Annotated in this window: 104 protein-coding genes (2 of these 104 cut by a window edge); 52 read left to right on the forward strand and 52 right to left on the reverse strand. The window is 67.6% G+C overall.

The window, feature by feature from the left end; all coding sequences use genetic code 11:
- The 4 genes from JC881_RS00520 to JC881_RS00535 form a co-directional block, all read right to left on the reverse strand.
- Positions 1 to 1808 carry the 5' portion of a DUF2169 family type VI secretion system accessory protein gene (locus JC881_RS00520; RefSeq protein ID WP_198783767.1) on the reverse strand. It extends 850 nt beyond the left edge of the window, so only the first 1808 of its 2658 coding nucleotides appear in the window; it begins with the start codon at positions 1806 to 1808; its stop codon lies beyond the left edge, outside the window.
- A gap of 13 nt (positions 1809 to 1821) precedes the next feature.
- Positions 1822 to 2259 carry a hypothetical protein gene (locus JC881_RS00525; protein WP_233101468.1) on the reverse strand — a complete coding sequence of 146 codons (438 nt, stop codon included), beginning with the start codon at positions 2257 to 2259 and terminating at the stop codon, positions 1822 to 1824.
- Positions 2249 to 4594 carry a type VI secretion system Vgr family protein gene (locus tag JC881_RS00530; protein ID WP_198783768.1) on the reverse strand — a complete coding sequence of 782 codons (2346 nt, stop codon included), beginning with the start codon at positions 4592 to 4594 and terminating at the stop codon, positions 2249 to 2251. The genes JC881_RS00525 and JC881_RS00530 overlap by 11 nt, the downstream gene beginning before the upstream one ends.
- A gap of 275 nt (positions 4595 to 4869) precedes the next feature.
- The gene (locus JC881_RS00535) at positions 4870 to 6006 is read right to left on the reverse strand and encodes an iron-containing alcohol dehydrogenase (RefSeq protein ID WP_198783769.1); all 1137 of its coding nucleotides are present in this window, start codon (positions 6004 to 6006) and stop codon (positions 4870 to 4872) included.
- A gap of 104 nt (positions 6007 to 6110) precedes the next feature.
- Between JC881_RS00535 and JC881_RS00540 the strand changes: the two genes are divergently transcribed.
- Complete coding sequence (locus JC881_RS00540; RefSeq protein ID WP_198783770.1) at positions 6111 to 7076, forward strand: alpha/beta hydrolase; 966 nt, start codon at positions 6111 to 6113, stop codon at positions 7074 to 7076.
- Complete coding sequence (locus JC881_RS00545; RefSeq protein ID WP_198783771.1) at positions 7073 to 7960, forward strand: YbgC/FadM family acyl-CoA thioesterase; 888 nt, start codon at positions 7073 to 7075, stop codon at positions 7958 to 7960. The genes JC881_RS00540 and JC881_RS00545 overlap by 4 nt, the downstream gene beginning before the upstream one ends.
- Before the next feature lie 10 nt (positions 7961 to 7970).
- On the opposite strand, the gene JC881_RS00550 is transcribed toward JC881_RS00545, so the two are convergent.
- Positions 7971 to 8888 carry a hypothetical protein gene (locus tag JC881_RS00550; protein ID WP_198783772.1) on the reverse strand — a complete coding sequence of 306 codons (918 nt, stop codon included), beginning with the start codon at positions 8886 to 8888 and terminating at the stop codon, positions 7971 to 7973.
- 145 nt (positions 8889 to 9033) lie between these two features.
- The gene (gene ygfZ / locus JC881_RS00555; RefSeq protein WP_198783773.1) at positions 9034 to 9963 is read right to left on the reverse strand and encodes a CAF17-like 4Fe-4S cluster assembly/insertion protein YgfZ; all 930 of its coding nucleotides are present in this window, start codon (positions 9961 to 9963) and stop codon (positions 9034 to 9036) included.
- Between the two features lie 95 nt (positions 9964 to 10058).
- On the opposite strand from ygfZ, the gene mltG reads away from it, so the two are divergent.
- The 8 genes from mltG to JC881_RS00595 all read left to right on the forward strand — a co-directional run bounded on the left by mltG (position 10059) and on the right by JC881_RS00595 (position 15506).
- Positions 10059 to 11090 (forward strand): endolytic transglycosylase MltG, encoded by a 1032-nt coding sequence (gene mltG, locus JC881_RS00560; RefSeq protein ID WP_198783774.1) that lies wholly within the window; start codon positions 10059 to 10061, stop codon positions 11088 to 11090.
- Entirely contained in the window at positions 11087 to 11746 is a 660-nt protein-coding gene (gene tmk / locus JC881_RS00565) for a dTMP kinase (RefSeq protein ID WP_198783775.1), read from the forward strand. The genes mltG and tmk overlap by 4 nt, the downstream gene beginning before the upstream one ends.
- Positions 11743 to 12759: a DNA polymerase III subunit delta' gene (locus JC881_RS00570; RefSeq protein WP_198783776.1), complete on the forward strand. Its 1017-nt coding sequence runs from the start codon at positions 11743 to 11745 to the stop codon at positions 12757 to 12759. Before tmk ends, JC881_RS00570 begins: the two co-directional genes overlap by 4 nt.
- Positions 12756 to 13145 (forward strand): PilZ domain-containing protein, encoded by a 390-nt coding sequence (locus JC881_RS00575; RefSeq protein WP_198783777.1) that lies wholly within the window; start codon positions 12756 to 12758, stop codon positions 13143 to 13145. The genes JC881_RS00570 and JC881_RS00575 overlap by 4 nt, the downstream gene beginning before the upstream one ends.
- A gap of 87 nt (positions 13146 to 13232) precedes the next feature.
- Entirely contained in the window at positions 13233 to 14039 is an 807-nt protein-coding gene (locus JC881_RS00580) for a TatD family hydrolase (RefSeq protein ID WP_198783778.1), read from the forward strand.
- Entirely contained in the window at positions 14036 to 14713 is a 678-nt protein-coding gene (locus JC881_RS00585) for an ankyrin repeat domain-containing protein (protein ID WP_198783779.1), read from the forward strand. The genes JC881_RS00580 and JC881_RS00585 overlap by 4 nt, the downstream gene beginning before the upstream one ends.
- The gene (locus JC881_RS00590; protein ID WP_198783780.1) at positions 14707 to 14919 is read left to right on the forward strand and encodes a DUF4124 domain-containing protein; all 213 of its coding nucleotides are present in this window, start codon (positions 14707 to 14709) and stop codon (positions 14917 to 14919) included. The genes JC881_RS00585 and JC881_RS00590 overlap by 7 nt, the downstream gene beginning before the upstream one ends.
- 104 nt (positions 14920 to 15023) lie before the next feature.
- Complete coding sequence (locus tag JC881_RS00595; RefSeq protein ID WP_198783781.1) at positions 15024 to 15506, forward strand: DUF2726 domain-containing protein; 483 nt, start codon at positions 15024 to 15026, stop codon at positions 15504 to 15506.
- A gap of 109 nt (positions 15507 to 15615) precedes the next feature.
- Here the strand turns inward: JC881_RS00595 and JC881_RS00600 are convergent, their stop codons facing one another.
- Complete coding sequence (locus JC881_RS00600; RefSeq protein WP_198783782.1) at positions 15616 to 16392, reverse strand: metallophosphoesterase family protein; 777 nt, start codon at positions 16390 to 16392, stop codon at positions 15616 to 15618.
- 135 nt (positions 16393 to 16527) lie between these two features.
- Here JC881_RS00600 and JC881_RS00605 point away from each other — a divergent pair, with 135 nt between their 5' ends.
- Both JC881_RS00605 and JC881_RS00610 read left to right on the forward strand, forming a co-directional pair.
- Positions 16528 to 17433, forward strand: coding sequence for a nucleotidyltransferase (locus JC881_RS00605; RefSeq protein WP_198783783.1), 906 nt, complete (start codon positions 16528 to 16530; stop codon positions 17431 to 17433).
- Between the two features lie 117 nt (positions 17434 to 17550).
- Positions 17551 to 17757 (forward strand): hypothetical protein, encoded by a 207-nt coding sequence (locus JC881_RS00610; protein ID WP_198783784.1) that lies wholly within the window; start codon positions 17551 to 17553, stop codon positions 17755 to 17757.
- 9 nt (positions 17758 to 17766) lie between these two features.
- Here the strand turns inward: JC881_RS00610 and ligD are convergent, their stop codons facing one another.
- Together ligD and JC881_RS00620 are read right to left on the reverse strand one after the other, a co-directional pair.
- Positions 17767 to 20331, reverse strand: coding sequence for a DNA ligase D (gene ligD / locus JC881_RS00615; RefSeq protein ID WP_198783785.1), 2565 nt, complete (start codon positions 20329 to 20331; stop codon positions 17767 to 17769).
- Positions 20332 to 20439: 108 nt separating this feature from the next.
- A complete protein-coding gene (locus JC881_RS00620) occupies positions 20440 to 20601 on the reverse strand; it encodes a DUF4142 domain-containing protein (RefSeq protein WP_233101469.1) in 162 nt (53 codons plus the stop codon).
- 201 nt (positions 20602 to 20802) lie between these two features.
- Between JC881_RS00620 and JC881_RS00625 the strand changes: the two genes are divergently transcribed.
- The gene (locus JC881_RS00625; RefSeq protein WP_198783786.1) at positions 20803 to 21069 is read left to right on the forward strand and encodes a DUF2934 domain-containing protein; all 267 of its coding nucleotides are present in this window, start codon (positions 20803 to 20805) and stop codon (positions 21067 to 21069) included.
- 19 nt (positions 21070 to 21088) lie between these two features.
- Here the strand turns inward: JC881_RS00625 and JC881_RS00630 are convergent, their stop codons facing one another.
- Positions 21089 to 21292 (reverse strand): hypothetical protein, encoded by a 204-nt coding sequence (locus JC881_RS00630; RefSeq protein ID WP_198783787.1) that lies wholly within the window; start codon positions 21290 to 21292, stop codon positions 21089 to 21091.
- 206 nt (positions 21293 to 21498) lie between these two features.
- Between JC881_RS00630 and JC881_RS00635 the strand changes: the two genes are divergently transcribed.
- The 5 genes from JC881_RS00635 (at position 21499) to JC881_RS00655 (ending at position 23468) form a co-directional block, all read left to right on the forward strand.
- Positions 21499 to 21804 carry a hypothetical protein gene (locus tag JC881_RS00635; RefSeq protein WP_198783788.1) on the forward strand — a complete coding sequence of 102 codons (306 nt, stop codon included), beginning with the start codon at positions 21499 to 21501 and terminating at the stop codon, positions 21802 to 21804.
- Positions 21805 to 21888: 84 nt separating this feature from the next.
- Complete coding sequence (locus JC881_RS00640; RefSeq protein WP_332875168.1) at positions 21889 to 22191, forward strand: hypothetical protein; 303 nt, start codon at positions 21889 to 21891, stop codon at positions 22189 to 22191.
- A gap of 26 nt (positions 22192 to 22217) precedes the next feature.
- Positions 22218 to 22460, forward strand: a complete 243-nt coding sequence (locus tag JC881_RS00645; RefSeq protein WP_198783790.1) for a hypothetical protein — start codon at positions 22218 to 22220, stop codon at positions 22458 to 22460.
- 350 nt (positions 22461 to 22810) lie between these two features.
- Positions 22811 to 23086: a hypothetical protein gene (locus JC881_RS00650; protein ID WP_198783791.1), complete on the forward strand. Its 276-nt coding sequence runs from the start codon at positions 22811 to 22813 to the stop codon at positions 23084 to 23086.
- A 181-nt stretch (positions 23087 to 23267) separates the two neighbouring features.
- Entirely contained in the window at positions 23268 to 23468 is a 201-nt protein-coding gene (locus JC881_RS00655; protein WP_198783792.1) for a hypothetical protein, read from the forward strand.
- Between the two features lie 70 nt (positions 23469 to 23538).
- On the opposite strand, the gene JC881_RS00660 is transcribed toward JC881_RS00655, so the two are convergent.
- Complete coding sequence (locus JC881_RS00660; RefSeq protein ID WP_198783793.1) at positions 23539 to 24894, reverse strand: PQQ-dependent sugar dehydrogenase; 1356 nt, start codon at positions 24892 to 24894, stop codon at positions 23539 to 23541.
- 523 nt (positions 24895 to 25417) lie between these two features.
- Here JC881_RS00660 and JC881_RS00665 point away from each other — a divergent pair.
- Together JC881_RS00665 and JC881_RS00670 are read left to right on the forward strand one after the other, a co-directional pair.
- A complete protein-coding gene (locus JC881_RS00665) occupies positions 25418 to 26095 on the forward strand; it encodes a response regulator transcription factor (protein ID WP_198783794.1) in 678 nt (225 codons plus the stop codon).
- Positions 26096 to 26099: 4 nt separating this feature from the next.
- Positions 26100 to 27545: an ATP-binding protein gene (locus JC881_RS00670; RefSeq protein WP_198783795.1), complete on the forward strand. Its 1446-nt coding sequence runs from the start codon at positions 26100 to 26102 to the stop codon at positions 27543 to 27545.
- On the opposite strand, the gene JC881_RS00675 is transcribed toward JC881_RS00670, so the two are convergent.
- The 3 genes from JC881_RS00675 to JC881_RS00685 all read right to left on the reverse strand — a co-directional run bounded on the left by JC881_RS00675 (position 27508) and on the right by JC881_RS00685 (position 37643).
- The gene (locus tag JC881_RS00675; RefSeq protein WP_198783796.1) at positions 27508 to 28881 is read right to left on the reverse strand and encodes an HlyD family type I secretion periplasmic adaptor subunit; all 1374 of its coding nucleotides are present in this window, start codon (positions 28879 to 28881) and stop codon (positions 27508 to 27510) included. The genes JC881_RS00670 and JC881_RS00675 overlap by 38 nt on opposite strands.
- A 37-nt stretch (positions 28882 to 28918) precedes the next feature.
- Positions 28919 to 30601: a type I secretion system permease/ATPase gene (locus JC881_RS00680; RefSeq protein WP_198783797.1), complete on the reverse strand. Its 1683-nt coding sequence runs from the start codon at positions 30599 to 30601 to the stop codon at positions 28919 to 28921.
- Between the two features lie 70 nt (positions 30602 to 30671).
- Positions 30672 to 37643 carry a peroxidase family protein gene (locus JC881_RS00685; RefSeq protein ID WP_198783798.1) on the reverse strand — a complete coding sequence of 2324 codons (6972 nt, stop codon included), beginning with the start codon at positions 37641 to 37643 and terminating at the stop codon, positions 30672 to 30674.
- Between the two features lie 148 nt (positions 37644 to 37791).
- Between JC881_RS00685 and JC881_RS00690 the strand changes: the two genes are divergently transcribed.
- From JC881_RS00690 to JC881_RS00705, 4 genes are all read left to right on the forward strand, one after another.
- Entirely contained in the window at positions 37792 to 39249 is a 1458-nt protein-coding gene (locus JC881_RS00690; RefSeq protein WP_198783799.1) for a TolC family outer membrane protein, read from the forward strand.
- 433 nt (positions 39250 to 39682) lie between these two features.
- Positions 39683 to 40453, forward strand: coding sequence for a response regulator transcription factor (locus JC881_RS32775; RefSeq protein WP_198784852.1), 771 nt, complete (start codon positions 39683 to 39685; stop codon positions 40451 to 40453).
- A gap of 285 nt (positions 40454 to 40738) precedes the next feature.
- The gene (locus JC881_RS00700) at positions 40739 to 41284 is read left to right on the forward strand and encodes a cysteine hydrolase family protein (protein ID WP_198783800.1); all 546 of its coding nucleotides are present in this window, start codon (positions 40739 to 40741) and stop codon (positions 41282 to 41284) included.
- Between the two features lie 61 nt (positions 41285 to 41345).
- The gene (locus JC881_RS00705) at positions 41346 to 42245 is read left to right on the forward strand and encodes a LysR family transcriptional regulator (RefSeq protein WP_233101470.1); all 900 of its coding nucleotides are present in this window, start codon (positions 41346 to 41348) and stop codon (positions 42243 to 42245) included.
- A 42-nt stretch (positions 42246 to 42287) separates the two neighbouring features.
- Here the strand turns inward: JC881_RS00705 and JC881_RS00710 are convergent, their stop codons facing one another.
- The 6 genes from JC881_RS00710 to JC881_RS00735 form a co-directional block, all read right to left on the reverse strand.
- Positions 42288 to 43076 carry an enoyl-CoA hydratase/isomerase family protein gene (locus JC881_RS00710; RefSeq protein WP_198783802.1) on the reverse strand — a complete coding sequence of 263 codons (789 nt, stop codon included), beginning with the start codon at positions 43074 to 43076 and terminating at the stop codon, positions 42288 to 42290.
- A 20-nt stretch (positions 43077 to 43096) separates the two neighbouring features.
- A complete protein-coding gene (locus tag JC881_RS00715; protein ID WP_198783803.1) occupies positions 43097 to 44002 on the reverse strand; it encodes an alpha/beta hydrolase in 906 nt (301 codons plus the stop codon).
- Positions 44003 to 44028: 26 nt separating this feature from the next.
- Complete coding sequence (locus JC881_RS00720; protein WP_198783804.1) at positions 44029 to 45201, reverse strand: alpha/beta fold hydrolase; 1173 nt, start codon at positions 45199 to 45201, stop codon at positions 44029 to 44031.
- Between the two features lie 34 nt (positions 45202 to 45235).
- Positions 45236 to 45949: a flavin reductase family protein gene (locus tag JC881_RS00725; protein ID WP_198783805.1), complete on the reverse strand. Its 714-nt coding sequence runs from the start codon at positions 45947 to 45949 to the stop codon at positions 45236 to 45238.
- 153 nt (positions 45950 to 46102) lie between these two features.
- Positions 46103 to 48178, reverse strand: a complete 2076-nt coding sequence (locus tag JC881_RS00730; protein WP_198783806.1) for a 2Fe-2S iron-sulfur cluster-binding protein — start codon at positions 48176 to 48178, stop codon at positions 46103 to 46105.
- 29 nt (positions 48179 to 48207) lie between these two features.
- Positions 48208 to 48819, reverse strand: coding sequence for a glutathione S-transferase family protein (locus tag JC881_RS00735; RefSeq protein ID WP_198783807.1), 612 nt, complete (start codon positions 48817 to 48819; stop codon positions 48208 to 48210).
- 152 nt (positions 48820 to 48971) lie between these two features.
- Between JC881_RS00735 and JC881_RS00740 the strand changes: the two genes are divergently transcribed.
- Positions 48972 to 49871, forward strand: coding sequence for a LysR family transcriptional regulator (locus tag JC881_RS00740; RefSeq protein ID WP_198783808.1), 900 nt, complete (start codon positions 48972 to 48974; stop codon positions 49869 to 49871).
- Between the two features lie 66 nt (positions 49872 to 49937).
- On the opposite strand, the gene JC881_RS00745 is transcribed toward JC881_RS00740, so the two are convergent.
- A complete protein-coding gene (locus tag JC881_RS00745) occupies positions 49938 to 50405 on the reverse strand; it encodes a nuclear transport factor 2 family protein (RefSeq protein ID WP_198783809.1) in 468 nt (155 codons plus the stop codon).
- Positions 50406 to 50646: 241 nt separating this feature from the next.
- Here JC881_RS00745 and JC881_RS00750 point away from each other — a divergent pair, with 241 nt between their 5' ends.
- From JC881_RS00750 to JC881_RS00760, 3 genes are read left to right on the forward strand one after another with little or no spacing between them, the layout of a single operon-like run.
- Positions 50647 to 51021, forward strand: coding sequence for a DsrE family protein (locus JC881_RS00750; RefSeq protein ID WP_198783810.1), 375 nt, complete (start codon positions 50647 to 50649; stop codon positions 51019 to 51021).
- A gap of 52 nt (positions 51022 to 51073) precedes the next feature.
- The gene (locus JC881_RS00755) at positions 51074 to 51997 is read left to right on the forward strand and encodes a pyridoxamine 5'-phosphate oxidase family protein (RefSeq protein ID WP_198783811.1); all 924 of its coding nucleotides are present in this window, start codon (positions 51074 to 51076) and stop codon (positions 51995 to 51997) included.
- 47 nt (positions 51998 to 52044) lie between these two features.
- Entirely contained in the window at positions 52045 to 52764 is a 720-nt protein-coding gene (locus JC881_RS00760; RefSeq protein WP_198783812.1) for a hypothetical protein, read from the forward strand.
- 104 nt (positions 52765 to 52868) lie between these two features.
- Here JC881_RS00760 and JC881_RS00765 read toward each other — a convergent pair whose 3' ends face one another.
- Positions 52869 to 53246, reverse strand: a complete 378-nt coding sequence (locus JC881_RS00765) for a winged helix-turn-helix transcriptional regulator (RefSeq protein WP_198783813.1) — start codon at positions 53244 to 53246, stop codon at positions 52869 to 52871.
- 87 nt (positions 53247 to 53333) lie between these two features.
- Between JC881_RS00765 and JC881_RS00770 the strand changes: the two genes are divergently transcribed.
- Complete coding sequence (locus JC881_RS00770; protein WP_198783814.1) at positions 53334 to 54473, forward strand: alkene reductase; 1140 nt, start codon at positions 53334 to 53336, stop codon at positions 54471 to 54473.
- A 27-nt stretch (positions 54474 to 54500) separates the two neighbouring features.
- Here the strand turns inward: JC881_RS00770 and JC881_RS00775 are convergent, their stop codons facing one another.
- A complete protein-coding gene (locus tag JC881_RS00775) occupies positions 54501 to 55346 on the reverse strand; it encodes an enoyl-CoA hydratase/isomerase family protein (RefSeq protein ID WP_198783815.1) in 846 nt (281 codons plus the stop codon).
- Between the two features lie 143 nt (positions 55347 to 55489).
- On the opposite strand from JC881_RS00775, the gene JC881_RS00780 reads away from it, so the two are divergent.
- From JC881_RS00780 to JC881_RS00815, 8 genes are read left to right on the forward strand one after another with little or no spacing between them, the layout of a single operon-like run.
- The gene (locus tag JC881_RS00780; RefSeq protein ID WP_198783816.1) at positions 55490 to 55981 is read left to right on the forward strand and encodes a PaaI family thioesterase; all 492 of its coding nucleotides are present in this window, start codon (positions 55490 to 55492) and stop codon (positions 55979 to 55981) included.
- On the forward strand, positions 55982 to 57079 hold the full coding sequence (locus JC881_RS00785; RefSeq protein ID WP_198783817.1) for a thiolase C-terminal domain-containing protein: 1098 nt from the start codon (positions 55982 to 55984) through the stop codon (positions 57077 to 57079). It abuts the gene before it with no gap.
- Complete coding sequence (locus JC881_RS00790) at positions 57076 to 58302, forward strand: thiolase family protein (RefSeq protein WP_198783818.1); 1227 nt, start codon at positions 57076 to 57078, stop codon at positions 58300 to 58302. Before JC881_RS00785 ends, JC881_RS00790 begins: the two co-directional genes overlap by 4 nt.
- Before the next feature lie 40 nt (positions 58303 to 58342).
- On the forward strand, positions 58343 to 58828 hold the full coding sequence (locus JC881_RS00795) for a Zn-ribbon domain-containing OB-fold protein (protein WP_198783819.1): 486 nt from the start codon (positions 58343 to 58345) through the stop codon (positions 58826 to 58828).
- Between the two features lie 6 nt (positions 58829 to 58834).
- On the forward strand, positions 58835 to 60433 hold the full coding sequence (locus JC881_RS00800) for an acyl-CoA carboxylase subunit beta (protein ID WP_198783820.1): 1599 nt from the start codon (positions 58835 to 58837) through the stop codon (positions 60431 to 60433).
- A gap of 31 nt (positions 60434 to 60464) precedes the next feature.
- Positions 60465 to 62492 (forward strand): acetyl/propionyl/methylcrotonyl-CoA carboxylase subunit alpha, encoded by a 2028-nt coding sequence (locus JC881_RS00805; RefSeq protein WP_198783821.1) that lies wholly within the window; start codon positions 60465 to 60467, stop codon positions 62490 to 62492.
- Between the two features lie 35 nt (positions 62493 to 62527).
- Positions 62528 to 63034, forward strand: coding sequence for a MaoC family dehydratase (locus tag JC881_RS00810; protein ID WP_198783822.1), 507 nt, complete (start codon positions 62528 to 62530; stop codon positions 63032 to 63034).
- On the forward strand, positions 63031 to 63921 hold the full coding sequence (locus JC881_RS00815; RefSeq protein WP_198783823.1) for an HpcH/HpaI aldolase/citrate lyase family protein: 891 nt from the start codon (positions 63031 to 63033) through the stop codon (positions 63919 to 63921). Before JC881_RS00810 ends, JC881_RS00815 begins: the two co-directional genes overlap by 4 nt.
- A gap of 56 nt (positions 63922 to 63977) precedes the next feature.
- On the opposite strand, the gene JC881_RS00820 is transcribed toward JC881_RS00815, so the two are convergent.
- The 8 genes from JC881_RS00820 to JC881_RS00855 are packed head-to-tail and all read right to left on the reverse strand — an operon-like array spanning position 63978 to position 71912.
- Positions 63978 to 65603: an AMP-binding protein gene (locus tag JC881_RS00820; protein WP_198783824.1), complete on the reverse strand. Its 1626-nt coding sequence runs from the start codon at positions 65601 to 65603 to the stop codon at positions 63978 to 63980.
- A gap of 49 nt (positions 65604 to 65652) precedes the next feature.
- A complete protein-coding gene (locus JC881_RS00825) occupies positions 65653 to 66384 on the reverse strand; it encodes an ABC transporter ATP-binding protein (RefSeq protein WP_233101471.1) in 732 nt (243 codons plus the stop codon).
- On the reverse strand, positions 66374 to 67153 hold the full coding sequence (locus tag JC881_RS00830) for an ABC transporter ATP-binding protein (protein WP_198783825.1): 780 nt from the start codon (positions 67151 to 67153) through the stop codon (positions 66374 to 66376). The genes JC881_RS00825 and JC881_RS00830 overlap by 11 nt, the downstream gene beginning before the upstream one ends.
- Positions 67150 to 68175 (reverse strand): branched-chain amino acid ABC transporter permease, encoded by a 1026-nt coding sequence (locus tag JC881_RS00835; protein ID WP_233101472.1) that lies wholly within the window; start codon positions 68173 to 68175, stop codon positions 67150 to 67152. Before JC881_RS00835 ends, JC881_RS00830 begins: the two co-directional genes overlap by 4 nt.
- 10 nt (positions 68176 to 68185) lie before the next feature.
- Positions 68186 to 69058: a branched-chain amino acid ABC transporter permease gene (locus tag JC881_RS00840; RefSeq protein ID WP_198783826.1), complete on the reverse strand. Its 873-nt coding sequence runs from the start codon at positions 69056 to 69058 to the stop codon at positions 68186 to 68188.
- On the reverse strand, positions 69055 to 69918 hold the full coding sequence (locus JC881_RS00845; protein WP_198783827.1) for a ketoacid-CoA transferase: 864 nt from the start codon (positions 69916 to 69918) through the stop codon (positions 69055 to 69057). The genes JC881_RS00840 and JC881_RS00845 overlap by 4 nt, the downstream gene beginning before the upstream one ends.
- Complete coding sequence (locus tag JC881_RS00850; protein WP_233101473.1) at positions 69908 to 70747, reverse strand: CoA transferase subunit A; 840 nt, start codon at positions 70745 to 70747, stop codon at positions 69908 to 69910. Before JC881_RS00850 ends, JC881_RS00845 begins: the two co-directional genes overlap by 11 nt.
- A 1-nt stretch (position 70748) precedes the next feature.
- Entirely contained in the window at positions 70749 to 71912 is a 1164-nt protein-coding gene (locus tag JC881_RS00855; protein ID WP_198783828.1) for an ABC transporter substrate-binding protein, read from the reverse strand.
- Between the two features lie 228 nt (positions 71913 to 72140).
- On the opposite strand from JC881_RS00855, the gene JC881_RS00860 reads away from it, so the two are divergent.
- Positions 72141 to 72797, forward strand: coding sequence for a TetR/AcrR family transcriptional regulator (locus tag JC881_RS00860; protein WP_198783829.1), 657 nt, complete (start codon positions 72141 to 72143; stop codon positions 72795 to 72797).
- Between the two features lie 54 nt (positions 72798 to 72851).
- Here JC881_RS00860 and JC881_RS00865 read toward each other — a convergent pair whose 3' ends face one another.
- Entirely contained in the window at positions 72852 to 73286 is a 435-nt protein-coding gene (locus JC881_RS00865; protein ID WP_198783830.1) for a VOC family protein, read from the reverse strand.
- 108 nt (positions 73287 to 73394) lie between these two features.
- Positions 73395 to 74021 (reverse strand): NAD(P)H-dependent oxidoreductase, encoded by a 627-nt coding sequence (locus tag JC881_RS00870; protein WP_198783831.1) that lies wholly within the window; start codon positions 74019 to 74021, stop codon positions 73395 to 73397.
- Positions 74022 to 74082: 61 nt separating this feature from the next.
- Here JC881_RS00870 and JC881_RS00875 point away from each other — a divergent pair, with 61 nt between their 5' ends.
- The gene (locus tag JC881_RS00875; RefSeq protein ID WP_198783832.1) at positions 74083 to 74691 is read left to right on the forward strand and encodes a TetR/AcrR family transcriptional regulator; all 609 of its coding nucleotides are present in this window, start codon (positions 74083 to 74085) and stop codon (positions 74689 to 74691) included.
- Between the two features lie 157 nt (positions 74692 to 74848).
- On the opposite strand, the gene JC881_RS00880 is transcribed toward JC881_RS00875, so the two are convergent.
- Complete coding sequence (locus tag JC881_RS00880) at positions 74849 to 77014, reverse strand: M14 family zinc carboxypeptidase (protein WP_198783833.1); 2166 nt, start codon at positions 77012 to 77014, stop codon at positions 74849 to 74851.
- Positions 77015 to 77142: 128 nt separating this feature from the next.
- On the opposite strand from JC881_RS00880, the gene rrtA reads away from it, so the two are divergent.
- On the forward strand, positions 77143 to 77742 hold the full coding sequence (rrtA, locus tag JC881_RS00885) for a rhombosortase (RefSeq protein WP_198783834.1): 600 nt from the start codon (positions 77143 to 77145) through the stop codon (positions 77740 to 77742).
- Positions 77743 to 77821: 79 nt separating this feature from the next.
- Here the strand turns inward: rrtA and JC881_RS00890 are convergent, their stop codons facing one another.
- From JC881_RS00890 to argE, 4 genes are all read right to left on the reverse strand, one after another.
- Positions 77822 to 78826 carry an ornithine cyclodeaminase family protein gene (locus JC881_RS00890; RefSeq protein WP_198783835.1) on the reverse strand — a complete coding sequence of 335 codons (1005 nt, stop codon included), beginning with the start codon at positions 78824 to 78826 and terminating at the stop codon, positions 77822 to 77824.
- Positions 78823 to 79839, reverse strand: coding sequence for a threonine/serine dehydratase (locus JC881_RS00895; protein ID WP_198783836.1), 1017 nt, complete (start codon positions 79837 to 79839; stop codon positions 78823 to 78825). The genes JC881_RS00890 and JC881_RS00895 overlap by 4 nt, the downstream gene beginning before the upstream one ends.
- 31 nt (positions 79840 to 79870) lie before the next feature.
- Entirely contained in the window at positions 79871 to 81172 is a 1302-nt protein-coding gene (locus tag JC881_RS00900; RefSeq protein WP_198783837.1) for an MFS transporter, read from the reverse strand.
- Between the two features lie 70 nt (positions 81173 to 81242).
- Complete coding sequence (gene argE, locus JC881_RS00905; protein WP_198784856.1) at positions 81243 to 82457, reverse strand: acetylornithine deacetylase; 1215 nt, start codon at positions 82455 to 82457, stop codon at positions 81243 to 81245.
- A gap of 20 nt (positions 82458 to 82477) precedes the next feature.
- Between argE and JC881_RS00910 the strand changes: the two genes are divergently transcribed.
- From JC881_RS00910 to JC881_RS00930, 5 genes are all read left to right on the forward strand, one after another.
- Complete coding sequence (locus JC881_RS00910) at positions 82478 to 83137, forward strand: helix-turn-helix domain-containing protein (protein WP_233101474.1); 660 nt, start codon at positions 82478 to 82480, stop codon at positions 83135 to 83137.
- A gap of 86 nt (positions 83138 to 83223) precedes the next feature.
- Positions 83224 to 83514, forward strand: a complete 291-nt coding sequence (locus JC881_RS00915; protein WP_198783838.1) for a DUF1330 domain-containing protein — start codon at positions 83224 to 83226, stop codon at positions 83512 to 83514.
- Between the two features lie 177 nt (positions 83515 to 83691).
- Complete coding sequence (locus tag JC881_RS00920; protein ID WP_198783839.1) at positions 83692 to 84117, forward strand: low affinity iron permease family protein; 426 nt, start codon at positions 83692 to 83694, stop codon at positions 84115 to 84117.
- Between the two features lie 139 nt (positions 84118 to 84256).
- Positions 84257 to 84574, forward strand: coding sequence for a hypothetical protein (locus JC881_RS00925; RefSeq protein ID WP_198783840.1), 318 nt, complete (start codon positions 84257 to 84259; stop codon positions 84572 to 84574).
- 51 nt (positions 84575 to 84625) lie between these two features.
- A complete protein-coding gene (locus JC881_RS00930) occupies positions 84626 to 85408 on the forward strand; it encodes an exodeoxyribonuclease III (protein ID WP_198783841.1) in 783 nt (260 codons plus the stop codon).
- 34 nt (positions 85409 to 85442) lie between these two features.
- On the opposite strand, the gene JC881_RS00935 is transcribed toward JC881_RS00930, so the two are convergent.
- The 4 genes from JC881_RS00935 to JC881_RS00950 are packed head-to-tail and all read right to left on the reverse strand — an operon-like array spanning position 85443 to position 89659.
- Positions 85443 to 87761: a xanthine dehydrogenase family protein molybdopterin-binding subunit gene (locus tag JC881_RS00935; protein ID WP_198783842.1), complete on the reverse strand. Its 2319-nt coding sequence runs from the start codon at positions 87759 to 87761 to the stop codon at positions 85443 to 85445.
- Complete coding sequence (locus tag JC881_RS00940) at positions 87758 to 88744, reverse strand: FAD binding domain-containing protein (RefSeq protein ID WP_198783843.1); 987 nt, start codon at positions 88742 to 88744, stop codon at positions 87758 to 87760. Before JC881_RS00940 ends, JC881_RS00935 begins: the two co-directional genes overlap by 4 nt.
- Complete coding sequence (locus tag JC881_RS00945; RefSeq protein WP_198783844.1) at positions 88741 to 89430, reverse strand: 2Fe-2S iron-sulfur cluster-binding protein; 690 nt, start codon at positions 89428 to 89430, stop codon at positions 88741 to 88743. The genes JC881_RS00940 and JC881_RS00945 overlap by 4 nt, the downstream gene beginning before the upstream one ends.
- Positions 89315 to 89659, reverse strand: coding sequence for a PRC-barrel domain-containing protein (locus tag JC881_RS00950; protein ID WP_198783845.1), 345 nt, complete (start codon positions 89657 to 89659; stop codon positions 89315 to 89317). The genes JC881_RS00945 and JC881_RS00950 overlap by 116 nt, the downstream gene beginning before the upstream one ends.
- 279 nt (positions 89660 to 89938) lie before the next feature.
- Here JC881_RS00950 and JC881_RS00955 point away from each other — a divergent pair, with 279 nt between their 5' ends.
- The 3 genes from JC881_RS00955 to JC881_RS00965 all read left to right on the forward strand — a co-directional run bounded on the left by JC881_RS00955 (position 89939) and on the right by JC881_RS00965 (position 95281).
- Positions 89939 to 90088: a hypothetical protein gene (locus JC881_RS00955; protein WP_198783846.1), complete on the forward strand. Its 150-nt coding sequence runs from the start codon at positions 89939 to 89941 to the stop codon at positions 90086 to 90088.
- A 23-nt stretch (positions 90089 to 90111) separates the two neighbouring features.
- Positions 90112 to 90756 carry a flavodoxin family protein gene (locus JC881_RS00960; RefSeq protein WP_198783847.1) on the forward strand — a complete coding sequence of 215 codons (645 nt, stop codon included), beginning with the start codon at positions 90112 to 90114 and terminating at the stop codon, positions 90754 to 90756.
- Between the two features lie 124 nt (positions 90757 to 90880).
- Positions 90881 to 95281, forward strand: coding sequence for a DEAD/DEAH box helicase (locus JC881_RS00965; RefSeq protein ID WP_198783848.1), 4401 nt, complete (start codon positions 90881 to 90883; stop codon positions 95279 to 95281).
- Positions 95282 to 95298: 17 nt separating this feature from the next.
- Here the strand turns inward: JC881_RS00965 and JC881_RS00970 are convergent, their stop codons facing one another.
- The 6 genes from JC881_RS00970 to JC881_RS00995 form a co-directional block, all read right to left on the reverse strand.
- Positions 95299 to 96213, reverse strand: coding sequence for a 2OG-Fe(II) oxygenase (locus JC881_RS00970; protein WP_198783849.1), 915 nt, complete (start codon positions 96211 to 96213; stop codon positions 95299 to 95301).
- Between the two features lie 10 nt (positions 96214 to 96223).
- Positions 96224 to 96895 (reverse strand): hypothetical protein, encoded by a 672-nt coding sequence (locus tag JC881_RS00975; protein WP_198783850.1) that lies wholly within the window; start codon positions 96893 to 96895, stop codon positions 96224 to 96226.
- Between the two features lie 41 nt (positions 96896 to 96936).
- Positions 96937 to 97599 (reverse strand): hypothetical protein, encoded by a 663-nt coding sequence (locus tag JC881_RS00980; RefSeq protein WP_198783851.1) that lies wholly within the window; start codon positions 97597 to 97599, stop codon positions 96937 to 96939.
- Positions 97596 to 99029, reverse strand: a complete 1434-nt coding sequence (locus JC881_RS00985) for a cytochrome c peroxidase (protein ID WP_443083323.1) — start codon at positions 99027 to 99029, stop codon at positions 97596 to 97598. Before JC881_RS00985 ends, JC881_RS00980 begins: the two co-directional genes overlap by 4 nt.
- A gap of 101 nt (positions 99030 to 99130) precedes the next feature.
- Entirely contained in the window at positions 99131 to 101584 is a 2454-nt protein-coding gene (locus JC881_RS00990) for a phosphoesterase (protein ID WP_198783852.1), read from the reverse strand.
- Positions 101585 to 102087: 503 nt separating this feature from the next.
- The gene (locus tag JC881_RS00995; protein WP_198783853.1) at positions 102088 to 102912 is read right to left on the reverse strand and encodes an IclR family transcriptional regulator; all 825 of its coding nucleotides are present in this window, start codon (positions 102910 to 102912) and stop codon (positions 102088 to 102090) included.
- A gap of 225 nt (positions 102913 to 103137) precedes the next feature.
- On the opposite strand from JC881_RS00995, the gene JC881_RS01000 reads away from it, so the two are divergent.
- The 3 genes from JC881_RS01000 to JC881_RS01010 all read left to right on the forward strand — a co-directional run bounded on the left by JC881_RS01000 (position 103138) and on the right by JC881_RS01010 (position 109074).
- Complete coding sequence (locus tag JC881_RS01000) at positions 103138 to 104142, forward strand: tripartite tricarboxylate transporter substrate binding protein (RefSeq protein WP_198783854.1); 1005 nt, start codon at positions 103138 to 103140, stop codon at positions 104140 to 104142.
- A 46-nt stretch (positions 104143 to 104188) separates the two neighbouring features.
- Positions 104189 to 106930 carry a DUF6351 family protein gene (locus JC881_RS01005; protein ID WP_198783855.1) on the forward strand — a complete coding sequence of 914 codons (2742 nt, stop codon included), beginning with the start codon at positions 104189 to 104191 and terminating at the stop codon, positions 106928 to 106930.
- Between the two features lie 191 nt (positions 106931 to 107121).
- Positions 107122 to 109074, forward strand: coding sequence for a PAS domain-containing hybrid sensor histidine kinase/response regulator (locus JC881_RS01010; protein ID WP_198783856.1), 1953 nt, complete (start codon positions 107122 to 107124; stop codon positions 109072 to 109074).
- 28 nt (positions 109075 to 109102) lie between these two features.
- On the opposite strand, the gene JC881_RS01015 is transcribed toward JC881_RS01010, so the two are convergent.
- Complete coding sequence (locus JC881_RS01015) at positions 109103 to 110050, reverse strand: YihY/virulence factor BrkB family protein (RefSeq protein WP_198783857.1); 948 nt, start codon at positions 110048 to 110050, stop codon at positions 109103 to 109105.
- On the reverse strand, positions 110047 to 110421 hold the full coding sequence (locus tag JC881_RS01020; protein ID WP_198783858.1) for a response regulator: 375 nt from the start codon (positions 110419 to 110421) through the stop codon (positions 110047 to 110049). Before JC881_RS01020 ends, JC881_RS01015 begins: the two co-directional genes overlap by 4 nt.
- 171 nt (positions 110422 to 110592) lie before the next feature.
- Here JC881_RS01020 and JC881_RS01025 point away from each other — a divergent pair, with 171 nt between their 5' ends.
- Positions 110593 to 111804 (forward strand): zinc-dependent alcohol dehydrogenase, encoded by a 1212-nt coding sequence (locus JC881_RS01025; RefSeq protein ID WP_198783859.1) that lies wholly within the window; start codon positions 110593 to 110595, stop codon positions 111802 to 111804.
- On the opposite strand, the gene JC881_RS01030 is transcribed toward JC881_RS01025, so the two are convergent.
- Together JC881_RS01030 and JC881_RS01035 are read right to left on the reverse strand one after the other, a co-directional pair.
- Positions 111788 to 112420, reverse strand: a complete 633-nt coding sequence (locus JC881_RS01030) for a L,D-transpeptidase (RefSeq protein ID WP_198783860.1) — start codon at positions 112418 to 112420, stop codon at positions 111788 to 111790. The two genes, JC881_RS01025 and JC881_RS01030, sit on opposite strands and share 17 nt — an antisense overlap.
- A gap of 4 nt (positions 112421 to 112424) precedes the next feature.
- Positions 112425 to 112551 carry the 3' portion of a proteophosphoglycan ppg4 gene (locus JC881_RS01035; RefSeq protein ID WP_198783861.1) on the reverse strand. Its footprint extends 182 nt past the window's final position, so only the last 127 of its 309 coding nucleotides appear in the window; its start codon lies off the right edge, out of view; the stop codon is at positions 112425 to 112427.

Raw genomic sequence — 112551 nt, forward strand, 5'->3', positions numbered from 1 at the left:
TCGTCCAGTTGTGCGCCCGAGAGGTCCGCGCTTTCGAGCAGCGTGCGGTGCAGGCGGGCGCCGCGCAGGTCCATGTGCGAGAGGTCGGCGCCGGTCAGGTCCAGGCCCGAGAGGTCGCGCGTGGTGGCCATGAGCGCCTGCACGCGCGCGCGGGCTTCGCCGGTGCGTGCGGTGGTCATCGCATCGGCCGCGGACTGGTGCTGCGCGCCGAGCCGGTACATGTCGATGAGGCCGCGCTGGCCGCTTTCCGCGGTCTTGCGCAGGTCCGCCTCCTGGGCCGGCGACAGGGGCGCGGTGCGCGTGGCCGGGGCGATGCCCAGCATGCCCTGCATCACGCCGCGCGCATCGAAGCTGGGCGGGCCCTTGACCTGGCTGCCGTTCGCATCGGCCACGAGCGCGCGGCTGTCGAAGCCCACCTTGCGCGACTCCACCGCGTTGGCCTCCGCCATCTGCGCGAGCTCGCGGCGCGCGGCGTCGAGCTTTTGCTGCTGCTCGCGCTCGTAGACCTTGGTGCGCTCGATGAACCCGGGCAGTTCGCCGAGCGTCGGCATCTTCGTGAAGGGCGCGGGCAGCGCCTGCGTCTTGAAGTGGCGCGGCTTGTGGCCGGCGTCGAGGCCTTGCTGCGTGAGGTCCTGCCGCAGCGTGTTGCCGCGTTCGCGCATGTTGCGCACGAGCGCGGACTCTTCCTCTTCCATCTGGTCGATCCACGGGCCGATGGCCTCGGCGGGCAGCAGTTCGTCGTCGCGGAACATGTAGAGGCCGCCCGTCTCGGGGTCGCTGCGGCGCTGCAGGATCGCGAAGTAGTGCGCGAGCGGCCGCTCGGCTTCGGCGGCGGATTCGATCGCGGGCATCACGTGCGTCACGTCGGCCGCATCGTCTTCCGCGATGGCGGTTTCGCCGTGCCAGATCAACGCGATTTGCGACAGGTGCGGAAAGAACCACGCGGTCGTGAGCCGCAGCGGCACCTCTTCGAAGCGCTCGGGCTCGGCCTGGCCCGAGGCGGTCTTGCGTGCGATGAAGGCGCGCGCGCGCCAGTTGGGCAGCCGGCCGCGCTGCACCGGCAGGGTGGGGTGCATGTTCCACACCTCGTAGGGCGTGCCGCCCGGAATGCGGTCGTGGTCGGGCCAGCGCTGCTCGGGCGATGCGGCGTTGAAGAGGCGCCAGTCCATGTCTTCCGAAAAGCCCGGAAAGAGGCTCTCGCGCCAGTGCGCGTCGTAATGCCGGCCGATGAGGCGCATGCGGCTCGGCCAGCTCACGTCCATCGCGCCGAAGCACGCGGGCTCGGGTTGCCGCGAGGGCTGGTCGATGCGGCGGTGCGGATGCTCGATGTTGGGCAGGCGTTGCACCAGCAGGCCATTCACCAGCTCGGGCGCATGGCCAATGCCCAGCGGGTTGTCGGCGAAGGCGGGGCCGCCGAAGGCACGGGTCCAATCGAGGCGCATCGATTCGAAGGGCTGCGGCGCGGTCGCGCGGCCATCGAGCCAGAAGCGGTCGCCGAAGACCACGAGCTGGCGGCTCAGCGCGCCGACGTTGAGCGCGACGGCGCAGGCGGTCTTTTCTTTCTGATGGTGCGTGTAGGCATGGCCGGTCGCGAGGAATTCGGCGCAGGCCTTGGGCATGCCGAGGTCGAGCACGCCGGTGGGGCCGAGTTCGTCGGAGACCGCTTTCCAGAACTCGGGTTCGGGCAGCAGCACCGGTGTCTCGTCCATCGCGACCATGCCCATCGCGGTCACGCCCAGCCGCTGGTGGCCGGCGCGCAAGAACGGGCGCGTGATGACGCTCAGGCGCAGGGGTTTGACGGTCTTCACGGCGTGGCTTCGATCAACCCGCGGCGCGCGCGATTTCGAGCGGCGTGCGCGTGCGGTCGATGGCCAGGCTCGATGCGTCGTCGGGGTCGCGCAGCAGGTGCACCCGCGTGCCCGCGATGCAGAACTGCGGCAGCAGCGCTTCGTCGACCAGCGTGCGCACGACGGCAGGGCTCGCGCCGCCCGCGCCGTCGAACACCTTCAGCGACATCTCCACGGCCAGCACCGTCTGCCCCTGCGAGCCGCCGCGCGTGAGCTCGTGCTCGGAGCGCTTGACCGATTCGACGATGGCCTCCGCCGGAATGCCGTGCTGCGCGAGGCGCTTCCAGGTTTTTTCTTCGGCCGAATAGATGCGGTTCTCGCGCGAGGCGACGATCACCACCGAAATGGCCGTCACGATCACCGCGCTCATCACGACGGCGAACACGACCCAGAGCAGCGTTTCAAACCACAAGGGTGAGCACCTTGAACTTCGCGGCCAGGCCGCCGGTGGCGATGAGCATGCCCTTGTTCGCAATGGCCAGGCCCTTGGTGCTGACTTCGAGCGGCTTGTTCTTGAGCGAAAAGACGGCCGTGTCGATCTTCACGGTCGCGATCTGCGCGTTCAGGCCCGCGTAGTACTGCAGGCGCGCGCCCCACACGTCCAGCGAGATGCCCACCAGGCTGATGCGAAAACCCACGCCGCCCGCGCGGAACCAGCGCCAGTCGCTGCTCTTGGCGTAGTTGTTGATGTAGGTGGCGGAGTTGTTGGTGTAGTTGACCGTGAGGTTGTTGTAGGTGGTCGACGTGGTGTTGTAGGTCGTCGTGTTGATGACGTGCTGCGTCGTGTTGTGGATGTGGTTGGTCGTGTTGAAGGTCACGTCGGGCGAGGTGTGCACCGTGGGGCCGGTGACCACCGTGGTCGAGGGGCCGTTGACCGTGACGTTGTTCGAGGTGTCGATGGTGTCGGTGCGGCCATCGCTCACGAAGCGGATTTCCTTGCCGTCGATGGTGCCGTGGAAGCCGCCGGTGATCGCCAGTTGCACGCCGCCCGTGATGGTGTCGTTCAGCCCGCCGCTCAGCGTGCGCGTCTTGCCGCCAGAAATGGTCTGGCTCACGCCGCCGGTGATGGTCTCGCCGAAGCCGCCGGTCACGCTGCGGGTGTCGCCGCCGGTGATGGTTTCTTTCGCGCCCGCGGTGATGTCGCGCGTTTCGCCGCTCTGGTAGGTGGCCGACTCGTGGCCCTTGATGAGGGTTGTGCGGGTGCCGTCGGTGGTGTGGGTCTCGTCGGCCTCGACCTCCACATCGAGGTTGCGCTCGGCGTGCAGCAGGATCTGCTCGGCGCCGGTGCGGTCCTCGAAGCGCAGCATGTTGGCCTGGTTGGCCGCGCCGCCGGTGCTCGAGCGCGTGAGGATGCCGCTGGCCGTGGCGTTGGCCGGCAGCTCCCACGGCGGCATCTGGTCGCTGTTGTAGACGCGGCCGGTGATGATGGGGCGGTCGGGTTCGCCGCCGATGAAATCGACGATCACTTCCTGGCCCACGCGCGGCATGTGCATGGTGCCGTAGTTGGTGCCGGCCCAACTGCTGGACACGCGCACCCAGCAGGAGCTGTTCTCGTCCGACTGGCCGTAGCGGTCCCAGCGGAACTGCAGCTTCACGCGGCCGAAGCGGTCGGTCCAGATCTCCTCGGGGCCGACGACGGTGGCGGTCTGCGGGCCGTTGGTGCGCGGCTTGGGGGTCTTGCGCGCGGGGCGGTAGGCCACGGTGGAGGGCAGCACGGTGAAGTCGAATTCGCACACCGATTCGGCGCTGCCGCCGCTGGAGTACTCGGGCTCCTGCAGGTCGTAGCGCGTTTCGGTGACCAGGTACTCGCGGTTGTCGGCCTCGCGCGGGCAGTGCGTCATCTGGAACAGGTAGCCGGGCGCCATGCCCACCACGTTGGTGTGGCCCGCGGCCAGTTCGTAGGCGCACTGCAGCTCCTGCAGGCGGATCTTGGCGTAGGCGTCGCCCTGGCCGTGCTCGCTGTAGCCGCCGAGCCATTCATAGACTTCGTAGGTCGAGTGGTCGTGGGGCTTGGGGTCTTGCTGCACGCTCTGCAGCGAGGCACGCGACTTCTTGAAATCGAAGTCGTCCAGCATCACGCGGCCCGAGGTGATCTGCTCGGCGATGCGCCAGCGATCGATGCAGGGCTCCATCGCGTTGACCACGCGGTCGCGCGGGCGGTAGGGAATGGTCGCGTAGCCCGGCAGGTTGCCGTAGCCGCCGGTGTCGTCGGCCAGCACCAAGAGGTGCGAGCCGTTGCCGTGCTCGAAGTGGTAGGCGATGCCCTCGTGCTCCATGAGGCGGCTGGCGAAGGCGAAGTCGCTCTCCTGGTACTGCACGCAGTATTCCCACGCGCGGTAGCTGCCCGTCAGGCGCTTCTCGAACTGGAAGCCGTATTTGCCCAGCACGTCGTCGAGCACCTCGGGCACGCTCTTGTTCTGGAAGATGCGGCTGTCGGTGGTGCGGGTGAGGTACCAGAGCCAGGGCTGCACGAGCGCGCGGTAGATGTAGTGGCGGCCGGTTTCGTTGGCGCGGCCCACGAGCTCGAAGCGCACCACGGTGCCGTTCAGGAATCGCGGCGCGCCGCCGTCCTGCAGCTCGATCGTGAGCGATGTGCCCAGCAGCGTCTTCAGGTCCAGGCTGAAGCTGGGGCTGACCATGTCGACCTCGAACTCGAACAGCTGCGAGAGGCCTTCGCGTCCCCGCATCGCGCGGAACTTCAGCTGCTCGGTGTTCAGGACGGTGTGAACCTGGACGGTACGTGGCATTCGGAATTTCCCTGTCCCTTGGGGCTTCTGCGGATGCGGAGCCTTCGAAGGGCAGTCTAGGAATTCGTTATGTCATATGCATGACGCGGGGAGGGCGCTCGCGCTGTCGTTCGGGGCGCGTGCGCAGGGCATCGGGTGCTCCCCTCCGCGAATGTCCCCCGGCCTGCGGCCTCCTCCTTGATTTCGCTGCGGGGAGCACCCGATGCCCTGCGCACGATGGGCGTGGCGCTTGTGCGGGGCGATCGACGATTGCGCGCTCGATGGCGCGGTGCGCCTTACATCGACGCTTCGAGCATGGCCTTGTAGTCGTCGCGCGTGGCCAGGCGCGGGTTGGTCTTGTGGCAGTGGTCGGCCATGGCGCCGTCGATGATCTTCTCGAACAACGCGGGGGTGACGCCGACTTCCGCGAGGCCCTTGGGCAGGCCGAGGCGCGCGTTCATGTCGCGGATCGCATCGCCGAGATCGCCGGCCGAATCGAGGTGCATCGCTTGGGCCATGCGCTGCAGGCGCTGGTCTTTCTGCACCGACTCGGCGCCCGCGTTGAAGTGGATCACCGCGGGCAGGAAGAGGGCGTTGAGCGTGCCGTGGTGCAGGCGCGGATCGACGCCGCCCAGGCTGTGGCTGAGCGAATGGACGCAGCCCAGGCCCTTCTGGAAGGCCATCGCGCCCTGCATCGATGCGCTCATGAGATTGAGGCGCGCCTCGCGGTCGCTGCCGTCTTTCGTCGCGCGTTCGATGTGAAGCCACGCGCGTTCCAGGCCGTCCAGGCCGATGCCGTCGGCCGGCGGATTGAACGCGGCGGACATGAAGGTCTCCATGCAGTGCGCAATGGCGTCCATGCCGGTCGCGGCCGTGAGCTTGGGCGGCAGGCCCAGCGTGAGTTCGGGGTCGCAGATCGCGGCCTTGGGCATGAGGAACCAGCTGTGAAAGCCGAGCTTGCGGTGGTCGTCGACGATGACGATGGCGCCGCGCGCCACCTCGCTGCCGGTGCCGCTGGTGGTGGGCACCGCGATGAGGGGCACCACGCGATCGGTGATCTTGGGCGAGCCGCCCTCGATGGTGGCGTAGGTCTTGAGCGGGCCTTCGTGCGTGGCCGCGATGGCCACGCCCTTGGCGCAGTCGATGGCCGAGCCGCCGCCCACGGCGATGAGGCCGTCGCAGCGGCCGCTGCGGTAGAGCTCGACGGCCGCGCGCACGGCGGCTTCGGTGGGGTTGGAAGGGGTCTGGTCGAACACCGAGACCTCCAGGTCTGCGATGGCGTCGAGCGCCTTCTGCAGCACGCCGGCCGCGCGGACGCCCGCGTCGGTCACGATCAGCGGGCGGTTGATGCCGATGCGGGCGCACTCGCTGGACAGGAGCTTGATGGCGCCGAATTCGAACTGGATCTGGGTGAGGTATTGGATGAGTGCCATGGGGCGTGTTCGCTGGGGGAAGTACGATTGCCGACCATCCGAATCTAACAACAGGGGAGCGTCTTGCCCATCCACAAAACCCTTGCAGCTGTCACGCCCGGAACATGACGAGCAACCCGCCGACGACTTTCCCCCCGCACCCGCTGACGGCCAAGATGGCCAGCGTGGTCGAGCGCATGGCGCGTGCGGGCCATCCGACGCTCGACCAGCTGTCGCCCGACGAGGCGAAGGCGTCCTACGAAAAAGGCGCGGGCGTGCTCGAAGTGCCCAAGCCCGAGTTGGCGCGCATCGAGGACTTCAGCATCGCTGCACGTGACGGCTTTGCGATACCCGCGCGGCTCTACGCGCCTTCGTCGGACGTGCTGCCGGTGCTGGTGTACTTTCATGGCGGCGGCTTCACCGTCGGCAACGTCCGCACGCACGACACGCTGTGCCGCGTGCTGAGCGGCAAGAGCGGGTGCGCGGTGGTGTCGGTGGACTACCGCCTCGCGCCCGCGCACAAATTTCCGACCGCCTCCGACGATGCATGGGACGCCTTCCAGTTCGTCGCCACGCAGGGCGCGAGCCTCGGGCTCGATGGCGGGCGCATCGCGGTCGGCGGCGACAGCGCCGGCGGCACGCTGGCCGCGGTGTGCGCGATCATGGCGCGCGATGCGGGCCTGCCGGTGGCGCTGCAGATGCTGATCTACCCCGGCATGACCGCGCACCAGGACACGGACTCGCACCGGCGCTTCGAGCACGGCCCGCTGCTCACGAAGGCGATGATCGATTTCTTCTTCGCGCAGTACGTTCGCACGCCGGCCGACCGCGACGACTGGCGCTTTGCGCCGCTGCTGGCCGACGACGTCGATGGCGTCGCGCCCGCGTGGATCGGCCTGGCGGAATGCGACCCGGTGGTGGACGAAGGCATCGCCTATGCCGACAAGCTGCGCGCGGCGGGCGTGGCGGTGGACCTGGAGATCTACCGCGGCGTGATCCACGAATTCATCAAGATGGGCCGCGCATTGCCCGAGGCGCTGCAGGCGCAGGGCGACGCGGCCCGGGCACTCAAGGACGCATTGGCACCATGACAGAGACCGCTAAAGAGACAGCGAACCGGCGCGAGGACTTCCGCTTTTTTCACCGCCTGCGCGTGCGCTGGGCCGAAGTGGACATGCAGAAGATCGTCTTCAACGCGCACTACCTGATGTACTTCGACACGGCCATCGCCGACTACTGGCGCGCGATGGCGCTGCCGTATGAAGAGGCGATGCATGCGCTGGGCGGCGACCTGTACGTGCGCAAGGCGACGATCGATTTCCGCGCCTCGGCCCGCATGGACGACGTGATCGACGTGGGCATGAAGTGCGCGCGCATCGGCAATTCGTCGATCGTGTTCGAGGGCGCACTGTTCCGGCAGGACCAGTACCTGGTGGGCTGCGAGCTGGTCTATGTGTTTGCCGATCCGGCCACGCAGACGTCGAAGCCCGTTCCTGCGGCGTTGCGCGAAGTGCTGCTGGGCTTCGAGGCCGGCGAGCCGATGCGCGCCGTGGAAACGGGCGGGTGGGATGCGCTCGGCGAAGGCGCGGCCGCCTTGCGGCGCGCGGTGTTCATCGAGGAGCAGAACATTCCGAAGGAACTGGAGTGGGACGCGCACGATGCCGTCGTGCTGCATGCGGTGGCGCGCAATCGCATCGGCCAGGTCATCGCGACCGGGCGGCTGCTGGACGCGGAAGACGGCGTCTCCTACATCGGCCGCGTGGCGGTGCATCGCACGCTGCGCAGCACCGGGCATGGCGCTGCCGTGCTGCAGGCGCTGGAAGATGCGGCCCGGGCGCGCGGTGATCGCGAAGTGGCGCTCAATGCACAGCGCAGCGCCGAGCGGTTCTATGCGCGGCTGGGATATGCGGTGCATGGCGAGCCGTTCGACGAGGCAGGCATCCCGCACGTGGAGATGCGGCGGGCGCTGCGCTGATCGCTTTCGGTCAATAGCGTGCGGGCGGGTCCGGCACGTAGCCGGGATCTGAGCCGGGGAACGGCGACGGGCCGGCCGGACGCGGCCAGCGCGGTGTCGGTGGCACCGGAATCACGCCCGCGGCGACGAGGTTCTCGCGGCTGTCGTAGCGGATGCGGACCACTTCGTCGGGCGTCGATTGCGCGCGCTCGAAGTTCGTCTTGCCGACATAAGAGGTCTCGCGGCGGCCATGGGCCGTGCCCAGGCTCGGGGCCGGTGCCTGGCGGCGCGCCATGCTGCCGGCGGGGGCCTGGGCCGACGCTTCGGCCTCGGCGGGCGCCGACTTGGCGCGGGCATCGCCCATCGCAGAGGATTCGCTGCGCAGTTCGCGGTCGCGCGAACTGTACTCGTCGCGGCTCGGATAAGGCGCAATCGGTGGTGGGGGCGGCACGGGCACGTTCTCGCGGAACAACGCGACGCCGATCACGCCGACGTCATCGGGCCGGCCGGTGCGGCTTGCGTAGGAGTTGCCGGCAGAAGCGAACTCGAAGGCCGCGATCTGCGAATCGCTCTTGCGCCAGCCGGTGATGTCGCTGTTCTCGCGCGCGCCGAACACGTAGCCGGTCTGCCCGATGCCCGCGGTTTCGCCGCTGACGACATTGACGCCGTCCACCGACATCACGGCCATGATGCGTTCGCCCATCGCGTTGCGCGCCCTGATCGCATAGCGTGCGCCGGGGCGGCCGGCTACCCAGTATTCGCCGCGGTGGCGATAGATCGGGAGCTCGGCGCCGGTCGTGCGATCGACGATGGCGATCTGCATCAGCGAGCCGATGCGGCTCGCGGAAGACGGCAGCGCGAACGGCCGGGCCGGGCTTTCGGCGCAGGCCGCCAGGCCGGTGGTGAGGGCGGTCAGGGCCAGGACGGTGGAAAAAAGTCTGCGCTTCATGGTGCTCTTCCTTGCCAGGAGTGGATCGATGCAGGCTTCTACGGCGCAGCATCGACGGCGGGGTTAAGCGACACACAAAAAAATGGCGCCATCTTTTTCGATGGCGCCAAACGCCCTTTCAGTCAGGGCTTTGGGGGAAGAAAAATCAGATGTCTTCGAGCAGGGGGTAGGGGAGCGGCTCGACCGAGAGGGCCGGGCCGTTGGCCGCGCCCGCATGCAGGGCGCCAGCTTCGAGCGCCGAGATCTGCATCGAGACCAGTGCGGACCAACCGCCGCCGGGTGCCTGCGCGGCCTGGGCCACGGTGCCGACCGGCTGGTCGCCATCGGCCGCCGCGAACACTTCCTGCCCGGCCGCCACGGCCGCGCCGGCCTGCATGAGGTAGGTGCGGCGCTTGAGCGTCCCGCGGAACTGGCTGCGCGCCACGATCTCCTGGCCGGGGTAGCAGCCTTTCTTGAAGTTCACGCCGCCCACCGATTCGTAATTGATCATCTGCGGCACGAAGGCTTCGATGATCGGCGTGGTCACGGTGACGATGCCGCTGCGGACTTCGCTCCATTGCCAGAGGTCGGTGTCGAGCTGCGGGCCGGCCGGCGCGGCATGGTCGGCGGGGGCGATCCAGAGTGCGCGGGGCACGCCGTCGGCCGGATACAGGGAGACGGCGCTGACGCCATCGCCGACGGCCGTGCGCTGGCCGGGCGGCGTGGCCGCGTCCAGGCCGTTGGCGGTGAGCGCGGTGCCGGCCAGGCCGTAGAGCGCGAACTGGTCGGTGGCGTCGGTCAGCTTGACCTTGGCGCGCAGCACGTACATCGACAGGCGCTTGAGCGTCGCGGCGAGGATGTCGCGGCTGCACACCAGAAGGATCAATTCGGGCTGCGGCCGGATGCCGATGAAGCTCGCGATCACGCGGCCCTTGGCGGTACAGAGCGCGGCCAGGCGGGCTTCGGTGGCGCCGAGCACGGAGAAATCCTGGGTCAGTTGTCCGTGCAGGAAGCTGGCGGCATCGGGGCCTTCGGCGCGGATCACGCCGAGTGGGGACAGCGTGGCAGCCCCGTTGAGAACGACTGTGGTGGTCATCGCTGAATTATCATGGTCGGCCTGTCCCCCCCGGTGCGGCAGGGACTCCCCCCTTTTTTTTCTTCCTGGTCGATCCAACGCTCTCCATCGGATTCGTGCGCAGCTTCTTTCTTACGCTCTTCCTGCTGGCCGCCCTGATCGCGCTCGCGCTCGGCGCCGGTGGACTCTGGTGGGTGCACCAGCCGCTCAAGATGTCGGCGCCCAGCGCCGATCTTTCGGTCGAGCCCGGCACCACGCCGCGCGGCATCGCGCAGGCCGTGGCCGATGCCGGCGTCGATGTGCAGCCGCAATTGCTCTACCTGTGGTTCCGCGTCTCGGGGCAAGACCGCCAGATGCGCGCCGGCAGCTACGAGCTGGAGCGCGGCGTCACGCCCAAGCTGCTGCTCAACATCCTGGTGCGCGGCGAAGAGGCCACCCGCAGCCTCGTGCTGGTCGAGGGCTGGAACATGCGCCAGGTGCGCGCGGCGCTGGGTAAGGCCGACCAGCTCAAGCCCGAGAGCGTGGGCCTGACCGACGACGCGCTCATGGCCAAGCTGGGCAAGCCGGGCGTGCACCCCGAAGGGCGCTTCTTCCCGGACACCTACACCTACTCGAAGGGCTCGACCGACATCGTGTTGCTGCAGCGGGCCATGCGTGCCATGGACAAGAAGCTCGAGGCCGCCTGGGCGGCGCGGGCGGCCGATTTGCCCCTCAAATCGGCCGATGAGGCGCTTATCTTGGCCAGCATTGTCGAAAAGGAGACAGGAAAGGCCAACGACCGCGCCGAAATCGCCGCCGTCTTCACCAACCGCCTGCGCATCGGCATGCCGCTGCAGACCGACCCGACGGTGATCTACGGCCTGGGCGCCACCTTCGATGGCAACCTGCGCAAGAAAGACCTGCAGACCGACAGCCCCTGGAACACCTACACCCGCGGCGGCCTGCCGCCCACGCCGATCGCGATGCCGGGCAAGGCCGCGCTGCTCGCGGCGGTGCAGCCGGCGCAAAGCAAATCGCTGTATTTCGTCTCGCGGGGCGATGGCACCAGTCAATTCAGCAGTTCGCTGGACGATCACAACCGTGCGGTCAATCGCTATCAGCGCGGTGGTGGCAGTGGTGGTGAAACCAAACCGAAGGCTACGCAATGAGCGAGGGGCTTTTTCTGACGCTGGAAGGCATCGATGGCGCGGGCAAGTCGAGCCACCTCGACGCGATGGAAGCGCTCTTCAAGGCGCAGGGCCGCACCGTCGTGCGCACGCGCGAGCCCGGCGGCACGCCGCTCGCGGAAACGCTGCGTGGGCTGATCCTCGAACAGCCGATGGACCCGCTGACCGAATCGCTCTTGGTGTTCGCGGCGCGCCGCGACCACATCGTGCAGGTCATCGAACCGGCGCTCGCGCGCGGCGACCTCGTGCTGTGCGACCGCTTCACCGACGCCACCTTCGCCTACCAGGGCGCGGGGCGCGGCTTCGATGCATCAGTGCTCTCGACGCTGGAGCAGTGGGTGCAAGGGGGCAGGGCGCAAGGGCTGCTGCAGCCGCATGTCACGCTGTGGTTCGACCTGGCGCCCGAGATCGCCGCGCAGCGGCTGGCCGGTGCGCGCGTGCCCGACAAGTTCGAGGCGCAGCCGGTCGAGTTCTTCCGCCGCGTGGCGCAAGGCTACGCAGACCGCGCCGCCGCGGACGCGCAACGCTTCGTTCGCATCGACGCCAGCCAGGCGCGCGACCAGGTCTGGCAGCAGATCGAGACGGCGCTGGTGGCGCGCGGCGTGCTGGCGTCGCATAACGCAGGAATCTCACGATGAGCACGCCGGCCCTTACGCCCTGGTTGCGCCAGCCGCTCGCTGAATTGCTGCGCCAGCGCGGCCATGCCTGGCTGCTGCAGGGGCCGTCGGGCATCGGCCAATATGAACTCGCGTTGGCGCTCGCGGCCGCCTGGCTGTGCGAGCAGCCAGCGGAAGAGGGCGGTACGGCCTGCGGCCATTGCGCGAGCTGCCACGCCATCGAGGTCCGCACCCACGCCGACCTGTGCGTGCTGATGCCCGAAGTCGCGATGCAGGAACTGGGCTGGCCGCTCGACGAAAAGGCGCAGGCCGACATCGACGACAAGAAGCGCAAGGCAAGCCGCGAGATCCGCGTCGAGGCGATGCGCGATGCGGTCGGCTTTGCCCAGCGCACCAGCGCGCGCGGGCGCGGCAAGGTGGTGCTGGTGTATCCGGCCGAGCGCATGAACACCATCACCGCGAACGCGCTGCTCAAGACGCTGGAGGAGCCGGTCGGCGACGTGCGCTTCGTGCTCGCCAGCGAAGCCGCGTGGCAGCTGCTGCCGACCATTCGCAGCCGCTGCCTGGGCTTCACGCTGCCGTGGCCCGAAACGGCCGAGGCCGAAGCCTGGCTCATTGCGCAGGACGTTCCGGCCGCCGATGCGGCCGCCCTGTTGCGCGCTGCCGGCGGACGCCCGAGCGATGCACTACGTCTTGCGCGCTCTGGCCAGTCGCCCAAGGCGTGGTCGCTGTTTCCCAAGGCCATCTCGCGCGGTGACGTGGGTGCGTTGTCGGACCACGCGCCGGCCCAGGCCGTCGGCGCGCTGCAGAAGCTCTGCCACGACCTGATGGCTGTCGGCAACGGCGCCGAGCCACGTTTCTTCGAGGCGGCCGACCTGCCGGCGGCGCCGTCGCGGCTGGCGTTGGCGCGTTGGTCGAAGTCGCTCGCGAACGCCGCGAGAACCGCCGAACATCCATTCAATGCAGGTCTCATGCTCGAAGCGCTTGTGAGCGAAGCGCGAAGCACCCTAAACTCAGCCGCTCGCCGCCCATGAACCAACCTGTCGCCCCCGCCCCCGCTGCGTCCGCAGCCGCCACGCCCGCCAGGCCGAGCGTCATCCAGCTCGCCATCAAGGAGAAGGGCGCGCTCTATGCGGCGTACATCCCGCTCTTTGCCGAGGGCGGCATCTTCATTCCGACCACGCGCGAGTACCGGCTGGGCGACGATGTCTACGTGCTGTTGACGCTGCCTGAAGACCCGCAGCGTTATCCGGTGGCCGGCAAGGTCGCATGGATCACGCCGGCACGCGCCGCCGGCAACCGGGCGCCCGGCGTGGGCATCCGGTTTCCGTCGGACGAGAAATCGCGGCAGCTGAAGGCGCGCATCGAGGCCGCCCTCGGCGGCTCGATGGCGTCGGACCGCCCCACCCAAACCATCTGAGTTTTCTGCCGTCCCGGTGACGCGGAACTCCGTGCTCGGCGCCATTTCACACTTGTGACGGGTGCGCCGGCCCTACCGTCATTTCCGATGTTCACAGACTCCCATTGCCACCTGACCTTCCCTGAGTTCGCGGACCAGATGCCGCAGATCCGCGCCGCCATGGCCGCGGCCAAGGTCGACCGGGCCCTGTGCATCTGCACCAAGCTCGAGGAGTTCGACGATGTGCAGGCCCTGGCTGCCAGCTACGACAACTTCTGGGCCAGCGTGGGCGTGCACCCCGACAACGAGGACATCGCCGAGCCCAGCGTCGAAGACCTGGTGCGGCTTTCGGCCCGGCCGCGCGTGGTGGCGATCGGCGAGACGGGCCTGGACTACTACCAGATGGAAGAGCGCAAGGGCGGCCGCAGCATCGCCGACATGGAATGGCAGCGCGACCGCTTTCGCGTGCACATTCGCGCCGCGCAACAGACCCGCAAGCCGCTCATCATCCACACCCGCGAGGCCTCCGCCGACACGATTGCGATCCTGAAGGAGGAGGGCGAAGACGGCTCTTCCGGTGCGGCCGGTGGCGTGTTCCATTGCTTCACCGAGACCGCCGAGGTGGCGCGCGCGGCGCTGGACCTGGGCTTCTACATTTCCTTCTCGGGCATCCTGACTTTCAAGAAGGCGCAGGACCTGCGCGACGTGGCCGCCTTCGTGCCGCTGGACCGCATGCTGATCGAGACCGACAGCCCGTACCTGGCGCCCGTGCCGTACCGCGGCAAGACCAACAACCCGTCGTACGTGCCCTATGTGGCACAACAGATCGCCGAACTGCGAAACGTGCCCGTCGAGGCCATTGCAAAGGCGACGAGCGACAACTTCGAAACGCTGTTCAGGGACGTCAAATCATGAGAAATTACTTCAAGAAGTCGCTTTATCTCCTTGTCATTGCTGCATCTTTTGCAGCGCATGCCGGATCGTTCGAGGACTTTTTCCGTGCCGTGCGCGGCGACAACGCGAGCGGCGTTCGCACCCTGCTGCAACGCGGATTCGACCCAAACACGCGCGACGAACACGGTCAGACCGGCCTGCTCATCGCGCTGCGCGAACCGTCGCCGAAGGTGATCCAGGTGCTGCTCGAATCGCCGCAACTGAACGTCGACATCGCCAACGCCAAGGACGAAACCCCGCTGATGCTGGCGGCCATCAAGGGCCAGCAGGACCTGGTCAACCAGCTGCTCAAACGCGACGCCGCCGTCAACAAGACCGGTTGGACGCCGCTGCATTACGCGGCCACCAGCGGCCAGTTGACCATCATGAAGGTGCTGCTGGACAACTACGCCTTCATCGATGCGCAGTCGCCCAACGGCACCACGCCGCTGATGATGGCCGCCATGTACGGCTCGGGCGAAGCCGTGAAACTGCTGTTGGCCGAAGGTGCTGACACAGCGATGAAAAATCAGTTGGGTATGACTGCGGTCGACTTCGCGAACAAGGCGAACCGTGCGGAAGCGGCGCAGCTGATCACGGCGGCCATGAATGCCAAACCCGGCCTGAAGGCGCCACCGAAAGACGGTAAATGGTGAAGAGATTCGGCGGCGTCGTCGTCGCACTGGGCCTTGCGAATTTCGCGCTCGACGCGACGGCCCAGCACTCGATCTACAAGTGTGTCGAGGGCAACAAGATCACGTACTCGAACGTGCCGTGTCCCGACGCCAAGAAGATCGAGATCAAGCAGACCAAGGGAGTGAACTACGAAGGCAGAGGATCCGGGAGTTCGCCCAAGCGCTGAGGGGCGCTGAAGGCTGAATCCATCGCATTGCAGGCCCCGCCAGAACAGCTCCAAAAGGGCGCCTGTGCACTCGTGCGAGACTCTGTGGAGAAGGAGAAGCAGAGATGAATACGTTCCTATTCATGGTCGTTTTGTTGGCCGTCGGGGTGCTGGTGTTCCTGGTGGTGGCCAAGAAGCGGTCTGAGCAAAGCACCAGCGGCTTTGTCGACAAGCCCAAGGCACGGGCGCCGCTCAATGCGCGCGAACAGGCGATGTATAACCGCCTCGTGCAAACCCTGCCGGACCTGGTGGTGCTTCCGCAGGTCAGCTTCGGCGCGTTGCTCACGGCCCGCACGCGCGCGGCGCGCAGCACGTTCAGCCGCAGGATCGCCGACTTCGTCGTGTGCGATCGCTCGTTCAAGGTCGTGGCCGTGGTCGAGCTCGGCGACAAGAACCAGAAAGACAAGGCCAGGCGCGATCCGGACCGCGATGCGATGCTGATCGAAGCCGGGTACCGGGTGCTCCGGTATCAGCGCGTGCCGGACATCGGGCGTGTGGAGGCGGATTTCGATCCTTCGCTGGCGTCTGTCAGTCCGCAGGGGTCTTGAGGCACTGGATTGCGCAGTTCAGGGAATGGGTGACCTCGTTCTGAGGCATCCATAAAAATAACACAATGTGCCTTATGTTAAATCAATGATCCCCAAAGCGGCCGTCGCTTCACACGGTCGCCACCCCCCCTTCATCGGGCACCTCTCGCGATAACTCATACAGAAAGAACGGCGGCACATCAGGCCGGCTGCGTTGCAGCAAGGGCTTGGCAACGTTGTAGACCGGCACGCCATTGATGGTCCGCGCCTCGAGCGTGCCCCGGTGCGCGTGGCCGTGGAACACCGCATCCATCGGGTACCGCAACAGCGGTTCCTCTAGGCGGCTGCTGCCCAGAAAAGGAAAAATCTCCGCCGGCTCGCCTTCGACCGTGCCGACGACCGGCGCGTAATGCAGCAGCGCGATCCGACGCCGGGTGCGCAGCTTGGCCAGCGCGGATTCCAGCTTCATCGCCTCGTTCAGCGCCTCCTGCACGAACAGCTTGATGGCTGGCTCGCCCCACGCGCCCAGCGAGCCGCGTCCGAAACCGCCGCCGAAGCCCTTGACGCCCGCGATGCCCACGCCTTCGATCTCGCAGACCGAACCATCGAGCACGCGAACGCCGGCCTGCGCCAGCAGCCCGACCACCACCTCGGGAGTGCCGGACTCGAAGTCATGGTTGCCCAGGACGGCGACGACAGGAATGTGAACTGCGCTCAGCTCTTCGACCAGGACGCGCGCCTCCTCCTCGGTGCCGTAGTCCGTCAGGTCACCGCACAGCAGCAGCGCATCGGCCTCTTCGTCGGCTTGGGCGAACAGGCTGCGCAACGTACCGGCGGAGTCCTTCTGGACATGGAGGTCGCCGACGGCGGCGAAGCGGATGTGAGAGGAAGATTTCGGATTGGGCATGGTGTCCACCAGCCTGTGCTTCGTCGCGCTTCGTCGTCATCGGCCCTCTCCCGCAGTGCCTGTAGGCGCTTGCCGACGCGGGTTGAGGTCGTTTGCTCCGGCGTTGCGTCTGCTGCTCACGCCACCTTTGCAAGCATGTCGTTCCCGCCCTTCCCCGCGCTGGCCCCTTCACTGGAAGAGGAAGTCGACCCCCGTGTGGCCGACTTCTATCGACAGGCCCTGCACGCCTTGAGCGATGCGGGCATTCCTTTCCTGGTCGGGGGCGCGTTCGCGCTGGCCTGCTACACGGGCATCCGCCGGTCGACCAAGGACCTGGACCTGTTCATCCTGCGCGAAGACTTCGAGCGCATTGCGCAGCAGATGCGGCAACACGGCTGGCGTGTCGAATTGACCTATCCGCACTGGCTGGCGAAGGTGTACGACGGCGAAGCGTTCATCGACCTGATCTTCAGTTCGGGCAACGGCGTGACACCGGTCGACGAGCGCTGGTTCAGCGGCAACTGCCGCGCGGACATCCTGGGCGTGTCGGCGCGCGTGGCCAATGTCGAGGACAGCCTGCTGTCCAAGGCCTTCATCATGGAGCGCGAGCGCTACGACGGCGGCGACATCGCCCACCTGCTGCTGGCCCGCGCCGAGCAACTGGACTGGGCCAGCCTCCTGGAGCGCTTCGGCGCGCACTGGCGCGTGTTGCTGGCGCACCTCACGCTCTTTGGCTACATCTACCCCGGCGAGCGCCACCGCATTCCCGGCTGGGTGATCGCCCGCCTGGTCGATCGTCTGGCCGGTGAAGTGGATGCGCCCGCGGCTTCGAACGCGAACGTGTGCGCGGGCACCCTGCTCTCGCGGGAGCAATACCTGCACGATGTGAAGCAATTGGGTTACGTGGACGGCCGCCTCACCCCCGCGAGCAGCATGACGGACCGGGACGTCGCGCAATGGACCCAGGACATCGCAGACCGGGTTTGCGGCCCGGCTACGGTTCCGACGAACCAAGGAGACGCGCAACCAGAGCCGGCGAGCAAGGAAAAGCCGCAAGGCTAGGCGCACGCTCGGAGTTCGTGCCGGGCGCGCTGTCGTCGTCGACTGCACCCCACCGGCGGTGCGCTCCTACAGGTTCGTGGTCGCGCCCCTCGAATGCTGGCGCAAAGGAGATCGATCATGAACACCCATACCCATCAGAAAACCCACGAGGAAACCGGCGACGACCGCGACAACCGCCGCGTGTTCACCTGGGGCGCGAGCGCCGCGGTGATCGTGTTCCTCGGCGCGCTCGCGTACTTCTACGCAGTGGACAAACGCGGCGAGGCGCCGCCGCAGGCACCGCCCGCGCAGAGCCAGCCAGCCCCGCAGCCCGCGAAGCCCTAGGCCTCGCGCCTATCGTTTGAAATCGAGCATCTTCATCGCGCCCGAGAGGCCGCGCGCCGACTTCGCGTAGCTCTCCCAAGGCGCATTGCCCTTGTCCAGCCGCGTGTGGATGTTCTGCAGCGTCCACTGCGCGCCGCCCTTGAGGCTTTGCACCTCGGCCCATTCCACCGGCACCGACACGCCCAGCCCCGGCCGCGCGCGCACCGACCAGGCGCACACCGTGGTCGCGCCGAAGCCGTTGCGCAGGTAATCGATGAAGATCTTGCCCACGCGGTTGCTCGGCCCGCTCTTGGCCACGAACAGCTGCGGCAGCGTGCGCGACATGTGCCGCACCACGGCCTGAGAAAAATCCTTCACCGTGTCCCAGTCGTGCAGCCGCTTGATCGGCACCACCACGTGCAGGCCCTTGCCGCCGCTGGTCTTGCAGAACGGCGCGAGGCCCAGCTCGGCGATCATCATCCGCACCAGTTCCACCGCCTGCAGCATGGCGGGCCAATCCACGCCCTCCCCCGGGTCCAGGTCGAAGGTCATGCGGTCGGGCTTGCCGATGGCCGTCTTCACGCCGTTCCAGGTGTGGAACTCCACCACGTTCATCTGCGCGGCGGTCACCAGGCCCAGCGGCTGCGCCACCTCCAGCAGCGGCGCGTGCGCGGGCCACAGTGCGGGGTCGAGCTGGCGCACGCCGTCCATCGTTCCCTTGTCCAGGTGCTTCTGGAAGAACAGCTGGCCCTTGATGCCCTGCGGCGCGCGCACGAGCGAGACGGGCCGGCCCTTCAGGTGCTCCATCATCAGCGGCGCCACCAGGCCGTAGAAGCGCACGAGCTCCACCTTCTTCACCCCGGTGCTCGGATCGATCACGCGGTCGGCGTGCGACACCTTGAGGCTGCCGGGCAAGGTGGTGGGTGCGGGCACGCGCACGGGCTTGCGCACGGGCACGCGCTCTTCCGCATCGACCGCGCTCGCATGCACGGGCTTCTCGCGCACGATGGCCTTGGCCGGCTTGTCCGAGCGCAGCGCATGGAACACGCCGTGGCGGATGTGCCCGTCGGAGGTCCATTCGGAAAACGTCACCTCCGCCAGCAGCACCGGCTTGATCCAGTGCGCGCGGCGGTCGTTCTCGGTGCGGTTCTTGAAGGGCCGCTCGTCGATGGCCAGCTTCTGCATGCGCGCCAGCAGGTCGGCGAGCAAGCGGTCGTTGAAGCCCGAGCCCACGCCGCCCGCGTAAATGAGGTCGCCCGCCTCGTCGTGCACCCCCATCAGCAGCGAGCCGAAACCCACCCGCGAGCCTTTCGGGTCGGTGTAGCCGCCGATCACGAACTCCTGCCGCTGGCTGCACTTGAGCTTGATCCAGTTGGGCGAGCGGCGCGAGGTGTAGCCGCTGTCCTTGCGTTTGCCGATGATGCCCTCCAGCCCGATCTTGCAGGCCGACAGCACGATGTCGCGCGCCGGCGCGTCGAAGGTCTCGCTGTAGTGCACCGCCGCCGGCGGCTTCTTCAGGAGCGAGGCGAGGAACGCGCGCCGCTCGGTCAGCGGCACGCCGGTGAGGTCGTGGCCGTCGTAGTACGGCACATCGAACGCGAAGAACACGATGCGCTCGGTGCGCGAGCGGTCGAACGCGTTCTGCAGCGCCTGGAAGTCGGTGGTGCCCGCGTCGTTGAGCACCACGATCTCGCCGTCGATCCAGCCCTGCTTGAGCTTCATGCGCCCGAGCGCTTCTGCAAGGTGTTCGAGCTTCGCGGTCCAGTCGTGGCCGTTGCGGGTGAACAGGCGCACGCCCTCGGCGTCGATGCGCGCGAGCATGCGGTAGCCGTCGAACTTGATCTCGTAGACCCAGTCCTCGGCATTGGGCGGCGGCGCGTCGACGAGCGTGGCGAGCTGCGGCGAGAGCTTGGCGGGCATGGCGGCTTTCACCGCGCCCTCGGGCATGCCGGACGACGAAGCACGCCCTGCCTTCTTCGCAGCCGCTTTCTTTGCAGGCACCTTTTTCGCGGGCGTTGCAGCCTGCGCCTCCGCCGGCATGTCCAGCGCGCCCACGCTGTCCGGAAACTGATCGACCACGCTGAACTCGTCCGCCGGCCGCGCGTACGCGTCGTGCTCCTTGATGAGCAGCCACGCATCCTGCTTGCTCTCATCGCGGCTGCGGATGCGCACCAGCGTCCAGTGCCCGCGCAGCTTGTGGCCGTGCAGTTCGAACTTGAGCTTGCCCTCGCGGTAGCCCTTCTTCGCATCGCCGATGGGCACCCAGGCGCCCTTGTCCCAGACGATCACCTTGCCCGCGCCGTATTGCTTGGCGGGGATCTGCCCCTCGAAGCGGTTGTACGACATGGGGTGGTCCTCCACGTGCACCGCCATGCGGCGGTCCTCGGGGTCGTAGCTCGGGCCCTTGGGCACCGCCCAGCTCTTCATCGCGCCCTGCAGCTCGAGCCGGAAGTCGTAGTGCAGCCGCGTCGCCCAGTGCTTCTGCACGACGAACTGCAACGCGCCGGCCGTGGACTCGCCGCCGTCCGCGGGCTCGGGGGTGATGTCGAAGTTGCGCTTCGCTTTGTATTTCTTGAGCGTGTCGGAGCGGGCCATGGCGAACCGTATCGTCCGGCAGCGACGCGGCCCAGTGGCCATTGGCCGCGTTCCGCTGGACGGCGGCTCCTACAAGCGCCGCGGCCGTGGGTCCCGCGCTGCTTCGTCCTACTTGCTCGCGACGCTGGTGCTCAGCTCGCGCGCGTGCTTCAGGTGCCCCTGCACGACCGGCAGCATCTTGCTGGCGAGCGCCTTGAGGTCCGCGTCCTTCGCCTCGGCCTGGCCGCTGCAGTGAGATGGCGAGGTGATCGTTCCATTTGCGCACTCCAAGGTTGATGAGCGCCGCAGGCTCGCATGGGCGCGATCGCGTTCGCTGTAGGAAAAAGATCAAAACCGCGTGCCATGAATTCTCTCGCGCGACCCGCAGCGGGTTTTCGCATTCATCGATCGAAAACGAGCACTTGTCCGACGACGGCGGCACGGCAACGGCGTAGGTTGGCCGCGTGTTCAACGGCGCAACGGAGGTGACCCATGCCGAAAACCAGCAGCAGCAATCCACAGAGGCCAAAACCTCTCGGCACGAGCGGCGATGGCACAGCCGGCCAAGCCGTGCCACCCTCGTCCGATACGTCCGCACCGCAGCAGCCCATGCAGGGCGACGCAAAGGATCCGGCGTCCAGGGAGGCGCGCATCCGCGATGCCGCCTACGACGCCTACGTGCGCCGCGATGGGGCGCACGGCGACGACGTGCAAGACTGGCTCGACGCCGAGGCGCAGCTTGACGGCCGGAAGGAATGACCCGCGGCCCGACGCGGCACTAGTCTTTGGGCGTGAGCTGGCCGGCCGCGCCGCCGGCCGTCGAGTTGCCGGCCTTGCCGACCGAAGCGCCTTCGCTCGTGGTGCGGGTGGCGGTCGGCCCTTCCTTCTTTGCAGGTGCTGGCCGCGGTGCGCTCGCACCGCGCCCGGGCGATCGCGTTTCGCGCGGCGCGGCGGCCTCGGCAGGCTTCCTTGACTGGGTCATCGTGTGCTCCTTGCGCTGCGCAGCAGCGGACCGCCTCAAGGCTGAACGCGCACTGCCTCGCAGGTGTCGGACGCGATCCACTCACCGGGGAAGCTGCCGCCTCGCATTGCACGCACGGGCGAACGGGCGCGGCGGGCATGCCGATTGCCGGAAGAAGTTGCCTTTCCCTCCTCCCGTTCATCGACCTTCTCCACCCCAGGTACCGCATGAGAAAAAAGACGACGCCTCGAGACCTCCGCGTAGCCGAGTACTTCCAGTTGCTCGAACTCCTCTCGCGCCGGCAACTGCCGGTGGTGTGCTGCGCGCCGGAGGACATCCACCGCATCCTGGCGCTTCGCAGCGCCTCCTTGCTCGAAGCGCTGACCGAACCGACGGAGCAGTTGCGCGCCGGCGAGCGGCGCATTGCGCGCGCCGTGGTGACCGCCATCACTTCGGAAGGCCGCAACGCGCTCGCCCGCGGCAGCCGGGCCGGGCCGTCCTTCACGCGGGCGCCGTCCGCGCACCGCGCATGACCCGCGTCGACGATGAGAGCGCGGCGGCCGACGAAGCAAACTGGCACGCGCGCATCGAGCGGCTGGCGCAAACGCTCGCGCACCGTGCACAACAAGTACATCGCCACGCCCGCCGGCGTGTTCGAGCTGCAGTACTTCTTCTCGCGCGGGCTGCAGCACGCGGCCGGCGGTGCGAGCGCGCCGGTGGCGGTGCGCCAGCTCATTCGCGAGCTCATCGCGGTGGAGCCGCCAACCGCGCCGCTGAGCGACGCCGCGCTCGCGCGGCAGTTGGCGCAGCAGGGCTTTCGCATCGCGCGCCGCACCATCACCAAGTACCGCCAGGCGCTGGACATCGACCCCGTGGACGAGCGCCGTGCGCGCGGCACCCGGCTTGCGGCCGCTGCCTGAATCCCTGCAGCCCCAAGACCATGTGCATGGAATTTCTCGACCATCTGAGCCGGAGCAAGGCGCCGCTCACGCTCACGGACCCCGACGAGATCAACAACCTGGTGGTGCTGCGCGCAGCGGGCTTCGTCGCCGCGTTCACGCTGCGGCCCCTTCGGGATGGCGACGGCAGCGAGGACCGCAAGGACGGCCAGGGCCGCGAGCGGGGCCGCTTCCTCGCGCTCACGCCCGAGGGCCGCGCGGCACTGGCCCGCGGCATCGAAGGGGCCTGAGCCGGCCGGCGCGCGCCCTCGCCAGGCGCTGCCCCGCTGCGTGCACGCGGCGTCGCCGAAGCTGCATTTGTTGGCGCGAATCGCGACTTCGTGATGCGCGAAGCGGCCACATCGCTGCGCTCTTGCCTACAGTGAATGCCCCTGTCACTCACAGCCCCGCCAAGGGGACACGGAAGGCGTCACACACAAAGCACCGAATGAATGAATGAAGGCCGCTTGCCTCGCGGCGGGTTGTCGATGCGAAAGCACCGATGCAGATGCGAGGTATCAAAAGGCGACGGCCGGGGTGTATGCACCACCCCAGCCGTCTAACCAAAGACGTGCAACAACCTCTAAAGGACCGCACAAAAATGGCTACCAAGACTATAGCCCGGCCTCGCACGCCGGTAACTTCTCCCGACGGCAGCGCGCAAGACGCGACCGATTGCCTGGAGAACACGCTCGCGCAACTCGATGCGCTCATGTGGACCTGCAATGGCGCGGACATCGACTGGTGCACCGGCGACGGACCCAGGCACCTGGCCAACCTGCACTGGCTCGCAGCCGACCTGACGCAAAAGGCCGGGGAGCTGTTTCAGTCGAGCGAGAAGGCGCGACGCGTTGCGCCTGAGACCGACGGCGCCTAGCGGCCGGTCTGACGGGCTGCAATTCAGTTCGCAGCCCGTCTTTCAGCGCAGCCACGGCGGGAACGCCGATTGCCATGGATCGCCACGAAGAGCGATCTCGAAAACCTTTCCCGAGGAGCCCTCTCATGCCCAGCTCAACAAGCCTCTCGACAGTTCACTCGACGCACAGTGACGCAAAGACATGAACCAGAAACAACGACACAGCCAAGGCGACATCGGCCGCCGCCTGATGTGGACGCTGCTCGCCGCCATCGCGGTCATCGTCGTGGTGGTGCTGTTCTTCTACGGCATCAAGGACCCCGAGAAGGGCCCAGGCAACCTGCCGCCGGGCGGCGGCCCCGCGCCGACGCAGGAGAACGGGCTTCCGCCGCCGGCGAAATGAAATGGCAGGCGCGTGAAATGACGGCCGCGCTGTCCGCGGCCAGAGCGCTCCGAAGCACCGCGATTCGAACTCAGTGCGCGGTGCCCATCGCGCGCCAGATCACATTGCCCACATCGTCCGCCACCAGCAGCGCGCCTTTCGCATCGATGGCCACGCCCACGGGCCGCCCGTAGGCCTCGCCCTTTTCATTGACGAAGCCCGTGAGCACATCCACGGGTTGGCCGGACGGCTTGCCATCCGCGAAGGGCACGAACACCACCTTGTAGCCCGCGGGCGGGCTGCGGTTCCACGAGCCGTGCTCGCCGATGAACATGCCGTTGGCGAACGGTGCCGGCAAGCCCGTCTTGCCGGCGGCCACGAGGCCGAGGGCGGCCACGTGCGCGCCGAGCGCGTAGTCCGGGGCAATGGCCTTGGCGACCATCTCGGGGCGCTTGGGCTTGACGCGTTCGTCCACGTGCTGGCCGTAGTAGCTGTAGGGCCAGCCGTAGAACGCGCCCTCCTTCACCGAGGTCAGGTAGTCGGGCACGAGGTCGTTGCCCAGTTCGTCGCGCTCGTTGGCCACGGTCCACAGCGCAGTGCCGCCCGGGGCCCACGCCATGCCGTTGGGATTGCGAAGGCCGGTGGCGAACAGGCGCTTCTGGCCCGTGGCGCGATCGACCTCCCAGATGGCGGCGCGCCCCTCTTCCGCGGCGATGCCGTTCTCGGCCGCGTTGCTGTTGGAGCCCACGGTGGCGTAGAGCTTGGCGCCGTCGGGCGTCGCGATGATGTTCTTGGTCCAGTGGTGGTTGATCGTTCCCGCGGGCAGGTCGGTCAGTTTCTCGGGGCTGGCGGTGATGGTCGTCTCGCCCGCGGTGTACGGAAAGCGCAGGATCGCGTCGCTGGCGGCCACGTAGAAATCGGTGCCCACCAGGGCCATGCCGAACGGGGAGTTGAGCTTGTCGATGAACACGGTCTTTGTCTCGGCGATGCCGTCGCCGTCGGCATCGCGCAGCAGCACGATGCGGTTGGCCGTGGGCGCGCCGGCGCCCGCGCGCGCCTGGACCTTTTTCATGACCTTGCCCTTCACGCCCTTGCCGTCGTCGGGCTTGGGCGGCGCGTTGGTTTCGGCGACCAGCACATCGCCGTTGGGCAGCACGTAGACCCATCGCGGATGGTTGAGACCCGACGCAAAAGGCGTGACCGCGACACCCGAGGCCGCCGTGGGCTTGCTGCCCGCGGGCCAGCCCTTGGCCGGCGCGATCTGCACCGTGGTGATCAGTTGCTTTTCGACGGGTGCGATCTTCGGGTTGGGGCCGACCGTGTCCGCGGGCGATGCGACAGGCCCCTTGCCCGCATCGCCGGGCAATGCGATGGCTGGCGAGGCAAGCGATGCGAACGCCGTCGCGATGGCGGTGGCAACGATTGTGTTTTTGATGCGGGTGGGCATGAGCGACTCCTGGGCATGTTGACGCCCGCATGCTGCGAGTTGCCACCAGCGTTTTCGTAGGCCAACTCCCGGACCCGCTGCCGGATAAGCCCCCCGCGGTTTCGCTCCCGGCCCGCGACGCGCTGAACTAGTGCTTTGAGCCTATGGCGACAACCCACAAATGCTGGATTGCCATTTGAATTAACTTTCTCTACATTAATACGCCGGTTGTACATCCGCGGCACCATTGATGCGGGTCGATACCGTTGAACGATCTGGCTACGACCCAACCGGCCCACCGGTTAAACAGTGCGCCGAGGAGACAAGATGAAGACTTCGAAAGTCCTTTCCCGTCCATCGTTCGGCGGGCTCTCCCCGGCCCGGACGCAGCGCCTCGATGACGCGCTGCGGTCTTCATGCACGACACGGCACGGCCGTCGCAATGGGGTACCCAGCCGCCTCGCAACCCTCCTCTTCCACGCGCCCAGTACCTCCTGCGTGCGCCCTGCCGCGCCGGCTGGACGACGTTGATCGGGCATGTGCCATGCGGCTGCTCCTGGTCGAAGACAACGAACTGCTCGGCAGCGCCGTGCACAAGGGCCTCATGCGCGCGGGTTATGCGGTCGACTGGAGCCGGGGCGGCAAGGAGGTTCTCTCTTCGCTGGCATCCTGCAACTACGACTGCGTGCTGCTCGACCTCGGTCTGCCGGACGTCGCCGGCGATTCGCTGCTCAAGATCATCCGCAGCCGGGGCATTCCCGTTTCGGTGATCGTGATCACGGCCCGCTGCGGCATTCAGGACCGCGTGCGGCTGCTGGACATGGGCGCCGACGACTACATGGTCAAGCCGCTGGACCTGGAAGAACTCGCCTCGCGCGTGAGGGCCGTGCTGCGCCGGGTCAACGGCAAGGCGCCCTCCTCGATCGAGCCGGAGCATGGTCCGCTCAAGCTCTATCCGTCGCACCGCACGGCCACCTGGCATGGGGACATCGTCGCGCTGACCAACAAGGAATTCTGGCTGCTGGAGATTCTTGTGCGCCGCAAGACCCAGGTCCTTTCGCGCGGCCAGCTCGAAGAGGCGCTGTACACCTTCGACGTCGAAGTGGAGAGCAACGCGGTCGAGGTTCACATCCACTACCTGCGGCGCAAGTTCTCGCCCAACCTCATTCTGACGGTGCGCGGCGTCGGCTATCAGCTCGGTCCCGAGAAGCTGCATGCATAGCCTCGTGTCTTCGTGGTCCTTGCGCTATCGGGTTGCGGCCATCGCGTTTTTCGTCTGCACCGCAACGCTGCTGGCAGGCGGCGTCGCCATGCACCGGGCCGACCAGATCTCCGACCGCAACGTGCTGGACGCGCGGCTGGTCACGCTCGCGCGCACGGTGCTCGCCTTCGCGGAACACGAGATCGAGGAAGAAGGTTTCATCGAAGGGCTGAGCGACGTCGTGAGGCAAACCGAAAGCTCGCTGGACGCGCGCTATCACTACAAGATCTGGTCCGTCGAAGGGCGGCTGCTGCACCAGAGCCACAAGGCGCGGCAGGACGGCCCGCTGCAGCCGATTGCGCAGCGTGGTTTCGGCGAAGCCGTTGTCGATGGCGAAGAGGTGCGGACCTACACGCACGCGGCCGAGAGAACGGGCATGGTCATCCAGATCGCCGAGCGCCAGCGCGATCGCGAGGCGGCGGCCGGCATCACGACCGGCTACTTCCTCTCGTTCCTGGCGATTCCGCTGCTGCTGATCTTCGTGAGCACCTGGTGGTTCGTGAACCAGGCGCTGCGCTCGGTCGAGGGCTACGCCTCGCAGCTTCGCGAACGCCATGCGCTGGACCTGTCGGAGTTGAAGGTTGCGAACCCGCCGATCGAACTCAAGCCGATGGTCGATTCGGTCAATGGGCTGTTTGCGCGCTTCAGGTCGGCGTTGTCCAGCGAGCGGGAGTTCACGGCCATTGCCGCGCACGAAATGCGAACGCCGCTGGCCGGGCTTCGCGCGCACGCGCAGCTGGCCACCGCCGTGGCTTCATCGCCGCAGGAGTTGTCGGCGTGCCTGCGCGGATTGATGTCCGGGATCGATCAGGCCAGTTATCTACTGGATCAGCTGCTCGATCTCGCCCGCGTCGACAGCCTGGCGGTCGCGGGGCATGTGGCGGTCGATGTGGACCTGCACAAGGTCTTCCAGGACGTGATGTCCGAGCTGGGCCCGGTGGCCGCCGACGGCCGGGTGACGGTCGTCACGCGCTTCGACGCGGCGCGGTTGCCGGCCGTCGAACTCGGCCTGCACATGCTGATGCACAACCTGCTGGACAACGCCATCCGCTTCACGCCCGCCGGCGGGCGCATCGAGGTCGGCAGTGCCCGCATCGATGAGGCCGTTGTGCTGACCTTCGACGATTCCGGCCCGGGCATTCCCGCGAGCCAGCATGCCGCCGCGTTCCAGCGCTTCAACCGCCTGGGCCGCATCGATCCGCACGGCGTCGGGCTGGGCCTGTCCATCGTGCAGGCGGTGGCGCTGGCGCACCACGCGGTCGTGCGGCTGCGTCAATCGTCGTTGGGAGGGCTCCGCGTGGAAATCACGTTTTTGGCGCCATGCGGTAATGCACCCGAAAACGATGGGAAGAAGCCGACGAAAAGTCCGGTTCTCACATTTGCCGAGCGGCCCGGCGCAATGTGGAAGTAATGGGCTCCAGCAAGTACTGAAGCGCGGTCTGGAAACCGCCTTCGATGTACACCTCGGCCGGCATGCCTGCCTGCATCTTCAGATCGCCCACGGCCTCGACCGATTCGGCGTCGGCCAGGATGGAAACGGCGTAATACGGCATCTGCGTCGTCTTGTCGGTGAACCGGTCGCCCGACACATAGGTCACCTTGCCCTTGACCATCGTGGCGTTGCGGTACTTGAAGGCGGTGAACTTGATGCGGGCGCTCTGCCCCACCAGCACGTTGTTGACTTCTTCCGGACGGATCTGCGCCTCGATCATCAGCGCGGTGTTGCTCGGCACGATTTCCGCGATGGCCTCGCCCGGCCGAACGACCGCGCCCGGCGAGGTGAACTTCAGGTCGATGATCTCGCCCGCCGCCGGCGCCAGCACGACCTGGCGCGTGGTGGCGTCGTCGGACTTGCGCAGCTCCTGCTCGATCTCGCTCACGCGGGTGACCGCGCTCTTGAGCTGGTCGCTGGCCGAGCGCAGGTACTCGTTGACGATCGAGTTGCTCTTGATGTCGGCATCGACCAGGCGCCCGTGGCCGCGCGCAAGTTCCGAGCGGCGCTCTTCGAGCTTGGCGGTGTAGTCGGCCACCGAGGCTTCCATCTGGTTGATGCGCGCGTTGGAGACGAAGCCCTCGCTCACCAGGTCGCGATTGGCCTGCAGGTCGCGGTGTTGAAGCGCCAGCGATTCCTGGGCCTTCACGCCCTGCGCCTCCAGCGAGCCGATTTCCTGCTGCACCTTCTGGCGCAGCATGCGCATGAGCGCCAGCTCGCTTTGCAGCGAATGCCGGCGCGCCGCGAAGAGAGACGACTCCTTTGCCATCGCGTCCTGCAGGCGCGGGTCCTTGCGGGCTTCGGCCTGCAGGGCTTCGGAGAACACCAGCTTCTCGGCGCGGTGCTGTTCGGCTTCCAGGCGCTCCAGGGCGGTGCGCTCCACCGCGAGGCGGTAGGTCAGGCGGTTGCGGTCGGCGTCCATGCCCACGTCGGCAAAGACCACCAGCGCCTGCCCTTCCTTGACCTGCTGCCCGTCGCGCACCAGCACCTGGCGCACGATGCCGCCTTCGAGATGCTGCACCGGCCGGCGGTTCAGATCGACCTTCACGTGCGCCGGCGCCACCACCGCCATGGCCAGCGGCGCGAGCCCGACCCACATGCCGACCGGGATGACGATGGCGAACACGGTCGCGAGACCCAGCCGCACCAGTCCCTTGATCTGCTGCTTGGTGGTCTTGCGTTTGGGCTTCGTGCTGCCGAACGAGAGGGCGTGTGAGGGGGCCTGTGGGAGTGCCTGTGCGTGTGCGTGCGTCATGGCTTGTGGGCCTCCTGGCTGGCTGCGGTCTCTGGCCTCATGCGGCGCGCTCGGTGAGCGCTGCCTGCGCCTGCTTCTGCATCGACTTCATCACCTCGCTGGCCGGGCCGAACTGCTTCACCTGCCCGGCTTCGAGGATGAGGATCTTGTCCACGTGCGCGACCAGCGAGGGGCGATGCGTCACCACGATCGAGGTCACCCCCTCGGCGCGCAGGCCGCTGAGCGCGCGCGCGAGGGCTATTTCGCCCTCGGCATCGAGGCTCGCATTCGGCTCGTCGAGCACCAGCAGGCGCACGTCGCCGTACATGGCGCGGGCCAACGCGATCCGCTGACGCTGGCCCGGCGAAAGGCGCGCGCCGTTGTCGCCGATCTGCGTGTCGTAACCCATCGGCAGCTGCACGATCATCTCGTGCGCGTTGGCGCGCTTGGCCGCGGCGATGACGGCTTCGCCGTCCGGCTCGCCCAGCCGGCAGATGTTGTCGGCGATCGTGCCGTCGAACAGTTCCACGTCCTGCGGCACATAGCCGATCCAGGGGCCGAGCTCGCGCCGCGACCAGGTCGAGAGCTCGGTGCCGTCCAGCCGGATCGTTCCCATGGTCGGTTGCCAGATGCCGGTCATGAGGCGCGCGAGCGTCGACTTGCCTGCCGCGCTCGGCCCGATGATGGCCAGAGCTTCGCCGGCCACGAGGTTCAGCGACACGCCCGACAGCGCCAGCTTCTCCGAGCCGGGCGGGCGAAACGAAATGCCGTGCACCCGGATATGGCCGACCGGCCGGGGCAGCGACATGCGCGGCACGTCCTTGCCGAAGTGCTCGCACAGATCGCGCAGGCGCCGGTAGGCCGAGCGCGCCTCGTTCAGCACGCGCCAGCTGCCCACGATCTGCTCCACCGGCTGCAGGGCGCGGCCGAGCAGCACGGTGGTGGCGATCATCACGCCGGCCGACGCCGCCTGCGTGAGTACCAGGTAGGCACCGATCGACATCATCATCACCTGCACGCCTTGGCGCAGAAAGCGCGAGGCGGCGCTGAACGACACGCTCGCGTGGCTGGTGCTGGCCTGCAGCGCCAGGGCCTCGTCCTGTTGCTTGCGCCAGCGGCCCAAGAGGCGCTCGGTCATGCCCATGGCCTGCAGCACCTCCGCGTTGCGCAGCGACCCCTCGACGTAGCGCGAGGCCTGGCGCGTTTCGCGCTGCACCGCGTCCAGCGCCTTCTGGTTCACGCGGTCGTTGAGCCAGGCCAGGCCGATCATCACGGCGGCCGCCCCCGCGGCCCCCAGGCCGAGCGCCGGATGAAAGAAGGCGATGACGGCCACGTAGACGACGATCCACGGCGCGTCCATCAGCGCCGTCAATCCGTTGGCCGAGAACAGGCCCCGCAGCGTCGCGATGTCGCGCATCGCATCGGGCCGCGCATTGAGCGTGGAGCGCGCGGCGGCGGTCACCACCGCATGCATCACCGGCGGCGAGAGCCGCTCGTCGACGATGTGCCCCGTGAGGTGCTGCAGGCGCAGCCGCACATAGTCGAGCACGAAAAGAATGAACAGCGCCGTGCCCACGCCGCCCAGCAGCACCCACAGCGTCTCGCGGCTGTTGGTGGGAATCACGCGGTCGAACACCTGCAGCATGAACAGCGCAGGCACCAGGTACAGCAGGTTGATGACGAACGAGAAGAGCGCCATGCTGAACAGCAGCGGCTTCAGCTCGGCCCAGATCGGCTTCATGTTGGATCTCCTCCGGTATTCGGCGCGGGGCGCTTGCACGCCCCGCGCCGTACCTTGCTTTTTTTGCCGATCAGACGAAGTCGAAGTTCGCCGCCACCACCGCCGCATTGGCACTGAACGTGCCGATCAGCGTGAGCTCCGCCGCCGACGTTTCCCCGCCGCCGGCCTGCACCCACTGCCACAGCGAGAAGCTGTTGCCGTTGGTGTCGTTGATGACCAGCAGCGCGTCCTCGCCGTTGGCCGCGGTGATCGCGAATTCGCTGTTGAACGCCGCCGCAACCGCCGCCGCATTGCCCAGGTTGGCCGTGGTCACGCCCTCCCCGCCCGCGCCGGTCAGGAGCAGCGCCTCGATGTCGCCGTTGCCCTGCCCCACCGTGACATTCACCGTGCCGCCCGCGCCGTTGCCGGTACCGAAGAGGAAGTTGTCGTTGTTGTTGCCGTCGTCCCAGGCCGTGTTGAGCGCGCCGCCGAACTCGATGCGGTCGTCGCCCGCCGCGGTCGGGCCGTTGGCGTCGAAGTTGCTCACCACGTCGCCGAACTCGTTGGTCGCGCTGAACCGGAAGATGTCCTGCACGTTGTCGTTCGCCGCGCCCGAGTTGAGGATGTCCGCGCCGATGCCGCCGATCAGGATGTCGCCGCCCGCCCCGCCGTTGATGGTGTCGTTGCCCGCACCGCCGATGAGCGTGTTGGCGCCGGCACTGCCCGTGAGCGTGTCGTTGCCCGCGCCGCCCGTGGCGTTCAGGATGCTCGCGATCGAGGTGAAGCCCGAGGCCGTGCCCGCCAACAGATTGACGTTGACGGCCGTGGTGGAGTCGCCGTACGAGAGCGTGTCCGCATTGCCGCCCAGGTTGGCGTTGATCGACTCGACGCCGGTCACCGTGCCGCCCTCGAAGCCCGTGATGGCGCCGTTGTAGACCACGTCCAGCACATCGTTGTTCGCCGCGCCCGTGATGTTGAGCACGTCGTTGCCGCCGCCGCCCACGATGGTGTCGGCGCCGCCGCCGATCGTGTAGTTGAAGGTGTCCGCACCGAGGCCGCCGTTCAGCACGTTCGCGCCGGCGCTGCCGGTGATGGTGTCGTTGCCGCTGCCGCCGGTGAAGTTCTCCATCCCCACGATCACGTCGGAGTTGGCTGCGTTGCTGCCCGAGCCCGTGACGATGATCGGTGCCGCGCCGCCCAGGTTCACCGTCAGCGCCGCCGTGTAGGCCGAGTAGTTGGCCGTGTCCAGGTCGGCGCCGCCATCGAGCGTGTCGCGCACGTTGTCGACCGTGGCCGAGAGCGTGTCGTTGCCCGCGCCGCCGCTCAGCAGGTTGACGACACCCGTGCCCGCGGTGCCGCTCGCCGTGAGCGTGTCGCCGAAGGCGCTGCCCACGAGGTTCTCGATGCTCGAGAGCGTGTCGCTGCCGGCACCGCCGGTCGCCTGCGCCGCGGCAATCGCCAGGGACACCGTCACCGCCGCCGCCGCGGTGGCGTAGTTCGCGGTGTCGCTGCCGCCACCGCCCGTCAGCACGTTGTTGCCCGCATTGCCGGTCAGCACGTTGTTGCCGGCATTGCCCGTGCCGTTGATGTTGCCGGTACCCAGCAGGGTGAGGTTCTCGACGTCTGCGTCGGTGATGGTGTAAGTGAGGGTCGATTGCACGGTGTCCGTGCCGGCGCCCGCGCCCTCGGCCACGGTGTCCGTCGCGCTGTCCACCAGGTAGGTGTCGTCGCCCGCGCCGCCGGCCATCGCATCGTTGCCGACGCCGCCGTCCAGCGTGTCGTTGCCGTCGCCTCCGTTGAGGATGTCGTTGCCGATGCCGCCCAGCAGCGTGTCGTTGTCGTCACCGCCGTTGAGGGTGTCGTTGCCCTCGCCGCCGTCCAGCGCATCGGCACCGATCCCGCCATTGAGCGTGTCGTTGCCGCCGAGCCCGGCCAGCGTGTCGGCCAGGTCGCCGCCGCTGATGACGTTGTTGAGCGCGTTGCCCGTGCCCACGAACGGGTCGGCGTCGATGCCCGTGTAGGTGAGGTTCTCCACGTTGGCGATGAGCTCCAGCGAGAAGGCGGCCAGCTCGGTCTGGACCTGGTCGGTGCCGGTGTTGGCGCCGGCCGCTTCGACGATCACGTCCAGCACGTCGTCCACGACGTAGGTGTCGCTGCCGTTCAGGCCCACCATGGTGTCGGCGCCCAGTCCGCCGTCGAGCAGGTCGTCGTCGCCGTTGCCCGAGCCGCCCACCAGCAGGTCATCGCCGTCGCCGCCATGCAGTTCGTTGTCGCCGGTGCCGCCGAAGATCAGGTCGTTGCCCAGGCCCCCGGTGATCAGGTCATTGGTGCCGTTCTCCCCGGCGATGAAGTTGTTGGCCGTCGAGGCGGACAGGTCGATGGTGCGCGAACCGCCGGTGGGATCCAGGCGGCTGATGAGGTAGTCGTCCACGCCGAGCAGGTAGCCCGCATAGCTGCTGTCGGTGAAGTTGATGCGCTCCACGCCGGTCTGCGCATTGGTCCCGGTGTAGTGGCCGTTGACGGTCACCGTCTGCCCGTTGAAACTGAGCACCAGGCTGCCGTTGTTGGTGCCCGTGTTGTTGTCCGTGGCGTTGAGCCCGACAAGCGGGTTGGCCAGCAGCGTGACCGGGTCGATGCCCGCCTGGATCACGATGCGGTCGGCCGTCCCGCCGCTGGTGGCGTTGACCGGTTCATTGATCGTGTCGTTGCCGTCCGCCAGTCCGAACACATAGGTGTCGTTGCCCAGCCCGCCGTTGAGCGTATCGGTGCCTGCGCCGCCGACCAGCACGTCGTCCCCGGCCAGCCCGTTCAGCGTGTCGTTGCCCGCGAGGCCCAGCAGCAGGTCGTTGCCCGCCGTGCCGTTGAGCGTGTCGTTGCCGGCGGTGCCCGTCACGATGCCCAGCGTGGCGTCGGTGAACTGCAGCCGCTCGATGTTGCTCAGCGTGTCGGTGCCCTCGATCGGGTCGGCGCTCACGTCGGTCACCGTGAGCCGCCCGTTGGCGTCGGTGCCGAACGCGTAGTTGGCGATCGGCCCGAGGTACGCGACGGTGTCGATGTCGCCCGCCGTCTCGTCGGTCCGGATGGTGCGCACGATGGCCAACTGCCCGGGGTTGATCTGCCCCGCGAACATGCTGTTGACCAGCGTCTTCATGCTGTTGTGCAGCGCGATTGGCGTGCCCGTGTGCGCGGTGTCGCCGACTGCGAAGACGCCGATCTGCACGTCCAGCCATTTGTCGCCGTCGATGATGTCGTCGCCGCCGCGGCCCATGATGAGGTCGCCCCCGTCGCCGCCCAGGATGATGTCGCCCGCCGAGTAGTTCACCACGCCCGCGCCCAGCACGGCCTGCAGGCCGTTGATGCGTGCGATGCCCGCCGCATCGAGCAGGTTGCCCGCGTAGCCCTCGGTGCCGCCCTGCGCGAACGGCAGCCGCTCTTCGGCCAGCGTGTCGGCGCCGATCAGCACGTCGGCAAAGCGCGTGCCCGAGAGGCCCTCGACCGACTCGTACCCGTCCAGCGTTCCGTTCTGCGGCGGGGCCGGGTTCTCGTCGAACACGATGGCGCGCGTGAGGTCGGCATTGATGCCGGCGGTGTTGTCCTTGTAGGTCACCCAGTCCCAGCCCGACATGCCGGCCAGCTTGCCGCGGCCGGGGCTGCCCACCATGATGTCGTCGCCGCCCTCGGCGATGAACTCGTCGAAGCCGCCGTCGCCCAGGAACACGTCGTGGCCCACGATGCTGTCGCGCGCGAAGATCTCGTCGAAGCTGTCGCCGGGCGCACCGTCGAAGGTGCCGGTCTCGATCCAGTCGTCGCCCTCGTTGCCCAGGATGCGCTCGGCGTTCTTGCTGCCCAGGATGAAGTCGTTGCCCTCGCCGGCGAACACCTCGGAGCCGGCATCCGTGCCCAGCACGATGAAGTCCTGCCCCTTGCCGCCCATGATGAGGTCCAGCCCCGGGCCGCCGTGCACCACGTCGTTGCCGTCGCCGGCCTTGATGTTGTCGTCGCCGCCCAGGTCGCGCACGATGTCGTCGCCCGCCCCGGCATTGATGATGTCGTTGCCGGCGCCGCCTTCCAGGTTGTCGTTGCCGCCGTCGCCGTGGATCGTGTCGTCGCCCTCGCTGGCGATGATGATGTCATTGCCCTCGGTGCCGCCCAGCACCACGTGCTCGTCGCCCGTGTAGCGCAGGTAGTTGCTGTCGGGCCCGACCGTCCCAGGGTTGTTGCGAACCACCAGCGGCGTCAGGATGCCGCCGCCCACCGGGTCGGTGCTCTCCAGCGTGCCGTTGCCGTCCAGGTCATTGAACTGGCGGGTGATGTCCACCTCCAGCGCCAGCCCCGGCGTGGAGAACACGTCCGACGGCAGGTGCGTCGCGTTCGTGTTGGTCATGATCATTTCGGCGAACGAGTTGTTCTCCATTTCGCCGAACAGGTGCAGGCCGTCCAGGCGCTGCAGGTAGTAGAAGCGGTCGCCGTTCTGCAGGCTTTCCATCTGCTGCTCGAACACGAAATTGAAGGTCGAGCCGAGCATGCCGCCGAAGGGAAGAATCTTTTCCGCGAGGCCGCCGATCCAGAGGTCCACGTTGTCCAGGCCTGTGGTGGTGACGCCGTTCGCGCCGCTCGCCCATGCGCCGCTGCCGTTGAGAAAGTCCACTGCATCGGCGGGCACCAGCAGCCCGCCGACCGCCGCGCCGGTGATGATCGTCAGCGCCGCATCGCGCTTGCCTTCGATCGTCGTCTGGCCGGTGATCAATGAGTGCGTGCCGTAGGCGGCGACGAAATTGATGATCGACGCCTCGTGCTTGAGGTTGCCGGCAAAGTCCACCCAGCTGTCGTACGGCCGCAGTTCCGCCGCGTTGTTGGTCGCGTCGAAGAACTCGCGCCGCGCGGCGTTGAGCGACGGCACGCCCGTGTCGCGGCCTCGTGCCAGGTTGATGGTCGCGAGGTCCAGCGGCAGGCCCAGGAGGTTGTTGCGCAGCGCGCCGGTCACGAACTCGTCGATTTCGTTGCCGACCTGGCGCGTCATGCCGCGGATGATCGCGCCGGCGGCGATGTCGTCGGTGATGGCATGCCCGGAATCGAACGCGACAGGATTCAGAAAGCCCTGGATCAGCCCGATGTCGTCCGCGTTGAAGTTCGGATCGAACCGGTCGATCGACTCGGTGAGCATCGAGTGGCCGAAGCGATACACCACGTGCGCGAACTCGGCAACGATCGACGGATTGATGGTCACGTCGAAACCGTCGGGCACCACGAACGGATTGATCTGCGGCTGGATCTTGCGCGCGAACTCCTCGAACACCAGATGCTGGTACTGCATCTCGGTGGTGAACTTGGCGGACTGGAACAGCCGCTCGCCGTCCCACACAAGCGTGCTCAGATCCGCCGGCAGCGCGGTCACGTCCTCGATCAGCCATTCGTTCAGGAAGGCGAAGTTGCCGCCGGCCGCGGTGGACAGAATGACTTCCTGGTTGTGCTCGACCATGCGGTTGTGCTCCGCATGGAACACGTGGTGCACGGCGGTGAGGCCGATGTTTTCGTTCACGCGGCCGTCGCCGGCGATGAAGTGGGCGTCGAGCAGTTCGTTGTCGTACTCCGTGTCGCCGTTGCCCGGGTTTCCGAGGCCGATGGTGATGTCGCCGTCGGCGATCTTGCCGATCGGAACCGCCTCGTGCGCGATGTCCGCAAGAAACGCGTGGCCCGTGCGCAGTGCCGCCGCCGTCGTCGGATTGACCGGGCTGCCCGGCGTACCGGAGACCACGATATCGTCTGCCGTGTTCGGAATGCCGTCGGCGCCGATGCCCACGATGACCTGCGCCATGCCGGTCGCGGCATTGGGAATGAAGTTGCCGTACTGGTCCGTTCTGAGCAGCGGCACGCTGCCCACGTCGAAGTCGGTCAGCTCGATGCCCAGCATCAGGGCCTGCGCCTTGACCTCGCCCCAGGTCGCCATGCCGCCGTTGCCGCCTTCGATCAGCTTGCCGGTCGCCACCGGTTGGCCGTCGCCGTTCAGCGTGTACTGGCGCAGGAACACCTGGTGCGAAGAGTGCGAGGTGTAGGTCTGGTTCTGGTCGACGAAGGCCGTGGTGGTGTTCACCGGCCGCACGTCGTCCGCGGTGCCCATGATGCCGTCCGCGCCGGGGGACACCGAGGCGCGGGTCAGCACCATGAAGTTGGTCGGGCTGCCTTCCACGTACAGCGGATCGTCCGGCTGCAGCGGAATGAACACCGTGCCGCTGCCGCCCTTGTTGACCAGGTCCAGGCCATGGTCGAAGAACTGGCCGAAGAGGGTGAACCACGAGTTGAACGATGCCGACAGGCCCACGTCCGGCGAGATGTTGGGCAGGCTGACGTTGTCGCCATCCATCGTGATGCCGAAGGGCTCGATGGCGGCGTCGCGCACCACGCGGGCCTCCTGCAATGCCGTGACGGTCAGCGCATGCGCGGCGTCCGCGGCATCGGCCGCATCGAGGGCCGCCTGCTCCGCGGGTGTGGGCGGCGTGGCGGGATCGCCGTCGCCGAGTTCTTCGGCATCCGCACGGGCGTTCTGCGCCACGACACGGGCCTGGTACTCGGCATCGGACGCGGGCTTGAAGGCCTGGTAGATGACCGTGATGGCGGCCAGATCGGCCATGGGGTTGGCCGCGCCCGCGCGGTCCAGCGCGGTCAGTATGGCGGCCGGATTGCCCAGGGTCTGGTCGACCAGCAGGTTGGAGATGGTGCGCAGGCTCGAATCGAAGACGAGCGAGTTCGGGTTGTTGCTCGGGTTGTAGTTCGCCGCCGTCGGCATGGCGGGCGCGGGACCGGGGCCGTCGGGATCGAACAGCGTGCCGTCCGCCGGCCGATATGCCGGGTCTAGCAGCGTCGGGAACGGCTGGTCCGCGGCGCCCCATGTTTCGTGGAGCAGGTTGTTGTACGTGCCATCCACCGTTCGCAAACCCCAGCTGACGTTGTACGCCGGGACCAGCCCGCCCGGTCCGAACAACGGCTGGCCGGCGGCGTGGGCCTCCGAGATCTTGATTTGCGCAAGGATGAACTCGAGGTCTGCTTGATTGACTGTGACGGACATGGCATGGCTCCTCAGTGCTTGTGGTGGTGGGGTGTTTCGGAACGCTACTTCCGTCATCACAGTCTTTAGTCCCACCCTTAAGAAGTCCTTAAGCAATAGGTAGTAATTTTGAAGACAGGGAGGTTGGAGGCCACGGAGGAGACAAGACATGGAGACAAGCGCACAAGGCGTTCATCGCGCCCTGCCCGGCGCGCGCGGGCACGGCCGCAGGGCATCGGCAAGCGGTCCATCCGCTTGCTTGCTTTCGCTCTTGCTGGCGCTCGGGGCCGCACCGGCGTGGGGGCAAAGTCTGGTGGAGCTCTATCGATCGGCGCGCGACTACGACGCCGTCTACCAAGGCGCGCGAGCGCAGTACGCCGCCACCGTGGCGCGTGCGGCGCAGGCACGTGCGGGCGTGCTTCCGGCGATCAACCTGACGGCGGGCGCATCGTTCACCGAGCAGGACGTCTCCACTGCCGGTACATCGACCTCGCGCGGCGTGAATTCGCGCAACGTCGGCATCAACCTGACTCAGCCCCTCTACCGGCCTGCCAATTGGGCCACCTATGAGCAAAGCGGGCTGCAGGAAGAGATCGCGCAGTCGCAACTGGTGCTTGCCGAACAGGACCTCGTGGTGCGCGTGAGCCAGGCCTACTTCGATGTGCTCGCGAGCTACGACAGCCTCGTGCTGGTGCGGGCGCAGAAGCTGGGCGTGGTGGAGCAGCTTGCGTCCGCCAAGCGCAATTTCGATGTCGGCACCTCGACCATCACCGACACGCGCGAAGCGCAGGCGCGCTTCGACCTCGTCGTGGCGCAGGAGATCGCGGCGGCCAACGACCTGGAGGTCAAGAAGATCATCCTCGACCAGCTCGTCGGACAAGCCGGCAGCAGCCCCACGCCGCTCGCGGCACCCGTGCTGCTGCCGCCGCTCACGCCGAACAGCGTGGACGCGTGGCTCGCGCAAGGCGAAGCCACGCATCCGGCCATTCTGCAGGCCAGCCGCGGCGTCGAAGTGGCGACGCTGGAGATCCGCAAGGCCCAGGCCGGACACCTGCCGACGATCGACGCCCAGCTGGGCTACAACATCACGACCAATCCGCAGAACACGACCTCCAGCACCGCATCGGCCGGCAAGACGCGCGTGGGCGCAGCCAGCGTCGGCGTGGTGTTCAACATGCCGCTGTTCGCAGGGTTCGCGACCGAGAACCGGGTGCGCGAAACGCTGGCCCTCGCGGACCAGTCGCGCGCCACGCTGGACAACACGCGTCGCAGTGTTTCGGTATCGACGCGCGCTGCGTTTCTCGGGCTGGTTTCCGGCGCGAGCCAGGTGAAGGCGCTCGAGGCCGCGGAAGCGTCGAGCCAAGTGGCGCTGGACGCCAACCGCATGGGCTACCAGGTGGGCGTGCGGATCAACATCGACGTCCTGAATTCGCAGAGCCAGCTGTTCCAGACCAAGCGCGATCTGGCGCAGGCGCGCTACAACGTTCTGCTGGGAACCCTGCGGCTTCGGCAGGCCAACGGCACGTTGACCCCCGACGCGCTGGATGCGCTCAACGCGACGCTGGCGCTCGACGGCAGGCCGGCGGTGGACAGCACGGCCACGGGTGCGGGTGCGCGCGTGCGCTGAACAACGGGAGCATCGGATGCCGCTCGCTCTTCTTCTTCAGCTCCTGCGCAGGCGATTTCCCGTCACGCTCACCGCGGAAGCGGACATCCGGCATGCATCGGTGCTCGTGGCGACCGGGCTGATCGAAGCCGAATTCCAATTCGACGGTTTCGGCTACCAGCACTACGAAAGCGCGGTCATCCTGGCCATCACGGACGAAGGGCGCGCGGAAATCGCGCACCTGCGCAACCGCGGCGGCATGGCGGATGAAGAGCGCCAGGAATCACTCGTCACGCCGCTCGATCACCCGCACAGGGTCCTGGAAGCAGCCGGGATGGTGGAGGCGGCCGCTCCCCCGGCCCGACCCGCCCGGCAAGAGCCCACCCACATCCACCGGACCGAGGACGTGCCCGATGTCACGCTCATTCCTTCCGGCGAACCCGCCTCCACTGCCATGACGCCCTACCGCCAGAACGCCATGCCCGGCGTCTGCGCCCCCGCGACCGCGCTGTGGCCCGACTTCCTCATGGGCCAGGAAAGATCGCCGGTTCGCGTGCTGCTCGTCGACGACGACGAGTTGGTGCGCCGCACGATCGCGCGGGAGCTGCTGGCGGACCTGCGCATCCAGCTGGAGGGCCAGGCCGACAGCATCCGCGAAGGACGCAAGCTGCTGGTCGCGCACGAGTTCGACGTGCTGATGGTGGACCTGCGGCTGAGCGACGGGCTGTGCTTCGAGCTGATCGACGAGGCGCGGCGTCACCGCAGCAACATCGAGGTCATCGTGATCTCCGCCTTCGAAGACGAAGCGCATGTGCTGCGCGCCTTCGAGCTGGGCGCGACCGGCTTCCTGCTGAAGAACGCCTGGCTGCAGCGCTTTCCCGATGCGGTGCTGCACGTGATGAACGGCGGCGCGGCCATCACGCCGCGGCTCGCACGGCGCCTGCTGCACCTCATGAACCAGCAACCTCCCGAGCCGCTGGCCGACGATGCGTTTCCGTTGTCGGCAGCGCCGTCGGCACCGCTCCAGCACGAGACGACGCTCTCGCACCGGGAGAGCCAGATCCTGCGCTTCGTTGCGCTGGGCCACGTCTCGGTGGAGATCGGCGCGAAGCTTGGCATCACCGGCCAGACGGTCGACGCGCACATCAAGAGCATCTACAAGAAGCTGCATGTGCATTCGAGGGCGCAGGCGGTGAGCCTGGCTGTTCAGGCGGGCCTGATCTGAGCGGCAGGCGCTCGCACGCTGGGCTCCCGCCATCACGCCGCACCAGGCGGTTGCGAGCAACTTTCGGTTGTCACAAGCATCGCAACAAGGCTGCATTGGATCTTCCGCAGCCACAACTACCGACGACTTGCAGAAAAGTGAATTGAAGATCCCGCTCATTCCCCCCGAGAGAGAGCAACCCTACATTCGTTGAACGGCAGAAAGCAACGCAATCGCTTCTCCATCCAATCGATGGGTCCGGCTTGTGTGCTCCTGTATTTCATTCAACTTTCTCAAGGACAGGCAATGACCAATCAAGCACTCATCGTGGTCGACATTCAGAACGACTATTTCCCCGGCGGTAAATGGCTGCTCCATGACGTCGAAAATGCTGCCGATAACGCGGCGCGCGTCATCGATAAGGCCCGGCGCTCGGGCGATCTGGTGGTGCACATTCGCCACGAAACGCTTTCTCAAGGGGCTGCATTCTTCGTCCCCGATACCGAGGGTGCGCAACTGCACAAGAAGGCCCTGAATTTGCCGGACGAAACGGTGGTCCTGAAACACTTCATGAATCCGTATCGCGAAACGAATCTCAAGGAAATACTGGACAACGCCAAGATCGAAAAAGTCGCGGTCATCGGGAACATGAGCCACATGTGCATCGATGCGGTGTCCCGAGCATCGGACGACTATGGTTTCGACGTGACGGTGGTCCATGACGCCTGCGCCACGCACGATCTGGAGTTCGACGGCGTGAAGGTACCGGCAGCTCAAGTTCATGCAGCGTTCATGGCAGCGCTCAATTTCGGCTATGCCAAGGTCGTGTCGACACAGGAGTTCGCGGGGTGAGCTGCGCCTATCATGGCAAGGTAGATCACTAACGGACGAACCCTTGGACCGATTCAATGCAATGGCCGCCTTTGTCCGGGTGGTCGAGTCCGGCAGCTTCACCAAGGCGGCCAAGACCCTGAATGTGCCCAAGCCGACCGTGACGCGGCTTGTGCAGGCGCTCGAATCCCAACTGAACGCCCAACTGCTCCATCGAAGCACGCGTGCCGTGACGCTGACGGCCGAAGGCGCAACGTACTACGAGCGAACCGTCCGGCTGCTCGCGGAACTCGAGGACATCGAGGCCGGCACGCGCAGCTCGCTGGCCAGGCCGTCGGGCAAGATCAAGGTGGAACTCAGCGTCGCGATGGCCGCGATGCTGGTCGTGCCCGCGCTGACCGACTTTTACGCCCGCTACCCGGACATCGAGATCGAGCTGAGCGTGAGCAATCGCGACGTGGACATCATTGCCGACAACGTCGACTGCGCGATCCGCACCGGACCCATCGCGGACCAATCGCTCGTTGCGCGCCGCATCGGCTACCTGCACTTCACGACCTGCGCCAGCCCCTCTTACCTTGAGCGTCGCGGTGTTCCGACGCATCCCGACGAACTGTCGAAGGGCCACGACACCATCGGCATGGTTTCGAGCCGCACCGCCCGCCCCTTGCCTTTCGTCTACCACAAGGATTCGGTGCGGCTGGAGGTGACGCCGCAGTACCGCCTGTCGATCAACGACACCCATGCCTACCTCGCGGCGGGTGTCGCGGGCCTCGGCATCGTCCAGGCGGCCAGCATCGCGGTCCAGGACGCCATCGAATCGGGGCAGCTCGTGCCTTTGTTGGAAGACTGGCAATCCGATGTGTACGCGACGAGCATCGTGTATCCGCCGAACCGTTTCCTGAGCGCGAAGGTCCGGGTGTTCGTGGACTGGGCGGTCGACCTCTTCGAGCACAACAAGACGGTCAAGCGCAAGTCCTGATTCGCGCCCTGGCTTCCCCGCGCCTGTGCAGGGCGCTTGCGCTCAACGCCCCTTGAAGTCCATGACGGGGCGCGGCTTGCCCGCCTTCAATGCGTTCACTGCGGAGGGAATGCCTTTCTGCACATCCTCGGTATCGAACACGGGCATCGCGATGTCGAACATCACCTCGTCCGCGGCGCTGATGCCGCCCACCGCCCAGGTGCGCAGCAGCGCCTTGTGCGCCGCGTAGGCGCGGGTCGGTCCGTTAGCGATCTTCGCGACGAAGGCCGAAGCCTCGGCGAGCAACCGGTCATCGGGCACGACCCTGTTGACGACGCCGAAGCGCTCCATCGTCGCCGCGGGCACCTGCTCCGAGGTGAGCGCCCATTCGGCCGCACGCGAACGCCCTGCCCGCTCGGCCACGCGGTAGACACCGCCCAGCACCGTCACGATGCCCAGCGACTGCTCGGGGTGGCCGAAACGCGAGGTCTCGGATGCAAGGATCATGTCCGCGCGCAGCGCCAGTTCGAGCCCGCCGCCAAAGCACAGGCCTTGCACGGCGGCCACGACCGGCAGGGGCAGCCGTTCGAACTGGTTGAAGACGCTCATGTAGCGCTCGAACAGCGCGCGCAGCGATGCACGGCTCATGTCCGGCCACGGCAGGATGTCGCCGCCGAAACTGAAGTCCGGCCCTTCGGCGCGCAGCAGCACCGCGCGCGCGTCGCTTTTGCCGATGGCCTCGATGGCCGCCGCGAGCTCGTCGGCCATCTGTTCGTCGATGCGGTTCTGCGGCGGGTTGCGCAGCACCAGGGTGGCGGTCTGGTTGTCGATGGTGCAGATCAGGTGTTGCATGGGGGTCGATTCGTGCAAGTTCAGGAAAGGTGTGCCTGGAACCAGGCCAGCGCCGCAGCGCTCGATTGCGGGAAATTCACCAGGTAGGGGTCGAAGTGACCGCCGGGTATCGACACCAGCTTCTTGGGCTCCAGCGCACGCTCGTAGGCGGCCAGCGCGAGGTCGGTCACCGTGACGGTGTCGTTGAGTGCGACAACCATCAGCAGCGGCGTCGGCGAGACGCGGGCAATCCATGCACCGGGCTCGTACATGCGGGCAGCGCGCGTCGAACGCACGGTCACTTCATTGGTCCAGAGCCCCTCGGGCACGGGCTGCAGGTAGAAGTCGATGGCATCCTTCGCGCGGTAGGAAGCCGGCTCGCTCATGTCCGCGCTCACGATCTTCTGCCGGCGCAGCGGCTCGCCTCGCAGCTGACCCCGTTCATCCTCGGAAAACGCCGCTTCGACCGCCGCCACGCCTTCGGGCGGAATGCGCCGCAGCCCCTGCTCGAAGCCGCTGATCGTGGGAACCTGCGAGACCACGCAGCGCAAGCGCCGGTCCGTCGCGCCCAGCACGATCGCGTGGCCGCCTGCGTAGCTGGTGCCCCAGAGGCCGATGCGGTTGGCGTCCACGTAGTCCAGGCTCTCCAGGTACGAGATGGCGCGCCGCCAGTCGGCAATCTGCCGCCACGGATCGACGTCTTGCCGCGGGGTGCCCTCGCTGGCACCGAAGCCCCGGTGATCGTGCAGCAGCACGACAAAGCCGCTCTCGGCGAAAGCCTTCGCAAAGGCCTCGATGCCGTGTTCCCTGGTGCCGGCATAGCCGTGCGCCATGGTGATGGCGGGATAGGGCTTCACGGGTCTCGTGCCGCCTTCGGGAACATAGAGCCAGGCACGCAGCGCGACGCCTCCCTCTGCCTGGAACTCGACGTCCATTCGCTTGACCATACAAACTCCTTGGGGGTTGGGCGCACTCAGGCGCCGTTGTAGAAATGCGCGGCGGTGATGGTTCCGCTCAGGCGCTCGCGCAGTTCCTGCGAAAAGCGAAGTGCGGCCTTCAGCGGGCGATGGTGGATGGCCACTCGAACGATCTTTCCGGCCTCGTTTTTCTGCAGCACCGTCACGCCGAGCAGTTCCTGGCCGCCGAAGGCAACGGCCTTCCATTCGAGATAGCTGCGCTGCCCGTTCACCGCCTCGTGCGTGAAGACCAGCGACTCGTAGATCTTGCTGGCCGCAGCCATGACCGCCTTGACGTCCGCCAGGCCTTGCACCGGCAGGGCCAGCGTGCTCGCCTCCAGCGTCACTTCTGCATCGAAGGCTTCCGCGAAGGCGTCTTCCGATTTCTTCGCGAAGGCTTGCGTCCATCCCTGGCTGCGCACGTCGCTGGCGGTGTTGCCCGCCGATGCGGAGGCATCGATGCTCGCAACAAATTTGTCCAACAGCCCGGCGACAGCCGTCGGCTGCTCGGCATGGGGCCAATGGCCCGCACGGGCGATGATTTCCGTCGCTGCGTGCTGGAAGCGCGGCGCCACGTTCGAGGCGATCAGATCGGCGGTGACGAACCCGTCGCTCTCGCCGCCGACGATCAGTACCGGCCCCGCGAACGCGCTCGGCGACTTGCCTGCGGGATGCCCCGCGTTCCATGCATCGGCCGTCGCTGCCACGACCTCCGGCCGGACCGGCAGGCCGAGCGCGATGAGCCTGTCGAGCTGCGCGGGCGCAAGCCCTGCGGTCAGTTGCTGCCGCACCGCGGCCTGCGCCGCCGGTTGGCCGCCCAGGCTGCGGAAGGGTTCGAGCGCGCCCGGCGGCATGCCCGTGCCGCCGAGGGGAACCGGCGTCAACAGCACGAGTCCCCTTGCGAGATCCAGACGCGCGGCCGCCACCAGCTCGGCCACCTGGGCGCCCATGCTCTGCCCCACGATGACGAAGGGCTTGGCGAGCGCATCCACCACGGCGCCGACGTCGGCGGCGAACCGGTCGAGGTCGAACGGCCCTTCGTCGGCCACGCGCGCGCCCATGCCCGCCAGGTCGACCTGGATGGCCGCGATGCCATCGGTCTTCAATTCGGCGATCACGTCGTTCCAGACGGCTGCCGCGTCCAGGAAGCCATGAACGAACACGAGCGCGTGTTCCTTGTTTTTCGTCATCGGGGTCTCCAGTGCGTTTGGGATGGAAATGAAATCAGGCGGCCGTCGATCCGGATGCGGACCAGCTGCCCGTATCGATCGGCGAAAAGTCGGCGGCGTGCGCGTCCAGCCGCGCCATGCGACGGCCGTCCAGCGACGCGAGCAGATCGCTCTCCAGCGGCGTGGTGAACACGTTGTTCACCAGGCTGTACTCGGCGGCGAGGCGACCGACCGCCGCCAGCGCGGCCGTGTCGATGCGGCCACGGTCCAGGTACAGGTCGTCGCGGATGTGAAAGCGCACCACCTCGCCGAAGACGACGTGGTCGCCCAGGTCGCCGATGGTGATCACCCGCTCCAGCCGGCATTCCATGGCGATCGGCGCGCCCTTGACGCGCGGTGCGCGAACCACTTGGCAGGCCTCTTTCTCCAGGCCCACGGCCTCGAACTCATCGACATCGGAAGGAAATTCGAAAGCGCTGCGGTGCATGTGATGCGCCTGGGGCAGCGTCACGAGGTTCGTCACGAACTCGCCGGTGTCGCGGATGTTGGTGAAGGTGTCCTTGAGCGTGACGCCGTCCGAGCGCGGCTGGAGCGACAACGACACCATCGGCGGCAACCGCCCCACGGCCGTGAAGAAGGAGATCGGCGCCAGGTTGGCCACGCCGCCCGGAGAGAGGGTGCTGACCCAACCGATGGCGCGCGGAAGAATGCTGCCGATCAGCAGCTTGTAGGCGGAAGTTGCATCCAGCGTGCTGGCGTCGATGATCATGGTGTCTCTCTGTTGCCCTTGTTGCATGTCGCTGATGGACACGGTTGGGGAACGATAGGCAAAAGAGACGTGGCTCGATAGTCAGTTCCGTGGACTGCGCCGTTGTGAAAAGTGAAACAGCCTCCCCGGAGACTCGCAGTGCAGGACCATCTGCTACATCGCCAGATGCAGCGCCGCGCCCGACGCCTTCGACGGCATCGCGCAGCAAATCAACGCCTCGCCTTCTTCGAGCGGAAACGAAGGTGTGCTCGCATAGGTGACCGAACCCTCCAGCACGCGCGTCATGCATGTGCCGCAACTGCCACCACGGCAGCCGAACATGGGAGACAGGCCACGCGCTTCCGCCACCTCGAGCAAGCTGCCGTCTCCGGGGTTCCATCGCCCCTCCTTTCCCGATTCCGTGAAGACGAGGCGAACCGATTCGGTCGCTGCCGGTGGCAGCTGCGGCGCCGCGGCCCCATCCGTTTCCCCGGAGCGGCGCAGCGACGACGGCCCGAAGGTCTCGGCATGGATGCGCTCGTCTCTCACGTTGAGTTCGCGCAGGCCGTCGTACGTGGCCTGCATGAAACCCGATGGACCACAGAGGTAGAAGTCGTGGTCGCCGAACGGCAGCGTCGCCTTCAGGAGCGCCATGTCGATGCGGCCTTCCTTGTCGTAGTCGCGCCCGATCACCGCGGCACCGGGCTGGCTGAGCGTGCGAACGAGCCGCACACCGCCGTTGCCGGCTTCCACAAGCGCCGCGATCTCGGCGTCAAACGGCCGGTCCTCCATCGTGCGGGCCGAATGGAACAGCCAGGTGGGTCGCAGCGTTCGCGTGCGTTTTCCTTCGTGCACCAGATGGCGCAGCATCGCCAGCAAAGGCGTGATGCCGATGCCCGCGGCGAGCAGCACGGCAGGCCGTCTTTGCGCGGCGTCCACCGTGAAGGCGCCCGCGGGCGCACGCACCTCGAGCAGCGCGTCTTCGCCCAGCGTGTGAAGGTGCCGCGAGGCCTTGCCGTCTTTCTTGACGCTGATGCGGTACTGGCCGTCCGACGGCGCCATCGACAAGGTGTAGGTCCGGCTCAGCGCCTCGCCGCCGTCGGGCAGCGTCATGCGGATCGGCAGGTGCTGCCCGGGCAGCGGCGGGATCATCGCCATGCCGTCCGCCGGCGACAGATAGAGCGAGCGGACGGAGGCGCTCTCCTCCACCATGCGGGTCACGCGGAACGGGCGCCATTGCTGGGCGAGCGCTTTGGCGGCCAGGCGCTGGTCGGCATCGGCCCAGTTCCCGGTCATGAGCAGGTTCGGCGACCAGCCGTCCGCTTCCATCCGCCAGCGCAAGGGCAGGCCCTCGGGCCGATGCACCACGCGGCGCGCGGTGAACGTCCACAGGCGCTCGGCGCCTTCGAACGCGGCGATCTCGGGCGAATCCAGGATGACCGCGGCATCGCCCGTCATCTGCAGCATGTCGCCCGTTTCCGAATCGACGAACAGCAGGCCGGTCTTCGGATTGACGTGGATGTTGCCCAGCGTCATGAAGAACAGGTTGCCCGAGAAGTCGGGAATGGTGAGCACGCCGTCGCTTCCGACCCGCACGAACCCGGGCTTGCCGCCGCGATGGGAAACGTCGACCTGCCGCGTGCCGTCGTCCCGGTCCACATACGACGCGACATAGAAGGTGTCGGCGCGCTCGATCAACTGGCGGGCGCGGTCGTCGAGGGCATCGAGATGGACCGCCGCAGGCTGCGCGGCTTCTGCCGGATCGCGCGCGAAGCTGAAGCTGCGGTTCTGGATGTACCGCGGGCAGTTGCCGAAGCTCTGGGTGACGTCGATGTCGAAGGACGCGTCGTCGTCACCATCGCGCCGCAGGTTCCCGTTCATCCGGTTGCGGCGGCGCGTCATGAGGTCCACGCCCAGCAGGCCGATCGCATCGCCGGCTTCCATGCCGAGCTCGGCCGGATCGGCTTGGTCTCGCCGCGCACTCACGCGCAACGTCGCGGGGTCGGGCGATTGCAGAAAGCCCGGCTCGCCCGCCCGGAGGGTCGCCCACGCATCGCCCTGCGGATCGACGGTGCCCAGCGCGACGAAATGCAGCAGCGGATAGAAGCTGCGGTGCTGCTCGAGCAGGAAGTTGCGCACATACAGCCGGCCGGGCCGGTCCATGTGCTGGACCACCCCGATGCTCGCCTGGATGGCGAGCTCTCCGGCGTGCCACGGCGACTTCTGGTTCGTGTTGTCTTGATCGGTCATGGTGCTGGCGCGCGGGCTGCTCCGAAGAATCAGGCGGTGAGGCCGACGGGGGTCTTGCGAAATTCGACGAAGCCGGGAAGCGCCTCGATGCGCGCAAGCCAGCCGCGCACGTTCGGGTACGCGTGCAGGTCGACATTGCCTTCGGGGGCGCGCGCGATGTAGCTGTAGAGCGCGACGTCCGCAATCGTGGGCAAGGCGGCTGTGATGAAGCTGCGGCCGGAAAGCTGCGCCTCGACCACGGCCAGCACGCCATGGGCGCGCGTGATGACCTCCTCGGGCCTGAACGACGCGCCGAACACGGTGATGAGGCGGGCCGCGGCGGGGCCGTAGGCGATCTGCCCCGCGGCGACGCTCAGCCATTTCTGCACCGCGGCGGCGGCCGCGGGCGACTCGGGCAGCCAGTCGGTCAACTTCAGCTTCTTCGCGACGTAGACCAGGATGGCGTTCGAGTCGGTCACGATGGTCCCTTCGTCATCGAGCACCGGGACCTGGCCGAAGGCGTTCAGCGCGAGGAATTCGGGCTTCTTGTGCGCGCCCTTGGACAGATCGATTTCGACCAACTCGTGCTCGACGCCGATGAGTCCGAGAAAGAGCCGTGCGCGATGCGAGTGGCCGGAGAGGGGGTGGTAGTACAGCTTCATTTGAGAATCCTTGGAGAGGTCGGATGGAGGAACGGGAAGAGAGGTGTCCTGGAGCACCGATGGTCCCGCCGATCCCCCGCCTCTAGAATCCCTGCGGGCGACAAGTCACCCTTCTCGAAACGTCAACAAATCCACCGCGCAAGGGAACTGAGATGGATCGAATCCAGGCCATGGCGGCGTTCCTGACGGTCGTGGAGACCGGCGGATTCGCCTCGGCGGCGCGCAAGCTCAATGTGTCGCCGTCGGTCATCACCCGCGCCGTTGTCGAGCTCGAGGAGCGGCTGGGCGTGCGCCTTCTCACGCGGACCACGCGCTTCGTGCGGGTCACCGAAGCCGGCACGAGCTACGCGGACAGTTGCCGCCGCATCCTTGCGGACATCGAGGAGGCAGAGAGCGCCGCCGCCGGAACGCATGCCGCGCCGCAGGGCCAGCTCACCGTGACGTCGTCCGTGAATTTCGGGCGCATGTATGTCTCGCCGATCGTGCGCGCCTACCTGGAGCAGTTTCCCAAGGTGGACATCAACTGCTGGTTCATGGACCGCATGGTCAATCTCGTGGACGAGGGTGTGGACGTTGCCGTTCGCATCGGCGAGCTGCCCGACTCTTCCCTGCAGGCCGTGAAGGTCGGCCAGGTGCGCCAGGTGCTCTGCGCTTCGCCGGACTATCTTCGGCGCCGAGGCATCCCCGAACGGCCCGAAGAGCTGACAGCGCACGTCATGATCGCCGCCACCGGCATCACGCCGACGCCCGAATGGCGCTTTCGCGATGGCGACAAGCCCGTGCTGGTGCGGCTGCAGCCGCGGCTCACGGCCACGACGAACGAGGCCGCCGCCGAGTCGGCCGCGGCGGGGCTGGGCATCACGCGCCTGCCCCTCTACCAGATTGCGCAGGCGGTCGAGGACGGCACGCTCGAACTGGTCCTGGAGGCGTTCGAGCGGCCCGCGGTGCCCATCCACGTGGTGCACCGCGAGGGCCGCCACGCCACGCACAAGGTCCGCGCCTTCATCGACATGGCGGTCGATGCGCTGCGCAGCGACCCCAGGCTGCGGTAGCGCTCAGGGCTCCAAGCCCATGCAGCCTCGCCTGCACCGCCCGTCATCGAAGGGCCCCGGGGCGCGTCAGAGTCCGAGATCGCTCAGCCCGGGGTGATCGTCCGGCCGGCGGCCCAGGGGCCAATGGAACAGGCGATGCTCCTCGGAAATCGCCAGGTCGTTGATGCACGCGAAACGGCGCTTCATGAGCCCGCTCGCCTCGAACTCCCAGTTCTCGTTGCCGTAGCTCCTGAACCACTGGCCCGAGGCGTCGTGCCACTCGTAGGCATAGCGCACGGCGATGCGGTTGCCGGTGAACGCCCAGAGCTCCTTGATGAGGCGGTAGTCCAGCTCCTTGGCCCACTTGCGTTCCAGGAACGCTTGCGCGGCTGCGCGCCCTGCGGGGAAGTCCGTCCGGTTGCGCCAGACGGTGTCTTCGGTGTAAGCGAGCGCGACGCGCGACGCATCGCGCGTGTTCCACCCGTCTTCCGCGAGACGAACTTTCTGCACGGCGGATTCGTGGGTGAAGGGAGGAAGCGGTGGGCGGGTTTCCATGAAAGGCTCCTTGTAGATGGGAGGCCCACTGTGCAACGGCGCTGCCGCGCCTTCAATCCTCCAGCCGGCAATTGACCAATGCGGAAACGGCAATGCCGGCCTCTCCCACCCACTGTTCCAAATCCCGAAAGAGCTAATTCTCGGCCAGGGCATTTCTCTCGCGGCAGCGTCTCCCTAGCATCGGAACCCAAGGAGAAGCAACGCTCCTGGAACCCCTGATCCACTCACCCAAGGAACCCTCATGAAAGCCGCAATCATCATCCTCTCCGACCCTGTCTCGGGTGGCGAAGAAGCCCTCGGACGCGCCTTCAACGGCCTGGCCGCCGCGTACGACTTCAAGCAACGCAAGGTCGAGACATCGATCTACTTCCAGGGTACCGGCACGCGCTGGCCCAGCGTGGTCAGCAAGCCGGACCACCCCATCCATGCGCTCTTCAAGGCCGTGGAAGACACCGTCGCTGGCGTCTCGTGCGGTTGCGCGGATGTGTTCGGCGCCCGCGAGGACGCGGTCAAGAGCGGCTTCGACCTGATCACCGACAACAGCGTGCCCGGCACCTCGGGCCTGCCCAGCCTCGGCCAGCTCGTCGAGGACGGCTACACCGTCTTCACGTTCTAACGAAACGCACGCGCCCGCCATCGCCGCCCGACCGAAAAGACAGGAGCACGCCATGACACGACCTTTCGAGTTCCACGACGGAGAGCTGTCCGTTCAGGCACGCGCCGGTGAAGCGGCGGTCGCGTCGCGCAACGCGCGGCTCGTCTCGGACGCGGCCATTCCGGGCGCGCTCGCCTTCATCCGGAAGCAGCGGATGGTCGTCATCTCGAACGAGGATTCGCACGGCCACGTGTGGGCCTCGGTCGTCTTCGGCGCGCCGGGTTTTCTTTCGGCTTCGAGCGAGCGGACCATCCGCATGGAAGGCGGATTGCGCGGCACCGGCGACCCGGTCGGCGCGCACGTCACCGCGGGGTCGCACCTGGGCATGCTGTTCATCGAGCTGGAGACCCGTCGCCGCTATCGGGTCAACGGCGTGGTTTCCGCGGTCTCCGAAGACGGCCTCGACGTGGAGATCCAGGAGGCGTACCCCAACTGCCCGAAGTACATCCAGCGCCGGCAATTGCGGGACGTCGCAGCGGCGACCGGCAGCGGTACCGAGGCGGTGCGCGGCGCGCATCTCACCCCGGACCTCGCCGCGTTGATCGCCGGCGCGGACACGTTCTTCGTCGGCAGCATGCGCCCCGGCGGCGATTCGGACGTCTCGCATCGCGGCGGCCATCCCGGCTTCGTCGGTCTGCTCGATGCCTCGACGTTGCGGATTCCCGATTACCACGGCAACAGCCTTTTCAACACGCTGGGCAACCTGAGCCTCCATCCGGAATGCGGACTCGTCATTCCCGATTTCCAGGGGCAGCGCCTGCTCCATCTCAGCGGAACCGCGCTGTTGCGATGGGACCTGGACGACCACGAAGGCCGCACTGGCGGGACGCGCCGCTTCTGGGATTTCCACATCAGGGAATGGCTCCTGCGCCCGCTGCCGGCGGCGCTCGAATGGGATTTCGTCGACGCCTCCCCTTTCAATCCGGCGGCCTCGTAGCTGCGCAGGGCCTTTCGCCACAACCATCTCAACCTCAGGAGAACGACATGAATCAATTGCTCGAGAAGGCGATCCAGGCGCACGGCGGACTGGATCGCTGGCACCAATTCAAGGAACTGAAGGCGACCATCGTCACCGGTGGCGCGCTGTGGGGCATCAAGGGCCTGGTGCAGGACCCCAGTCCGCGCGAGATGACGATCGCTCTTCACGCGCAGACAGCCTCCGTGCGTCCGTTCGGCAACCCGGACTGGCACACCGCCTTCAAGCCCGGGCGCGTCGCGATCGAGGACAGCGCGGGCGCCGTCGTCCGCGAGCGCCTCGACCCGAGAACCTCCTTCGATGGCCACCAACTCCAGACGCAATGGGACCCGCTGCACCGGGCCTACTTCAACGGCTATGCCCTCTGGATTTACCTCACGACACCGTTCTTCATGGCGATGCCCGGCATGCAGGTGACGGAGATCGCGCCGTGGATCGAAGGCCACGAAAAATGGCGCGGGCTGCGGGTGCGCTTCCCCGAGGGGATCGAGACGCACAGCCCGGAGCAGGACTTCTATTTCGGCGACGACTTTCTCCTGCGCCGGCACGACTATCACGTCGACGTCGCAGGTGGATTCGCAGCGGCCCAGTACGTCACCGAGATCCGGGAGTTTTCGGGCCTGCCGTTTCCGACGCGGCGGCGCGCCTACGTGCGGGACGACAAGGGCTTTCCCAACTTCGATGAACTCATGGTGTCGATCGACCTGGACGACATCCGGCTCGGCTGATGACACGCAAGGCCGGTGGCGTGCGACGGAAATTCACCTGCTGATTGATTTTCAAAAGACTCGCGGGCGATTAAATCGGCGCCGCCTCATGCCCTCCACATGCGTCACCTGGCACGCGCCTGCACGACGGCCTCGCATGGCAGAAGCCGATGGACCTCGTCGACTTCCCTGGCGTGATACGCGCCCCAATCGATCAGCGATTCCAGGATGGGCCGCAGGCTCTCACCCAAAGGGGTCAGCAGGTATTCGATGCCCTGGGCTTCCGCGACCATGGGCCGGCGGCTCACCAGTCCATGTTCCTCGAGCGCTCGCAGCTGTTCGATCAACACCTTCTGCGGTATGCCGGCAATGCGCTTTTCCAGCTCGCAGGTGCGTTGCGGGCCGTCCCCGAGGACATGCAGGATGACCGCTTTCCACCGGCCGGACAGGATGCCCAGCGCGCGCTCCACCGGCAAGCCCGGAAGCCGTTTGATGATCTTCATGCGAAACCGCTGACCAATGCGTGTGTAGATGGAATGCCGCGCGAGAAATAACCTTCGATCCATCTGAAATCAATCGAAGGAAGACCTGTGGCAGACCTGTTTGAATCCCACCAGTTGGGCGGCACCGTTGCGCTCAAGAACCGCATTGTCATGGCTCCGATGACCCGCACGCGCACGTCCGAGGGCGACGTCCCCAATGCGCTCATGGCCAAATACTACGGACAGCGGGCCGGCGCCGGCCTGATCCTGACCGAAGTCACCAATGTTGCGCCGTCCAGCAAGGGCTACGCGCTGATGCCCGGCATCTACACCGAAGCCCAGCAAAAAGGGTGGCGCCTGGCGACCGACGAAGTTCATCGCGTGGGAGGCAAGATCTTCCTGCAGCTCTTTCACGTCGGGAGGATGGCGCATCCATCGCTCATGCCCAACGGCGAAGCGCCCTGGGGCGTGACCGCGCAAAGGGCCGAGGACGCCGACGTGTTTGTCCAGGATGCGCATGGCAAGCTGGGCTTCGTTCGTGCGGGTGCACCGAGGCGGCTGGAGACAGAAGAAGTCTCGGCCCTGGTCGGCACATTTTCGGAAGCCTTCGCCCATGCGCGTCGGGCCGGCTTCGATGGCGTGGAGATCCACGCGGCCAACGGCTATCTGATCGACCAGTTCATGAACTCCGCGCTCAACACCCGCGACGACCGCTACGGCGGCAGCAACGCCGAAGACCGCACGCGATTCCTGATGGAAGTCGTCGACGAGGCGGTGCGTCAGTTGGGCCCCGGGCGCGTCGGCGTTCGCCTCTCACCCTTCGGCAAGTTCAACGCCATGCCGGCGGACCCGCGCGTCGAGGAAACCCTGCTGCATGTCGCCGGGCAACTGGGTCGCCGCGGCGTGGCCTACATGCACCTGGTCTATCAGCTCATGCCCGAGGGAAACATGGACACCAGCGAGTTCGAGGAACGCCACATCGACCATGCGTTGCTGGCCAAGGTCCGCGCCGCTTTTCCCGGCGCGATCGTCTGGTGCGGCGGCTTCGCGAATCCTGAGAGCGCTCAGGCTGCGCTGGACACCGGTCTGGTCGACCTCATCGCCTTCGGCAGACCCTACATCGCCAACCCCGACCTGGCGGAGCGGCTGAAGCACGGTTGGCCGCTGGCCGAGGCGGACCCATCGACCTTCTACACCCCTCGCGGCGAGGCGGGGTACACGGACTTTCCTGTTTATTCGGCCGATTGAGCGAGCGGTCGTTGAAGTGCGGCCTTCTTACCATTCGCCAAAACGCGGCTGGCGCTTTTCGACGAATGCCGCCATCCCCTCTTTCCACTCGTCACCGCCGACCAGCATCGACAGTGCGTCCACGCCGAAGCGACGCGCCGAGCGCAGGTCCGCGTCCTCGCTGGTGTAGATCGTCCGCTTCGACTGCGTGAGCGCGGTCGGGGCGAGCGCGCGCAGCTCGTGCGCAATGCCCAGTGCCGCACCCATCAGCCGGTCGCCGGGCACCACTTCCGAAAAGAGGCCGTGCTGCGCGGCACGGGTGGCCTCGACATGCGTGGCACGAAGAATCCAGTCGAGCGCCGTGCTGCGCCCGACGTGCCGAATGAGTTTCTGCACGCCGCCCGCACCGGCGATGGCGCCCAGCTTCGTCTCGGGCAAGCCGACCTTGGTGCGCTCGTCGATCACGCGGAAGTCGCACGAGAGCGCCAGCTCGAAGCCGCCGCCCAGCGCATAGCCGTTGATCGCGGCGATGGTCGGGAAGCGCAGTTCCTCGAGCCGATCGAACAAGGTGGCGATGCGCGCGAAGTAGGTGTCGCGCGACTGGAACGGCTCGACGATGTGTGCCTGTGCGCCCGCGAAGTACTTCAGGTGCGCCCCGCAGCAGAAGGCCCGCTCCTGCCCCGTGACGATCAGCGCGCGCGTCTTGCGGGCCTCGCACCAGTCGAGCGCGGCGGAGAACTCATCAAGAAACTCCAGCGTCAGCGTGTTCATTTCCTTGGGCCGCGTGAGCGTCATCAACGCGATGCCGCGGTCGATCCAGCCGATGGTCAAGGCTTGGCCAACGCGCTTGTCTTCGCTGGAATCGGGGTGAGATGAAGATGGCTTGGTTGTCATGGCATTCCCAAAAGTGAGTGGAGGAAAAAAGAGCTGTTGCCCGTCGAACTCACCAATTGTCCATCAAACTAACCCATCGGTTAGTTTCTTGACCGCACGGATTTTCTGACGCATGATGCAGCCTCAGAGACACGAGGTAACGCATGACGTGGAGCATCGACGAATGGAACAGCAAGGCGTTCATGCAATGGGCCGGCTTGCGCGTGCTGAGCGCTTCTGACGGCGCGGCCACCCTCGAACTGGACGTGCGCGACCATCACCGCGGCGGCGGCGGCACGCGCGCCATCAACGGCGCGATCGTGGCCTACATGCACGACGTGATCCAGGGCGTGGCGATCGGCTCGCTGCTGGAGGCCAACGTGCTTCGCATGGCCACGCTGCACCTGAACATCGAATACCCGAAGCTGCTGCTGTGCGACGACAAGGCGATCGCCACTGCCCGCGTGCTTCGCCTGGGCCGCACCATCGCCTTCTGCGACAGCGACTTCCGCGATGCCGCCGGCGACATCTGTTCGCGCAGCACCGGCACCTACCAGATCAAGCGCAGCCGCGCGAGCGATGCGCTGGCCATGCCGCCCCCTCATGCGGGAGGCCCCGTGCCGCCCGTCGCCTTCACCACATCCACCGAGGACTGAATGAACGTCTATGTACTTGGGGTCGCGATGCACCCCGGCTCCGCATCGATCGACGACAAGCGGCTTGAAGAGATCGTGCACGACACCGCGCGCGCGGCGCTCGACGATGCCGGCATCACCCGCGCCGATATCGATCACGTCACGCTCGGCGGCTGCGACGAACTCGACGGCCGCGGCATCACCAGCATGCTCATGGCCGCGCCTGCCGGCGCCTACCTTCGCGACGAGATGCGCGTGACCGACTCGGGGCTGATGGCGCTGTGCATGGGCGCCTTGCGCGTGGCCACCGGGCGCTTCGACTGCGGCCTGGTCGTGAGCTGGAACCAGACCTCGATCGGCTCGGTGGAAGAAGTCACGCGCATGCGCGCCGAGCCCTTCACGCTGCGCCCCATGGGCCTGAACCGCGCCGTGACCGACGGGCTGTTCGCCCAGGCCGTGGCGCGCGGCACCGGCACCACCGAAGCCGAGGTCGATGCGCGTGTGCAGCGCCGCATGACCGCCGCCGAAAGCAACCCGCGCCGCGCCTCCAGCCGCGGGCGCCACACCGATGCCGGCCAGCCCTCGGGCTATGTCGCCTACCCGCTGTCGGGCCGCCAGCGCGCGCCCGTGACCGACGGCGCCGCGGCGCTGGTGCTGGTGTCCGAGCAATGGCTGGCCGCGCATCCACAGGCGCGCCCCATTGCGCGCATCGGCGGCGCGGCCTGGGGCGTGGACAGCTACCGCCTCGACGGCGAGCGGCTGGGCAGCCTGGCGGTCTACAAGAAGGCCTTTGCCGATGCGCTCGCACGGGCGGGCCTGGACAGCCTCGCCGAACTCGACGCGGTCGAACTCGAAGCGCAGGACGGCTGGTACGACGCCGCCTTCGACAAGGCCCTGTCGGCACCGCCCCAGGTCGCGCTCAGTCCCTCGGGCGGCGCATGGGCGCAGAACCCCTATTTCTGCACCGGCCTCATCAACGCCGTCGAGGCGGTGCTGCAGGTGAGCGGCCGGGCCGGCGCGGTGCAGGTGAAGGACGCAAGGCGCGTTGCCGCCCACGGCACGCACGGTTTCGCACAACAGGGCCACGCGGTCGTCATCATGGAAAGGGCCGCGGCATGAACGGCGCACGGACAACCACACAGCGGCAGGAAGCGGTCGCCATCGTCGGCACCGGCCAGACACCGTTCCGCTCGCGCCACGACGACAAGACCTACCCCGAGCTCGCACAGGACGCGGTCGTGCTCGCGCTCAAGGACGCGGGCATCGGGCCCGACGAGGTCGATGCGGTGGTGTTCTCGATGGCGCCGACCCAGTTCATGGGCGTGGCGGACGTGGAGAAATGGGCGGTCGACTACACCTGGGCCCGCGGCAAGCCGTTCCTGCGCATCCACACCGGGGGCGCCACCGGCGGCTCCGCGCTGCAGGCCGGCTGGTCGCACGTGGCCAGCGGCTACTACCGCACCGTGCTGGTGGTGGGCGCGGACCGCATCACCGAGACGCCCGACGCCCAGCATGTGCTGAACCTGATCTGGGACCAGTTCTACGAGCAGGACTTCGCGCTCAACACGGTCACCATGACCGCGCTCGCGGCGCAGCGCTACATGCACCGCTACGGCACCACCGAGGAGCAGTTCGCACGCGTGGTGGTGCGCGGCCGCGGCAACGCCATGCGCAACCCCAACGCGCACCTCAAGGGCCACGTCACGGTGGACGACGTGCTCAATTCGCCGCGCGTGTCGTGGCCCTACAAGCTCTTTGACATCTGCCCGCGCTCGGCCGGCGCCGGCGCGGTCGTGCTCACCACCGAAAGCGCGGCGCGCGAGCGGCGTGCGCGGCCGGCCTTCATCACGGGCATCGGCGGCATCGCCAACACCGTCTACATGGGCGACCGCATGACGCCCAAGGCCGACACCGACTTCGCCGACCAGGGAGAAATGGTGCTGGCCGCCCGGGAGTGCTATGCCCAGGCCGGCATCACCGACCCGATGGCGCAGATCGACGTGGCCGAGCTCTACGACCCGTTCAGCACCTTCCAGTTTCCGCAGCTCGAGTCGTTGGGCTTTTGCGCGCGCGGCACGGCGCAGAACCTCTCCGACGAAGGCGCCTTCGACATGGGCGGCCAGCTGGCGGTCAACCCCTCGGGCGGCACGCTGTGCACCAACCCGATCGGCGTGACGGGGCTGGTGCGCGTCATCGAAGCGGCCCGCCAGGTCATGGGCACCGCCGGCGACATGCAGGTGGCGAACGTGCACAACGCGCTGGCGACCGCCGCCGGCGGCTCCACCCAGTTCTTCACGACCACGCTGATCAGCGACGAGCCGCGCACCGGCAACGCCGCCTGAACCCCTCCCTGTCTCGCCATCGCCCACCAGGAATCCCATCATGAGCAAAGCCCCCAGCAGCACCCCCTCCTCCACGCCCGCCAGCCACGTCCTCGAGGGCGAATGGCATGTGCGCTACCGCTACCCGCTCGGCGAGGTGTCGGCGCGTTTCTTCGACGCGCTGCGCGAGCGCCGCATCATGGCCTCGGTGTGCAGCAAGTCGGGCCTGACCTACCTGCCGCCGCGCGCCTACTGCGAGCGCAGCTTCGAGCCCTGCGACGGCGTGGCCGAGGCCGGCCACGAAGGCACCATCGAGGCGGCAACCATCGTCACCGCCGCGTTCGAGAACCTGCCGCCACCGCCCTACGCCATCGCCTACGTGCGCCTGGACGGCGTGGACACCGCCATGGTCAACTTCGTGCACGGCCTGGACCTGTCCGACGTGCCGGCGGCGGCCGCCAAGCTCGCGCCGGGCGCGCGCGCCAGGGTGAAGTTCATCGATGCGCCGCAAGGCCGCATCACCGACTTCCACTACGAACTGGCCTGAGCCGCGATGAGCACGTTGCGAACCCGGCTGCACGCGGGCAGCGCCGCCTTCGAGACCAACGCCGCGCACCAGGCGGCACTGGTGGGCGAGTTGCGCGAGCGCCACCGCACGGTGCTCGCCGGCGGCGGCGCGGCCATGGCGGCGCGCCACCACGCGCGCGACAAGATCCTGGTGCGCGACCGCATCGACCTGCTGGTCGACCCGCTGACCGCCTTTCTCGAACTCTCCCCGCTCGCGGCCTGGGGCCAGTACGGCAACGAGGTGCACTCGGCCGGCATCGTCACGGGCATCGGCGTGGTCTCGGGCACGCCCTGCATGATCATCGCCAACGATGCCACCGTGAAGGGCGGCTCCTTCTTCCACGAGACGGTGAAGAAGCATGTGCGCGCGCAGGAAATCGCCGAGGAAAACCGGCTGCCCGTGATCTACCTGGTCGACTGCGGCGGTGCCTACCTGCCCGAGCAGGACCGCGTGTTTCCCGACAAGGACCACTTCGGCAACACGTTCTACCGCCAGTGCCGCATGTCGGCCAGCGGCCTGGCGCAGATCTCGGCGGTGTTCGGCGGCTGCACGGCCGGCGGCGCCTACATCCCTGCGCTTTCCGACGAAGTCGTGATGGTGCGCGGCCAGGCCCGCATCCACCTGGGCGGCCCGCAGATCGTGAAGGCGGCCATCAACGAGATCGTGGACGGCGAGACGCTCGGCGGCGCCGAGATGCACGTGAAGGTCTCGGGCGTGGCCGACTACCTGGCCGACAACGAGGCGCAGGCCCTGCAGCGGGTGCGCGAGATCGTGCGCACGCTCAACCGCAGCCCGCGCCGCCACGGCGCGCTGCAGCCGCCGCGTGCGCCGCTGCACGACACCGCCGAACTCGCGGGCGTGCTGCCGGCCGACCCGAAGCTGCCTTACGACGTGCGCGAACTCATCGCGCGGCTGGTCGACGGCTCGCAGTTCCAGGAGTTCAAGCCCGACTTCGGCAGCACGCTGGTGTGCGGCTTCGCGCACTGGGGCGGGCATCCGGTGGGCATCCTGGCGAACAACGGCGTGCTGTTTTCCGAATCGGCGATCAAGGGCGCGCACTTCATCGAGCTGTGCAACCAGCGCAACGTGCCGATGCTGTTCCTGCAGAACATCACCGGCTTCATGGTGGGCACCGAGGCCGAGCGCGGCGGCATCGCGCGCCACAGCGCCAAGCTGGTCTATGCGATGGCCACGGCGCGCGTGCCGCGACTCACGGTGATCATCGGCGGCTCCTACGGCGCGGGCAACTACGGCATGTGCGGGCGCGGCTTTGCGCCGCGCTTCCTGTTCGCGTGGCCCAATTCGCGCATCGCGACCATGAGCCCCGACGTGGCCAGCACCGTGCTCACCGAGCTGCGGCGCAGCAGCAGCAAGGGCCATGCGAGCGAGGAAGACATCGCGCAGATCGACCGCCAGACGCGCGCCCAGTTCACCGAACAGAGCGACCCCTACTACGCCACCTCGCGCCTCTGGGACGACGGGATCATCGAGCCCGGGCAGACGCGCGAGGTCATCGCGCTGTGCCTGGCGATCGTCGCGATCGAGCCACCGGTCGAAGGGCCGTCGCCGGTCTTCCGGATGTAGCCCGTCCGCCCATCAAGAGAAAAAAAAGCCAATGTTCGACGCCATCCTGATCGCCAACCGCGGCGAGATCGCCTGCCGCATCGCGCGCACCTGCCGACGCATGGGCATCGCCTCGGTCGCGGTGTATTCCGAAGCCGACCGCCATGCGCGCCACGTGAGCGAGTGCGACATCGCGGTGCCGATCGGCCCGGCCGAAGCCGCCGCCAGCTACCTCAATGCGCAGGCCATCGTCGATGCGGCGCTCCGGGCCGGCGCGCAGGCGGTGCATCCGGGCTACGGCTTCCTGTCCGAGAAGACGGTGCTGGCCGAGCTGTGTGCCGCCCACGGCATCGAATGGATCGGTCCGCGGCCCGAGGTGATCCGCCAGATGGGCTCCAAGATCGAATCGAAGTTGCTCGCGCAGCGCGCCGACGTGCCGACCGTGCCCGGATACCACGGCGAAGACCAGACGCCGGCGCACCTGCTCGCGCGCGCCGAGGCCATCGGCTGGCCTCTCCTCATCAAGGCCAGCGCGGGCGGCGGCGGGCGCGGCATGCGGCGCGTGGAGAACGGCGCGCAGTTCCTGGCGCTGCTCGACGAGGCGAAGAGCGAGGCGCTGCGCGCCTTCGGCGACGACCGCGTGCTGCTCGAGAAGCTCATCGCGCGCCCGCGCCACCTGGAGGTGCAGCTCATCGGCGACCGGCACGGCAACCTGCTGCACCTGTTCGAGCGCGAATGCTCGATCCAGCGCAACTACCAGAAAGTCATCGAGGAAGCGCCGGCCGCATGGCTCGCGCCTGAGACCCGCGACAGGCTGCATGCGCACGCGCTGCGGCTGGGCCGCGCGATCGGCTACGACTCTGCCGGCACGGTCGAGTTCGTGCTGGAGGACGGCACGCCCGAGCCCTACTTCCTGGAGATGAACACGCGGCTGCAGGTCGAGCACCCCGTGACCGAACTGGTCACCGGGCTGGACCTGGTGGAGCTGCAGATCCGCGTCGCGGCCGGCGAAGTGCTGCCGCTCGCGCAGCACGACATCGCCGTGCGCGGCCATGCGATCGAGGCGCGCGTGAACTGCGAAGACCCCGCCCACGGCTACCGCCCGCAGATTGGCACCATCACCGGTTACGAGGCGCCGGTGCGCGAAGGCCTGCGCATCGACAGCGGCGTGCAGCGCGGCAGCGAGATCACGCCGCACTACGACTCGATGATCGCCAAGGTGATCGGCTTCGGCGGCACGCGCGCGACCGCCACGCGGCGATTGGTCGAAGGGCTCGACGGTTTCCACGTGGACGGCGTCGGCACCAACCAGGCCTTCTTGCGCGACGTGGTCACGCATGCCCTCTTCCAGCAGCACGCGCTGACCACGCACTACCTCGCGGAGGCTTTTCCCGGCGGCTGGCGCCCGGCCCCCGCACTCGTGCATGAAGCGACGGCGGCTGCGCTGTTCAGCCGGCTTGCGCCGGCCCTGCGCGGTAGCCAGGCGAGCGGCGATCCGTGGGGCGCCGCAGGCGGCTTCCGCGTGGTGGGACGCGCGCCCGGCGCGGCCAGCACCTGGGTGGTCGAGGGACTGGGCGACGAGCCGGTGGAGGCTTCGCTCTCGCGCGAGGGCACGGCGTGGCGCCTGCGCTGCGGTGCCGGCGAGGCGACTGCCCTGTCGCTGCAGCTGCAGCTGCAGGAGGCCGAGAACGGCCGCGCCGTCGATGTCACGCGCGATGGCCAGACCAGGCGCTTCGGCATCGATGCCGGCGCCGAAGCGCACGTCGTCATCGTCTCCCACGGCGGCCAGCGCTTCGAGCTGGCGCTGTCATCGCGCCTTGACTGGATGGCACGCCCGACAGGCGCCGCCGCCCAGGCGCAGGGCGCGGTGCGCGCCAACATGCCCGGCATGGTGACCGAGGTGCACGTCGCACCCGGCCAGCAGGTCAAGGCCGGCGACCTGGTGGCGGTGATGGATTCGATGAAGCTGCTCTACAGCTACGCCGCCGCGATCGACGGCCAGGTGATGGCCGTCGCCTGCAAGGTCGGCCAGACCGTCGCCAGCGGGCAGCTGCTGGTGGAGATCGCCGCGCCGGCCTGATCGGGCCGCGGCACGAACAACAAGGAGACAAGGCAATGGCAGGTCTGTATTTCGAGGAATTCCGCGCGGGCATGGTGTTCGAGCATGCGTGGACGCGCACCGTCACCGAGGGAGACAACATGACCTTCTCGATGATGACGATGAACCCGCAGCCGCTTCACATCGACGCGCACCACGCGGCGCGCACCGAGTTCGGCCGGCCGCTGGTGAACAGCCTGTTCACGCTGGGCCTGATGATCGGCATCAGCGTGAACGACACCACGCTGGGCACCACCATCGCCAACCTGGGCATGCGCGACGTGTCGTTCCCCAAGCCCGTGTTCCAGGGCGACACGCTGCGCGTGCGCACCGAGGTGGTCAGCCTGCGCGAGAGCCGGTCGCGGCCCGAGGCGGGCATCGTCGAGTTCCGGCACGTGGCGTCCAACCAGGACGGCGTGGAGGTGGCGATCTGCCTGCGCTCGGCCTTCATGCACCGGCGGCCGCGCCATGCGGCTGGCGTGGCTGGCGTGGCTGGCGTGGCTGATGCGGCCGGCGCGGCATGACGGCAACGACGCTGCGCAGCTGGCTGTTCGTTCCCGGCGACGACCCGCGCAAGATCGCGCGCGGCCTGGCCGGCGAGGCCGATGCGCTGATCTTCGACTGGGAAGACGCCGTGGCCGCGCCGCGCAAGGGCGAAGCGCGGCGCCTGACCTGCGAGGCCATTGCAGGCGCGGGCGAGACACCCGCGCAAGGCCATGGCCCGCAGCGCTGGGTGCGCATCAACGCGCTCGACAGCGAGGCCGCTGCGGCCGACTTTGCCGCCCTCCCCGCCACCGGCATCGAAGGCATCGTCGTGCCCAAGGCCTGCGGCCCGCAGGACGCTCTGCGCACCGCCGAACGGCTGGCGGCGCTGGAGCGCGGCCGGGCCGGTACGCCCGGCCGCCTGCGCATGGTGCTGGTGGCCACCGAAACGGCGGCATCGGTGCTGGCGCTGTCGGATTTCCGCGCGCCGGTGCCGCGGCTCGCCGGCCTGATGTGGGGCGGCGAGGATCTGTCGGCCGACCTGGGCGTGCGCCGCAACCGCGAAGCCGATGGCAGCTACCGCCCGGTGTTCCGGCTCGCGCGCGACCTCACGCTGTTGGCCGCGGCCGCCACCGGCGCCACCGCGATCGACGCGGTGTTCACAGACGTGCGCGACCACGCGGCGCTGGAGGCCGAATGCCGCGAGGCGCGCACGATGGGCTTCACCGCCAAGGCGGCGATCCACCCCGGCCAGGTGCCGGCGATCCATGCGGGGCTGCGGCCGGACGACGAGGAACTGGCCTGGGCGCGCCGGGTGCTCACCGCGCTGGCGGGCACCCGCAGCGGCGTGGCCATGCTGGACGGCCGCATGATCGACGAGCCTCACCGGCGCCTGGCGCATCGGCTGCTGGCGCACGCCGCAGCCTGAAAGAAACGGCGTTGAAGCAGCGCTGAAGCAGCGCCACACCGGGCGCCGATTTCCTTTCAGCGCCGCACCTCGATCCCTTCGCGCTCGCGGTCCCACAGCGCTTCGCGGCGCGATTGCGCATCCTGCTTGAGCTTGTACTTCTCGATCTTCTCGCTCGCGGTCTTGGGCAGGGCGTGGATGAAATCGACGAAGCGCGGCACCATGTAATAGGCCATGTTGGCGCTGCAGAAGTGCACCACCTCCTCGTGCGTGAGCGCGCTGCCGGGGCGCAGCACCACGTAGACCATGACCTCGTCCTCGCCCAGCTCGGAGGCCACCGGCACGGCCGCCGCCTCGTACACCTCGGGGTGGCGCGAGAGGATCAGCTCCACCTCGTAGGCGGAGATGTTCTCGCCGCGGCGGCGGATCGCCTCCTTCTTGCGGTCGACGAAGAACAGGTAGCCGTCGCCATCGAGGTAGCCGCGGTCGCCCGTGTGGAACCAGCCGCCGCGGCATTCGCGCGCGGTGACCTCGGGCATCTTGTAGTAGCCGAGCATCATCGCGCCCGGCTCGGTGGCATGCATGCAGATCTCGCCGACTTCGCCGGCCGGCAGCGGCTCGTCGTAGTCGTCCACGATGCGCAGCCGCACGTCGTCGCGCGGCTTGCCGGCGGAGCCGGCCTTGTCGTCGGGGTCCTCGGGCGTGAACAGCGTCATCGCGAAGTTCTCGGTCATCGCATAGACCGAGGTGATGCGCACGCCGTAGCGCTGCTGGAACTCGTCGTAGATGGCGGTGGGCACCGGCACCATCATGGCCTGGCGCACCCGGCTGCCCTGCTCCTCGGGCGTGGGCGGCAGCTTCCAGAGGATGTTGGTCATCGCGCTGAGCGAGTTGAACTGCGTGGCGCCATGGCGCGCGATGTCGGGCCAGAACTGGCTGGCCGAGAAACGCGGCGCCAGCGCCACCGCCGCGCCCGCGGCCAGCGCCGCGTAGCTGGAATACCAGAGCGCGTTGCCGTGGAAGAGCGGCAGGCACACATAAAGCACATCGTCGCGGGTGTAGCCGAAGTTGCCCGCCACCGAAATGCCGACGCCGTGCCCCTGCGAATGCGGGCTCATCACGCCCTTGGAGGGGCCGGTGGTGCCCGAGGTGTACATGATCAGGTGCATGTCGCTCGCGCGCACCGCGTCCAGCGGCAGTTGGGCATCGCTGCCGCGCGCGAGTTCGCCGATGTCGATCACCGGCCGGCCCCCGGCCTGCACATCGCCGGGCGATCCGCCCTGCAGGATCACGCCGCGCAGGCCCGGCAGCTCGTGCACGATGGAAGCCAGGCGCGGCGCGAATTCGGCGTCCACGGCGATCCAGGCCGAGTCCGACTGCTCGATGAAATAGCGCAGCAGCTCGCCCTTGGCGGCCGTGTTCACCGGCACCGCCACCGCGCCGATCTTGCCCAGGCCCCAGAGCAACCAGAGAAACGCCGGCCCGTTGGGCAGCAGCACCGCCACATGGTCGCCCTTGCGGATGCCCAGCGACTGCAGGCTGTGCGCGTAGCGGTTGGTCATGCGCTCGAGCTCGGCGTAGCTGATGGCCTGGTCCTGCCAGCGCATCCAGGGGCGCTCGCCCTGCGCCTCGGCCTGGGTGGCCAGCATGCGGCCGATCGTCCGGTGCTCGATCGGGTAACGCGTCGATAGGGGGTTCTTCATCGCAACTTCCAACTCTCCGGATTCGTTTGTGGAACGGATGGGCGCCCGGTCAGGCGCCCAGGTAAGCCTGTGCAAGCCCGCCCGCGGCGGCGATGTCGGCGGGCGCCCCCTCCAGCACCACGCGCCCATGCTGAAGCACATAGACGTAGTCGGCAATACGCAGCACCAGGTTGGCGTTCTGCTCGACTACGACCAGCGTGATGCCGCGCTCGCGCAGCTTCACGAGCTCGGCGAACACCTGCTTGGTGATGACGGGCGCGAGGCCCAGGCTGACTTCGTCGGCCAGCAGCACCTGCGGGCGCGCCATCAGCGCGCGGCCGATGGCCAGCATCTGCTGTTCGCCGCCGCTCAGGGTGGAGCTGTCCTGGCGCTCGCGCCGGGCGAGCGAGGGGAAGGTCTCAAGCACCGCGCTGCAGTCCTGCGCGATCTGTCGCCGGTCGCCGCGCACATAGGCGCCCACCAGCAGGTTCTCGCGCACGGTGAGGTCGGGGAACATGCCGCGCCCCTCGGGCACGTGCGCGATGCCGTGCCGCACGCGCTTCTCGGCCGGCATGGCGGTGATCTCGCGCCCGTCCTGCCAGATGCTGCCCGCGCGCGGCTTCACCAACCCGCTGATGGCGCGCAGCAGCGTGGTCTTGCCCGCACCGTTGGCGCCCAGGATGGCCACCAGCTCGCCCTTGCGCACGCGGATGCCGACGCCGTCGAGCGCCGACACGGCACCGTAGCGCACCGACAGCCCGCGCACCTCGAGCACGAATCCCGATCCGTTGTCAGGGCGCATCGGCCGTCTCCTCGCCCAGGTAGGCCAACAGCACTTTCGGATCGCTGAGCACCTCGCCGGCACTGCCGCGCGCAATGACCTGGCCGGCGTCCAGCACCACCACGTGGTCGCACAGCCGCTTGACCAGGCCCATGTTGTGCTCGACCAGCACCACCGCCACGCCGGGCTGCTCGCGCAGCGCGCGCACGATCGTCTCGAGCTTCTCGATCTCGGATTCGTTGAGGCCGGCGATCGGCTCGTCCAGCAGGAACAGGCGCGACTCCATCACCATCGCGCGGCCGAGCTCGACCAGCTTGCGATGGCCGTAGGGCAGGCTCGATGCGGCGGCATGCAGCAGCGGCTCCAGGCCCAGCCGCGCCGCCACGCCGCGCACCATGCGCTCGGCCTCGCGCTCGCCGGCCGCCACGCGCGGCAGACCCAGCCATTCGGCCAAGAGTCCGTAGCGCAGGCTCCGGTGGCGCGCGATCAGGAGGTTGTCCAGCACCGAGAGCTCGCCCACCAAATCAGGATGCTGGAAGACGCGGCCCACGCCGCGCGCGGCCAGCGCGTCGGGCGTGATGCGGCGCAGCGCCTGGCCGTCCAGCCGGATCGCTCCGCCGCTGGGCGTGGTGATGCCCGAGATGCAATTCAGCAGCGTGCTCTTGCCCGCGCCGTTGGGGCCGATCAGCCCGACGATCGCGCCCACCTCGGCCTTGAAGCTCACGTGGCGCAGCGCATGCACGCCGCCGAAGCTCACGCTCAGGTCATCGACTTCGAGCATCGCGGTCATGGTCTGCCCTCCCGTGCACTGTCGCCGGCGCGGGCAGCGGCCTTGCGCAGCCAGCGCAGGCTGGCCAGGCCGCGCGGCAGCAGCACCATGACCAGCATGAGCGACACACCGAACACCAGGCCCGGCGCATCCTTGATGTCGCGGAACAGCTCCGGCACGATCACGTAGAAGGCGGCCCCCAGCAGCGCGCCGCGGATCGACCCGAGCCCGCCGATCACGATCATCGCGAGGAACATGATCGAGAGGTTGACATTGAAGCTCTCGGGATTCAGATAGCGCACCAGGTTGGCCATGAGCCCGCCCGCCGCCGCGGTGTAGAAGGCGCTGAGCGCGAACGCGATCACCTTGAAGCGCGCCACGTTGATGCCCACGCAGGCCGCGGCGATCTCGCTGTCGCGCAGGATCACGAAGGCGCGGCCGGTGCGCGTGCGGATGAGGTTGGCCGAGCTCCACAGCGCGAAGGCCACCGCCAGCAGGATCACGTAGTACATGCGCCCCTCGACCGCCAGCGACAGGCTGCCCAGGTGCGCGGGCGCCACTTCGAGGCCCGCGCCGCCGCCGGTGAGGCCGCGCCACTCGAAGATCATCTTCTGCACCACCACGCCGAAGCCGAGCGTGGCGATGGCCAGGTAGAGGTTCTTCAGCCGCAGCGCCGGAATGGCGATCAGCGCGCCGATGAGCGCCGTGAGCACCGAGGCCACCGGAATCGCGAGCCAGAACGGCAGTCCGCCGCGCGAGGCGAGCAGCGCCGACGCATACGCGCCCAGCGCGAAGAAACCCGCGTGCCCGAGGCTGATCTGGCCGCTGAAGCCGACCAGCAGGTTCAGGCCGATCGCCACCAGCGCATACACGCCCACCAGGCTTGCGAGGTAGATCGGATAGCCGCCGACGAACTGCGGCAGCAACAGCAACGCGACCGCCGCCACGCCCCACAGGCCGAGGCGCTGCAGACGCGGGTAAAGGCCGGGCGCTGCGCGCTGCGCTACTGGCGCCTGCATGACCGGAGAGGTAGGAAGTGCCATGGCCGCGCCCTCAGACCTTGCGTTTCTTGATGCGGCCGAACACGCCTTCTGGCATGAAGATCAGCACCGCGATGATGAGCGCGAAGGACAGCGCCTCGCTGAAGCTGCCCGAGACGTAGGCCCCCATCAGGTTCTCGATCACGCCCAGCGACAGCCCGCCCAGGAACACGCCGGTGAGCGACGACAGGCCACCCAGCACCGCGCCCGCGAAGCCCTTGATGAGCAGCGGCCCCATCATGTTCACGTCGAGAAACACGAGCGGCGCGACCAGCACGCCGGCCACCGCCCCGGCCACCGAGCCCATGGCCCAGGCCAGCGCGAAGGCGCGGTCGATGCGGATGCCCATGAGCCGCGCCACGGTCTGGTTCTGGCTGGCCGCGCGCAATGCGATGCCGGCACGGGTGTGCTTGAGCAGCAGCGTGAAGCACACGATCATCGCGAGCGACACCAGGATGGTGCTGGCGCTGTCGACCGCCACGTTCACGCCGAAGATGTTGAGCGGTGCATGGTCGGATGCGGGCGACGAGAAGATCGCCGTCTCATGGCCCCACAGCAAGCCCGCCACGCTGTGCAGCGTGATGTTCAGGCCCAGCGTGGCGATCACCGCGTTGAGCGCGGGCGCGCCCAGCAGCGGCCGGATCAGCACCTGCTGCACCACGATGCCCTGCACCACCGAGAACACCAGCGCCAGGCCCACGGCGGCCCACCAGCTGAAGCCGTAGTGCTGCATCAGCCAATAGGCCACGAAGGCCGAGAACATCGCCATCTCGCCCTGGGCGAAATTGGGAATGTCGGTGGACTGCAGCACCAGCACGATCGCGATGCCGATCAGCGCGTAGAGGCTGCCCGAGGCCAGCCCGCCGATGACGAGTTCGCCGATCATGCGGTCGCCCCCGCTTCGATGGCGATGAGTTCGCGCAGGCGCGTGCGTCGCTCCCGGCCGGAGAGCGCTTCGAGAAAACGCAGGCCCAGCGGATCGATCTCGCGCTCGAGCAGCGCGCGCTGCGCGGCCGTGGGCGGCACGGTGGCCGGGGTGTCGCGACGCCACGCCAGTTCGAAGCCGGTGGCGGCATCGACCGCCTCGCGCGTCACGCCCTCGTGCAGGCTGGCGACGCCGAGCCGGCCGTCGTCGCCGCTCTCCAGCACGCACAGTTCGGTCACCACCACGATCTTCTTGGGCGCATGCGGTGAGGCGGCTTCGCCGGGGCGAGGATTGCCGACGCCGCTGGCATGGTCGAGCCGCCCGGTGAACACCTGCCGCGTGTGGCGCGGCACGTAATAGAAGACGCGCCGCGACACCGATGTCGCGTCCGGAATGCCGGCGGCGCCGGGCAGGCGGATGCCGTGCGCGGGGTCGCGGCCGATCTGCACGTTGTTGCTCCAGCCGTGGGCATCGACCTGGGCCGGGCGCATGAACTCGGTCCAGCGCGGGCGCCCGCCGATGAAGGCACCCGGCATGTAGCTGAGGTTGACGTCGATGTAGGTCCAGAAGGACAGCGCCCGCGGCACGGTGACGGCCTCGTCGCGGCCCAGCGACAGCACGCGGGTGCCGAGCATGAGGGTGTTGCCGTTGGGGCACAGGCTCACGCAGCGCGGTGCGTGCGTGTGCTTGGCGAGCATGTAGGCGGCGTTGGGCAGGAAGGTGCCGATGCCTTCGCCGAGCAGGTCGCCGTCGCTCACATAACGGCTCATGGCGACGACCATCTGGTCGATGCGCGCGGTGGTGATGGCGTCAGCCTGCATGCGAGGGCTCCGGTGTGTGCGAATCCAGGCGGGCCCATGCGGCGTCGAGCCAGTGCTGCAGGCCTTCCGGCGCGTCGGCCGCGTCGACGTAGTCGAGCACCGCCGCAAGGTCGAGCGCGCGCTGCGGATGGCACGAGGTCGGCCAGGAGCCGCCGGGCAGCAGCGCGATGCGGTCGACCAGGTACGCCGGAAGCCGCGTGCCGCCCTGCATCGACAGCAGTTCGGCGGTGCCGACGCGGCGTTCGGCCGTGACGATGGTGGTGGTGGCGATGAACGGCAGCTGCGGATCGAGCGCGAGCTGGCCGGGCAGCCAGCAGTTGCCGTCTTCGTCGGCCGCCGCGGCGTGGATCAGCGCGACATCGGCACGCAGCGCGGGCACGGCGACGAGCGAATCGCCGGTGAGCGGACAGGCAAAGCGCTTGAGGTCGGGACGCGATCGGTGGATGCCTGTCGCACCCAGCGTGTCCAGCATCGGCAGGAACGGCACGCGCATGGCGCCCGCCTGCACCGCCAGGCTCAGGGTGTATTCGGTTTCCTCGACGACTTGGAGCGTGCCGGCGCGGGCCGCACGGGTGTAGTGCGGCGCGAGCCCTGCGATCTCCAGCCCGGTGTAGCAGCTGCGCAGAACGCGCACGCAGCCGGCGCCGATCAGCAGGTCGGTCTCGATGCCGGCGGTGAGCGTGAGCACGTCGAGGTCGCGGATGCCGGCGCGCGCGAGCGCCATCGCGGCGCCGACGGGCCGCCGGTACAGCGTCATGCCGCCGATGGCCATGCGCGTGCCGTGTGTGACCGGCGCGAGCGCGTCTTCCAGGGAGAGCCAGGCGGTCAAGTCAGTCTGCCTTGATCCAGTCGGACACGATCTGCCACTTGCCTTCCTTGGCGCGCATGAAGGCCACGCTCAGGCTGCCGGCATGCTGCTCCTTGCTGAAGGTGATGGGCGCCATCAGGCCGGTGTCGTAGTTCTTCATGGCCTCCAGCGCGGCCACCAGCGCTTCGCCGTCCACGTTGCCCTTGATGCTGCGCAGCGCCTCCACGAAGATGCGCCCGGCGGTGTAGCCGTGCAGGCTGTAGGTGGTGGGATTGGTCTTGGGCAGGAACTTCTTCTGGTCGGCCATGAACTCGGCGACCTGCGGCTTCTTCGAATCGAGCGGCTCCATCACCGCCACCGCGATCGCGCCTTCGACCAGCGTGGTGCCGGCCAGCGCGAATGTCTGCGGATCGCCCAGCGCGCTATGGCCGCTGAACTGGGGCTTCCACCCCATCTTGTTGGCTTCCTTCATCACCAGCGCGGCGTCGCGCGGGATGCCCAGGAACACGACGTTGTCGGCGCCCGATTGGCGCGCCTGCGCCACCACGCCGCTGAAGTTGGTGGTGCCGCGGTCGAAGGGCAGCTTGGTGAGCGGAACGTTTTCCTTCTTCATCCGCGCCTCCAGGCCGGCGACGGCATCCTGGCCGAAGTCGTCGTTCTGGTAGACCGCGGCGATCTTCTTCTGCTTGAGCTCGGTGACGAGGTAGTCGCCCAGCACGTTCGCCTGCACCCGCACCTCGGGCAGCGTGGTGAAGACGTAGCGCTTGGTCGGCGTGGTCAGCGTGTTGCTGAAGGCATAGGGCGACAGGATCGGCAGCTTGCGCTCGGTGGCGTACGGCACGAGCGCGGCCACGTTCGGCGTGCCGGTGGGGGCCACGAGCGCGAGCACCTTGTCCTGCTCGGCCAGCTTCTTGGCGGCGGCCAGCGTGCGGGTGGGGTCATAGCCGTCGTCTTCGGCGATCAGTTCGATCTTGCGGCCGTTCACGCCGCCTTGGGCGTTGGCCTTCTCCACGGCCGTCTGGAGGCCATCGCGCACGCCGTTTCCGAGCAGCGAGAGCGAACCCGACAGCGGCCCGGTGAAGCCGATGCGGATCGGATCGGCCGCGTGAGCAGCAAACGCCGCCAGGCCGATGGCTGCGCCAGCGGCCAGGCGCCGGGCGCGGATACCTCGATGAAAAGCGGTCATGCGGTGTCTCCAGGGCTGTTCGAATGAACTCATCATAGGAGGCAACTAACCGCAACGTCATCAGGGTAACCACGCGGTTAGTTTGACGACCGCCGGTATGTTTCCGGGCGTATCGTCTGTGACCAGCGAGTCCCGGTGCCGGCCTGCAAAGGTCCCCCGGTATCATTCGGCCAACGCGTTCGCCTGCGCCCACGGCGTGGCAGCACGACAACCAGAGAGTCAACAACAATGAGCATGTGGAAGAACGTCGTTCCTGCTGCAGAGCAGCAGCGCCAGAGCAAAAGAGAAGCGCTGTTGCATGAAGCAGCCGCTGCGTTCAACAAGCAGGGCTTTCACGGCACGTCGCTCAACGACATCGCAAAGAAGCTGGGCGTGACCAAGGCCGCGCTCTACACCTATGTGCCGAGCAAGGAAGACCTGCTCTACTTCTGTCACGACTGGGCCATGGACGGCGCCTTCGAAAGCCTGGAGCACGCCCGCGGCGCGGGTGGCACAGGCCTCGAAAAGCTGCGCAACACGCTGCAGCACTATCTGGAGCAGATGCTGATGGAGGGCGGCGCCTTCGTCGTGCTGCTCGAGGAAAACGCGCTCAAGCCGGCGCACGCCAAGGCCATCATCAAGCGGCGCGACGAGTTCGAGGTTGCACTGCGCTCGTTCGTGACCGAAGGCATCGCCGACGGCAGCATCGTTCCCTGCAACGAGAAGATCGCCGTGTTCCTCGCGCTGGGCGCGCTGAACTGGGTTCGCAAGTGGTATTCGCCGGAGGGCGCGTGGAGCGCGCAGCTCATCGCCGAATCGCTCACGCAGATGATCGAGCGGGGCCTCGCCACGGCGCAGAGTACGCATCTGATGCCGCAGTCCGACGGCACGCCAGCTTCGATCTGACGGACTTGCTCGTGTCCGGTGCATCGGCGCGCCGCGCGGGCGAGCCGCCCACCCTCAGCCGAGCTTCTCGGCAAGCGCGACGATGATGCCCTCGGGCCCACGGATATAGGCGAGCCGGTACGACTCCCCGTACTGCATCTGGCCAATGATTTCTGCGCCATGGGCCTGCATCCGCGCAACGACAGCATCGATGTCGTCGACGCCAAACATGATGCGACGAAGACCCAAGGTGTTCACCGGCGCATCCACCGGCCCGAACCTGACTGCCTCTGGCATGTGGAATTTGTCGAGCTCGATGCCCTGCCCATCGGGCGTGCGCAGCATCGCGAGCGTGGCCCGGACGTCGCCAAGCCCGATGAGGCTCCCGACAGCAGGCCCTTCCACCATGGATTGGCCCTCGAGCTCGAGACCCAATTCGATGAAGAACGCCTTCACCGCTTCGAGATCGTCGACAACGATCAGGATGTTGTCCATTCGCTTGACTGTCATGGCCTTCGGCTCCTTTTTCAACGGTGTCACATATCGGGAAAAAATCGGAGTCTAGATCGAGCGGGATGGACGGTTTTTTCAACGCTCCGGTCTATGCATTCGACAGATTCAAAGCGAGGACACGGTCGGTGAGACCTTCTGGTTTGCGTTAGCTGCAAACGCGTTGCCGCCGAGGGCTCGCGCAGTGACGATGTGAGACGCCCCGCCCTGCCCATTCACATCGAGCAGGAACTCCGAGGTGACGACGCGCGCGCCGCAGAAATCGAAGATGCCGTGGTCGATCTGCGTGCGCATCGCCTTGTCGTAGCCATGCCGCGCGTAGGTGCCCCCGTCCGCGCCGCCGATGCCGATCAGGTGGACGTCGAGGCGGCCGAGCCGCTTTCCGAGCGTGCCGTCCGGCGCCTCGTCATAGGCCCATCCGTTGGAAAATACGCGGTCGATCCAGCCTTTGAGCTGGCCGGGGAACGACCACCAGTAGATGGGATAGACCAGCGCGAGCGCGTCGGCCCGGTCGATGCGCGCCTGCTCGCGCGGGATGTCAGATGGCAACGGTGCTTGGAGAAAATAGGCGGCGCGGTCGGCCTGGTTGAAGTCCGGCTGGAAGCCTTCCGCGGCGATGTCGGCGATCTCGGCGGTGTGCGCGCCGGACTCCGCAACGCCCTCGGCAAACGAGCGCGCGACGGCGTGCGTGAGGGACCGGGAATCGGGATGGCTGACGACGATGAGAGCATGCATGGCGGGTCCTTTGGGGGTGGGTGTAAAATACTTTTAGTAGGTTACCTTTGGTAATTTAAGAATGTCAAGCAAGCAGACGGAACCGGTTGTGCCAGTCGCACCGAAGAAGCGACTTCCCAAGGACGCGCGCGGCCGCCAGCTGCTGGACGTCGCGTGGGCCATCGTGCGCAGCGAAGGAACCGATGCGCTCACGCTGGGCTATCTGGCCGAGCGCGCGGGGGTGACCAAGCCGGTCGTGTACGACCATTTCGGCACGCGCACGGGCCTGCTCGGCGTCCTCTATGGCGAATACGACAGCCGGCAGCACGCGCTGATGGACGAGGCCCTGCGGGCATCGGGAAAGACGCTCCCGGCGGTGGCGAGGGTGATTGCCGCCGCCTATGTCAACTGCGTCATGGAGATGGGGCACGAAATGCCCGGCGTCAGCGCCGCGCTGGCCGGCTCGCCCGAACTCGATGCCTTGAAGAAGGAGCTGGAGGCCGAGTTCTCGGTGAAGTGCCGGGACGCGCTGCAGCCGTTTGCGAAGCGGCCCATAGCGCCGGCAGCGATGCGCGCGATGCTGGGCGCGGCGGAAGCCGTGTCGTTCGCGGCGGCCGCGGGCGAGTTCGATCCGGTGGATGCGGAGAACGAGATCTACGACGCCATCGTGCGGATCGCGCAGAGGGCGTGAAACGGGCGGTTGATGATGTGGGCGCGGCCGGTCTGTGCGCGCGTTGCACCTCGATGGAACCCTTGCAAGTCGACTGCGCGCCACGAAAAAAAGCCCGGGTCACCGAGGTGCTCCGGGCTTTGCTCCATTGCGTGCACGCGGCACGCAGCGTCCAACTTCAGCCGCGTTTGCGGCGTGCGCCGGCGATACCAGCCAAGCCCAACAGCACGAGCGCAAAGTCACCCCAGCCCAGCGAGCCGCCACCACCGCGCTTGCCGAACGGCATCGCGATGGCTCCGCCCGGCGGAGGCGTCGAGGTGTCGCCGCCCGTGGGTGGCGTGGTTGTGTCCGCTGCCTTCACGTTCAGGAATGCCGCCGACACCGAACCCGGCTTGCCGTCGGCGTTGGTGCCTTGCACGTAGACCATGTGCCGCCCGGCGACCAGGCCCGTGGTGTCGAGCATGCCGCTCGCGGTCTTGGTGGCTTCCGGGAATTCGGCGCTGGCATGCTCCGATGCCGCCAGCGTCAGCGGAATGCCGACCGCTCCGGCTTCCCAGGGCAGCTTGTCGATGTAGGCCATCGCCGTCTTGATGTTCTTGATGACGGGCACCGGCGGTGCGGGAATATCGGATTGACCAGGCTTGGAATAGAGGTAGCGGTTGTCGTCCACCGTCGCCGTTACCGCGGCCTGTGCACCCACCGCGATGGCATCGGCGGCGATCTTCACGTCCACCGTGTCCGGCCCCTGCGGCAGCTGGTACGGGCGATACAGGATGCGGCTGAGGTAATGGAACCCGTTGAAGTTCTCCGGATAGACCTCCTTGTTGAAGTTGTCGCAGGTCTCGTAGAACGAGCGGCCCATCTCCACCGTGTAGGAAGGCGCACCCAGGTAGCCGTAGATGGCGTCCTTGGTCGTTCCTTCGGTGTCGTAGCCGAGCACTTGCTGCGCCGAGTACTTGTTGTGATAGGCCAGGCGTTGCGCGATGGTGGCCAGGCCGAGGTTGTTCGGCGTCTGGATGCTGCCGTCGTTCTCCGAGCGCGTGACGCCCCACGACCACAGGATGGCGCGCGCATTGCTGTGCAGGTCGATGAAGATGCCGCCGCCGTAGTTCTCGTCGGCACCGGTCTTCCAGTCGAACTCGCCGGCGCCGCCGTTGTCGCGGTTCTGCGCGTTGCAGTAGTTCGCGTTCTTCGGCCGCCCATCGGGCAGCGCGCCGCCTTCCCACTTGCAGGCGGCCTGGTTCCACGTGCCGCGCACATAGTCCAGCACCGCCTGCGTTTCAGGTTCGGAGACGGGCGCGGTGCCGCGATAGTCCTCCGCGCACTTGTTGTCGGAGGCGCCCGGGCCTCCGGTGCGCCAGCCGAACGGGTAGTTGCGGTTCAGGTCGACGCCGCCCCGCGATGCGTTGGTGCTGCAGGCCGCGACCTCGTAGTCGGTGTTCTTGCGCTGGCTGGCGGACACCTGCTGCTCGGCGATCGAGCGGCCGTCGGGGTTGTGCACGGCGAAGTGATAGCGATTGGTGTCCAGCATCATGCGGGCATTCGCATCGGTCTCGTAGTTCGCGAGCATCCACTCGATGTACTTGATGCCCACTTCCTGCGGCGCGTATTCGCGCGCATGGATGCCGCCGGTCCACACCATGTTCGGCGGCTTCTCCGCCTGTGCGTCCTGCTTCTCGAAGTTGCCGGCCACGATCACCTTGATCGGATACGGCTCCTGCGGGAACAGGCTCAGGTTGAAGAGCTGGATCACGCTCAGCGGCAGGTATTTGGCCAGGAGGTTGCCGAACGAAGAGGCCGAGTTGTCTGCGGTGTCCGTGCCGGGCTTCTTGTACTTCGTGCCCAGCCAGGTCTTGCCGAGCGTCTGCACCTTGACCAGCTTCGGATACTTGGCGGCCAGTTCATCGAAGGAGGTGTAGACCTGTCCGACGGTGCGGTAGCACAGGGAGTGCGAGCCACCGTCGGAGATCTTCTGCGAGCCGACCTGCCCCGCGCTCGAAGGTTTGGTGCGCTCGGCGATGAATTCGCCGATGCGCGCCGTCTCGGCTTCGTTGATCCGTACCGTCAGCCCCAGCGCCTGCAGCTTGGCAAGCTCCTCCGCACCGACCTCCGCGGAGACCGTGCGGGCCTTCTGGTCCACGTAGGGGTGGTCGATCAGTCGGGTCAGGGCGTTGAGGTCGTTGTCGTTGGAATACGGAACGACGATCGAGTAGACCTTGCCCCAGCCGGACGTGTCCGAAGGGTCGGCGGCCGACACCATGTTGCAGGCGGTGATGGCCGCCGCGAGAACGATGGACCAGCGTGCGACTCGGACATACTGGCCTTTGTTGGTTTTAATGTTCATCGATAGTGAGTTGGTGAGTTAGATGGAGGTTGGAAATCAGCAATTTCCAGCATCAGTATCTAATCCTTTCATTTTCCTTTCAATGGAAAATATGAGCAGATAAGCAACTTCTCAACAAGGCATAAAACATGCGCGCGCACCCATCCCGTTCAACGTTTTTGAACTTGCTTACACCCGTGGCGTTGGCCTTTCTGATCGTGCTTTTTCAGATGGGCGGCGCGCCGGTGTACGAACTGCTGCGCTATGAGCGGCAGGCCGTTTTCGCGGGAGAGTGGTGGCGGCTGGTTACTTCAAACTTCGTGCACCTCGGTTGGGCGCACTGCCTGCTGAACCTGGCCGGGCTGGCCGTGTGCGCGGTTTTCGCTGCCGACACCCGGTCCTGGCGCGAATGGGCCAGCGCCATTGGCGCGTTGGCGCTCGGTGTTGGCCTGTTGCTGCTGCTGGCGTCGCCCCGGGTCGGGGACTACGCAGGCTTGTCGGGCGTGTTGTATGGGTTGTTTGTCTGGGTGCTGGCACCGCGAGCCTGGCGCGGCGGCCTCGTGCCGCGGCTCGCGCTTGCCTTCGTCTGCGCTCGCATCGCATGGCAAATGCTGTTCGAGTCACCGGGTGCGGCAAGCGAGTTGATCGGTGGCCACGTCGTGGCCGAAGGGCATCTGTACGGCGCTCTCTGCGCCATTGCCGTGCTTGGATGGGAAGGCTTGCGGGCGCGCAAGAAATCGGCCGATTGAACCGTTGAGCGGCGCAGTCGCCTGCCTTGCCTTCGACCATGACTTCCATAGAAATAGGCGCGTCATAAGTCGGTGCTGGTTATTGAATCAACCAGGTCCCAACGTCGGAAGACCGCGCCTTCTGGAACAGCCACCGCGCCGCCGCCACATCCTCGAGCGCCATGCCCAGCGACTTGAACAGCGTCACTTCATCTGCACTCGAGCGGCCCGCGTGCAGGCCGGTGACCAGTTCACCGATCTCTGCGAGCAAGCTTGCCGGCGTGACCAAGCCGGCGTGCAATGCATTCAGATAGTCGCCCGATTCGCTCAGCGTGGACTCGCGCCTGTCGACGAACAGGGAGGCATGCGCCATCAGCGCCGGCGCGATCTCGCAATGCGACGGCGTGCTGGAGCCCACTGCATTGATGTGCGTGCCCGGCGCGATCCATTGCCGCTGCAGGATGGGTTCGCGCGCGCTCGTGACAGTGACGACGATGTCGGCGTCATGCACTGCGGCCTCCACCGAGTCCACCGCTTCCATCGCAAAACCATAGGAAGGCTGGTGCGCTTCGACAAAGCTTCGCGCGCTGGCCATGCTGCGTGCCGCAACCTTGACCGAGGACAGCGTGCGCACCGCCGCGACGGCCTGCAATTGCCAATGGGCCTGGTGGCCGCTGCCGATCAAAGCCAGGCGGCTGGCCTCGGGCCGCGCGAGCAGGCGCGTGGCCAGGCCGGTCATCGCGGCGGTGCGGATGCCGGTGATCTCGGACGCAGACATGACCGCCATGAGCGCGCCGGTCTCGCCGCTGAACAAGAGAACGCAGCCCTGGTGCGGGTCCATCCCGATCGCGCTGTTGCCCGGAAAGAAGCCGCCGGTCTTGGCGCCGTACACAGGCTCGGTGCCGCCGATGTAGGCGGGCATCAGGCCCAGAAGACCCTTGGCGTCCGGCGGGCGCACGATCTGGCGCAGCGGTTGGTGCACCTCGCCGCGTGCGAGCGCGGCCATCGCGTCGGCCATGAGGTCGATGCAATCCGCAACGCTCAGCAGGCGCGCGATGTCCTGTTGGCCGAGAAAGAGAACGGGCGCGCCTGCACCCTCTCTCATGCAAGCGCCCGGGCCGCGTCCAGGTGCCGGGTGAGCGTGCCCAGGTCGGTGTTGGTGCCGCACAGCAGAACGCCCACGCGCTGGCCCTGGAGCTGGTCGCGCAAGGGGCCGAGCAGCGCCGCCGTGGCGGCCGCGCACGCGGGCTCCGGCGAAAGCTTGAGCTCCTCGAACAGGTGGACCATGGCGCGGCGGATCTGGTCGTCGGACACCGTCACGAGCTGGTCGATGCTGCGGCGGCAGAGCTCGTAGCTGTAGGCCTCTGTGTGCGGCGCCATCAGGCTGTCGGCAATGCCCTGCATCGGCCCCATCTTGATCGGGTGGCCGGCCTTGAAGCTCTGGCTCATGCCGTCGGCGCCCTCGGGCTCCACGCCGTAGACCTTGCAGTCCGGCTGCATCAGCTTGAACGCGGTGGACACGCCCGCCGCCAATCCGCCGCCGCCGACAGGAATGATCACCGCGTCGAGGTCCGGCGCCTGGCTCGCCCATTCAAGGCCGAGCGTGGCCGTGCCCAGCACGGTGCGGTAGCCGTTGAACGGATGCACGAAGAAGCGCCCTTCTTCCTTCTCGATCTGGTGCACCTGCTCGAACGCGGCCGGGCCGTTGTCGGCCATCACGACCTGTGCGCCGTACTGGTGGCACAGCGCCACCCGAAACGGGCTGGCGGTCTTGATCATCACCACCTTGGCGCTGATGCCCAGCTTCATCGCGGCATAGGCGACCGCGACGGCATGGTTGCCCGCGCTCACGCAGGTCACGCCGGCCTGGCGCTGCGCAGCATCGAGCGACAGCAGGTTGGAGAAGGCGCCGCGCGCCTTGAAGGTGCCGCTGGCCTGCAGCAGCTCGAACTTGAAATTGATGCGCGCATCGCGCAGCGTGGAAATCGCGTCCTTGTCCAGCGTGGGCGTGGTGAACACGTAGGGCTGCAAGGCGGCGGCGAGTTCGCGGATGGCGTCGAGCGTCGGCACCGGCTGGCCGTCGATGAGGGTGGGGGTTGAGGTTGGGGTCGGGGTCATGGAAAGATCGTGGAATGAACGCGCACGCCGGTCACTTGAAGCCCAACCGGATGCGCGTGAACACCAGCGCGACGATGCTGATGATCGCGGCGAAGATCAGGTAGTAGCTGGGCGACAGCTTGTCGTTGGTCACGCTGATCAGCCAGGTCAGGATGAACGGCGCGAAGCCGCCGAAGATCGTGACGGCCGTGTTGTAGCTCAGGGACAGGCCCGTGGTGCGGGTCTGCGTCGGGAACAACTCGGACAACAGCGCCGGCACCGGCGCGAAGTACGCGGTCATGAGGCAACCCAGCACGATCTCCACCAGCAGCAGCGTGCCGAAGCTCGGCCGGCTCACCAGCAGCGCGAACATCGGGTAGATGGCCAGCAGCAGCAGCACGCCGGCGATCAGCATGATGCGCACGCGGCCGATCCTGTCCGACAGATGGCCCACGACGGGCGAGAAGAACATCTGGATCACGCCGACCATCATGGTCGCCGTGAAGGCCACCGACGCCGGCAGGCCCAGTTGCTTGACGCCGTACGTGGGCATGAAGAGCACCAGGTAGGTGGCCACGGTGCCCAGCACAACGATGCCCACGGCCAGCAGCAGGCGCTCTTTCTGGTGGCTCAGGGTGTCGCGCAGCGGCGTGGTGGTGGCCTCGATGCTGGAGAACTCGGGGCTCTCGTCGACGTTGCGGCGGATGTAGTAAGCGACCGGCCCGATCAGCAGGCCGAAGATGAACGGCACGCGCCAGCCCCAGGAGGCCAGTTGCTCGGCCGTGAGCGTGCTCGTGAGCACGGCGCCGAAACCGGCGGCCAGCAAGGTGGTCAGGCCCTGGCTGGCGACCTGCCAGCTGGAGAAGAAGCCGCGCCGCCGGGGCGCGTGCTCTGCAAGAAAGGCGGTGGCACTGCCGAACTCACCGCCGGCAGAGAGGCCCTGGATCATGCGTGCGACGACGAGCACCGCGGGCGCGAGCAACCCGATGCTGCTGTACGTGGGCACGATGCAGATCAGCAAGGTGCCCGTGAACATCAGCATGATCGACAACGTGAGCGCGGCCTTGCGGCCGGCACGGTCGGCATAGGCGCCGATGACGATCGCGCCCAGCGGCCGCATGAAGAAGGACACGCCGAAGGTGCCCAGCGTCAGCAACAGCGACACCGTGTCGTCGCCCGTGGGAAAGAAGAGCTTGGAAATCGTAGCGGCGAAGAAGCCGTACACCACCAGGTCGAACCACTCCAGCGCATTGCCGATGGACGCCGAGATGACCGCGCGCCACGGCGGCGCGTCGGGATGGGGGGAAGCTGCGGGCCGGGCGATGCCGCCTTGCAGGCTTTGAGCGTGGGTCATGGAAATTTCCTTTTTTGTCTCTGTTGGTTTTTTCTTGTGTCCCGCCCTGCTCCGCGCGCCTTCGGGGTGTTCAGGCGGCGGTCGACATGCTGTGGATCAGCTTGCGCAGGAAGGCTTCGCATTGCGCCACCTGCGCGAGCGTGACGAACTCGTTCGCCTTGTGCGCCTGCTCGATGTTGCCGGGGCCGCAGACGACGGATGGGATGCCCATGCGCTCGAACAATCCGGCCTCGGTGCCGTAGGCCACCTTGCGCACGCTCCGGTCGTGCGTGAGCGCCCGGACCAGTTGCGTGATGGCGGCCTGCTCCGATGCGTCCAGCGTGGGCGCGGTGGCCAGCAGGTCGAACTCGATGGCGGCGCCGGCGTGCTCGCCCTTCATCTGCGGCAGCAGCGTGTGGGCGGCGTAGTCCTTGATGCGCGCGATGATCGGCGCGCTGTCCACGCCCGGAAGGTTGCGGTATTCGAAGCTGAACTCGCAGTGCGCCGGAATGGTGTTGACCGCGATGCCGCCGTTGATGACACCGGTCTGCAGCGTGGTGAAAGGCACGTCGAAGGCCTCGTCGAACGGGCCCTCGCCGCGAAACTTGTCGGCCTGGTCGCGAATGAAGCAGATCAGCCGGGCCGCGTACTCGATGGCGTTGAGCCCCTGCGGCGTGAGCGAGGAATGCGCCGCGTGCCCGTGGACGCGGCAGCGGTAGGCATTGATGCCCTTGTGCGCGACGATGACGCGCATGTCGGTCGGCTCGCCGACGATGCAGCCGTTGGCATGGATGCCGCGGGCCTTCAGGTCGTCCAGCATGTAGGGCGCGCCGATGCAGCCCAGTTCCTCGTCGCACGAGAACGCGAAGTGGATCGGTTCCCTCAGGCGCGCCGCCTTCATCTCCGGCAGCATCGCCAGCGCCACGCCGATGAAGCCCTTCATGTCGCAGGCCCCGCGCCCGAAGAGCTTGCCGTCGCGCACCGTGGGATCGAAGGGGTCGCTGTCCCAGTCCTGGCCCTTAACCGGCACCACGTCGGTGTGGCCGGAGAGCACGATGCCGCCCTGCGTGGCACCGTCCGCCGCGGGAATGGTGGCGAAGAGATTGGCTTTCCTCCCGGTGGGCTCGTAGGTCAGGGTCGAGGTGTAGCCCTGCTGCTCCAGGTGATCGCGGACCGTCTCGATGAGGCCGAGATTCGACGCGAAGCTGGTCGTGTCGAAGCGGATCAACTTCTCGATCCACGGGAGGGAAATGGGTGCTGCGGAAGGGACAATAGACGTGTTCACAGAATTATCATATGCGAAAATTTTCAGATAAGAAAATTTTTATGGAGCCTTCCATCGCCTCCTCGACCCCGCCCTCTTCCTCCTCCAGCGCCCCCGGACACGGCATCGTCCTGGACAAGACAGAGCTGGGTGCGCGGCTGCGCAGCGCTCGCCTGGCGCAGCAGCTGACCTTGACCGAACTGGCGATCAAGTCGCAGGTCTCGGTGGCTTCCATCTCCAAGGCGGAGCGCGGCCTGCTTGCGCTCAGCTACGAAAAATTCGCCGCGTTGGCGGCGGCGCTGCAGCTGGACTTGTCGACGCTGTTCGGCAGCCAGCCGGCCGGCTTCATCGCAGGCAGCGTGGTGGTGACGCGCAACCAGGACGTCGTCGAATACCACTCCGAACGCTACCTGTACGGCATGCTGGCCACGCAGGTGACGACCAAGAAGATGACGCCGATGCTCGGCCGCGTCGAGGCCCACTCGGTGCTTCGGCCCGGCGAGTTCAGCCGGCATCCGGGCGAGGAATTCATCTTCGTTCTGGACGGTGCGCTGGAGATGCACTTCGTCGATGGGCGCGTCGAGCGGCTCGAGAAGCACGACAGCATCTACTTCGACAGCGGACTGGGCCACCTCTACGTGAACGGCGGCGACGAAGGCGCGCAGATCCTGGTGGTGTGCTGCAACGAACCGGGCGTTCCATCGATGGACGACGTGGCCTGAACCTGCACGGCGCCAAATTCGAAATCGACGCCACACGGGTCGAGACATCATTCATTCCTTCATCCATCAACCAGAGAGAAATCACCATGGCAAAAGCCTATTGGGTCAGTGCATACCGTGCCGTCAAGGACGCCGACAAACTCGCGGCCTACGCGAAACTGGCCGGCCCGGCGATCACTGCCGGCGGCGGGCGCTTTCTCGCGCGCGGCCTGCCGGCCAAGGTCTACGAATTCGGTTTGGCCGAACGCACCGTGCTGATCGAATTCGACAGCATCGAACAGGCGACGGCTACGCATGACAGCCCCGACTACCAGGCCGCGCTTGCCGCGCTGGGCGACGGCGCCGAACGGGATCTGCGGGTCATCGAAGGCGTTTGAGCGACCGGGGCCAGGCGTCCCGGGAAGGCTGTTTTCCACGGCAGTCGTTCGGTCGCGCCATGCGTGGCGCACGCACCCACGCATTCGCAGCATCTCCATGAAGCCTCTCTCGCGGCGCCGGACGACGCACGGCCGCCGCGCCCGCGCGCACCTTCAGCGCAAGGAGAGACTTCATTCATGGACCGCCTGTTCGCCTCGTTCGCCAACAAGATCGCGCACATCGCGGGGAGCCCGCTCACCTTCCTCGCGTGCGTGGTCGTGGTCATCGCCTGGGCGGTGGCCGGGCCGTTCTTCGGCTTCTCGGAAACCTGGCAGCTGGTCATCAACACCGGCACGACCATCGTCACCTTCCTCATGGTGTTCCTGATCCAGAACACACAGAACCGCGACGGCGTTGCGCTGCAGACGAAGCTGGACGAACTGATCCGCAGCTCCAACGCCCAGAACGAATTCATGGGCATCGAGAAGCTCACCGACCACGAGCTGACCGCCCTGCACGAGCGCTGCGAAGCCGCGGCCAGGAACAGCCACGCCACGCTCGAGCGCACGCGGGCCGAGCGCCGCCGCCGCGGCCATGAGAAGGCCGAGGCAACCGGCGGCTGACGGCAGTTCAGCCGCCGGGCGTCCGCACGACGCGGCGACGGCGAATTCGTGCGCGCCTTGGCGGCGCCGGCCTACAAGAGACTGCCGGAAGGCCTCTAGATTCGGTGTCGCCGCGCGCAGACATCACCGAAGGAAACCGATGGCCGAAGAACCCACCCCTGCTTCATTCGTCGCCTGGATGGCGGCGGAAACTGCCGCCTACACGGCCATCCACCAGCTTCACCAACGCACGCAGGGCGGACGCCTCAGCATTCCGGACAACCGCATCGAGCAGATCGCCAGGCTGCGCAAAGAGGCGGACGTTCGGTTCGCCAGCCTGTGGAGCACGCTCGGCCAAGCGTCGCCGCAACCCAGCGCGGTTGCACCGGTACCGGTGCAGCGCGCGCGCGGGCATCGCCCGGCCTTCGAGCTTCTCTCGCGACCGCCTGCCGACCCGATCGAGAAGCGCGTCAGTTAGGCGCGCGGCCACGGTGGCCAGCCCTCTCGGCTCCCTCCCCGCTCGCCCGAGATGAAGATCGCGACCTTCAATGTCAACGGCGTCAACAGCCGCCTCGCCCGCCTGCTCGAATGGCTCGCCGAATCGAAACCCGACGTCGCCTGCCTGCAGGAGCTCAAGAGCCCTGACGCCAACCTGCCGGTCGATGCCATCCGGGCCGCGGGCTACGGCATCGTCGCCCACGGGCAGCGCGCATGGAACGGCGTCGCCATCCTCGCGCGCGGAAAAGAGCCGATCGACACCGGCCGCGGCCTGCCGGGCATGGAGGCCGACACCCAGAGCCGGTACATCGAGGCGGTGGTCGACGGCGTGCTGATCGGCTGCCTCTACCTGCCCAACGGCAATCCGCAGCCGGGCCCGAAGTTCGACTACAAGCTGCAGTGGTTCGAGGCCTTCAACAGGCACGCGAAGAAACTCTTTGCGAGCGGCATGCCGGTCGTGCTGGCCGGTGACTACAACGTCGTGCCGACCGATGCCGACATCTACAACCCGGCCTCGTGGCGCGACGACGCGCTGCTGCAGCCCGAGAGCCGCGCGGCGTTCGCGCAACTGCTCAAGCAGGGCTGGACCGATGCGATCCGCGCGTGCCATCCCGACCGCGTGCCCTTCACCTTCTGGACGTACTGGCGCAACCGCTATCCGCGCGACGCCGGCCTTCGCATCGACCACCTGCTGCTGAACGCCGAACTCGCACCGCTGCTTCGCAGCGCCGGCGTGGACCGCGACGTGCGCGGGCGCACCGGCGCGAGCGATCACGCGCCGGCGTGGATCGAGCTGGACGTTCCCAGGGGGTAGACCGGTCAGCCTTCCAGTACGCCGCCAGGAAAAACTAGCCCCCCATCAACTTGTCCAACGTGATCGGAAGCGCGCGCACGCGCTTTCCGCACGCGTTGAAAACCGCATTGGCCACCGCGGCACCCACGCCGGTGATGCCGATTTCCCCCACGCCGCGCGCGCCCATCGGCGAGTGCGGATCGGGGATGTCGGTCCACATCACATCGATCTCGGGCACGTCCATGTGCACGGGCACGTGGTAATCGGAAAAGCTGGCATTCATGATGCGGCCGTTGCGCTCGTCGAATTGCGTTTCTTCCATCAGCGCGAGGCCCAGGCCCATGATGATGCCGCCGCGAAACTGGCTGGCCGCCGTCTTGGCATTGAGGATGCGCCCGCAGTCGAACGAACCGAGAAAGCGGCTGACGCGCGTCTCGCCGGTCACCTCGTTCACCCGCACCTCGCAGAACATGGCGCCGTGCGAATGCATCGACCAGTGCTGCACTTCGAGCGGCAGCGGCGCGCTGGCTTCGACAACCAGTTCGTCGCGACCGGCGCGCGCCAGCATGGCCGCATAGCTGTCGAAGCGCCCGGCCTCGCCGATCTTGCCGAGGCCGCCATCGCGGCCGGCCACATCGTCGGGCTTCAGGCCATGCAGCGGCGAGTCCTTGCCGCAAAGCTTCAGCAACTCGGTCACGAGCGCGTGCTGCGCCGCCATGACCGCGCTGCCGATCGCGGCCGACTGCTGCGAACCGCCGGCGAGCACGACGCCGGGAAATCGCGAATCGCCGTGGCAGAACTTCACCTGGTCCATCGCGAGGCCGAGCCGCTCGGCGATGACCTGCGTCTGCGCCGTGGCGGTGCCCATGCCCATCTCGTGCGCCGCGATCTCGACCTTCGCATGGCCGTCCTTCGTGAGCGTGATGCGCGCCGCGCCGCCCGGCATGCGGTAGTACGGGTACGTGGCGGTGGCGCAGCCCATGCCGACCAGCCATTCGCCTTCGCGGCGCGTGCCCGGCGTCGCGCTTCGGTGGTTCCAGCCGAAGCGCTCGGCGCCGGCGCGGTACGCCTGGACGATATGCCGCGACGAAAAAGGCGTGCCCGTGGTCGGGTCCTTCTCGGGCTCGTTGCGGATGCGAAGCTCGATCGGGTCCATCTTCATCGCGTCGGCCAGCTCGTCGATGGCGCTCTCCAGCGCGAAGGTGCCGACCGCTTCGCCGGGCGCGCGCATGAAGGTGTTGGCCACCATGTCGAGCGTCGCCACCTCCACGTCGAGCTTGAAGCTGCCCGCCGCATAGGCCGAGCGCGCCGGCAGGATGAACGGCTCGGGCATGTTGTTGTGCTCGGTCATCGTCACCACGCCGGTGTGGATCAGCGCATCGAAGCGCCCGTCGGCCTGCGCGCCGATGGCCACGCGCTGTTCGGTGTCGGTGCGCCCGCCGACCACGCGGTACACGCCCTCGCGCGTGAGCATGATGCGCACCGGCCGCCCGGCAATCCTCGAAGCCGCCGCGGCGAGCACATGGTGACGCCACAGCGTCTTGCCGCCGAAGCCGCCGCCGACATAGGGCGAGGTCACATGCACCTGTTTCTCGTCGATGCCGAAGATTTCCGCCATCGACCAGGCCATGTGCGCGACGCCCTGCGAGGCGTCGTGAATCACGAGTTCGTCGCCCTTCCAGGCCAGCGTTGCCGCATGCAACTCGATGGCGTTGTGGTTCTGGCGCGGCGTGGTGTAGGTCACATCGACCCGGTGCGGCGCGGCGGCCAGCGCGGCTTCGGCATCGCCGATTTCCATCTTCAGCGGCTCGCCCTGGAAGACGCCGGGCTTGGTTCCGTTGGCCTTCGCGGCAGCGATCGACGTCGTGGCCGGCGCGGTTTCGTAGGTGGCGCGAACCAGCGATGCCGCGTGATCGGCCTCTTCCTGCGTCTGTGCGAGCACCACGGCGATCGGCTGGCCGTTCCAGTGGACCTGGTCATCCTGCATCACGGGCAGGTCATCGCCGCCGGCGGCCTTGTCCTTGGACATGAAGAGCGGCATGGGTTTCAGGCGCGGTGCGTTCTCGTGGCTCATCACCAGCGCGACGCCGGGCGCCGCCCGCGCCGCGGCCGTGTCCAGCGTCGCGATCCGTCCGCGCGGCACCGTGCTGTACACGAGCGCGGCGTAGAGCATGTCCTCCATCGGAAATTCGGCCGCGAACCGCGCCTGCCCCTGCACCTTGAGCGGGCCATCCAGGCGCGAGACCGGCGCGCCGATCAGGCCGCTCTTGCGCGCGATGAGCGGGTCGGGCTTGCCGCCCGGCATCCACGCATCGGGCGCGAGCGCGACGGCTTTTTTCATGACCGCCTGAACGGCCTCCTGAACGATGCTCATGCTGTCATCTCCTTGAGTTCGGCGAGCACGGCGACGATCGCGCGCGTTGCCAGCTCGACCTTGAATCCGTTGTCGCGCAGCGGCTTCGCGTCGGCCAGCTCTGCCTCTGCGGCGGTACGGAAAGCCTGCGCATCGGCCGGCTTTCCCTTGAGCGCCGCTTCGGCTTTCCACGCACGCCAGGGCTTGTGCGCGACGCCACCCAGGGCGATGCGCACGTCCTTGACGGCGTCGCCGTCGAGTTCGAGCGCTGCCGCCACCGACACCAGCGCGAAGGCGTAGCTGGACCGGTCGCGCACCTTGCGGTAGGTCGATCGCGCCGCGAACGGCAGTGCGGGCAACGCCACCGCGGTGATGAGCTCACCCGGCTCGAGCAGCGTCTCCACATCGGGCCGGTCTTCGGGCAGGCGATGGAAGTCCGTGAAGGGCAACGTGCGCTCGCCGCTCGCGCTGCGCAGATGCACGACGGCCCCCAGCGCGGCGAGCGCCACGCACATGTCGGACGGATGCGTGGCGACACAACTGGGCGAAGCGCCCAGGATCGCGTGATAGCGGTTGATGCCTTCGGCGGCGTCGCACCCCTGCCCCGGGTTGCGCTTGTTGCAGCGCGAGCCGTCGTCGTCGTAGAAGTAGGCGCACCGCGTGCGCTGCAGGATGTTGCCGCCGACCGTGGCCATGTTGCGGATCTGCGCCGATGCGCCGGCGGTGATGGCCCGCGCGAGCACCGGATAACGCGCCCGCACGGCGCGGTGCGAGGCGAGCGCCGTGTTGCGGGTCGCCGCGCCGATCAAGAGGCTGCCATCGGCGCGTTCCTCGATGTCGCACGACAGGTCCGTCACATCGACCAGCGCGATCGGACGCTCGATGGTTTCGCGCATCAGATCGACCAGGTTCGTGCCGCCGCCCAGGTACTTGGCGCCGGGCCGGCTGCCCAGCTGGAGCGCATCGCCCGCGTCCCGCGCGCGGGCGTAGGTGAAGGGGATCATGCCGGCTCCTTCTCAGAGTCCTCGAATGTCTCGAAGGTCTCCGAGATGGCCGCGACGATGCCGTTGTAGGCGCCGCAGCGGCACACGTTGCCGCTCATGCGCTCGCGCAGCTCGTCATGGCTGAGCGCGATGCGCTCGGTACAGAGGTCGGCGGTGACGTGGCTGGGCACGCCCTGCCGCAGCTCTTGCGCCATGCCCATGGCCGAACAGATCTGCCCGGGCGTGCAGTAGCCGCACTGGAAGCCGTCGTGTTCCACGAAGGCCTTCTGCAGCGGATGCAGATCGCCCTGCGGCGCGAGCCCTTCGATGGTGGTGACTTCACGGCCCTCGCACTGCACGGCCAGCGCAAGGCACGACAGCACGCGTTCGCCGTCGACAAGCACGGTGCAGGCGCCGCATGCGCCCTGGTTGCAGCCCTTCTTGGCACCGAACAGATGCAGGTGCTCGCGCAGGAGATCGAGCAGCGAAACCCGCGGATCGCCGGGCAACTCGACCGGCGATCCGTTGATGGTGATGGTCATGTGCGTCCTCGGGGGGCGTGGGGGTCGGGGGTCGTGGGCAGATGGCCGCTCAGAAACCGTAGTACTTGTTGATCGAGCTGCTGTAGCCCTCGTCGTAGTCGGGAATCCGGTCGCTGGTGTAGCGCGGCGCGCCTTCGAGCCTGGCCTTGTCGAGCGGCACGACATAGCCGTCCTGCGCGGTGTCGTACTTGAGCATGTTCCAGGGGATGGGATAGCGATCGGTGCCCATGCCGAGGAAGCCGCCGAACTCCATGACCGCATAGCGGACCTGCCCGCTCAGCTTGTCGATCATGAGGTCGTCGATGGTGCCGAGCTTGTCGCCCGCCGCGTTGTAGACGCTGGTGCCTTCGACGCGGTCCGATGAAATCACGTTGCTGCCAGATGTGAGTGCCATGACTATCTCCTGTGTGTGAGGCGCCGCTGTCGCGGTGCCGGTAACCCGAAATGGGTGGCTGAGAGTGCCTGTGTCGCGCACGACACCACGACGCCGGATCGGTTGCGGCACTGTCGTTCTGTAGGAAGTCTTCCCGTTGCGAAGGAGAAGCAGGGCAAGCGCCGAGGCCACGCGCCCCTCCGGAAGACGGTGTTCCTTCAGGGCGAAGTGAAGCTGTCCGACAAGGCGATCCATGCCTGCGCCGCAAATTGAATTTCCACCCCAGAAAGGAGCACCTCGATGATCCGGAAACTCGCCTCCGGCGAATACCGCCTTTACTCCCGCAAGACCGACCCCAAGACCGGCAAGCGCCGCAATCTCGGCACTTTCGATTCGCGGGAACAAGCGCAGCAGCACGAGCGCGAAGTCCAGTACTTCAAGCGCCACTGAAAAAGCCGGCAAGTCTCGGCACCATGAGCTCTCTCATCGCCACCTCCGGGGCGCCCTCGCCGCCCCTTCGCGCCCTCGCCTTCAACTGCAGCCTGAAACCCGCGCAACGCCCCTCTTCCACCGGCGCGATGCTCGGCGACGTCCGCGATGCGCTGGCCGCGCACGGCGTGGAGACCGACATCGTCCACGCCGCCGCGCACAACATCCTGCCCGGCACCCGTTCCGACGAGGGCCCCGGCGACGACTGGCCCGCGCTGCGTGCCCGCGTGATGGCCGCGGACATCGTGGTCATCGGCTCCCCGATCTGGATCGGCCAGCCCAGCAGCATCGCCAAGCGCGTGCTCGAGCGCATGGACGCGTTCATCGCCGAGACCGGCGACGACGGGCGCATGCCCTCGTACGGCAAGGTGGGCGCCGTGGCCGTGGTGGGCAATGAAGACGGCGCGCACCACGTGGGCGGCGAGATCTACCAGGCGCTGAACGACCTGGGTTTTTCGCTGGCGCCGAACGCCATGGCGTACTGGGTCGGCGCGGCACGCAGCGCCGAGGAGTACCGCGAACTCAAGCCCGTGCCCCCATCGACCATGGACGCGACGCAGCTCATGGTGCGCAATGCCGTGCATCTGGCGCGGCTGCTGCAGCAATCCGCCTATCCGCCGAAGGCGTGAAAGCCACGGCCAAAGCGGCCAAAGCGGCAAGCGAGGCTTGAGATTTCCCGTACCGCCCCTAGCTGTTTCGATAGCTGCCTGCCGTGTTGCGCTGCCGCGATGCCTGCCGTAGCCTCCTCTCCCCGTGGTCCTGCAATCCTTTCATCCCGCCATCGCCCGGTGGTTCCTTGGAACCTTTCCCGGCCCCACGCCCGCACAGGTCGAGGCGTGGCCGGCGATCCGCGCTGGCCGGGACACACTCGTGGCCGCGCCCACCGGTTCCGGCAAGACGCTCACCGCCTTTCTCGCGGCGCTGGACGAACTGGTCCGCCGAGGCCTCGCGCCCGAAGGCTTGCCCGATGAAACCGCCGTCGTCTACGTCTCGCCGCTGAAGGCGCTCTCCAACGACATCCGCCTGAACCTCGATGCGCCACTGGCGGGCATCCGTGCCGAACTGGCGGCGCTCGGTTTGCCCGACGTCGACATCCGCACCGCCGTGCGCACTGGCGACACGCCGCAGCGCGAGCGCCAGCAGAGCCTGCGGCGTCCGCCGCACATTCTGGTGACCACGCCCGAATCGCTCTACGTCCTGCTGGGCTCGGCATCGGGCCGCCGGATGCTGTCGACCGTGCGCAGCGTGATCGTCGACGAGATCCACGCCATCGCCGCGAGCAAGCGCGGCAGCCACCTGGCGCTGTCGCTGGAGCGGCTGCAGGCGCTGTGCGAGGCGGAAGGCCGCCCGCGCCCGGTGCGCATCGGCCTCTCGGCCACGCAGAAGCCCATCGACGAGGTCGCGCGCTTCCTGGTCGGCGCGGGCGCGCTGCATGCCGATGGCACGGCCGACTGCGCCATCGTCGACATCGGCTATGCCAAGCAGCGCGACCTGGCGCTGGAGCTGCCCCCGACGCCGCTCGAGGCGGTGATGTCGGGCGACCAGTGGACGCAGGTGTATGCCCGCGTGGCCGAGCTGGTGTGGCCGCACAAGACCACGCTGGTGTTCGTCAACACGCGCCGCATGGCCGAGCGCGCGGCGCGGCACCTGGGCGACATCCTCGGCAAGGAGGCGGTGGCCGCGCACCACGGCAGTCTCTCGAAGGAAACGCGGCTCCATGCGGAGCAGCGCCTCAAGCGCGGCGACCTGAAGGTGCTCGTGGCCACGGCATCGCTCGAACTGGGCCTGGACATCGGCGACGTCGACCTGGTCTGCCAGCTCGGCTCGCCGCGTGCCATTGCCACCTTCCTGCAACGCGCCGGGCGATCGGGCCACGCCGTGGGCGGCGTGCCGAAGGCGCGGCTCTTTCCGCAGTCGCGTGACGAGCTGGTCGAATGCGCCGCCCTGCTCGACTGCATCCGCCGCGGCGAGCTCGATGCGCTGCGCGTGCTGCCCGCGCCGCTCGATGTACTGGCGCAGCAGATCGTGGCCGAGACCGCCTGCCGCGAATGGAACGAAGACGAACTTTTCGCGCTCGTGCGCCGCGCGTGGCCTTATGCGCAGCTCTCGCACGCGCGCTACATGGAAGTGGTGCGCATGGTGTCCGAAGGATTCACCACGCGCCAGGGCCAGCGCGCGGGCTACGTGCACCGCGACGCCGTCAACCACCTGCTGCGCGAGCGCAAGGGCGCGCGCATGACGGCGCTGACCTCTGGCGGCACCATCCCCGAGACCGGCGACTACACGGTCGTGCTGGAGCCGCAGGCCGACAAGATCGGCACGGTCAACGAAGACTTCGCGGTCGAGAGTCTGGCGGGCGACGTGTTCCAGCTGGGCAACACCAGCTACCGCATCCTGAAGATCGAGCCGGGCCGCGTCCGCGTGGAAGACGCGCAAGGCGCCGCGCCGAACATTCCGTTCTGGCTTGGCGAAGCGCCGGGGCGCAGCGACGAGTTGTCGTTCGGCGTGTCGCGGCTGCGCGAAGAGGTCGCGCAGGCGCTGGCATCCGGCGGGAAAGACGCCGCGATGGAACTGCTGACGCAGACCGTCGGCGTCGACGACGAAGCCGCGCGCCAGATCGTCGATCACCTCGCGCACGCGCTTGCGGTGCTGGGCGCACTTCCGACGCAGCGCACGCTGGTCATGGAGCGCTTCTTCGACGCCTCCGGCGGCATGCAGCTGGTGATTCACTCGCCCTTCGGCAGCCGTCTCAACCGCGCATGGGGCCTGGCGCTGCGCAAGCGTTTTTGCCGCACCTTCAATTTCGAGCTGCAGGCCGCGGCGACCGAGGACGCGATCGTGCTGTCGCTGTCCACCAGCCACAGCTTTCCGCTGGACGAAGTGGCGCGCTACCTGCATTCGGCCTCGGCCCTGCATGTGCTGGTGCAGGCCCTGCTCGATGCGCCGCTGTTCGGCGTGCGCTGGCGCTGGAACGCGACCACCGCGCTGGCACTGCCGCGTTTCAGCGGCGGGCGCAAGGTGGCGCCGCAACTGCAGCGCATGCGCTCCGAAGACCTGCTCGCGGCCGTGTTTCCCGACCAGGTCGCGTGCGCGGAAAACATCGTCGGCGAACGCGAAGTGCCCGAGCACCCGCTGGTCGCGCAGACGCTGGACGATTGCCTGCACGACGCGATGGACGCCGAAGGCTGGCTCGCGCTCTTGCGCCGCATGGAGTCGGGCGAGGTGCGCATGCTGGCGCGCGACCTGCCGGCGCCCTCGCCGCTCGCGATGGAAGCGTTGAACGCGCGCCCCTACGCATTCCTGGACGATGCGCCATTGGAAGAGCGCCGCACGCAGGCCGTGCAGAACCGCCGCTACACCGACCCCGAAAGCGCCGACGACGTCGGACAGCTCGATGCGGACGCCATCGCCAGCGTGCGCGAGGAAGCCTGGCCGCAACCGCGCAGTGCCGACGAGATGCACGAGGCGCTCAACATGCTCGGCGCCCTGGCCGACGACGAAGCGGCGCGCGAGACGGACTGGAAGACATGGCTCGCCGCGCTCGCCAAGGCCGGCCGCGCAACGCGCCTGCTGCTCGAAGGCAAGGGGCGCACCGCGCGCGGCCTGTGGGTGACGGCCGAGCGGCTGCGGCTGCTGCAGGCCATCGCCCCCGATGCGCCGATGCAGCCCGCCATCACCGCGCCCGCCGATGCCGAGGAGCCGGCCGATCGCGACACTGCGCTGCGCGAATTGCTGCGCTCACGCCTCGGTGGCCTGGGCCCTGTCACCGTGGCGCAGCTCGCCGCGCCGCTGCGCCTGCCGCCCGCGGACGTCGAAGGCGCCCTCCTCGCGCTGCAGACCGAAGGCAGCGTGCTGCAAGGCCACTTCACGCCCGGCACGCCCGGCACGCCCGGCACGCCCGGCACGGCTGAACTCGAATGGTGCGAGCGCCATCTGCTGGCACGCATCCACCGCTACACGCTCAAGCGCCTTCGCCACGAGATCGAACCGGTCGAGCCGCGCGACTTCGTGCGCTTTCTCTTCGAATGGCAGCACATCGGCGCGGCCGCGCGCGTGAGCGGGCCGGAGGCGCTGTCGGGCATCCTGTCGCAGCTCGAAGGCTACGAGGCGCCCGCGCCGCTGTGGGAAGCCGAACTGCTGCCCGCGCGCGTGACCGACTACGCCGGCGCCTGGCTCGACGACCTGTGCACGGCGGGGCGCGTGCTGTGGACGCGCCTGCGCCCATCGGCCGCGGAAGGACGCAAGGGCGCGGGCAGCCTGTCGTTGCGCGCCACGCCGGTCGTGCTGCTGCCGCGCCGCAGCGCCGCGTTGTGGACCAGCCTGGCGCCGGCCCCGGCCGACGACGAGACGCTGGGCTCGCGCGCGCTGCGCGTCTCCGCGCACCTGGCGCAGCACGGCGCCTGCTTCTTCGACGAGATCGCGATCGGCACGCGCCTGCTGCCGGTCGAGATCGAAGAGGCGCTGACCGAGCTGGTCGCCAAGGGCCGTGCGCGCTGCGACAGCTATGCGGGCCTGCGCGCCCTGCTGGTGCCGGCCTCCAAGCGCGCATCGGCCGACACGCGGCGCCGACGCCGCACGCCGCTCTTCGGCATCGAGGATGCGGGGCGCTGGACGCTGGTGCGCCCACCCGCCGCGGCCGAAGCGATGGCGGCACTTTCCGCGGAGGCCGTCGAGCAGGTCGTGCGCGTGCTGCTGCGCCGCTACGGCGTCATCTGCTGGCGCCTGCTCGAGCGCGAGGCCGCATGGCTGCCGCCGTGGCGCGACCTCGTGCGCGTGTGCCGGCGGCTGGAGGCGCGCGGAGAAATCCGCGGCGGCCGTTTCATCGCCGGCGTGTCGGGCGAGCAGTTCGCGCTGCCCGAGGCGGTCGCATCGATGCGCCAGGTGCGAAGGCAACCCGGCGACGGCGCGCTGATCGCGCTCGCGGCCAGCGATCCGGCCAATCTGCTCGGAACCCTCGTGAACGGGCCCAAGGTGCCACGCGTCGCGGGCTCGCGCGTGCTGTACCGCGATGGCGTGCCCATCGCGACCAGTGTGGCGGGAGAGTTCGCGCCGCTGGTCGCGCTCGATGCGGCGCAGGAACAGGCGGCGAGGCACGCGCTCTCGCTGGGGCCGTCGCTGCGCGTGCCCGAGCTTGCTGTGCAAGCGGCCGGTTAGGCCGCGCAGCGTTTCGATCAATCGGCCTGAATGCCTGTGAGCGGCCGCCCTGTCCCTTCGGCCGCCACAAAGCGGCGCTCACGCATCCACTTCGTCATGACCCATTTCTCGCCCCGCGTCACGGCCGCGCTCGCGTGCAGGGACCGCGCATCGACGCGGCCGTTTCCATCGCAGTACTCGAAGTAACAAGCATTGCCGCGGATCGGCGAAACCGCGAGACCCAGCTGCGGGAAGACGGTCTGGCCGCCCTCCGGCACGTCGTTCAAGTAGGTCACCAGCGTGCTTACGCGCTGGCCGCTTCGCGCGATGGATTCGCGGTTGGCGGCGTTGGTGGGCGCCAGGTAGTCGTGGTGAGGCTCGCTGCCCGCGCCGGTCGGGTAGTACAGCAGCTGCAGGCCCTCGCCGTTTTCCAGCGGGAGGTTCATCAGCGCCGAGAGGCGCCGATCGAGACGCGCGACCAGGTCGTTTTCGCCCAATCGGAAAAACATGCCCCAGCTCGCGCGCTTGTCGCTCACCACATCGCGGCCGCTCATCGGATCGACCAGCGTGGAGGGCTTCAGGCGCGGCCGTGCCATCTCGATGAGGGCCTTGCATTCGTCGGCGTCCACGACGTTGCCGAGCGCGGCGAAGACCGGGTCGTCGCTGCGAGAGTGCACGACGACTTCACGGTCGGCCGCCGGGATTCGCGTGCCCGGCGCGAGCCGCGCGACGGGCTTGGGCGGTGCCTCGTCCGGCAGCTCGATGGTGTCGGCCGGCATCGCCGCGCCCCGCTGGCGCGCATCGATGTAGGCCGCGACGATGGCGTGCGCGGCGCGCTCGTTCATGCCCTGCCCACGCATCGTGGCCACCAGCGCCTGCGGCGCCTGGCCGGCATCGAGGTTGTGCGTGAGCCAGCGGCCCAGGTCAGGCGAGAAGCGGACGACGGTGCTCATCGGGCCTGCATCAAACCGGCCCCGTCTGCGCGACCCAGCCCTTGTCGCCGCGCGTGAAGCCCTGGCGCAGCTGCAGCTTTCCGCCCGCCCCGTTCGCGATGCGCGCGATCATCGGGAACACGCGCTGCGCGTCGGCGTCCTGCATCCACGGCGCCGTGTCGATCTGGTAGGTGTAGCTCACCACCGCGAGCGGATGCTGCGCGTTGGTGGCATCGACCTTGACGTCGACGATCTGCTCGCGCTTGAGGTGCGCCACACAAAGATCATTGGCATGTTCGGCACCTTGGGTCGCGTGCGGATGCGGCTTGTAGAACTTGCGGCCGGCGTCGGTCAGCTCGAATCGCTTGACCGCACCGTCCGGGTTCTCGGTGCTCTTCGGTACGGAGACGATGGTGCTGTGCACCAGGCCCAGCTGTTCCATCACCGGAAACTGGATGGCATGGCGCGCACCGGCGCCGGCCTCGGCCTCGGTCAGGTCGATGGGCCAGTCGAACATCGCGAGACAAATGTCACCGCGCTGGGCCAGGTAGTCGTCCAGTGGCGCGGCGAGATTCTCGGCGGTGGGGGCATTGGCATCGCGGCCGGCACCGCATGCGGCCAGCGCGCAGACCAGCGCGATGCCGGTCAGGGTCTTGATCGATGCCCGGGCGCGACGGCTTGGGCGGACAAAGCGGAAATTCATGCGATCTCTTGTTGTTGATTGACGGGTAGTCATGGTTTCAGTCAGTGCGCATCGAGCTCGTCCGCAACCCAGCCGCGCTGCGTCAGATGGACGCCCAGGCGCACCTGCATCGTTCCTTCGCGCTGCATGGCGCGCGCCAGCAACGGAAAGGCTTGCTGCACCTCGGGCGCTGCCGCCCACGGTTCGGGCGCGATGCGGTAGGTGAAGAGCAGCGAGGTCGCGGTGCGGCCATCGCGCGTCTGCGGCGGGTCCCAGCCGACCAGGCGGTCCAGGCTCAGCGTGGCCGCGCAGAAGTCGGCCGGGTGCGTGACGTTGTCTGTCGTGGTGCGGATCACCACGGGCACCTTCAGGTAGTACTTGCGGCCCGCGTCGGTCAGTGCGTATTCGCGCGCCGGGATGGCCGCTGCCGTGTCCTTGGGGGTGGCGACGACGTCCTTGCCGGTCGCCAGTCCGAGCTTCTCGAGCACCGGCATCTGCTGCGCGTCGGGTTCGCGCGAGCCGGCCGCTACCGTGATCGGCCACTCGTACTTGGCCAGGCACACATGGCCGCGCTGCGCGAGGTAGTCGTTGGTCGTCGCGGTGAAGTTCTCCTGCGTCGGAAGGCGCGCCTGTTCGTTGTCGCAGCCGGCGAGCGAAGCCAGCACCGCCAGCACGGATGCGGCGCCACCGATGCACCGAAGGACGGAATTCGCAAGCGTCTTCATTGCACGCACCTGCCGCTGGCCGATGGCGCGGAGGAAGGCTGGTAGCCGTCGCTCAGCGTGCCCAGGAAGCAGACCAGGTCGGCGATCTGCTGCGGCGTCATCACGGGCGTGGAGCCGGCCGCGCGCGGTCGCGTGCCGCTGGCGAGCGTCTTGTCGCCGCCCTCGCCGGTGCCCAGGGGCACTTCCTCGTCGATGCTGCCTTGCTGCGCGTGCGGCAGGTCGTTGTACTTGTCGATCGCCGCGCCCGGCACGGCGGTGGGCTGCAGGGCCCACGGCGGATTGGCTTGCGGCTTGCCATCGCTTCCATGATCGAGGGCCGGATACCAGTACTCCGGATTCGTGTCCCGCGTGTTGTAGAAGTTGACGACCTGCTCCAGCGAATGGAGCACGCCGTTGTGAAAGAAGGCGCCGCGCGTCGCCGCGTTGCGCAGCACCGGCACCTTGAACATGCCGCAGTACGGGTTGGGCGTCTGCGGCGTCGCGGGCATGTGGTCGGTGCGGAAGGGACCGCACAGGCCCATGTCGAAGTACGTGGGGTCGTCGTTGGCCGGAATCGGGTCCGGGTTGTTCGGAATCGACCGGTCGTTGCGCGGCGCACCCAGGGCCTGGTAGGTGAAGTCCGTCATCAGGCCGGTGTTGCCATTGAAGTTGGCGCCCGTGTAATGGCAGCCCGAGCAGTTGGTGACGCCCGTGCTGTGGAACAGCACCTCGCCGCGCCGCTCGGCCGGCGTGAGCACGCCGCCGATCTTATTGAACACATAGAGGTCGTACTTGCTGCTGTACGGGTGAAAGCTCAGGTCTTCGGTCTCCAGCGCCTGGATCGCGGTGCCCAGCGCATCGAAGGCAGCGTCGGTGTTGTTGAAGATGTCGGCGCCGAAGGCCTGCCTGAAGAGGCCCGCATAGGCGCCGTCCTGCACCGCCTTCACGACCGCGTCCTTGGAGGTGTTGTTCATCTCGACCGGGTTGAGCAGCGGCAATGCCGCCTGCGCCGCGAGCGTTGCGCCGCGCCCGTCCCACATGAAGCCGCCGCCCGGCGAGTTCGAGGTCACGCCGTCGGGGTTGGGCGCGTCGTCGCTGAAGGCGGGCGTCGATTCCCTGTAGCGCAGCGAGGGCACGGCGCGCGCGCCCGTCTGCGTGATGTCGGAGCCCAGCTGCACCGAGATGCTGTTCGGCGGGCCGTAGGCGTACTGCGGGTCGTGGCAGCTCGCGCACGACATGTTCCTCGCGCCCGAAAGGTTCTTGTCGAAGAAGGCCAGTTGCCCGACCTGCGCCTGGACGCTCAGGGCCGGTGCACGCGGGCCGGCGGTGCTTGCGGCCGGTGCCGCGCTCTTGCCGTCGCACGCCGTCAAGGCCAATAGCGCCACCGAGAGCGCGGTCGCGATTGCCATCGCGGGCGGGACCATCCTGTCCACCACCAGATTCAGATTCATCATTGCTTGCTGTGCGGAACACCTGAAGCCGCAAAGGGATGGGGGACAAGGCCCGCAGGCCTTGCCCCCCAACGACCTTCGCGGTCGATCTTCTTTACCGCTTACTTCGTTGCCCAGACGTTGTTCTGGCTCGCGTCGGCACCGACCTGCGGTGTGATCTGGCCTTCCGTCTGTTTCGTGTCCGGGTCTTGCACACCCACGATGTCGTTCGCGTACAGCTTCTGCTTGTAGTTGGCCGGGATCACGTAGGCATGGTTGATCGGGCGCACCGAGTCGAAGTGCGTGTCCGCGCTGTTCTGGTATTCAGGCAGTGCCAGGATGTTGGCCGTGATGAACGCTTCGGAGTACTTGGCGCGGTTCAGGTACGTCGCATCGACGGCCGGATCGGCGATCTGGAACATGTCCTGCAGCGTGCGAACGAACGAGAAGTGGCTGTAGGCGTCGCTGTCCGCGACCTTCTTCTTGGCCGAACCCACGTCCTGCTGGTTGGTGAGGATGCCGAAGATCGAATTGCCGTGGCCGAAATTGCCGCCGGCGTAGTTGGCCGGAGCGACGGTGGCCGTCGCCTTGCCGCTCGCGTCCACGGTCACCGGCGTGGCGCCGGAGTTCGGGCCGCCCGCGTTCCAGCCGCAGCAGGAACCGTTGCTGCCGCCCTCGCCTTCGTCGAACATCACCACGATCGCCACGCGCTTGTGCGGGTTCTTCCACAGCGCCGAGTTCTGGATCGCCTTGACCGTCATGCCCAGGTAGATGTCGGCACGCTTGATGTTGGGGCCCTGGCCGTCGTTGCCGCCCTGGCAGCTCGTGTCGCTGCCCACGCCGTGCATGTCGTCGCACTGGTCCGGAACGATGAAGTTGATGTTGCCCACGTCGCCCGCAGCCAGGTCCTTGCTGAACTGGTCGTAGACCCAGCCGCTGGGCACCTTGTAGGCCGCCGTCTTGAGCCAGTCCGCTTCCTGGTACTGCGTGCCGAAGATGGTGCGGTTGGTGGCCGCGAACTCGGGCAGGCTGCGTGCCTCCTGGAAGGCGATCGACGGGCCGTGCTTGACCTTGTAGAGGCCGCCCACCACCGCGAAGTTGGCCGTGCCGACGAGAGCTGGAATGGCCGAGCCGTCCAGGTTGGTGACGCCCGCGAGGCGGCTCGTGTCGTACGTGGCGACCACGTTGCCGTCGGCAATGCTGTCGGCGCGCACGTCCTGGCCGGGGTTCATCGATTCGCTGTAGGTGCGGATCGTGCGGCCAGTCCTGGACATCAGCGTGAACAGGTTGGCGCCGGGAACGTTGTGCACGGTGCCGCCGGTCGGGGCGTCGCCGCAGCTCGTGCTGGCCGCGCTATAGCCGGCGCGGTGGGCGCTGTCCGCAAACGGAAGCTTGTCCTGTGCAGGCAAGGGCTGGCCGTCGGAGGCCGTGCCGCCGGCAAATGCGACGTCCTTGACGCTGTAGTCACCGACGGCACCGCAGCCGAACCAGTTGTCGTCGTGGATGCCGAAGTCGTCGCCGCCGCCCAGCGCGGTGTAGTTCGGCTCGGACGGGTTGCCGGTCGAGTAGTACGTGCTCAGCTGGTTGTAGTTGTTCAGGATGTGGTTGATGTTCGCGGCGCGCGGGTTGCCCACGATCGCGTCGGTCGACTTGTTTTCCTCGACGATCACGAAGATGTTGTCGTAGGCCGGCACGCCCTCCACGTTGAAGGCCGCCTGCTGCGCCTGTGCGAAGGTGATGGGCGCCTGCTTCTGCGCCGGCGCCGTGGGCGTGGCCTTGGTGCCGTCGGCGTTGGTGAGGGTCACGCCCGAGAGGCCCACAAGACGCGGGTCGCCGCCGAGGACGGCCAGGTTGTCGGGGAACATGTCCTTGCGGTCGAGCTTGGCGGTCGCGTAGGTGTAGCGGTTGGTCAGCTCGTTGTCCTGGTACAGCGCCGCATACTGGGTGGCGCCGCTCAGGCCGTTCACGTCGGCCAGCGGATCGGCGAACTTGGCGTCGCCGAGATTGAAGGCCGGCCCGTTCAGGCGCGCGACGAGGTTGGCCTTTTCGGTGGCGTAGTCGGTGCCGTTGGCTTCCACCAGGCGCTGCGCTTCGCTGGACAGCGGGCTGATGACGATCTTGCCCGCGCCCTGGTCGGCGATCTGCGCGGCCGAGGCGCGCAGGATCAGATGGCCGGCCGCGGCGGCGCCCGTGGCGCTGTTGATCGCGGAGGTGCCGATGTCGGCCACCAGCTGCCCGGTGGCGGTGGTCGTCAGCGTGAACTTGCCGCTGGCATCGGTGACCGCCGACGCTTCGCCGCTGTCGAGCACGCCGTTGCCGTTGGCGTCGACGAAGACCGTGGCCTTCTGGTAGTAGCCGGGCTTCAGGGTCGGGTTGCCCGTGGTGCTACCCGGAACGAAACCGCTGGCCGCCACCACGCCGCTCAAGGTGCTGCCCGTGTTGGTGGTCGTGTTGCCGGGCGGCGTGATGATCGGGAAGAAGCCGCTGTTTCCGTCGCTCCCTCCGCCGCAAGCGGCGAGCACGCAGGCTGCAACTGTCGTCAATGACGAGAGTAAAACTCGTTTTTGGAAAATCATCATATTTATCCGGGGCAGTTAGTTATGGATGGTTTTGACTGGCCTGCATGGGGATGCCGGGCATCGTGCGTTTTGAATACGAAACGCCACTTCGAGGAGGAATGTAGAAATAGCGGGTGACATCTTTGTGTCAAAAGAGCGCTAATTCTTTTGCTAATTCCCAGCTAATAAATGGCGATATCCCAGGCCAAATCAAATTTTCAAAACCGAATTAACTGACCGCAAGCTGACCTGATCGCCGGAAAGGAATCCAGGGCATCTTTCGCGGAGATCTACAGAGGGAATTTGGCTTGTTGTTTGCCGTGCCGCCGCTTCGCAAATGAGCCAATTGCAAGAAGAGCGCGGTCGATGGAGAGATGACCGAAACGCCAACACGGTCGGAAAGGCGAACGCGCCGGCGAAACGGCGCGACGCGGAATTACGCAATGTGCGCACTGCGTAACCATGGAAATCGCGCAGCCGAATAACGCGCCGCGCGATCAAGCCCGAATCGATGCAGCCCGTCAGTCCTTCCAGTCCGCCGCATGAATGGCCGAGACGATCGTCCCCGCCGCCTCGACCAGCAGCGGCCCCACCTCCTCACGCAGCGCATGGCTGTGCAGCCAGCTCGACGCGCCGCCGACCGACAGGCCCAGCAGGGTCCGTCCGTCACCAACGACCACCGGCACGGCCGCTGCTGAAATCGAAGGGTCCCACTCGCCTTCGGTCGTGACGAAGCCGCAGGCGTCGAACTGCTGCTGCACCTCTGCGAGCCGCGCCTTCACGGCGGGCCAGCCGTCACCCTCGGCCTGCGCGATGCGCTGCATGAGCATCTCGCGCTCGCCCGGCGACATGCCGCACAGCACCGCGCGGCCCATCGACGTGCGCGCGATCGGCAGGCGCGCGCCGACGTCCAGGCCGAGGATCAGCCGCGCGGTGCTGCGGCTGTGCGCGACGTAGATCATCTCCAGCCCGTGCCGCGCACCCAGCGACACGGCGGCCTGGCACTTGTCGGCCAGCGCCTGCATGGTCGGGCGCGCGATGCGGGCGATGTCGAAGTTGCCGAGCATCGAGAAGCCCAGGCCGAGCACCGCCGGGCTCAGGGCGTATTCGCCCACGTCCTCGCGGTGCTTGAGGTAGCCCATGGCCGTGAGCGTGAAGGTCAGGCGCGACACCGTGGCCGGCGGCAGCGCGATGCGCCGCACGATCTCGCGGTGGCTCAGCCAGCGGTCCTGCGGCTTGAACACGCGCAGCAGTTCGATGCCGCGCGCCAATGCGGCGATGAAGCGCGGGTCCTTGGTTGCTTCGTCGGCATCGACCGAACCCGCGGCGTTTCGTTTTCTGCCCAATTCAATCTCCTTATTCCGATATGCGGAATATATTGAATCACAGGCACGCGGCCTGCTGCATTGCACCTCAGGGTTCTACCGATTCGGAGAATCCCTTAAGGCTGTTTACAGCATTGGAGTGCGCTTCTAGACTTTGACGGGATTGGAAATCATATTCCGCAGAACGGAATATGAAAGAACAGTCCTTGCGTCGAACCGAAACCGCTTCCAAGGACAAATCCTTCCATGACCCTCGGCCCTTCCCCTTTCACGCCCGCCAGTGCGGCTGCCTCGCGGCGAACGGTGCTCATCGCCGCGGCCGGCGCCGCGACGCTCGCCGCCTTGCCGGCACGCGCGCAGAGTTTTCCGAGCCGGCCGATCACGCTGATCTGCCCCTGGCCCGCCGGCGGCTCGACCGACCGGCACATGCGCGCGCTCGCCGAACTGGCCGGCAAGAACCTCGGGCAGCCGGTCATCGTCGAGAACAAGCCCGGCGGCGGCGGCACCACCGGCCCCGGCACCATGGCGCTCACCGCCAAGCCCGATGGCTACACGATCTCCCAGTACCCGATGGGCATGCTGCGCGTGCCGCACATGCAGAAGGTGCAGTGGGACCCGCTGAAGGACTTCACCTTTCTGCTCGGCGTCTCGGGCTACACCTTCGGCCTCACGGTGCGCGCCGATTCGCCCTTCAAGAGCTTCAAGGAATACATCGAAGCCGCGCGCAAAGACCCCGGCAAGATCGACTACGGCTCCACCGGCGTGGGCACCTCGCCGCACCTGCTGATGGAGGAGCTGGCCGCCAATGCCAAGGTCACGCTGAACCACATCCCCTTCAAGGGCAACGCCGACCTGCAGCAGGCGCTGCTGGGCGGGCACGTGATGGCGCAGAGCGACGCGAGCGGCTGGGACAAGTACGTCGACGGCGGCCAGATGCGCCTCCTGGTCACCTTCGGCGAGAAGCGCACCAAGCGCTGGCCCAGCGTGCCCACCGCACAGGAGCTGGGCTACGGCGTGGTCTCGACCTCTCCCTACGGCCTCGCCGCCCCCAAGGGCATGGACCCGGCCGTGGCCAAGGCCCTGCACGACGCCTTCCGCAAGGCGATGGAAGACCCCAAGCACATCGAGCTGCTCGACCAGTTGAACCAGGACGCCTGGTACCGCAGCGGCGACGACTACGCGAAGTGGGCGCGCGAGACCTACGCCAAGGACAAGCAGCTGATCGAAAGGCTCGGCCTGGCTGCGAAGTGAAAGCAATGAGATCGCTTTTTTGAACAACAACACTGGAGACAAGAAGATGAGAAAGACAGACACAGAAATCAAGCAGCGACCGCTGCGTGCATCGGGGCTGCTGCTCGGCACGGTCGCATTGGCGCTGGCCGGCTGCGGCGGCAGCGGTGGTGGTGGCGGCGGCTGGGCCGGTTGGCCTGGCGGCAATGGCGGGAACGGAGGCAACGGCGGCAATACCCCTGGCGACAAGCCGGCCGTGACGGTGCAGAGCCTCTCCTCGCCCGAGAAGATGACCAGCGGCAACGACACGCTGATCCAGCTGAGCTCCAGCGACGGCAGCGCCGTGGCCGGCGTGAAGGTCGTGCTCAACGACAAGGACGTGACCGACCAGTTCAAGAAGGCGCCCAACGGCAACGCATCGCTCGGCCTTCTGACCGGCCTCGCGCAAGGCGAGAACACGATCGAAGTGCGCGACGCCGCCGACGCCTCCAAGCTGCGCGGCAGCCTGAAGCTCACCGCCTACCCGATCCAGGGGCCGATCCTCTATGCGCCGCAGGAAGGCAGCTTCCACTGCCAGACCGACACCTTCAACATCTATCCGGGCGGCCCCACGCTCACGACCGGCGCGAACACCGACGCGAACTGCGCCGCGCCCACCCGCATCGACTGGGTCTACCACGACGCCACCAAGGCAGGCACCGCGGTCTGGCAGAAGTACGACCCGGCGAGCCCGCCGGCCACGGTCGAGCAGACGACGTTGCTCGATGGCAAGAAGGTGCCTTACATCGTGCGGCTGGAGACGGGCGTCATCAACCGCGGCATCTACCAGATCGCGGTGCTGGGCGACCCGGCCAACAACCCGAATCCCACCGCGACGAATCCGCCGAGCGGCTTCAACGGCCGCCTGGTCTATCCCTTCGGCCAGAGCTGCGGGGGCGGCTGGTATGTGCAGGGCCGATCGCTCGGTCCGGTGGGCGGCTCCACCAATTCGGCGAACGGCGCAGCGGGCGACTTCAATGCGCTCAACGACCTGCCGCTGAGCAAGGGCTTCGCGGTTGCGAACTCCACGCTCAACTACTTCGGGCAGAACTGCAACCACATCATCTCGGCCGAAACCATGATGATGGTCAAGGAGCGCTTCATCAAGGCCAACGGCCCGGTGCTCTACACGATGGGCTGGGGCAGCTCCGGCTCGGCGATGCAGCAGAGCATGATCGCCGACACCTACCCGGGCCTGCTGGACGGCATCGTGATGCTCAACGGCTTCCCGGACAACGCGGGCCCGCAGAGCATGGAGGGGCGCCTGTTCTACAACTACCAGCTCAACCACACGAAGAACGGCACCACGCAGAACGGCACCTACGTGCCGGTGCCCAACACCGCCTACGACCCGACCTACGACAACGCCACCGCGGCCAAGCGCGCCGCCGATGCGACGCTGCCGATGTGGACCAACGCGGAAATCGCCGCGGCCTCGGGCTACTCGACCTACCACAGCATGCGCCAGCAGGCGAGCTTCTGGGCCGCGCGAACCGATTCGGTGCTGCGCCCCGCCAACCAGGGCGATCGCGACAACGTGATGGCCGGCAGCGGCAACAGCTCGGTGTTCAACGCGATCATCGGCGCGAGCGAGAAGTACAGCCCGGCCAACGTGGTCGTGAGCGCACCGATGGGCGTGCTGCCCGCACCGCCGGTGAGCCTCCTGGCGGCCAACCCCACGGGGCTGCGACCGAACGTCACGGACCACAACCGGAACGTGCTCGGCATCGATCCGGCCACCGGCTTTGCGCGCTCGTTCTCGGGCAATGCCGGCGTGCAGTTCGGCCTGAACGCGCTGAACACCGGGCAGATCACGATGGCGCAGTTCATTCACCTGAACGAGAACATCGGCGGCCAGGACCCCGACGGCAACCTGGGCACCGCGCGCATGCAGCCCGACCCCATCGCGCTGAAGGCGGCCTACCAGACCGGCATGATCGCGTACGGCGGCGCGGGCCTGGCGACCACCGCGATCCTCGACCTGGACGGCCTGAACAACGAGTTCACCGGCGCGGGCGACATGCACCTGAAGTTCTTCCACTACATCCTGCGCGCGCGCATCGCGGCGGCGACCGGCAAGTTCGACAACCACGTCATGTGGAACGGCATGGCCAACGTCGCCGCGTTCAACCCCGATCCGAACGCCAACCACGCGACGCCCGTCCAGGCGCCGCGGCCGGCCAAGACCGGGCGCACGATCGGCGCGATGCAGAAGGCCTTCTTCGCGATGGACCAGTGGCTCACCACGCTGGCCAACGACAAGTCGGCCGAGCCGCTCGCGGTGAAGGTCGTCAAGACCAAGCCGGCGACGCTGGTCGATGGCTGCTTCGGCGCGACGACGGCCGGCGCGGCGGACGACTTCATCGCCGAGCCGCAGGTCTTCGGCGGCTTCAACTCGGTGTTCGTCAACGGCAACGGCGGCAAGTCGCCGGCCGGCACCGTGGGCACGGGCTCGGCGCCGTCGCGCTGCAACGCGATGTTCCCCGCCTCGTCGTTCCCGCGCTTCGAGGCCGGCGAGCCGCTGCAGTCGCGCACGATGCAATGCCAGTTCCGCCCGGTCGATGCCGCGGACTACGCCGGCTACGCCGCGCGCAATCCTGGCTGGACCGGCGGCGCGCGCGATGCGGATCTCGCGAAGCTGCGCACCGTGTTCGCGAGCGGCGTGTGCGACTACACCAAGCCCGGACTTGAAGAGCAGCCGCTGGCGGGCACGTGGATCCAGGTCACTGGCGTGAACCAGATGAAGGTCGGGCATCCGTTGAGCCGATAGGCTGTGCGTGCGGTGGGGGCCGAGGCGCGAAAGCCCTTGGCCCCCGCTGCCTCGCCGGAATCGAAAGACGGGCAAGCGCGCCTCGCTGCCTGCGGCGTTGTCCGACACCGGCGCGCAACAAAAAGCAATAACGTCTCGCTCGACAGTGGCTGCATGCCGCTCTGGCTTTCCCCAACGAGATCCGAGAAAAAATGGCCGATGGCAGCAAACCAGTCGAGAACAACGAACCGGCCCCAGATCCCAGCGCCCCCCTGAACCTCGGATTGATCGCCGATGCCGACTATCGGCTGATGATCGACTCCATCACCGACTACGCGATCTTCTTTCTCGACCCCGACGGCATCGTGCTCAGCTGGAATGCGGGGGCCAGGCAACTCAAGGGCTACGAACCCCACGAGGTCATCGGGCGCCATTTCTCCATCTTCTATCCCCCCGAGCTGCTGGAGAAGAACTGGCCGCGGCACGAGGTCGAAGTCGCCACGAAAACCGGACAGTACAAGGAAGAAGGCTGGCGCCTGCGCAAGGACGGCACGCGCTTCTGGGCCAGCATCGTCCTCACCCGCCTCACGAGCCCGGACGGCACGCTGCGCGGCTTCTCCAAGATCACCCGCGACCTGTCGGAACGCCAGCAGCAGGACGACCTGCTGCGCGCGAGCGAGGAGCGCTTCCGGCTCATGGTGGACGGCGTGAAGGACTATGCGATCTTCATGCTCGACCCGAGCGGCTACGTCGTCAGCTGGAACAAGGGCGCCAGGGCCAACAAGGGCTACGAGGCGCACGAGATCATCGGCAAGCACTTCTCGGTGTTCTATCCGCCCGAGGTGTCCGCCACGGGCTTTCCCGATACGGAGCTCAAAGTCGCGCGCGACGTCGGCCGCTTCGAGGACGAAGGCTGGCGCGTGCGCAAGGACGGCAGCCGCTTCTGGGCCAGCGTGATCATCACCGCGCTCTTCGACGAGACGGGCCGCCACCGCGGATTCGCCAAGGTCACGCGCGACCTCACGGAGCGCCGGCGCATCAGCACGCTGGAAGACGAGGGCCGCCGCATCACGACCTTCCTGGCCATGCTCGGGCACGAGCTGCGCAACCCGCTCACGCCGATCTCCAATGCGGTGGCGATCATGGAGCGCCTGGGGAATGGGGGGAACGGCGTGGACGCCAAGACGCTCGCGCGCATGAACAACATCATCGCGCGCCAGCTCAAGCAGATCACGCGGCTGGTGGACGACCTGCTGGACGTCGGGCGCATCACGAGCGGCAAGATCCACCTCGAATCCAAGCCGGTGCAGCTGGCCGAGGTGATCGACGAGGCGGTGGAAATGGTCAAGCCCTCCGCCGACGCGAAGCACCACGCGCTGGTCGTGCAGAGCACCGCCACCGATGCATGGATCGCCGGAGACCGCGCCCGCATGATCCAGGTGGTGTGCAACCTGCTGAACAACGCCGTCAAGTTCACGCCGGACGGCGGCCGCATCGAGGTGCGGCTGCGCAAGAGCGGCGCCAACGCGGAAATCAGCGTCAGCGACAACGGCCCGGGCATCGCGCCCGCGTCGCTGCCGCGCGTCTTCATGCTGTTCGCGCAGGGCGAGCAGGAAATTTCTCGGCCGCACGGCGGACTGGGCCTCGGGCTCACGCTGGTGGAGCAGTTGGTGACGCTGCACGGCGGCGACGTCAGCGCCTTCAGCAAGGGCATTCCGGGCGAAGGCACGGAATTCATCATCCAGCTGCCGCGCGTCGCGGCGCCGCTGGAGAAAAAAAGAAACGACGGCGCCGACACCGGCAAGGTGGTGCTCGTGGTCGACGACAACCGCGATGCGGCCGAGACGATGTGCCTGCTCGTGGAGAGCCTGGGCTACGCGACCCGCACCGCGTTCGACGGCCCTTCGGCGCTCGATGCGATCAAGGTCGAGCAGCCCGACATCGTGCTGCTGGACATCGGCCTGCCGGGCTTCAGCGGTGTCGAGGTGGCCCGGCGCGTGCACCGCGAAGTCGCCCATCCGCCCAAGCTGCTGGCCATCACCGGCTTCGGCCAGGCCTCGGACCGGGAGGCGAGCCTTGCGGCCGGCTTCTATGCGCACCTGACCAAGCCGATCGATGCGCATCATCTCGAGGGCCTGCTCGAGCGCCTGCTGGGCAAGCCCTGAGCGCTCCGGCGCCGGTTCAAGCGCCGGTTCAAGCGCCGGAGGCCGCGCGCTGCTTCACGGCAGTGCTCGCAGTGCCCGCCCTGGCCTGCTCGGCCGCAACCTCGGTGGCCGCCTGCGCCTTGGCGGCCGCCACCGACCCGTGGGCATTCGCATAGACCTTCGTGAACTCCGCGCCGAGCAGGAAGATCTGCGCCGCGTAGTACACCCAGGCCAGCAGCACCACGAGCGATCCGGCCGCGGCGAACGATTCGTTCACGCCGCTCTTGCCCAGGTAGAGCCCGATCAGCACCTTGCCCACCTCGAACAGCACGGCCGTCACCGCCGCGCCGATCCACACGTCGGGCCAGGCGATCGGCGCGCTCGGCATGAACTTGAAGATCATCGCGAACAGCAGCGTGAGAATGCCCAGCGAGACGACCGCGTTCAGGCCCTGCAGCAGCAGCTCCCAACCGGGAAAGAGGCCCGTGCTCCAGCTGCCCACCGCCGCCAGCCCCGCGCTCACGACCAGCGACACCATCATCAAGAAGGCCAGCCCGAGGATCAGCCCGAACGACAGCAGCCGCGCGCGCAGGATGCCCCACACGCCGCTGGGCTTTTCGCGCTCGGGCACGTGCCAGATGCGGTCCAGCGCGCTCTGCAATTCCGCGAACACCGTCGTCGCGCCCACCACCAGCACCACCACGCTGATGCCGCCCGCGATCAGTCCGCGCGACGGCTCGCTCGCGGCCTTGACCAGCCCCTGCACCACCAGCGCGCCGTCGCGCCCGATCAGGCCCGACAGCTGCGCGGCGATCTGGCCCTGCACGGCTTCGGCGCCAAAGAGCGCGCCCGCCACGGCGATGACGATCACCAGCAGCGGCGCGAGCGAAAAGGCCGTGTAGTACGAGATGGCCGCGCCCATGCTCGGCGCGAAGTCGTCCACCCAGGCCATGGCCGCGTCCTTGCAGAGGCGAAGAAGGCCGGCGGCTCTTGTCATGGCACCCCTTCCGCGCAGAACGCCAGGAACTCGTTGATCTCCGCGGCCTTGTCGAAGACGGCGTCGGCGCCCAGGGTCAGGCACTGCGCGCGGTTGTCCGCGGAAGCCGCGTTCGTCAGCGCCACCACCAGCCCGCACTTGGGGCCCAGCGCCGCCAGCGCGCCGAGCACGCCCAGGCCGCTGCCCTGCTTGAGCAGGAGGTCCACCACCAGCAAGTGCCAGCCGTCGCGGTTCGCCTGCAGCCACGCCACGGCCTCCGCCTCCGAGGTCGCGGTGCCGACGATTTCGGCCCGCAGATAACCCTCCAGCACGACCCTCAGGCTGTCCTGGATCGTCGGTTCGTCTTCCACGATAAACACGGCGCGCGTCATGCGAAGGAAGCTCTCTCTTTCGCCTGCGCACAGGTGTAGGCAGACAGCGCGTCAGCATGTTGGCCGCAACGGGAAATTGTCCGACCCGCGGATGGGCGCAGTGCCCGCGCGTGCATCGCGGCGCGAGGCAAATCGTGCGCTCATCTCCACCTCTCAAGCGAAGGAATCCGCATGAAAGCCCTCACCTATCAGTCATCGAAAAACGTCAGCGTGCAGACGGTGCCCGACCCCGTCATCCAGCAGGACGACGACATCGTCCTGCGCGTGACCGCCACCGCCATCTGCGGCTCCGACCTGCACATCTACCGCGGCAAGATCCCCGACATGGAGTCGGGCGACATCCTCGGCCACGAGTTCATGGGCATCGTCGAGGAGACCGGCAAGGGCGTCACGCAGCTGAAGAAAGGCGACCGCGTGGTGGTGCCCTTCACCATCGCCTGCGGCCAGTGCTTCTTCTGCGCCAAGGCCCTCTTCGCCGCCTGCGAAACCACCAACCCGGGGCGCGGCGCCATCCTCAACAAGAAGAACCTGCGCTCGGGCGCGGGCCTCTTCGGCTACTCGCATCTCTATGGCGGCTACCCCGGCGGCCAGGCCGAATTCGTGCGCGTGCCCAAGGCCAACACCGGCCCGCTCCTGATACCGCCCGGGCTGGCCGACGAACAGGTGCTGTTCCTCTCGGACATCCTGCCCACCGGCTACCAGGCGGTGGTGAACGGCGACGTCGGGCCGGGCTCCAGCGTGGCCATCTTCGGCGCGGGGCCGGTCGGCCTTATGGCGGCCGCCTCGGCGCGGCTGCTGGGCGCCGAGCGCATCTTCATGGTCGACGAGCATCCCTACCGGCTCGCGTTCGCGCAGGCCACCTACGGCGTCGACCCGATCAACTTCAGGGACATCGACGACCCGGCCGGCGCGATCATCGAGCGCACCGATTTCCGCGGCGTCGATGCGTCGATCGACGCGGTGGGCTTCGAGGCCAAGGGCAGCGCGGTCGAGACGGTGCTCACCGACCTGAAGCTCGAAGGCTCCAGCGGCAAGGCGCTGCGCCAGGCCATCGCGGCCACGCGCCGCGGCGGGGTGGTGAGCGTGCCGGGCGTGTACGCCGGCTTCATTCACGGCTTCATGTTCGGCGACGCCTTCGAGAAGGGCCTGACCTTCAAGATGGGCCAGACGCACGCGCAGCAGCACATGCCCAAGCTGCTCGAACACATCCAGGCCGGGCAGCTCAAGCCCGAGGTGATCATCACGCACCACATGGCGCTGGAAGACGCGGCGCGCGGCTACGAGATCTTCGAGAAGGCCGAGGAGGAATGCCGCAAGGTCGTGCTCACGCCCTCCGGCCCGGCGCAGCCGACCGTTGCTACCGCCGCTACCCCGGTCCCATGAACCCGAAGCGCGCCTGCAAGGGCGTGCTTTCCGGCAGCACGTAGACCACGCCCTTGCGCTCGCCGAGCACGGGGCGGATGTGCGTGTCGTAGAAGCCGGCCGGCACGTTGATGCAGCCGTACGAGATGCGGTTGTCGGCCACGCTGGGCGTGGCCAGGCGCTCCAGCCGGCGCTCGGCCTTGTTGGTCGCGCGCACGCGGTGCATGGAAACCGCGGCGTCGTAGTCGACCCACACGATGTCCTCGCCCTGGAGGTTGCGGCCCGGCTCGCTCCTGAAGCGGCCCGCGGGGGTGGTGCGCTCGTCGGGCCGGATGTCGGCCATCTTGCGTTCGCCGATGCCCGGCACGGAATCGTCGCCGTGCGCCAGACCCAGCAGCACGGGCGAATCGCCGCGCAGCCGGCCTTGCGCATCGAAGACGAAGACGCGTGCCTTCTTCTTGTCGATCACGGCGAACGCCTGGCCCTGGTTGTCGGCCGCGGCAACGGCCGCCTTCGCGAACCGCAGCGCATCGGGTTCGGTGGCCGCGGCTGCGGTGCAGGCCGCGGCAAGGGTGCAGGCAGCGAGCACGGCGAGCCCGCGGCCCGCGATGCCCGTCCTGGGTGAAGGCAAGCTCATGCGCTCAATTGCGGTCGGCGCGGGCCTGGCGCATCGGCTGGTCGCTGGGCATCGTGGAGCCGCTGTTCATGTTGCCTTGCGATCCTTGCGACATGGTCGAGCCCGAAGAGGTCGTGCCCGAGGACACGGAA

This window comes from Variovorax sp. IB41, from assembly GCF_016405905.1.
Lineage (GTDB): Bacteria > Pseudomonadota > Gammaproteobacteria > Burkholderiales > Burkholderiaceae_C > Variovorax.

Bases quoted from the DNA above. Each gene is read 5' to 3' on its own strand.
- JC881_RS00930 (WP_198783841.1), top strand. From the start codon at position 84,626: ATGAAGATCGCGACCTTCAATGTCAACGGCGTCAACAGCCGCCTCGCC.
- JC881_RS00795 (WP_198783819.1), top strand. From the start codon at position 58,343: ATGAGCAAAGCCCCCAGCAGCACCCCCTCCTCCACGCCCGCCAGCCAC.
- JC881_RS00950 (WP_198783845.1), bottom strand. From the start codon at position 89,659: ATGGCACTCACATCTGGCAGCAACGTGATTTCATCGGACCGCGTCGAA.
- JC881_RS00730 (WP_198783806.1), bottom strand. From the start codon at position 48,178: ATGACCGATCAAGACAACACGAACCAGAAGTCGCCGTGGCACGCCGGA.
- JC881_RS00705 (WP_233101470.1), top strand. From the start codon at position 41,346: ATGGCCGCCTTTGTCCGGGTGGTCGAGTCCGGCAGCTTCACCAAGGCG.
- ygfZ (WP_198783773.1), bottom strand. From the start codon at position 9,963: ATGACCACCACAGTCGTTCTCAACGGGGCTGCCACGCTGTCCCCACTC.
- JC881_RS00535 (WP_198783769.1), bottom strand. From the start codon at position 6,006: ATGGCACTCATCCAATACCTCACCCAGATCCAGTTCGAATTCGGCGCC.
- JC881_RS00875 (WP_198783832.1), top strand. From the start codon at position 74,083: ATGTCAAGCAAGCAGACGGAACCGGTTGTGCCAGTCGCACCGAAGAAG.
- JC881_RS00765 (WP_198783813.1), bottom strand. From the start codon at position 53,246: ATGAAGATCATCAAACGGCTTCCGGGCTTGCCGGTGGAGCGCGCGCTG.
- JC881_RS00540 (WP_198783770.1), top strand. From the start codon at position 6,111: ATGACGAGCAACCCGCCGACGACTTTCCCCCCGCACCCGCTGACGGCC.
- JC881_RS01025 (WP_198783859.1), top strand. From the start codon at position 110,593: ATGAAAGCCCTCACCTATCAGTCATCGAAAAACGTCAGCGTGCAGACG.
- JC881_RS01005 (WP_198783855.1), top strand. From the start codon at position 104,189: ATGAGAAAGACAGACACAGAAATCAAGCAGCGACCGCTGCGTGCATCG.
- JC881_RS00780 (WP_198783816.1), top strand. From the start codon at position 55,490: ATGACGTGGAGCATCGACGAATGGAACAGCAAGGCGTTCATGCAATGG.
- JC881_RS01000 (WP_198783854.1), top strand. From the start codon at position 103,138: ATGACCCTCGGCCCTTCCCCTTTCACGCCCGCCAGTGCGGCTGCCTCG.
- JC881_RS00575 (WP_198783777.1), top strand. From the start codon at position 12,756: ATGAACCAACCTGTCGCCCCCGCCCCCGCTGCGTCCGCAGCCGCCACG.
- JC881_RS01010 (WP_198783856.1), top strand. From the start codon at position 107,122: ATGGCCGATGGCAGCAAACCAGTCGAGAACAACGAACCGGCCCCAGAT.
- JC881_RS00680 (WP_198783797.1), bottom strand. From the start codon at position 30,601: ATGAAGCCGATCTGGGCCGAGCTGAAGCCGCTGCTGTTCAGCATGGCG.
- JC881_RS00580 (WP_198783778.1), top strand. From the start codon at position 13,233: ATGTTCACAGACTCCCATTGCCACCTGACCTTCCCTGAGTTCGCGGAC.
- JC881_RS00940 (WP_198783843.1), bottom strand. From the start codon at position 88,744: ATGATCCCCTTCACCTACGCCCGCGCGCGGGACGCGGGCGATGCGCTC.
- JC881_RS00655 (WP_198783792.1), top strand. From the start codon at position 23,268: ATGAACCAGAAACAACGACACAGCCAAGGCGACATCGGCCGCCGCCTG.
- JC881_RS00660 (WP_198783793.1), bottom strand. From the start codon at position 24,894: ATGCCCACCCGCATCAAAAACACAATCGTTGCCACCGCCATCGCGACG.
- JC881_RS00935 (WP_198783842.1), bottom strand. From the start codon at position 87,761: ATGAGCATCGTTCAGGAGGCCGTTCAGGCGGTCATGAAAAAAGCCGTC.
- JC881_RS00880 (WP_198783833.1), bottom strand. From the start codon at position 77,014: ATGAACATTAAAACCAACAAAGGCCAGTATGTCCGAGTCGCACGCTGG.
- JC881_RS00530 (WP_198783768.1), bottom strand. From the start codon at position 4,594: ATGCCACGTACCGTCCAGGTTCACACCGTCCTGAACACCGAGCAGCTG.
- JC881_RS00845 (WP_198783827.1), bottom strand. From the start codon at position 69,918: ATGCAGGCTGACGCCATCACCACCGCGCGCATCGACCAGATGGTCGTC.
- JC881_RS00825 (WP_233101471.1), bottom strand. From the start codon at position 66,384: ATGCGCCCTGACAACGGATCGGGATTCGTGCTCGAGGTGCGCGGGCTG.
- JC881_RS00550 (WP_198783772.1), bottom strand. From the start codon at position 8,888: ATGAAGCGCAGACTTTTTTCCACCGTCCTGGCCCTGACCGCCCTCACC.
- ligD (WP_198783785.1), bottom strand. From the start codon at position 20,331: ATGGCCCGCTCCGACACGCTCAAGAAATACAAAGCGAAGCGCAACTTC.
- JC881_RS00855 (WP_198783828.1), bottom strand. From the start codon at position 71,912: ATGACCGCTTTTCATCGAGGTATCCGCGCCCGGCGCCTGGCCGCTGGC.
- JC881_RS00710 (WP_198783802.1), bottom strand. From the start codon at position 43,076: ATGCAACACCTGATCTGCACCATCGACAACCAGACCGCCACCCTGGTG.
- JC881_RS00700 (WP_198783800.1), top strand. From the start codon at position 40,739: ATGACCAATCAAGCACTCATCGTGGTCGACATTCAGAACGACTATTTC.
- JC881_RS00720 (WP_198783804.1), bottom strand. From the start codon at position 45,201: ATGACGAAAAACAAGGAACACGCGCTCGTGTTCGTTCATGGCTTCCTG.
- JC881_RS00800 (WP_198783820.1), top strand. From the start codon at position 58,835: ATGAGCACGTTGCGAACCCGGCTGCACGCGGGCAGCGCCGCCTTCGAG.
- JC881_RS00745 (WP_198783809.1), bottom strand. From the start codon at position 50,405: ATGGAAACCCGCCCACCGCTTCCTCCCTTCACCCACGAATCCGCCGTG.
- JC881_RS00585 (WP_198783779.1), top strand. From the start codon at position 14,036: ATGAGAAATTACTTCAAGAAGTCGCTTTATCTCCTTGTCATTGCTGCA.
- JC881_RS00980 (WP_198783851.1), bottom strand. From the start codon at position 97,599: ATGAAGACGCTTGCGAATTCCGTCCTTCGGTGCATCGGTGGCGCCGCA.
- JC881_RS32775 (WP_198784852.1), top strand. From the start codon at position 39,683: ATGACGCCCTACCGCCAGAACGCCATGCCCGGCGTCTGCGCCCCCGCG.
- JC881_RS00865 (WP_198783830.1), bottom strand. From the start codon at position 73,286: ATGACAGTCAAGCGAATGGACAACATCCTGATCGTTGTCGACGATCTC.
- JC881_RS00985 (WP_443083323.1), bottom strand. From the start codon at position 99,029: ATGAATCTGAATCTGGTGGTGGACAGGATGGTCCCGCCCGCGATGGCA.
- JC881_RS00815 (WP_198783823.1), top strand. From the start codon at position 63,031: ATGACGGCAACGACGCTGCGCAGCTGGCTGTTCGTTCCCGGCGACGAC.
- JC881_RS00675 (WP_198783796.1), bottom strand. From the start codon at position 28,881: ATGACGCACGCACACGCACAGGCACTCCCACAGGCCCCCTCACACGCC.
- JC881_RS00970 (WP_198783849.1), bottom strand. From the start codon at position 96,213: ATGAGCACCGTCGTCCGCTTCTCGCCTGACCTGGGCCGCTGGCTCACG.
- JC881_RS00570 (WP_198783776.1), top strand. From the start codon at position 11,743: ATGAGCACGCCGGCCCTTACGCCCTGGTTGCGCCAGCCGCTCGCTGAA.
- JC881_RS00760 (WP_198783812.1), top strand. From the start codon at position 52,045: ATGAATCAATTGCTCGAGAAGGCGATCCAGGCGCACGGCGGACTGGAT.
- JC881_RS00775 (WP_198783815.1), bottom strand. From the start codon at position 55,346: ATGACAACCAAGCCATCTTCATCTCACCCCGATTCCAGCGAAGACAAG.
- JC881_RS00805 (WP_198783821.1), top strand. From the start codon at position 60,465: ATGTTCGACGCCATCCTGATCGCCAACCGCGGCGAGATCGCCTGCCGC.
- JC881_RS00955 (WP_198783846.1), top strand. From the start codon at position 89,939: ATGATCCGGAAACTCGCCTCCGGCGAATACCGCCTTTACTCCCGCAAG.
- JC881_RS00715 (WP_198783803.1), bottom strand. From the start codon at position 44,002: ATGGTCAAGCGAATGGACGTCGAGTTCCAGGCAGAGGGAGGCGTCGCG.
- JC881_RS00900 (WP_198783837.1), bottom strand. From the start codon at position 81,172: ATGACCCACGCTCAAAGCCTGCAAGGCGGCATCGCCCGGCCCGCAGCT.
- JC881_RS01020 (WP_198783858.1), bottom strand. From the start codon at position 110,421: ATGACGCGCGCCGTGTTTATCGTGGAAGACGAACCGACGATCCAGGAC.
- JC881_RS00690 (WP_198783799.1), top strand. From the start codon at position 37,792: ATGGAGACAAGCGCACAAGGCGTTCATCGCGCCCTGCCCGGCGCGCGC.
- JC881_RS00740 (WP_198783808.1), top strand. From the start codon at position 48,972: ATGGATCGAATCCAGGCCATGGCGGCGTTCCTGACGGTCGTGGAGACC.
- JC881_RS00590 (WP_198783780.1), top strand. From the start codon at position 14,707: ATGGTGAAGAGATTCGGCGGCGTCGTCGTCGCACTGGGCCTTGCGAAT.
- JC881_RS00840 (WP_198783826.1), bottom strand. From the start codon at position 69,058: ATGATCGGCGAACTCGTCATCGGCGGGCTGGCCTCGGGCAGCCTCTAC.
- tmk (WP_198783775.1), top strand. From the start codon at position 11,087: ATGAGCGAGGGGCTTTTTCTGACGCTGGAAGGCATCGATGGCGCGGGC.
- JC881_RS00810 (WP_198783822.1), top strand. From the start codon at position 62,528: ATGGCAGGTCTGTATTTCGAGGAATTCCGCGCGGGCATGGTGTTCGAG.
- JC881_RS00870 (WP_198783831.1), bottom strand. From the start codon at position 74,021: ATGCATGCTCTCATCGTCGTCAGCCATCCCGATTCCCGGTCCCTCACG.
- JC881_RS00910 (WP_233101474.1), top strand. From the start codon at position 82,478: ATGGAGCCTTCCATCGCCTCCTCGACCCCGCCCTCTTCCTCCTCCAGC.
- JC881_RS00650 (WP_198783791.1), top strand. From the start codon at position 22,811: ATGGCTACCAAGACTATAGCCCGGCCTCGCACGCCGGTAACTTCTCCC.
- JC881_RS00645 (WP_198783790.1), top strand. From the start codon at position 22,218: ATGGAATTTCTCGACCATCTGAGCCGGAGCAAGGCGCCGCTCACGCTC.
- JC881_RS00790 (WP_198783818.1), top strand. From the start codon at position 57,076: ATGAACGGCGCACGGACAACCACACAGCGGCAGGAAGCGGTCGCCATC.
- JC881_RS00925 (WP_198783840.1), top strand. From the start codon at position 84,257: ATGGCCGAAGAACCCACCCCTGCTTCATTCGTCGCCTGGATGGCGGCG.
- JC881_RS00860 (WP_198783829.1), top strand. From the start codon at position 72,141: ATGAGCATGTGGAAGAACGTCGTTCCTGCTGCAGAGCAGCAGCGCCAG.
- JC881_RS00785 (WP_198783817.1), top strand. From the start codon at position 55,982: ATGAACGTCTATGTACTTGGGGTCGCGATGCACCCCGGCTCCGCATCG.
- JC881_RS00960 (WP_198783847.1), top strand. From the start codon at position 90,112: ATGAGCTCTCTCATCGCCACCTCCGGGGCGCCCTCGCCGCCCCTTCGC.
- JC881_RS00890 (WP_198783835.1), bottom strand. From the start codon at position 78,826: ATGAGAGAGGGTGCAGGCGCGCCCGTTCTCTTTCTCGGCCAACAGGAC.
- JC881_RS00990 (WP_198783852.1), bottom strand. From the start codon at position 101,584: ATGATTTTCCAAAAACGAGTTTTACTCTCGTCATTGACGACAGTTGCA.
- JC881_RS00625 (WP_198783786.1), top strand. From the start codon at position 20,803: ATGCCGAAAACCAGCAGCAGCAATCCACAGAGGCCAAAACCTCTCGGC.
- JC881_RS00610 (WP_198783784.1), top strand. From the start codon at position 17,551: ATGAACACCCATACCCATCAGAAAACCCACGAGGAAACCGGCGACGAC.
- JC881_RS00975 (WP_198783850.1), bottom strand. From the start codon at position 96,895: ATGAATTTCCGCTTTGTCCGCCCAAGCCGTCGCGCCCGGGCATCGATC.
- JC881_RS00665 (WP_198783794.1), top strand. From the start codon at position 25,418: ATGCGGCTGCTCCTGGTCGAAGACAACGAACTGCTCGGCAGCGCCGTG.
- JC881_RS01015 (WP_198783857.1), bottom strand. From the start codon at position 110,050: ATGACAAGAGCCGCCGGCCTTCTTCGCCTCTGCAAGGACGCGGCCATG.
- JC881_RS00945 (WP_198783844.1), bottom strand. From the start codon at position 89,430: ATGTCGTGCCGCTCGACAAGGCCAGGCTCGAAGGCGCGCCGCGCTACA.
- JC881_RS00635 (WP_198783788.1), top strand. From the start codon at position 21,499: ATGAGAAAAAAGACGACGCCTCGAGACCTCCGCGTAGCCGAGTACTTC.
- JC881_RS00920 (WP_198783839.1), top strand. From the start codon at position 83,692: ATGGACCGCCTGTTCGCCTCGTTCGCCAACAAGATCGCGCACATCGCG.
- JC881_RS00735 (WP_198783807.1), bottom strand. From the start codon at position 48,819: ATGAAGCTGTACTACCACCCCCTCTCCGGCCACTCGCATCGCGCACGG.
- JC881_RS00600 (WP_198783782.1), bottom strand. From the start codon at position 16,392: ATGCCCAATCCGAAATCTTCCTCTCACATCCGCTTCGCCGCCGTCGGC.
- JC881_RS00755 (WP_198783811.1), top strand. From the start codon at position 51,074: ATGACACGACCTTTCGAGTTCCACGACGGAGAGCTGTCCGTTCAGGCA.
- JC881_RS01030 (WP_198783860.1), bottom strand. From the start codon at position 112,420: ATGAGCTTGCCTTCACCCAGGACGGGCATCGCGGGCCGCGGGCTCGCC.
- JC881_RS00605 (WP_198783783.1), top strand. From the start codon at position 16,528: ATGTCGTTCCCGCCCTTCCCCGCGCTGGCCCCTTCACTGGAAGAGGAA.
- JC881_RS00915 (WP_198783838.1), top strand. From the start codon at position 83,224: ATGGCAAAAGCCTATTGGGTCAGTGCATACCGTGCCGTCAAGGACGCC.
- JC881_RS00830 (WP_198783825.1), bottom strand. From the start codon at position 67,153: ATGACCGCGATGCTCGAAGTCGATGACCTGAGCGTGAGCTTCGGCGGC.
- JC881_RS00595 (WP_198783781.1), top strand. From the start codon at position 15,024: ATGAATACGTTCCTATTCATGGTCGTTTTGTTGGCCGTCGGGGTGCTG.
- JC881_RS00725 (WP_198783805.1), bottom strand. From the start codon at position 45,949: ATGATCATCGACGCCAGCACGCTGGATGCAACTTCCGCCTACAAGCTG.
- JC881_RS00750 (WP_198783810.1), top strand. From the start codon at position 50,647: ATGAAAGCCGCAATCATCATCCTCTCCGACCCTGTCTCGGGTGGCGAA.
- JC881_RS00630 (WP_198783787.1), bottom strand. From the start codon at position 21,292: ATGACCCAGTCAAGGAAGCCTGCCGAGGCCGCCGCGCCGCGCGAAACG.
- JC881_RS00820 (WP_198783824.1), bottom strand. From the start codon at position 65,603: ATGAAGAACCCCCTATCGACGCGTTACCCGATCGAGCACCGGACGATC.
- JC881_RS00545 (WP_198783771.1), top strand. From the start codon at position 7,073: ATGACAGAGACCGCTAAAGAGACAGCGAACCGGCGCGAGGACTTCCGC.
- JC881_RS00835 (WP_233101472.1), bottom strand. From the start codon at position 68,175: ATGGCACTTCCTACCTCTCCGGTCATGCAGGCGCCAGTAGCGCAGCGC.
- rrtA (WP_198783834.1), top strand. From the start codon at position 77,143: ATGCGCGCGCACCCATCCCGTTCAACGTTTTTGAACTTGCTTACACCC.
- JC881_RS00685 (WP_198783798.1), bottom strand. From the start codon at position 37,643: ATGTCCGTCACAGTCAATCAAGCAGACCTCGAGTTCATCCTTGCGCAA.
- JC881_RS00895 (WP_198783836.1), bottom strand. From the start codon at position 79,839: ATGACCCCGACCCCAACCTCAACCCCCACCCTCATCGACGGCCAGCCG.